This is a genomic window from Pseudomonas sp. P179, assembly GCF_000478485.2.
Lineage (GTDB): Bacteria > Pseudomonadota > Gammaproteobacteria > Pseudomonadales > Pseudomonadaceae > Pseudomonas > Pseudomonas aeruginosa.
The window spans coordinates 4,332,657-4,436,189 of sequence record NZ_KI517354.1; the positions used below are offsets into that span (position 1 = coordinate 4,332,657).

The 103,533-nt window shown below is 65.8% G+C and carries 89 protein-coding genes and 4 tRNA genes; 57 read left to right on the forward strand and 36 right to left on the reverse strand.

The features are described from left to right. From HMPREF1224_RS0112320 to HMPREF1224_RS32330, 3 genes are all read left to right on the forward strand, one after another. Window positions 1-1,030: MBG domain-containing protein (locus HMPREF1224_RS0112320; protein WP_010793776.1), on the forward strand; the 1,030-nt coding region annotated here is incomplete at its 5' end. Window positions 1,031-1,092: 62 nt separating this feature from the next. Continuing rightward, complete coding sequence (gene cdrB, locus HMPREF1224_RS32325; protein WP_003094915.1) at window positions 1,093-2,799, forward strand: two-partner secretion system transporter CdrB; 1,707 nt, start codon at window positions 1,093-1,095, stop codon at window positions 2,797-2,799. Between the two features lie 302 nt (window positions 2,800-3,101). Then, a complete protein-coding gene (locus HMPREF1224_RS32330) occupies window positions 3,102-3,491 on the forward strand; it encodes a hypothetical protein (RefSeq protein WP_003106768.1) in 390 nt (129 codons plus the stop codon). 159 nt (window positions 3,492-3,650) lie between these two features. Here HMPREF1224_RS32330 and HMPREF1224_RS32335 read toward each other — a convergent pair whose 3' ends face one another. After that, window positions 3,651-4,862 (reverse strand): MFS transporter, encoded by a 1,212-nt coding sequence (locus tag HMPREF1224_RS32335; protein ID WP_003094912.1) that lies wholly within the window; start codon window positions 4,860-4,862, stop codon window positions 3,651-3,653. Window positions 4,863-5,172: 310 nt separating this feature from the next. Here HMPREF1224_RS32335 and HMPREF1224_RS32340 point away from each other — a divergent pair, with 310 nt between their 5' ends. The 5 genes from HMPREF1224_RS32340 to HMPREF1224_RS32360 are packed head-to-tail and all read left to right on the forward strand — an operon-like array spanning window position 5,173 to window position 11,336. Further along, window positions 5,173-8,004 carry a xanthine dehydrogenase family protein molybdopterin-binding subunit gene (locus tag HMPREF1224_RS32340; protein WP_003106770.1) on the forward strand — a complete coding sequence of 944 codons (2,832 nt, stop codon included), beginning with the start codon at window positions 5,173-5,175 and terminating at the stop codon, window positions 8,002-8,004. Next, complete coding sequence (locus HMPREF1224_RS32345; RefSeq protein WP_003104869.1) at window positions 7,997-8,536, forward strand: (2Fe-2S)-binding protein; 540 nt, start codon at window positions 7,997-7,999, stop codon at window positions 8,534-8,536. Before HMPREF1224_RS32340 ends, HMPREF1224_RS32345 begins: the two co-directional genes overlap by 8 nt. A 2-nt stretch (window positions 8,537-8,538) precedes the next feature. Beyond that, on the forward strand, window positions 8,539-9,786 hold the full coding sequence (locus HMPREF1224_RS32350; RefSeq protein ID WP_003104871.1) for a cytochrome c: 1,248 nt from the start codon (window positions 8,539-8,541) through the stop codon (window positions 9,784-9,786). Between the two features lie 3 nt (window positions 9,787-9,789). Then, complete coding sequence (locus HMPREF1224_RS32355; RefSeq protein WP_003104873.1) at window positions 9,790-10,761, forward strand: XdhC family protein; 972 nt, start codon at window positions 9,790-9,792, stop codon at window positions 10,759-10,761. Beyond that, window positions 10,761-11,336, forward strand: coding sequence for a nucleotidyltransferase family protein (locus tag HMPREF1224_RS32360; RefSeq protein WP_003104875.1), 576 nt, complete (start codon window positions 10,761-10,763; stop codon window positions 11,334-11,336). The genes HMPREF1224_RS32355 and HMPREF1224_RS32360 overlap by 1 nt, the downstream gene beginning before the upstream one ends. Here HMPREF1224_RS32360 and HMPREF1224_RS32365 read toward each other — a convergent pair whose 3' ends face one another. Then, on the reverse strand, window positions 11,337-12,461 hold the full coding sequence (locus HMPREF1224_RS32365; protein ID WP_003112793.1) for a methyltransferase: 1,125 nt from the start codon (window positions 12,459-12,461) through the stop codon (window positions 11,337-11,339). It lies immediately after the preceding gene. A 327-nt stretch (window positions 12,462-12,788) separates the two neighbouring features. Here HMPREF1224_RS32365 and HMPREF1224_RS32370 point away from each other — a divergent pair, with 327 nt between their 5' ends. Beyond that, the gene (locus HMPREF1224_RS32370) at window positions 12,789-13,787 is read left to right on the forward strand and encodes a DctP family TRAP transporter solute-binding subunit (protein WP_003121339.1); all 999 of its coding nucleotides are present in this window, start codon (window positions 12,789-12,791) and stop codon (window positions 13,785-13,787) included. A gap of 106 nt (window positions 13,788-13,893) precedes the next feature. Further along, window positions 13,894-14,670 (forward strand): ferredoxin--NADP reductase, encoded by a 777-nt coding sequence (locus HMPREF1224_RS32375; protein ID WP_003110878.1) that lies wholly within the window; start codon window positions 13,894-13,896, stop codon window positions 14,668-14,670. 104 nt (window positions 14,671-14,774) lie between these two features. Here HMPREF1224_RS32375 and mscL read toward each other — a convergent pair whose 3' ends face one another. Continuing rightward, window positions 14,775-15,188 (reverse strand): large-conductance mechanosensitive channel protein MscL, encoded by a 414-nt coding sequence (gene mscL, locus HMPREF1224_RS32380; protein ID WP_003104883.1) that lies wholly within the window; start codon window positions 15,186-15,188, stop codon window positions 14,775-14,777. Window positions 15,189-15,230: 42 nt separating this feature from the next. On the opposite strand from mscL, the gene HMPREF1224_RS45665 reads away from it, so the two are divergent. From HMPREF1224_RS45665 to HMPREF1224_RS32395, 4 genes are all read left to right on the forward strand, one after another. Further along, window positions 15,231-15,719 (forward strand): hypothetical protein, encoded by a 489-nt coding sequence (locus HMPREF1224_RS45665; protein ID WP_170835787.1) that lies wholly within the window; start codon window positions 15,231-15,233, stop codon window positions 15,717-15,719. Next, entirely contained in the window at window positions 15,716-17,257 is a 1,542-nt protein-coding gene (gene katB / locus HMPREF1224_RS32385; RefSeq protein WP_003094881.1) for a catalase KatB, read from the forward strand. The genes HMPREF1224_RS45665 and katB overlap by 4 nt, the downstream gene beginning before the upstream one ends. A gap of 53 nt (window positions 17,258-17,310) precedes the next feature. Further along, window positions 17,311-17,862 carry an ankyrin repeat domain-containing protein gene (locus HMPREF1224_RS32390; RefSeq protein ID WP_003121338.1) on the forward strand — a complete coding sequence of 184 codons (552 nt, stop codon included), beginning with the start codon at window positions 17,311-17,313 and terminating at the stop codon, window positions 17,860-17,862. A 74-nt stretch (window positions 17,863-17,936) separates the two neighbouring features. After that, window positions 17,937-18,191, forward strand: a complete 255-nt coding sequence (locus tag HMPREF1224_RS32395; RefSeq protein ID WP_003104887.1) for an HP1242/YdcH family protein — start codon at window positions 17,937-17,939, stop codon at window positions 18,189-18,191. Window positions 18,192-18,252: 61 nt separating this feature from the next. On the opposite strand, the gene HMPREF1224_RS32400 is transcribed toward HMPREF1224_RS32395, so the two are convergent. Beyond that, window positions 18,253-18,687: a CopD family protein gene (locus HMPREF1224_RS32400; protein WP_003112796.1), complete on the reverse strand. Its 435-nt coding sequence runs from the start codon at window positions 18,685-18,687 to the stop codon at window positions 18,253-18,255. A 109-nt stretch (window positions 18,688-18,796) separates the two neighbouring features. Between HMPREF1224_RS32400 and radA the strand changes: the two genes are divergently transcribed. Continuing rightward, a complete protein-coding gene (gene radA / locus HMPREF1224_RS32405) occupies window positions 18,797-20,158 on the forward strand; it encodes a DNA repair protein RadA (RefSeq protein WP_010793777.1) in 1,362 nt (453 codons plus the stop codon). Between the two features lie 6 nt (window positions 20,159-20,164). Here radA and mapZ read toward each other — a convergent pair whose 3' ends face one another. Further along, window positions 20,165-20,542, reverse strand: coding sequence for a cyclic di-GMP-binding protein MapZ (gene mapZ / locus HMPREF1224_RS32410; RefSeq protein WP_003094864.1), 378 nt, complete (start codon window positions 20,540-20,542; stop codon window positions 20,165-20,167). A gap of 202 nt (window positions 20,543-20,744) precedes the next feature. Between mapZ and HMPREF1224_RS32415 the strand changes: the two genes are divergently transcribed. The 5 genes from HMPREF1224_RS32415 to HMPREF1224_RS32435 all read left to right on the forward strand — a co-directional run bounded on the left by HMPREF1224_RS32415 (window position 20,745) and on the right by HMPREF1224_RS32435 (window position 25,374). Further along, on the forward strand, window positions 20,745-21,251 hold the full coding sequence (locus HMPREF1224_RS32415) for a DUF3015 domain-containing protein (RefSeq protein ID WP_003094862.1): 507 nt from the start codon (window positions 20,745-20,747) through the stop codon (window positions 21,249-21,251). A gap of 337 nt (window positions 21,252-21,588) precedes the next feature. Continuing rightward, complete coding sequence (locus HMPREF1224_RS32420; protein WP_010793778.1) at window positions 21,589-23,655, forward strand: carbon starvation CstA family protein; 2,067 nt, start codon at window positions 21,589-21,591, stop codon at window positions 23,653-23,655. A gap of 48 nt (window positions 23,656-23,703) precedes the next feature. After that, a complete protein-coding gene (locus HMPREF1224_RS32425; RefSeq protein WP_003094856.1) occupies window positions 23,704-23,907 on the forward strand; it encodes a YbdD/YjiX family protein in 204 nt (67 codons plus the stop codon). Between the two features lie 59 nt (window positions 23,908-23,966). Then, entirely contained in the window at window positions 23,967-24,971 is a 1,005-nt protein-coding gene (gene yjiA, locus HMPREF1224_RS32430) for a GTPase (RefSeq protein ID WP_003094852.1), read from the forward strand. A 22-nt stretch (window positions 24,972-24,993) separates the two neighbouring features. Beyond that, on the forward strand, window positions 24,994-25,374 hold the full coding sequence (locus tag HMPREF1224_RS32435) for a hypothetical protein (protein ID WP_003121337.1): 381 nt from the start codon (window positions 24,994-24,996) through the stop codon (window positions 25,372-25,374). Between the two features lie 77 nt (window positions 25,375-25,451). Here HMPREF1224_RS32435 and glyA read toward each other — a convergent pair whose 3' ends face one another. The 3 genes from glyA to nfxB all read right to left on the reverse strand — a co-directional run bounded on the left by glyA (window position 25,452) and on the right by nfxB (window position 31,882). Beyond that, entirely contained in the window at window positions 25,452-26,705 is a 1,254-nt protein-coding gene (gene glyA, locus HMPREF1224_RS32440) for a serine hydroxymethyltransferase (protein WP_003094846.1), read from the reverse strand. Between the two features lie 122 nt (window positions 26,706-26,827). Then, window positions 26,828-31,075 carry a cyclic di-GMP receptor MorA gene (gene morA, locus HMPREF1224_RS32445; protein WP_003123407.1) on the reverse strand — a complete coding sequence of 1,416 codons (4,248 nt, stop codon included), beginning with the start codon at window positions 31,073-31,075 and terminating at the stop codon, window positions 26,828-26,830. A 243-nt stretch (window positions 31,076-31,318) separates the two neighbouring features. Further along, the gene (gene nfxB, locus HMPREF1224_RS32450) at window positions 31,319-31,882 is read right to left on the reverse strand and encodes an efflux pump transcriptional repressor NfxB (protein WP_003094842.1); all 564 of its coding nucleotides are present in this window, start codon (window positions 31,880-31,882) and stop codon (window positions 31,319-31,321) included. Between the two features lie 160 nt (window positions 31,883-32,042). On the opposite strand from nfxB, the gene mexC reads away from it, so the two are divergent. The 3 genes from mexC to oprJ are packed head-to-tail and all read left to right on the forward strand — an operon-like array spanning window position 32,043 to window position 37,810. Then, window positions 32,043-33,206, forward strand: coding sequence for a multidrug efflux RND transporter periplasmic adaptor subunit MexC (mexC, locus tag HMPREF1224_RS32455; protein WP_003123406.1), 1,164 nt, complete (start codon window positions 32,043-32,045; stop codon window positions 33,204-33,206). Window positions 33,207-33,233: 27 nt separating this feature from the next. After that, window positions 33,234-36,365, forward strand: coding sequence for a multidrug efflux RND transporter permease subunit MexD (mexD, locus tag HMPREF1224_RS32460; RefSeq protein ID WP_003116285.1), 3,132 nt, complete (start codon window positions 33,234-33,236; stop codon window positions 36,363-36,365). A gap of 5 nt (window positions 36,366-36,370) precedes the next feature. After that, window positions 36,371-37,810, forward strand: coding sequence for a multidrug efflux transporter outer membrane subunit OprJ (oprJ, locus tag HMPREF1224_RS32465; RefSeq protein WP_003116284.1), 1,440 nt, complete (start codon window positions 36,371-36,373; stop codon window positions 37,808-37,810). Between the two features lie 50 nt (window positions 37,811-37,860). Here oprJ and escR read toward each other — a convergent pair whose 3' ends face one another. After that, window positions 37,861-38,379: a TetR/AcrR family transcriptional regulator EscR gene (escR, locus tag HMPREF1224_RS32470; RefSeq protein ID WP_003094834.1), complete on the reverse strand. Its 519-nt coding sequence runs from the start codon at window positions 38,377-38,379 to the stop codon at window positions 37,861-37,863. A 196-nt stretch (window positions 38,380-38,575) separates the two neighbouring features. Continuing rightward, on the reverse strand, window positions 38,576-38,761 hold the full coding sequence (locus HMPREF1224_RS0112330) for a hypothetical protein (RefSeq protein WP_003161789.1): 186 nt from the start codon (window positions 38,759-38,761) through the stop codon (window positions 38,576-38,578). A 110-nt stretch (window positions 38,762-38,871) separates the two neighbouring features. Here HMPREF1224_RS0112330 and ettA point away from each other — a divergent pair, with 110 nt between their 5' ends. The 8 genes from ettA to gdhA all read left to right on the forward strand — a co-directional run bounded on the left by ettA (window position 38,872) and on the right by gdhA (window position 50,029). Then, window positions 38,872-40,536, forward strand: coding sequence for an energy-dependent translational throttle protein EttA (gene ettA, locus HMPREF1224_RS32475; RefSeq protein ID WP_003094829.1), 1,665 nt, complete (start codon window positions 38,872-38,874; stop codon window positions 40,534-40,536). A 506-nt stretch (window positions 40,537-41,042) separates the two neighbouring features. Then, entirely contained in the window at window positions 41,043-41,729 is a 687-nt protein-coding gene (locus HMPREF1224_RS32480; protein ID WP_003116280.1) for an ABC transporter ATP-binding protein, read from the forward strand. Continuing rightward, window positions 41,726-42,919, forward strand: coding sequence for an ABC transporter permease (locus HMPREF1224_RS32485; protein ID WP_010793780.1), 1,194 nt, complete (start codon window positions 41,726-41,728; stop codon window positions 42,917-42,919). Before HMPREF1224_RS32480 ends, HMPREF1224_RS32485 begins: the two co-directional genes overlap by 4 nt. Further along, window positions 42,912-44,393, forward strand: a complete 1,482-nt coding sequence (locus HMPREF1224_RS32490) for a TolC family protein (RefSeq protein ID WP_003123404.1) — start codon at window positions 42,912-42,914, stop codon at window positions 44,391-44,393. Before HMPREF1224_RS32485 ends, HMPREF1224_RS32490 begins: the two co-directional genes overlap by 8 nt. Further along, entirely contained in the window at window positions 44,383-45,660 is a 1,278-nt protein-coding gene (locus HMPREF1224_RS32495) for an efflux RND transporter periplasmic adaptor subunit (protein WP_003116277.1), read from the forward strand. Before HMPREF1224_RS32490 ends, HMPREF1224_RS32495 begins: the two co-directional genes overlap by 11 nt. Window positions 45,661-46,256: 596 nt before the next feature. Further along, complete coding sequence (gene praA, locus HMPREF1224_RS32500; RefSeq protein ID WP_003119407.1) at window positions 46,257-46,745, forward strand: alkane oxidation protein activator PraA; 489 nt, start codon at window positions 46,257-46,259, stop codon at window positions 46,743-46,745. A gap of 259 nt (window positions 46,746-47,004) precedes the next feature. Continuing rightward, window positions 47,005-48,396, forward strand: a complete 1,392-nt coding sequence (locus HMPREF1224_RS32505; protein ID WP_003123403.1) for an outer membrane protein transport protein — start codon at window positions 47,005-47,007, stop codon at window positions 48,394-48,396. A gap of 295 nt (window positions 48,397-48,691) precedes the next feature. After that, complete coding sequence (gene gdhA / locus HMPREF1224_RS32510; RefSeq protein WP_003094817.1) at window positions 48,692-50,029, forward strand: NADP-specific glutamate dehydrogenase; 1,338 nt, start codon at window positions 48,692-48,694, stop codon at window positions 50,027-50,029. A gap of 58 nt (window positions 50,030-50,087) precedes the next feature. Here the strand turns inward: gdhA and ccpA are convergent, their stop codons facing one another. From ccpA to HMPREF1224_RS32545, 7 genes are all read right to left on the reverse strand, one after another. Further along, on the reverse strand, window positions 50,088-51,128 hold the full coding sequence (gene ccpA, locus HMPREF1224_RS32515) for a cytochrome-c peroxidase CcpA (protein WP_003094815.1): 1,041 nt from the start codon (window positions 51,126-51,128) through the stop codon (window positions 50,088-50,090). Window positions 51,129-51,251: 123 nt separating this feature from the next. Beyond that, a complete protein-coding gene (locus HMPREF1224_RS32520) occupies window positions 51,252-51,629 on the reverse strand; it encodes a hypothetical protein (RefSeq protein ID WP_003094811.1) in 378 nt (125 codons plus the stop codon). Between the two features lie 100 nt (window positions 51,630-51,729). Further along, window positions 51,730-52,755: an RNA 3'-terminal phosphate cyclase gene (gene rtcA, locus HMPREF1224_RS32525; protein WP_010793781.1), complete on the reverse strand. Its 1,026-nt coding sequence runs from the start codon at window positions 52,753-52,755 to the stop codon at window positions 51,730-51,732. Further along, window positions 52,752-53,564 carry a nucleotidyltransferase domain-containing protein gene (locus tag HMPREF1224_RS32530; protein WP_010793782.1) on the reverse strand — a complete coding sequence of 271 codons (813 nt, stop codon included), beginning with the start codon at window positions 53,562-53,564 and terminating at the stop codon, window positions 52,752-52,754. The genes rtcA and HMPREF1224_RS32530 overlap by 4 nt, the downstream gene beginning before the upstream one ends. Window positions 53,565-53,600: 36 nt before the next feature. Beyond that, window positions 53,601-54,815 carry an RtcB family protein gene (locus HMPREF1224_RS32535; protein ID WP_003111139.1) on the reverse strand — a complete coding sequence of 405 codons (1,215 nt, stop codon included), beginning with the start codon at window positions 54,813-54,815 and terminating at the stop codon, window positions 53,601-53,603. A 55-nt stretch (window positions 54,816-54,870) separates the two neighbouring features. Further along, complete coding sequence (locus HMPREF1224_RS32540) at window positions 54,871-56,016, reverse strand: slipin family protein (protein WP_003116273.1); 1,146 nt, start codon at window positions 56,014-56,016, stop codon at window positions 54,871-54,873. A gap of 271 nt (window positions 56,017-56,287) precedes the next feature. Beyond that, a tRNA-Arg gene (locus HMPREF1224_RS32545) sits at window positions 56,288-56,361 on the reverse strand. A gap of 314 nt (window positions 56,362-56,675) precedes the next feature. Between HMPREF1224_RS32545 and rtcR the strand changes: the two genes are divergently transcribed. Next, the gene (rtcR, locus tag HMPREF1224_RS32550) at window positions 56,676-58,271 is read left to right on the forward strand and encodes an RNA repair transcriptional activator RtcR (RefSeq protein ID WP_003112813.1); all 1,596 of its coding nucleotides are present in this window, start codon (window positions 56,676-56,678) and stop codon (window positions 58,269-58,271) included. A 55-nt stretch (window positions 58,272-58,326) separates the two neighbouring features. Continuing rightward, window positions 58,327-58,881, forward strand: a complete 555-nt coding sequence (locus HMPREF1224_RS32555) for an NADAR family protein (protein ID WP_004352744.1) — start codon at window positions 58,327-58,329, stop codon at window positions 58,879-58,881. Here the strand turns inward: HMPREF1224_RS32555 and HMPREF1224_RS32560 are convergent. Continuing rightward, a complete protein-coding gene (locus tag HMPREF1224_RS32560) occupies window positions 58,875-60,731 on the reverse strand; it encodes an Lnb N-terminal periplasmic domain-containing protein (RefSeq protein WP_003094784.1) in 1,857 nt (618 codons plus the stop codon). The genes HMPREF1224_RS32555 and HMPREF1224_RS32560 overlap by 7 nt on opposite strands. Before the next feature lie 58 nt (window positions 60,732-60,789). Next, window positions 60,790-61,278, reverse strand: coding sequence for a DUF3015 domain-containing protein (locus tag HMPREF1224_RS32565; RefSeq protein ID WP_003094783.1), 489 nt, complete (start codon window positions 61,276-61,278; stop codon window positions 60,790-60,792). Between the two features lie 234 nt (window positions 61,279-61,512). Between HMPREF1224_RS32565 and HMPREF1224_RS32570 the strand changes: the two genes are divergently transcribed. From HMPREF1224_RS32570 to HMPREF1224_RS32595, 6 genes are all read left to right on the forward strand, one after another. After that, window positions 61,513-61,839: a TraR/DksA family transcriptional regulator gene (locus HMPREF1224_RS32570; protein ID WP_003112819.1), complete on the forward strand. Its 327-nt coding sequence runs from the start codon at window positions 61,513-61,515 to the stop codon at window positions 61,837-61,839. 98 nt (window positions 61,840-61,937) lie between these two features. Next, window positions 61,938-64,391 (forward strand): Lon protease family protein, encoded by a 2,454-nt coding sequence (locus tag HMPREF1224_RS32575; protein WP_010793783.1) that lies wholly within the window; start codon window positions 61,938-61,940, stop codon window positions 64,389-64,391. A 150-nt stretch (window positions 64,392-64,541) separates the two neighbouring features. Continuing rightward, the gene (locus HMPREF1224_RS32580; protein WP_003094775.1) at window positions 64,542-64,883 is read left to right on the forward strand and encodes a PA4575 family protein; all 342 of its coding nucleotides are present in this window, start codon (window positions 64,542-64,544) and stop codon (window positions 64,881-64,883) included. A gap of 173 nt (window positions 64,884-65,056) precedes the next feature. Then, on the forward strand, window positions 65,057-65,545 hold the full coding sequence (locus tag HMPREF1224_RS32585) for a TIGR00645 family protein (protein WP_003094773.1): 489 nt from the start codon (window positions 65,057-65,059) through the stop codon (window positions 65,543-65,545). 256 nt (window positions 65,546-65,801) lie between these two features. Further along, a complete protein-coding gene (locus HMPREF1224_RS32590) occupies window positions 65,802-66,107 on the forward strand; it encodes a DUF6482 family protein (RefSeq protein WP_003161426.1) in 306 nt (101 codons plus the stop codon). 84 nt (window positions 66,108-66,191) lie between these two features. Beyond that, window positions 66,192-66,809, forward strand: a complete 618-nt coding sequence (locus HMPREF1224_RS32595) for a BamJ family beta-barrel-assembly machinery protein (protein ID WP_003094769.1) — start codon at window positions 66,192-66,194, stop codon at window positions 66,807-66,809. 69 nt (window positions 66,810-66,878) lie between these two features. Here HMPREF1224_RS32595 and HMPREF1224_RS32600 read toward each other — a convergent pair whose 3' ends face one another. The 3 genes from HMPREF1224_RS32600 to HMPREF1224_RS32610 all read right to left on the reverse strand — a co-directional run bounded on the left by HMPREF1224_RS32600 (window position 66,879) and on the right by HMPREF1224_RS32610 (window position 70,579). Continuing rightward, window positions 66,879-68,906 carry a c-type cytochrome gene (locus HMPREF1224_RS32600; RefSeq protein WP_010793784.1) on the reverse strand — a complete coding sequence of 676 codons (2,028 nt, stop codon included), beginning with the start codon at window positions 68,904-68,906 and terminating at the stop codon, window positions 66,879-66,881. A 342-nt stretch (window positions 68,907-69,248) separates the two neighbouring features. After that, a complete protein-coding gene (locus tag HMPREF1224_RS32605) occupies window positions 69,249-69,473 on the reverse strand; it encodes a PA4570 family protein (protein ID WP_003094765.1) in 225 nt (74 codons plus the stop codon). 137 nt (window positions 69,474-69,610) lie between these two features. Then, window positions 69,611-70,579 carry a polyprenyl synthetase family protein gene (locus HMPREF1224_RS32610; protein ID WP_003094763.1) on the reverse strand — a complete coding sequence of 323 codons (969 nt, stop codon included), beginning with the start codon at window positions 70,577-70,579 and terminating at the stop codon, window positions 69,611-69,613. A 240-nt stretch (window positions 70,580-70,819) separates the two neighbouring features. Here HMPREF1224_RS32610 and rplU point away from each other — a divergent pair, with 240 nt between their 5' ends. The 5 genes from rplU to HMPREF1224_RS32635 all read left to right on the forward strand — a co-directional run bounded on the left by rplU (window position 70,820) and on the right by HMPREF1224_RS32635 (window position 74,439). After that, window positions 70,820-71,131, forward strand: a complete 312-nt coding sequence (gene rplU, locus HMPREF1224_RS32615; RefSeq protein ID WP_003094761.1) for a 50S ribosomal protein L21 — start codon at window positions 70,820-70,822, stop codon at window positions 71,129-71,131. 23 nt (window positions 71,132-71,154) lie between these two features. Next, window positions 71,155-71,412, forward strand: a complete 258-nt coding sequence (gene rpmA, locus HMPREF1224_RS32620; protein WP_003094760.1) for a 50S ribosomal protein L27 — start codon at window positions 71,155-71,157, stop codon at window positions 71,410-71,412. 141 nt (window positions 71,413-71,553) lie between these two features. Continuing rightward, window positions 71,554-72,774 (forward strand): Obg family GTPase CgtA, encoded by a 1,221-nt coding sequence (cgtA, locus tag HMPREF1224_RS32625; RefSeq protein WP_003094758.1) that lies wholly within the window; start codon window positions 71,554-71,556, stop codon window positions 72,772-72,774. 70 nt (window positions 72,775-72,844) lie between these two features. After that, window positions 72,845-73,963: a glutamate 5-kinase gene (proB, locus tag HMPREF1224_RS32630; RefSeq protein ID WP_003094756.1), complete on the forward strand. Its 1,119-nt coding sequence runs from the start codon at window positions 72,845-72,847 to the stop codon at window positions 73,961-73,963. An 11-nt stretch (window positions 73,964-73,974) separates the two neighbouring features. Further along, window positions 73,975-74,439, forward strand: coding sequence for a CreA family protein (locus tag HMPREF1224_RS32635; RefSeq protein WP_003094746.1), 465 nt, complete (start codon window positions 73,975-73,977; stop codon window positions 74,437-74,439). A 66-nt stretch (window positions 74,440-74,505) separates the two neighbouring features. Here HMPREF1224_RS32635 and rpsT read toward each other — a convergent pair whose 3' ends face one another. Then, complete coding sequence (rpsT, locus tag HMPREF1224_RS32640) at window positions 74,506-74,781, reverse strand: 30S ribosomal protein S20 (protein ID WP_003094744.1); 276 nt, start codon at window positions 74,779-74,781, stop codon at window positions 74,506-74,508. A gap of 282 nt (window positions 74,782-75,063) precedes the next feature. On the opposite strand from rpsT, the gene murJ reads away from it, so the two are divergent. The 6 genes from murJ (at window position 75,064) to ispH (ending at window position 82,457) form a co-directional block, all read left to right on the forward strand. Continuing rightward, window positions 75,064-76,602 carry a murein biosynthesis integral membrane protein MurJ gene (murJ, locus tag HMPREF1224_RS32645; RefSeq protein WP_003102622.1) on the forward strand — a complete coding sequence of 513 codons (1,539 nt, stop codon included), beginning with the start codon at window positions 75,064-75,066 and terminating at the stop codon, window positions 76,600-76,602. Between the two features lie 96 nt (window positions 76,603-76,698). Then, window positions 76,699-77,637, forward strand: coding sequence for a bifunctional riboflavin kinase/FAD synthetase (gene ribF, locus HMPREF1224_RS32650; protein WP_003102619.1), 939 nt, complete (start codon window positions 76,699-76,701; stop codon window positions 77,635-77,637). A gap of 23 nt (window positions 77,638-77,660) precedes the next feature. Next, window positions 77,661-80,492, forward strand: coding sequence for an isoleucine--tRNA ligase (gene ileS, locus HMPREF1224_RS32655; RefSeq protein WP_003102617.1), 2,832 nt, complete (start codon window positions 77,661-77,663; stop codon window positions 80,490-80,492). Next, a complete protein-coding gene (gene lspA / locus HMPREF1224_RS32660) occupies window positions 80,485-80,994 on the forward strand; it encodes a signal peptidase II (protein ID WP_003102615.1) in 510 nt (169 codons plus the stop codon). The genes ileS and lspA overlap by 8 nt, the downstream gene beginning before the upstream one ends. Beyond that, a complete protein-coding gene (gene fkpB, locus HMPREF1224_RS32665) occupies window positions 80,987-81,427 on the forward strand; it encodes an FKBP-type peptidyl-prolyl cis-trans isomerase (RefSeq protein ID WP_003161775.1) in 441 nt (146 codons plus the stop codon). Before lspA ends, fkpB begins: the two co-directional genes overlap by 8 nt. 85 nt (window positions 81,428-81,512) lie before the next feature. Beyond that, window positions 81,513-82,457, forward strand: coding sequence for a 4-hydroxy-3-methylbut-2-enyl diphosphate reductase (ispH, locus tag HMPREF1224_RS32670; protein WP_003094724.1), 945 nt, complete (start codon window positions 81,513-81,515; stop codon window positions 82,455-82,457). Between the two features lie 46 nt (window positions 82,458-82,503). Here ispH and pilE read toward each other — a convergent pair whose 3' ends face one another. The 8 genes from pilE to HMPREF1224_RS32710 all read right to left on the reverse strand — a co-directional run bounded on the left by pilE (window position 82,504) and on the right by HMPREF1224_RS32710 (window position 89,852). Then, window positions 82,504-82,929 (reverse strand): type 4a pilus minor pilin PilE, encoded by a 426-nt coding sequence (pilE, locus tag HMPREF1224_RS32675; protein ID WP_003094721.1) that lies wholly within the window; start codon window positions 82,927-82,929, stop codon window positions 82,504-82,506. Continuing rightward, window positions 82,926-83,273 carry a type 4a fimbrial biogenesis protein PilY2 gene (pilY2, locus tag HMPREF1224_RS32680; protein ID WP_003102609.1) on the reverse strand — a complete coding sequence of 116 codons (348 nt, stop codon included), beginning with the start codon at window positions 83,271-83,273 and terminating at the stop codon, window positions 82,926-82,928. Before pilY2 ends, pilE begins: the two co-directional genes overlap by 4 nt. 1 nt (window position 83,274) lies before the next feature. Beyond that, window positions 83,275-86,766 carry a type 4a pilus biogenesis protein PilY1 gene (gene pilY1, locus HMPREF1224_RS32685; RefSeq protein WP_010793785.1) on the reverse strand — a complete coding sequence of 1,164 codons (3,492 nt, stop codon included), beginning with the start codon at window positions 86,764-86,766 and terminating at the stop codon, window positions 83,275-83,277. 11 nt (window positions 86,767-86,777) lie between these two features. Continuing rightward, window positions 86,778-87,365 carry a type 4a pilus minor pilin PilX gene (pilX, locus tag HMPREF1224_RS32690; RefSeq protein ID WP_003112826.1) on the reverse strand — a complete coding sequence of 196 codons (588 nt, stop codon included), beginning with the start codon at window positions 87,363-87,365 and terminating at the stop codon, window positions 86,778-86,780. Then, window positions 87,362-88,186 carry a type 4a pilus minor pilin PilW gene (pilW, locus tag HMPREF1224_RS32695; protein WP_003119422.1) on the reverse strand — a complete coding sequence of 275 codons (825 nt, stop codon included), beginning with the start codon at window positions 88,184-88,186 and terminating at the stop codon, window positions 87,362-87,364. The genes pilX and pilW overlap by 4 nt, the downstream gene beginning before the upstream one ends. Then, window positions 88,183-88,740, reverse strand: a complete 558-nt coding sequence (pilV, locus tag HMPREF1224_RS32700) for a type 4a pilus minor pilin PilV (RefSeq protein ID WP_003119423.1) — start codon at window positions 88,738-88,740, stop codon at window positions 88,183-88,185. The genes pilW and pilV overlap by 4 nt, the downstream gene beginning before the upstream one ends. Continuing rightward, complete coding sequence (locus tag HMPREF1224_RS32705; RefSeq protein ID WP_003102598.1) at window positions 88,731-89,237, reverse strand: GspH/FimT family pseudopilin; 507 nt, start codon at window positions 89,235-89,237, stop codon at window positions 88,731-88,733. The genes pilV and HMPREF1224_RS32705 overlap by 10 nt, the downstream gene beginning before the upstream one ends. A gap of 105 nt (window positions 89,238-89,342) precedes the next feature. Next, window positions 89,343-89,852: a GspH/FimT family pseudopilin gene (locus tag HMPREF1224_RS32710; protein ID WP_003102595.1), complete on the reverse strand. Its 510-nt coding sequence runs from the start codon at window positions 89,850-89,852 to the stop codon at window positions 89,343-89,345. 134 nt (window positions 89,853-89,986) lie between these two features. Here HMPREF1224_RS32710 and thiO point away from each other — a divergent pair, with 134 nt between their 5' ends. Beyond that, window positions 89,987-91,081 (forward strand): glycine oxidase ThiO, encoded by a 1,095-nt coding sequence (thiO, locus tag HMPREF1224_RS32715; protein ID WP_003119424.1) that lies wholly within the window; start codon window positions 89,987-89,989, stop codon window positions 91,079-91,081. Between the two features lie 45 nt (window positions 91,082-91,126). Here thiO and pilR read toward each other — a convergent pair whose 3' ends face one another. The 4 genes from pilR to HMPREF1224_RS32735 form a co-directional block, all read right to left on the reverse strand. Continuing rightward, window positions 91,127-92,464, reverse strand: coding sequence for a two-component system response regulator PilR (gene pilR / locus HMPREF1224_RS32720; RefSeq protein ID WP_003094694.1), 1,338 nt, complete (start codon window positions 92,462-92,464; stop codon window positions 91,127-91,129). 14 nt (window positions 92,465-92,478) lie between these two features. Further along, window positions 92,479-94,071, reverse strand: a complete 1,593-nt coding sequence (pilS, locus tag HMPREF1224_RS32725; RefSeq protein WP_003123394.1) for a two-component system sensor histidine kinase PilS — start codon at window positions 94,069-94,071, stop codon at window positions 92,479-92,481. Continuing rightward, on the reverse strand, window positions 94,061-94,306 hold the full coding sequence (locus HMPREF1224_RS32730) for a PP0621 family protein (RefSeq protein WP_003102591.1): 246 nt from the start codon (window positions 94,304-94,306) through the stop codon (window positions 94,061-94,063). The genes pilS and HMPREF1224_RS32730 overlap by 11 nt, the downstream gene beginning before the upstream one ends. 156 nt (window positions 94,307-94,462) lie before the next feature. Continuing rightward, window positions 94,463-95,488 (reverse strand): outer membrane protein assembly factor BamD, encoded by a 1,026-nt coding sequence (locus HMPREF1224_RS32735; protein ID WP_003102590.1) that lies wholly within the window; start codon window positions 95,486-95,488, stop codon window positions 94,463-94,465. A 145-nt stretch (window positions 95,489-95,633) separates the two neighbouring features. Here HMPREF1224_RS32735 and rluD point away from each other — a divergent pair, with 145 nt between their 5' ends. The 6 genes from rluD to HMPREF1224_RS32765 all read left to right on the forward strand — a co-directional run bounded on the left by rluD (window position 95,634) and on the right by HMPREF1224_RS32765 (window position 100,523). After that, the gene (gene rluD, locus HMPREF1224_RS32740; protein WP_003094686.1) at window positions 95,634-96,596 is read left to right on the forward strand and encodes a 23S rRNA pseudouridine(1911/1915/1917) synthase RluD; all 963 of its coding nucleotides are present in this window, start codon (window positions 95,634-95,636) and stop codon (window positions 96,594-96,596) included. Beyond that, complete coding sequence (pgeF, locus tag HMPREF1224_RS32745; RefSeq protein ID WP_003102588.1) at window positions 96,593-97,321, forward strand: peptidoglycan editing factor PgeF; 729 nt, start codon at window positions 96,593-96,595, stop codon at window positions 97,319-97,321. Before rluD ends, pgeF begins: the two co-directional genes overlap by 4 nt. A 155-nt stretch (window positions 97,322-97,476) precedes the next feature. After that, the gene (gene clpB, locus HMPREF1224_RS32750) at window positions 97,477-100,041 is read left to right on the forward strand and encodes an ATP-dependent chaperone ClpB (protein ID WP_003145976.1); all 2,565 of its coding nucleotides are present in this window, start codon (window positions 97,477-97,479) and stop codon (window positions 100,039-100,041) included. Window positions 100,042-100,275: 234 nt separating this feature from the next. After that, window positions 100,276-100,351: transfer RNA gene (locus tag HMPREF1224_RS32755), tRNA-Asn, on the forward strand. Window positions 100,352-100,360: 9 nt separating this feature from the next. Continuing rightward, window positions 100,361-100,437 (forward strand) — tRNA-Pro (locus HMPREF1224_RS32760). Between the two features lie 10 nt (window positions 100,438-100,447). Continuing rightward, window positions 100,448-100,523, forward strand: a tRNA-Lys gene (locus tag HMPREF1224_RS32765). A 230-nt stretch (window positions 100,524-100,753) separates the two neighbouring features. On the opposite strand, the gene tpsA4 is transcribed toward HMPREF1224_RS32765, so the two are convergent. After that, the coding region (gene tpsA4, locus HMPREF1224_RS32770; protein ID WP_010793786.1) for a two-partner secretion system exoprotein TpsA4 at window positions 100,754-103,533 on the reverse strand (2,780 nt) is incomplete at its 5' end.

The window sequence follows — 103,533 nt, forward strand, 5'->3', positions numbered from 1 at the left end:
CGCAGGCGAGAACGTGGGTGTGTATGGCATCAACCAGGGCGGCCTGGTGCTGACCAGTGGCAACTATGACCTGGCCTACCAGGGTAATGACCTGACCATCACCAAGGCGCTGCTCAACGTATTCGCCGATGCCAAGAGCAAGCAGGTCGGCACCGCCGACCCGGCGCTGACCTATCAGGTTTCCGGCCTGAAGAATGGCGATAGCGCCGGTCAGGTGCTCGCCGGCGGGCTCGGTCGGGTGGGCGGCGAAGCCGTAGGCCAGTACGACATCCTCCAGGGCAACTACGATCTGAGCTACCAGGGCAACAACCTGGGCGATGCCGACCCGAGCCTGACCTACCAGGTCAGCGGCCTGAAGAATGGCGATAGCGCCGGTCAGGTGCTCGCCGGCGGGCTCGGTCGGGTGGGCGGCGAAGCCGTAGGCCAGTACGACATCCTCCAGGGCAACTACGATCTGAGCTACCAGGGCAACAACCTGGGCGATGCCGACCCGAGCCTGACCTACCAGGTCAGCGGCCTGAAGAATGGCGATAGCGCCGGTCAGGTGCTCGCCGGCGGGCTCGGTCGGGTGGGCGGCGAAGCCGTAGGCCAGTACGACATCCTCCAGGGTGGGCTTGCCCTCACCAGCGGCAACTACCAGCTCAACTACCAGGGCAACCTGCTGAGCATCCTGCCGCTGCCGGTCACGCCGGGCGACCTGGGGCAACTGGCAGCGCTCTCCGACTTGCGCGAACTGCAGAAGGGGCGCGATCCGGATACCCCCGGGGATGCGGTCTACCGCACCACCACGCTGGAAAACCCGTTCCTCGAAAACCCGTTCCTGCGCGCCTACGCTCTGGGCATGGACGTCAGCGATCCTAACCTGCTGCCGGCTACCGCCGCGGGTCCGGCGGAGGACGCCAGCGCCAAGCGGGTGGGGCAGTTCACCGATCGTCCGCTCAGAGCAGAGGCCGAGAGTGGGGCGGGTTGCTCGAACCAGAGCTACCTGGCCGACTACTGGAGCTGCTTCAACAAGCCTCTGAATTTCTAACCCTTTTCGCAATGCGCACTATCGTCTCCGGGCGGTAGTGCGTCATCTGCCCGAGGTGAATGATGAAACCTTCGCAATGGACGCTTCGCTGGGTGACGCTCTGTGGCTGCGGGATGCTGGCTGCTTCCGCCGCCGCCGTGGAGTTGCCAGGGACTGTACAGCCATCCCAGCTTGATGAACGCTTCAAGCCCCGCAGCGAGCCGCAAGCCAAGCCCGAGGCGCCGCTGGTGGTGCCCAAGCAGGTCGCGCCGCAAGGCAGCGAACAGATCCGCTTCGAACTGCGCGAGATACGCATCGAAGGCAACACCCGCTATGACAAGGCGGTGCTCGAGTCCTATTACCAGCATATGCTCGGCAAGCAGGTGTCCCTGGCCGAACTGGTCGACCTGGCCAACCGCCTCACCGCCAAGTACCGCCAGGACGGCTACCTGTTGACCCAGGTAGTGGTGCCGGAGCAGAGCATCGAGGGCGGCAAGGTACGCCTGCAGGTGATCGAGGGTTACCTCGAACACGTGCAGATCAAGGGAACCGTCGATGGGCCGCGGGTGCGAGTGGAGGAACTGCTCGCGCCGCTGACCGAAAAACGTCCGCTGGATGCCGATACCCTGGAGCGCGGCCTGCTGCTGGTCGGCGACCTGCCGGGGGTCAACGTGCAGAGCGTGCTCAGCCCGGGTCAGGCGCTGGGCTCGTCGAACCTCGACGTGGCCTTGCAACAGCAGCGATACGAAGGCTTCGTCAGCCTTGACAACCGCGGCTCGCACTACACCGACCCGACCACCCTGGCCTTCGGCGCCACCGAGTTCTCCCGCCTGGGCTTCTACGAGCAGATCGACGTGCTCGGCGCGATCTCGCCGTTCAGCGATGCCACCCGCTACATCCAGTTGCGCGGTACGTTGCCGCTGGGTGGCATGTTCGCCGGCGATACCCTGCAGATCATGGGTTCCTATTCGAAGGTCAACCCGGACATCCCGGACTCGGTATTCCCCTTCGACAGCGTCAGCAAGAGCACCGAAGGCAGCATTTCCTACAACCATCCCTTCATCCGCTCGCGCTCGCAGAACCTGAGCGGCGGCCTGGCGTTGCAGTGGAAGGATACCGAGACCCGCCTGCGCGACTTCGCCAGCGACGCCTCGAACCCCGGTCGTGACCATGTGCGGGTGTTCCAGCAACGCCTGACCTATGACTGGGTCGACCGCTGGATGGGCATCAACCTGGCGGAGGTGCGCAACAACATCGGCCTGGACATGTGGGGCGCGACCAAGAAGGACGATGAACGTCGTTCCCGCGAAGTGGCCGACGGACGTTTCGTCTATCTCAACGGCAACATCGGGCGTCTGCAAGGGCTCGGTGGACCCTGGTCGGTGTATGGCGAATTGCAATGGCAGTACAGCTTCGACCCGTTGCTGCCGAGCGAGCGCTTCGGCGTCGGCGGCAGCGGGATCGGTCGCGGCTTCGCCCCGGGCAACATCACCGGTGACCGTGGCTTCGCCCTGAAGCTCGAACCGCGCTATGGCCAGGCGGTGGGCTATAGCTGGCTGCGCAGCTACCAGGCCTACGCTTTCTACGACTGGGGCAAGACCTACAACCTCGACGTGGACGATGACGAGCAGCAGAAGCTCGGCTCGATCGGTGCCGGGGTGCGCTTCAACCTCACCGACCAGTTGTCGTTCAACCCGGAGATTGCCCGCCAGGTCATCGGCGAGCCAGCCGACCAGCGCGATGGGAAGCGCGAGACGCGGGTCCTGTTCAACGTGGTGGCGCGCTTCTGAACCCTGCCGGCCTCCGTTCCGGAGGCTGCTGACGGAGCCCCTCTCCGGTTCTGCGGAGAGGGAGGTCCGTGCTCAATTCCGAGTGTTTTTCTCAAACTTTCGATTTCTTCGATTTTTCATATCGATGCCGTCAATCCGTGCCAAGGCCGGTCGGAGAGGCGTATTCTTGCTGTAACTACTGTACTAGAGCGGTTCTTCGCACTATTTCAAACGTCGATGAATACTATTGGCGCGCTTCGTTTTCCAATCGAGTTTCCCGAACAGAGAATGGCCCCACGTAACGAATACCTGGAGCCACTGCCATGAAACGCCCGCTGATCCTCGCCATCGCCCTTGCTACCCTGACCGCCAATGCCGCCTTCGCTGCACCGCGGGTCGAATCCATCGCCCTGCGCGGTGCCCAACAACTGATCGCCTCCGACGGTTCCGACCGTACCCTCGAACGCCTGCGCAAGACCCAGGCGCCGCGCGTCCAGGAAGAACGCCGGGTCGCCGAAAGCGGCAGCGAGCAGACCATCGATCGCTTGCACCGCGACATGACCAGCCGCGAGGCGCGCCTGGCCGAGAACGGCAGCGAACAGACCGTCGACCGTCTGCACAAGGACATGGGGCGCGTCGATCTGCGCCTGGCCGACAACGGTAGCGAGCGCACCGTCGACCGCCTGCATCGGGAGATGCGGCGCCCCGCCTGACACCGGGGATAACGCCGCAAGGTGCGAGAAAAGCCCGGCTCGATGCCGGGCTTTCTTATTGCCGAGAAGGTGCGGTGTTCCATGGGGAGGACGGATAACGCCCCAGGCGTTATCGCCGATACGCCGCTGTCGGGGCAGCGGCGCGCGACGGCATTGGCCTCAGTGCAGGCGGTCGCGTTGCGCCAGGCTAGGGAACAGCTTCATCCATGCTCCGGTGACCACCAGGGTGCCGATCCCGCCGAGGACCACTGCCGGTACCGTGCCGAACCAGTGTGCGGTGAGCCCGGACTCGAACTCGCCGAGCTGGTTCGAGGCGCCGATGAACAGGCCGTTCACCGCGCTGACCCGGCCGCGCATCTCGTCGGGGGTCTCGAGCTGCACGAAGGCGCCGCGGATGACCATGCTGACCATGTCCGCGGCGCCGAGTACCACCAGCACGCCGAGGGACAGCCAGAACGATTTCGACAGGCCGAAGGCGATGGTTGCCAGGCCGAAGATGCCCACGGAGAGGAACATGATCCGCCCGACGTTGCGTTCGATGCTGAAGTGCGCCAGCCAGAACGACATTGCCAGGGCGCCCACCGCTGGAGCCGAGCGCAGCAGGCCGAGGCCCCAGGGCCCGGTGAGCAGGATGTCCTTGGCGAACACCGGGAGCAGGGCGGTGGCGCCGCCGAGGAGCACGGCGAACAGATCGAGGGAGATCGCCCCGAAGATGTCCGGTCGGCTGCGGATGAAACGGATGCCGGCGAGCAGCGAGTCGAGGGTGGCCTTGCCCTGGGTGAGCGGCTGGTTGCGTACCGGCAGGCTGAGCGTCAGGACGCACGCGAGGACGTAGAGAGTCGCGGTCGGCACGTAGACCCAGGAGGCACCGAACGCATAGAGCAGGCCGCCGAGGGCCGGGGCGGCAATGGTCGCCGCCTGCATCGCCGAAGCCGAAGCGGCCACCGCGCGCGGGAACAGCCCGGCCGGTACCAGGTTCGGTAGCAGCGCCTGGGTGGTCGGCATTTCGAAGGCGCGGGCGGTACCGAGGGCGAAGGCGAGGACGAAGATCATGTTGCGGGTGATCTCTCCCGAAGCCGCGCCGAGCACCAGTGCCACCGCCACCAGGGCCTGGCCGGCCTGGCAGAGGGCGGCGATCCTGCGTCGGTCGTAGCGGTCGGCAACATGCCCGGTGTGGAGCATGAACAGTACCCGCGGGAGGAATTCGACCAGGCCTACCAGGCCCAGGTCGAGGACATTGCCGGTCAGTTCGTAGATGTGCCAGCCGATGGCCACGGTGAGCATCTGGAAGCCGCTGGCGGTGCAGACGCGGGCCAGCCAGAAGGCGAGGAAGGGACGATGGCGGAGCAGGGAGCTGGGTTGGCTGGACATGCGGGGGTCGGGCGTTTCGAGAGGAGGGCGGAGAGTAACATGTGGTTACCTCTTGGCTGTTGCCATTGCCGAAATCGAAGATTCAGAGAAACGCACGAAAAGGTTGGAGCCGGCCTGGCAGGCGACCAAAGTCGAGTGTCCATGGGGCCTTCCAGCGGTAGACGGGACTTTTCCTCGGGTGCGACTTGTCGCTAAAATTAACTCCTGAGTCAGGTTTTTCCGCCTGCGTGCTCCACCTCGTCCGTCCGGACGAGCTGTTCAAGCCTGAATAACGACATGGGTGGGAACCGTACCACCCAGAGGAACTTGCATGTCCAACCGTGATATATCCCGGCGCGCCTTTCTCCAGGGCGGGTTGATCGCCGGCGTGGGTGTCACCCTGGCGCCGCTCGGCAGCCAGGCGTTCGCTGCCTTGTTCGAGAACCAGGTGACCGTTTCCGCCCAGCGCTGGATGGCGGGCAACGGTCAGGTCCGTTTCCGTAACGACGCCTTGTCCAAGGTCTGCGGCAACAAGGTGTTCGCCCGCGATATCCGCGCCAGGGACATGCCCGGCTGGCCGCAGCAGCAAGGCCACGCCATGTTGCTGAAGACCGTTCGCGCCGACCGCATCTACGAAGGCCACGACCTTTCCTGGCTGGGCGCCGAGTTGCAGCCGGACCGTATCGTCACCGCCGCCGACCTGGAGAAGGACGGTATCGTCTTCCCCGAGGCGCATTCGCCCGATCCGCTCCTGCCGCCGGGCAAGGTGCCGATGTTCATCGGCCATCCGGTGGCGATCCTGATCTGGAACGACTTCGAGCGCTTCCGCCGGGCCAAGCTCAAGCTCAAGTTCAACGACAAGGCGATCCGCTATGGCGCCCAGGCCCCGCTGTACCAGGGCGATCCCTACGGCAGCTATCGCTTCGTCCGGGTCGGCGGCAAGACGCCCTACGAGGACGACGAGTTCTCCAGCCTGAAGGACTCGATGCTGTTCCCCACCATCCTCAACCGCAAACCGGTATGGACCAGCGAGCCGAAGCTGCACGGCGACCTCACCGAGCAGGGGCTGTTCCATGCCAAGCGCATGGCCGAGCAACTGGAAAACCCGCCGCAGGACTGGCTGGTCTTCGACGAGCGCTACAAGACCCCATCGATCGAGCCGGCGGCACTGGAGCCGGACAACGGCAACGGCTGGTACGACGCGGCGAGCAAGACCTTGCACTTCGTGGTCGCCACCCAGTGCCCGTTCGAAGTCGCCTACGAAAGCGTGCACATGATCAAGCCGTCGCGCTTCGCCCTGGAGAAGTTCAACATCCATCCGGGCTATACCGTCGGCTACGGCTCCAAGGACAACAACATCTTCGTCTTCTATGCCGCGCTCGCCGCGCTGTATGGCGAGGGTGTGCCGGTGCGCCTGGCCAACGACCGCTACGAGCAGTTCCAGAGCGGCATCAAGCGCCACCCGTTCGACATCCGCTACCAACTGGCGGTAGACAGGAACGACCTCGGCTTCCGCATCTTCCGCGCCGACATGAGCGCCGACGGCGGCGGGCGCGCCAACTACAGCGCCTCGGTGGCGGCGGTGGGCGCCACCGCCGCGCAGTCGATCTACTACATGCCGCAGAACGACCTGGCGGTCACCGCCTATCATTCGCGCGGCGTGGAGGCCGGCTCGATGCGCGGCTACGGTACCCTGCAGACCATGGCCGCGACCGAGATGATGGTCGACGAGATCGCTGGCCGGCTGGGCGTCGACGCCATCGACCTGCGTCGTCGCAACGCCCTGCGCTCGGGCATGAAGAACACCCAGGGCGCGGTCCCGGCCGGTGCCCTGCGCCTGCACGAGATCCTCGACAAGGCCGCTGCCCACGAGGTCTGGAAGGACCGCGACGCACGCAAGAAGCGCTTCGACGCGGAAGACCCGGACAACTGGTATGGGGTCGGCTTCGCCATTTGCCAGAAGGACTTCGGCACCGGCGCCGAGGCGCCGATGGCGAGCATCGAGTTCAGCGCCGACGGGCGCATCAGCCTGCGCCACATCGGCACCGAGATCGGTACCGGGATGTCCACCTCGCAGGCCTTCGTGGTCGGCGACTTCCTCGGCCGTCCGGCGGACGAGGTGAAGACCGCCGAGACCGAATGGCCCGAGCTGCGGCTCACCACCAAGGGCAATCCCTACCTGATGAGCCAGGCCGAGCAGGACGCCGCGCTACGCGATCCGCGCTGGGTCGGCAAGCTGGCCTCGCCGTCGTCGGCGACCAACTCGGCGTTCTATTTCAGCCACGCCACCCGCGAAGCCGCGCGCGTGCTGTTCAACCACGGCCTGTGGCCGGCGGCCCTGGAGCTGTGGCGCAGCGGTCCGTTCGGCGGCCAGGCCAATCCCTATGTGGTGCGCCGCGAAAACGCGGTATGGGTCGACGGCCAGTTGACCGGCAACGGCCTGGCGCCGATTCCCTTCGCCGAGCTGGCGAAGAAGGCCCACGAGATGGGCCTGGTCACCGGCGTCAGCGTCCACGGCTTCAACCGCTGGAGCTGGGCCGAGGCGGACTTCGTCATCGATGGCGTGCGCGAGCGCCTGCCGCTCGACGCCATGGCGGTGAAGTACGGCGACGGCGCGCCGGGAGTGAAGAAGGCGATGATGAACAGCGCCGGCTTCCACCTGCTCGACCGGCAGAATCCGGCTTATCCGGCGACCCAGCTGAACAACGCGATGGTCACCTACTACAGTCCGGTGGCGACCCTGGTCGAGCTGAAGGTGAACAAGGGCAGCGGCGAGGTGCAGGTGCTCGACCACCATTCCTGGATCGAGTGCGGCCGGGTGCTGGTGCCGGAGCTGGTCAAGGGCCAGCTGGAGGGCGGCATCGCCATGGGTATCGGCCATGCGCTGCTGGAGGAAATGCCGCTCTACGAGGGCGGCCCTGCGGAAGGGGACTGGAACTTCAACCGCTACCGGTTGCCGCGGGCGAAGGACGTGGCGGTTTGGAACCAGACGGCGGAGATCCTCCCGCCGCTGTCGCCGACCGATCCGGCCAAAGGCATCGCCGAGGTGGTGATGATCCCGGTGGTCGGCGCCATCGCCAACGCCGTGGCGCACGCCACCGGCAAGCGCGTCCGCGACCTGCCCATCACTCCCGCCCGCATCAAGGAGGCCCTCCATGGCTAACCGCAAGCTCCAGATGACCCTCAACGGTCAAACCGTCGGTCCGGTGGAGGTCGCCGAAGACCTGCCGATGATCGACTACCTGCACGAATACCAGAACCTCACCGGCTCGCGCCTGGGCTGTGGCCAGGGCATCTGCCATGCCTGCGTGGTGATCGTCGACAATCCGGACGGCACCAGCGAGGAAGTGCGCACCTGCATCACCGGCGCGCACTACTTCGACGGCAAGAAGGTTCGCACCATCGAGGGCCATGCCCAGCGCGACGAGAATGGCGACATCCGCGAGCTGAACCCGATCCAGCAGAAGTTCGTCGACCAGTTCGCCTTCCAGTGCAGCTATTGCGCGCCGGGCTTCGTCAACGCCGCCACCGTGCTGGTGGAAAAAGCCCAGCGCCAGCCGATCAAGCGCAGCGAGCTGGAGCAGGCGATCGAGGACAGCCTCGGCCATCACATCTGCCGTTGCACCGGCTACGTGCGCTACTACAGCGCCACCCGCGACGTGCTCGACGAACTCGGCCTGGTCAAGGAGGCTTGAGGATGAAGCGCACCCTTTCCGGCCTCGCCCTGGCGCTGGCCGCGCTGTCGCCGTTCCTGGCCTCCGCCGCCGGCGCCGACGCGGCGCTGGTCAAGCGCGGCGAATACCTCGCCCGCGCCGCCGACTGCATGGCCTGCCATACCGCCGAGGGCGGCGCGCCGTTCGCCGGCGGGCTGCCGATCCAGTCGCCGTTCGGCACCATCTACGGCACCAACATCACCCCGGACAAGGAACACGGCATCGGCGCCTACAGCGCCGACGAGTTCTTCGCCGCTCTTACCGAGGGCAAGCGCAAGGACGGCGCCTACCTCTATCCGGCGATGCCCTACACCTCCTATCACCTGATCGAGCGCGAGGATGCCGACGCCATCTACGCCTACCTGATGGCCCAGGAGCCGATCGCCCGGCCGGCGCCGCAGACCAGCCTGAGCTTCCCGTTCAACGTGCGCATGGGCCTGGCCGGCTGGAACCTGCTCTACGGCAAGAGCGTGCGCTTGCAGCCGGAGGAAGGGCGCAGCGAGGCCTGGAAGCGCGGGCAGTACATGGTCGAGGTGCTCGGCCACTGCGGCGAGTGCCATACCCCGCGCAACCTGGCCGGCGCCCTGGCGCAGGACAAGCGCCTGAGCGGCGGCCTGCTCAACGGCTACCTGGCGCCCAGCCTGCTGCCCGGCGACCTTGCCGCGCGCGGTTGGACCCAGCCGGACCTGGCGAGCTTCCTCAAGCACGGCATGAGCGCCCAGGGCAGCATGTTCAACGAGATGTTCCCGGTGGTGCACCACAGCACCCAGCACCTCGACGACAGCGACCTGGCAGCCATGGCCACCTACCTGCTCGGCGACCAGCCGCCGCCGGCCAAGGTGGTCCAGGCGCTGCCCGAGGCGCAGCTGAACGACAGCGGCAAGCGCGGTCGCCAGCAGTACCTCAACGTCTGCGCCGGCTGCCACGGCGGCGAAGGCGAGGGCAAGCCGCATATCGCGGTGGCGATGAACGGCAACACTACCCTGCGCCTGCAAGACCCGCGTAATCTGTTGCGAGTGATCGAAGACGGCATCGTCGAACAGCAGTTCACCGGCTTCGAACGCATGCAACCGATGCCCGGTTTCGCCGGGAAACTCGACGACGAGCAACTCACGGACCTGCTCAACTACCTGCGTCAGACCTGGGGCGGATTGCCCGGTGACCTCGGTCCCCAACAGGTCGCGCAATTGAAGATGGAGAGCGCTTCGGCGCATACCGTCAAGGTGAAGTGAATCGTGCAACACCTCGATCTACAGGTGGTCCGCAAGGCGCTGAAGTGGTCCGTGGGCGGCGAACGGGTGTGGTTCTGTACCGTGCTCACGACCTACGGCTCGGCGCCCCGCGCGCCGGGATCGCTGCTGGCGGTGAACGCCAGCGGTGAATGGATCGGCTCGCTGTCCGGCGGCTGCGTCGAGGATGATTTCCTCGAGCGGGTCGCCGCCGGCGGTTTCCCCGATCCCGCGGTGATCGTGCGCTACGGCGAGGGCGACGACCCGAACTCGAACATCCGCCTGCCCTGCGGCGGCATCCTCGACGTACTGGTGGAAAACCTGGCGCCGGACTGCGATGTCCAGGCCCATCTGCGCGAGCTGGAGTCGGCGTTGCTTGGTCAGCGCCGCCTGCTCCGCGAGGTCGAGCTGGGCAGCGGCGCGCGCAGCCTGCGCGACGATTCCAGCCACGGCCCTCGGGCTGAACGCGACGGCGAGTGCGTGCGCTTGCGCGTCGGCGCTGCCCAGCGCCTGCTGCTGGCCGGCTATTCCAGCGTCGCCCATGCCTGCGCCGAGTTCGGCAAGGGCCTGGGCTTCGAGGTGATCCTCTGCGACCCGCGCGAAGAAGCCTTGCGCGGCGTGGTGCTGGAGGGCATCGAGATCCGTCGCGAGCTGCCCTCGCTGTTCATCGCCGACGGCGGTTGCCACGCCGATACGGCGGTGGTGGCGTTGACCCACGATCCGAAGATCGACGACCTGGCGATGCTCGAGGCGGTGCGTACCGAAGCCTTCTATATCGGCGTGATGGGATCGCGGGCGACCTCGGAGAAACGCTTCGAGCGCCTGCGGCGCATCGGCGGCCTGGGCGATGCCGAACTGGCGCGGATCCACGCGCCGATCGGCCTCAACCTCGGCAGCAAGACGCCGGCGGAAATCGCCCTGGCGGTGCTGGCGGACATTCTTCGCATCCGCAACGGCATTCCCCGCGAGCGGCTCTGATGGTCGCCGCCGACGAGGTGCTGTGCCTGGTCCTGGCGGCCGGGCAGGGGCGCCGCTTCGGCAGCGACAAGCGCCTGGCGCGCCTGGCTGATGGCACGACCCTGCTGGCGGCCAGCGTGGCGCGGGCGCGCGAGGCGTTCGCCGAGGTGCGGGTGGTGGTGCGTGCCGGAGACACCCCGGCGAGCCTGGGCCTGCCGGCGCAGCAGCGGCTTGTCCACAGCCTCGATGCATCGTTGGGCATGGGCCACAGCCTGGCCGCCGGCGTCGCGGCGGCGAGGAACAGCACGGCCCGGGCCATCGCCGTCCTGCTCGGCGACATGCCCTGGATCGCCGCCGATACCCTCGAGCGTCTGGCCGCGATGGCCACTCCCGAAGCCATCGTGTTTCCCCTGTACGACGGTCAGCGCGGCCATCCGGTGCTGTTCGGCCGCGCTTTCTGGGACGCGCTTGCGCAACTGGACGGCGACCAGGGCGCGCGCCGTGTGCTGCAGGCCCATCGTCCGGCCTGGTGCGAGGTGCCGTGCGACGATCCGGGCGTACTCCGCGACGTGGACACCCCGGCGGCGCTCGGCTGACTATTTTCCCGCTTTCAGGATCACGAACTTCGGATTCGCCGCGACCTGCTCGACCCCGCGGAACAGCCGCTTGAGCTTGGCGTGGTAGCCCAGGTGGCGGTTGCCGACGATCCACAGTTCGCCGCCCGCCGCCAGGGCATCGCGAGCCTGGAGAAACATGCGCCAGGCGAGGAAGTCGCCGACCACCTGCTGCTGGTGGAACGGCGGGTTGCACAGGACCAGGTCCAGCGAGCCCGCCGCCTGGCCGGCCAGGCCATCGTCGGCGCGGAACGTCGCCGGCCGCTCGCCCAGCGCCGCTCGCCAGTTTTCCCGCGCCGACTGCACGGCCATGTACGACTCATCCACCAGGGCCAGCTCGGCCTGCGGGTTGAGCAGCGCGTAGGCGATGCCGAGCACCCCGTTGCCGCAGCCCAGGTCGGCGGCGCGTAGCGCGCCGAGGCTGCGTGGCAGGTGCGGGAGGAAGGCGCGGGTGCCGATGTCGAGACCCTCCCGGCAGAATACGTTGGCGTGGTTGAGCAGCGTCAGCGGCGGCTGCTCCAGGCGATAGCGGGTCGGATAGGGCGAGCGCGGTTGCGGGCGCTCCGCTGCCTCGGCGATCAGCAGGCGGGCCTTCTTCACCGCCAGCGAAGCGTGCATCGGGCCGATGTAGCGTTCCAGCAGGTCGCCGGCGGCGCGCGGCAAGTGCTTGACCATCCCCGCGGCGACGACCTGCGCGCCCGGTGCCAGTTGGCCGTGCAGGCGGATCAGTTGCTCCTCCAGCAACGCGAGGGTCTTCGGCACCTTGACCAGCACGTGATCGAAGGGCCCCACGGCGGTTTCGCTGGCCGGGACGAAGCGCACCGAACCCAGGTCGAGGCCGTTGCGCGCGAGGTTCTTGCGCAGGGCGAGGAAGCCCAGGTGCGAATCGCCGCTGCTGGTGACCTGGACGTGCGGCGCCAGGCTCGCGGCGAGGGCGCCGAAGGCGTCGTTGAGGACCAGCACCCGGCATTGCGCCGTCACGCCCCGTTCGTGCAACTGGTTGAGCAGGTATTCGTCGGCGGCGTCGAACGCCTGGAGGGGCTCGCCGTCCTGCTCGGGCTGGCGGACCAGGTCGAGCTGGGCGAAGGGGGTGGCGAATAGAGGCATCGGGTTCCCGGCGGGGCGAATCCCGCTCGTCAATTAACAATCTGTCGAAACTGAGAGCTGGTTGGAGTTCTCCAGCTTGTGCGGCACACGGATATGCCGAAAAATTCTTTACCCGGCTCTGGTTAGTCGTTTCCTTACCGACGAGTCATCCAGCCGGGCACGCCAATAATAACCGGGCTAGGGCTTCGATAGCGCCTGTCATGACCCGGTAGCGCTTGGACGGGCGCCTTCGCCACTTCGAGCGGTGACCGTCACCCAACCCGTTTCCCGAACGAGACCCGTGCGAGCCGTCGCGGGGCTCGTCGTTGCCATCGCACAGGTACATCGATGTTCAAGCCGTTTGTCGGTGTGGCGCTCGCCGCACTGTTCGCCGTTTCCGCCGTCGCCCATGCCGAGGACGCCGGCCCGATCGTGATCAAGTTCTCCCATGTGGTCTCCGACGACACGCCCAAGGGCAAGGGGGCGCTGTTGTTCAAGAAGCTTGCCGAGGAGCGTCTGCCGGGCAAGGTCAAGGTCGAGGTCTACCCCAACTCGACGCTGTTCGGCGACGCCGACGAGATCGAGGCCCTGCGCGCCAACAAGGTGCAGATGCTGGCCACCTCGCTGTCCAAGTTCGAGCCCTATACCAAGCAACTCCAGGTGTTCGACCTGCCGTTCCTGTTCGATGACCTGGAGGCCCTGAAGCGTTTCCAGAAGCGCGACAAGAGCCGCGAACTGCTGCGCTCCATGGCCAAGCACGGTATCTATGGCCTGGCCTACTGGAACAACGGCATGAAGCAGCTTTCCGCCACTCGCGAGCTGCACCGGCCGGACGATGCCAAGGGCCTGGTCTTCCGTATCCAGCCGTCGTCGGTGCTGGAAGCGCAGTTCGCCATGCTCGGCGCCACCGCCAAGCAGTTGTCCTACGCCGAGACCCTCAAGGCCATGCAGGCCGGCAGCGTGCAGGGCACCGAGAACACCTGGTCGAACCTCGCCGGACAGAAGATCGACAGCGTGCAGCCGTACATCACCGAGACCAATCACGGCGCGCTCAGCTACATGCTGATCACCAGTTCGGCGTTCTGGACCGGCATTCCCTACCAGACCCGCACCGAACTGGAGAGCATCGTCGACGAGGTCACCCTGGTGGTGAACAAGGAAGCCGAAGCGCTCAACCAGAAGGAGCGCGAGCACCTGCTGGCAGCCGGCAAGAGCCGCCTGGTCAGCCTCAGCGCGGAAGAGCACGAGGCCTGGCGCAACGCCATGAAGCCGCTGTGGAAGAACTACGAGGCGCAGATCGGTAGTGACGTGTTGCGCGCGGCCCAGGTGGTCAACCGCAAGCGCTGATCGGCCGCTGGCTATTCCCGTCAGCGGGGATAGCCACAAGCCTTGCGGGTGTTTCTGCCGGGTGCTTTGCGGGACACTAGGGGAGTATCGGTATCCGGAGCGGACCATGACCGCCAGCGAAGAGAAATTCACCCGCCAGACGCTGCTCGACGTGCAGCCTCTGACTCCCAACCTGTTCACCCTGCGTACCAGCCGCGACGCGGGATTCCGGTTCCGCGCCGGGCAATTCGCCCGGCTCGGCGTGTACAAGCCCAGCGGCAGTATCGTCTGGCGCGCCTACTCGATGGTTTCGGCGCCTCATGACGAATTCCTCGACTTCTTTTCCATCGTCGTCCCGGACGGCGAGTTCACCAGCGAACTCAGCCGCCTGCGCGAGGGCGACCAGTTGCTGGTCGATCGCCAGGCCTTCGGCTTCCTCACCCTCGACCGCTTCGTGGATGGTCGTGACCTTTGGCTGCTGGCCACCGGTACCGGTGTGGCGCCGTTCGTCTCGATCCTGCAGGACTTCGAAGTCTGGGAGCGCTTCGAAAGCATCAAGCTGGTCTACAGCGTGCGTGAGAGCAAGGAGCTGGCCTACCGCGAGCTGATCGCCGGCCTCGCCGAGCGCGAATACCTGGCCGAGCATGCCCACAAGCTGCAGTTCATTCCGGTGGTGACCCGCGAGCAGGTACCCGGTTGCCTGAACGGACGTATCACCACGCTGATCGAGAACGGCGATCTGGAGCGTGCCGCCGACTTGGAACTGACCCCGGAGCATTCGCGGGTGATGCTCTGCGGCAACCCGCAGATGATCGAGGACACCCGCGCCGTGCTGAAGGCTCGCGGCATGAACCTCAGTCTGACGCGGCGCCCGGGGCAGGTGGCGGTGGAGAACTACTGGTAGGTGCGTGCCCGCGCAGTAGCGGCGGATAACGCTGCCGCCCGGCGTGTTGTCCGGCAATGAAAAAGGGCCCGTTCGGGCCCTTTTTCATTGTTCCGCCGACGCGATCACGACTTGTTCTGCTGGGCTTTCAGCAGATCGCGGATCTCGGTCAGCAGGGTTTCCTCGGCACTCGGCACTGGCGGTTCGGACGGCGCGACGGCTTCTTCGCGCTTGAGGCGGTTGATCGCCTTGACCCCCATGAAGATGGCGAAGGCCACGATGACGAAGTCGAGTACGGTCTGAATGAACTTGCCATAGGCCAGCACCACCGCCGGCACGTCGCCTTCGGCGGCCTTCAACGTTATCGCCAGGTCGGAGAAGTCGACTCCGCCGATCAGCAGTCCGATCGGCGGCATGATCACATCGCCCACGAAGGACGAGACGATCTTGCCGAAGGCCGCGCCGATGATGATACCGACAGCCATATCCACGACATTGCCCTTGACGGCAAAGGCTTTGAATTCACTCAGAAGACCCATGGGTTCACTCCCTGTATTTCGCTAATAGGTAAAGGCAGTCTAATGCAGCCTTCGGCAAGTTGCTCAGGCTGGAAGATTGGTGTTTTGGTTCCCCCCGGCAACGCGAAAATTCGCAAGGCATACGTTTGCGTCGGGTCTTGTGGGGAGAAACGAAGTTTAGAGGAAAAACATTACACTCATGTCGATTTTCAGGAATTCGCCAAGAAAGAAGACAAAGCAACTTCGGCAACTTGGAACTGCGCCATGCAGATGCCGGAAGTTGAAGTTGGAGTGGCGAGGTTCTCCGACCTAACTTCGCAGGCAAATAACGAAGGTGAACTCGTTTACCGGCGAGCGGACTGGGAGTGTCTGGTGCACCAGCGCGGGCTTTCTTCGGCTGGCGGTCTTTTTTATTTCTTTTTGCGATTCATGGGCGCATTGATATTCCTAATCGGCGCGGTGAGGTTTTTCAATTTAGCGTCGCCGGCGGCGCTCCTTACCTTGGTCGGGCGCAACAAGACGCCTGACAAGCCATTAGGAGCTCTTCCATGAACCCTTCCCTGAACGCCTTCCGTCCCGGCCGCCTGCTGGTGGCGGCAAGCCTGACCGCCAGCCTCCTGTCGCTGTCCGTGCAGGCCGCGACCCTGACCCGTGACAACGGTGCGCCAGTGGGCGACAACCAGAACTCGCAGACCGCCGGGCCCAACGGTTCGGTGCTGCTGCAGGACGTGCAACTGCTGCAGAAGCTGCAACGTTTCGACCGCGAGCGTATTCCCGAACGCGTGGTGCATGCCCGCGGCACCGGCGCCCATGGCGAGTTCGTCGCCAGTGCCGATATCAGCGACCTGAGCATGGCCAAGGTCTTCCGCAAGGGCGAGAAGACCCCGGTATTCGTGCGCTTCTCCGCGGTGGTGCACGGCAACCACTCCCCGGAAACCCTGCGCGATCCGCGCGGTTTCGCCACCAAGTTCTATACCGCAGACGGCAATTGGGACCTGGTGGGCAACAACTTCCCGACCTTCTTCATCCGCGATGCGATCAAGTTCCCGGACATGGTCCATGCCTTCAAGCCGGACCCGCGCAGCAACCTCGACGACGACTCGCGACGCTTCGATTTCTTCTCCCACGTGCCGGAGGCGACCCGCACCCTGACCCTGCTGTATTCCAACGAGGGCACCCCGGCCAGCTACCGGGAAATGGACGGCAACAGCGTGCATGCCTACAAGCTGGTCAACGCCAGGGGCGAAGTGCACTACGTGAAGTTCCACTGGAAGAGCCTGCAGGGCCAGAAGAACCTCGATCCGAAACAGGTGGCGGAAGTCCAGGGGCGCGACTACAGCCACATGACCAATGACCTGGTGAGCGCGATCCGGAAGGGCGACTTCCCGAAATGGGACCTGTACATCCAGGTGCTCAAGCCCGAGGACCTGGCGAAATTCGACTTCGACCCGCTGGACGCGACCAAGATCTGGCCGGGCATTCCCGAGCGCAAGATCGGCCAGATGGTGTTGAACCGCAACGTCGACAACTTCTTCCAGGAAACCGAACAGGTCGCCATGGCGCCGTCGAACCTGGTGCCGGGCATCGAGCCCTCCGAGGATCGCCTGCTCCAGGGACGGCTGTTCGCCTACGCCGATACCCAGATGTACCGGGTCGGCGCCAACGGCCTGGGCCTGCCGGTCAACCGCCCGCGCAGCGAGGTCAATACCGTCAACCAGGACGGCGCGCTGAACGCCGGACACAGTACCAGCGGGGTGAACTACCAGCCGAGCCGGCTCGATCCGCGCGAGGAGCAGGCCAGCGCCCGCTACGTGCGGACCCCGCTGAGCGGCACCACCCAGCAGGCGAAGATCCAGCGCGAGCAGAACTTCAAGCAGACCGGCGAGCTGTTCCGCTCCTACGGCAAGAAGGACCAGGCCGACCTGATCGCCAGTCTCGGCGGGGCGTTGGCGATCACCGACGACGAGAGCAAGTACATCATGCTTTCCTACTTCTACAAGGCTGACAGCGACTACGGCACGGGCCTGGCCAAGGTGGCCGGGGCCGATCTGCAGCGCGTCCGGCAACTGGCGGCGAAGCTCCAGGATTGATCGCAACCGGGGCGGCCATCCAGGCCGCCCTTCCTCTATCGGTTTGGTGGGAGATGACGACGATGCGAGGTTGGATTCTGGCAGGCTTGCTGCTCGCGGCGCTGGCCGCGCAAGCTGGCGAGGTGCATGGGGTCGAGGTCGAAGCGCGGTTGCGCGACTACTTCTTCGATGCCGCCCGACGCGGTGACCAGGCCATGCTGAAGGAGTTCGTCGAGGCCGGCTTCGACCTCGATGTGCAGGATGCCAAGGGCTATACCGGGCTGATCCTGGCCGCCTACCACGGCCATGGCGGAGCGGTGGAACAATTGCTGGAGGCCGGTGCCGACCCCTGCGTCCAGGATGCGCGCGGCAACACCGCCCTGATGGGCGCCATCTTCAAGGGCGAGGTCCGCATCGCCCGGCGCCTGATCGGCGCGCAATGCAGCCCCGACCAGCGCAACGGCGCAGGGCAGACCGCGGCCATGTACGCGGCGCTGTTCGAGCGCGAGGAGCTGCTCCAGGCGCTGTCGGCGCGCGGTGCCGACCTTGGCGCCCGCGATGCGCTGGGCAACAGCGTGGAAAGCCTGCGACGCGGCGAACTGAACGGCACTGCGGCGGCGAGGTGATCGGGGGCAATGTTCGGAGGAGGCCTGCTGGGCTAGTCTGGAGGTGTCGTATACAACGTCAGAGGAGGTCCGTCATGCCGCTCGAGCAACATCCGCTTTCCCGGGAGTTTCCGGATTTTCATGCCGAACTGAAGCAACTTCATGGCAACGACGCCCACTTCACTCGCCTGGCGGCGGACTATGAGAGCCTCGACAAGCGCATCTATGAGGTCGAGGGCGGTCGCGAACCCCTCGACGACCTGGCGCTGCAGGGGTTGAAGCAGCAACGGGTGCAACTCAAGGACGAAATCGCCGAGAGGCTGAGGAAGGCCAACGGAAAAGGCCATTGATTCATTCACGACAACGGCATGAAAAAGGGCGCCTCCGGCGCCCTTTTTCATGTGGGCATGCTCAGAAGGCGCCGCCGAAACGGAAACTCTGTCCGACCGCGACGAAACCCAGGCCCACCAGGGTGATCGCGGCGATGTGCCAGCCCAGCTTCGGCAGGCTCTCGGCGTCCAGGTTCGGGATCAGGCGCAGGCGCGCATGCACGCCCAGGGCGGCGGTCGCCGCCAGGAGCAGCAGCTTGAGCTGCAGGGCACGGGCCACCGGCGTGGCGCCGAACCAGTGGTCGAACGGCAGCCACAGGCTGGCCAGCCACAGGCCGCTGACCACCTGCAGCAGCAGGGCGGGGATGCCGATCCGCTCGTAGACCTGCTCGAAGGCGCGGATCGCCTGGGGATCGCGGCGGCGCAGGGCGCCGGGGAGGATGCCGAGGGCCAGGACCAGGTGCCCGCCGACCCAGATCGCGGCACCCAGCAGGTGCAGGAACAGCAGTGTGCGCATGGAAGTCTCCTTGTCCGGCCATCAGTGTCGCGCGAAGCGCGGTCGATCGAGGCTGATCGGAATCAAGCCAGCGGCTATCATCTGCGCTTTGCCCGCGAGAGGAGTTCCCATGGCCAAGGCCAAGCGCATGTACGGCTGCACCGAGTGTGGCGCGACCTTCCCGAAATGGGCCGGCCAGTGCGCGGACTGCGGGGCCTGGAACACCCTGGTGGAGACCGTCGTCGAGGCCGCGCCGAGCGGCTCCGGCCGCGGCGGCTGGGCCGGCCAGCCGGCCAACCTGAAGACCCTGGCGGAGGTCAGCGTCGAGGAAATGCCGCGCTTCACGACCGGCTCCACCGAACTGGACCGGGTTCTCGGCGGCGGCCTGGTGGACGGTTCGGTGGTGCTGATCGGCGGCGATCCCGGCATCGGCAAGTCGACCATTCTCCTGCAGACCCTTTGCAACCTGGCCAGCCGCGTCCCGGCGCTGTACGTCACCGGCGAGGAATCCCAGCAGCAGGTGGCGATGCGCGCGCGGCGCCTGTCGTTGCCGGAAGACAAGCTCAAGGTGATGACCGAGACCAGCATCGAAACCATCATCGCCACCGCGCGCCAGGAGCAGCCGCGGGTGATGGTGATCGACTCGATCCAGACCATCTTCACCGAGCAGTTGCAATCGGCGCCGGGCGGCGTCGCCCAGGTCCGCGAGAGCGCCGCGATGCTGGTGCGCTATGCCAAGCAGAGCGGCACGGCGATCTTTCTGGTCGGCCACGTGACCAAGGAAGGCGCCCTGGCCGGCCCGCGGGTGCTCGAACACATGGTCGACACCGTACTGTATTTCGAGGGCGAATCAGACGGCCGCCTGCGCCTGCTGCGGGCGGTGAAGAACCGCTTCGGCGCGGTCAACGAACTGGGAGTGTTCGGCATGACCGACAAAGGCCTGAAGGAAGTGAGCAACCCTTCGGCGATCTTCCTCACGCGGGCCCAGGAAGCGGTGCCCGGCAGCGTGGTGATGGCCACCTGGGAAGGCTCGCGGCCGATGCTGGTGGAGGTCCAGGCGCTGGTCGACACCAGTCACCTGGCGAATCCGCGGCGGGTGACCCTGGGCCTCGACCAGAACCGCCTGGCGATGCTGCTGGCGGTGCTGCACCGGCACGGCGGTATCCCGACCTACGACCAGGACGTGTTCCTCAACGTGGTGGGTGGGGTCAAGGTGCTGGAAACCGCCTCCGACCTGGCGTTGATGGCGGCGGTGATGTCCAGCCTGCGCAACCGCCCGCTGCCGCACGACCTGCTGGTGTTCGGCGAGGTCGGGCTGTCCGGCGAGGTGCGTCCGGTGCCGAGCGGCCAGGAGCGCCTGAAGGAAGCCGGCAAGCATGGTTTCAAGCGTGCCATCGTACCCCTCGGCAACGCGCCGAAGGAGGCGCCGGCGGGATTGCAGGTGATCGCCGTGACGCGCCTCGAGCAGGCCCTGGACGCCCTCTTCGAGTGACCCGCCTCAGTCGTCGTGGGCGCTGACCAGCAGGGCCAGCTCGCGCTCGAGGAGTTCCTCGTCGCCCAGGTTCAGTTCCACCAGGCGGCGCAGGTGGCTGATGGAGTCGAGGTCGATGTGCTGGCATTCGAAGCCGAGCAGGCCGTCGCGAGCCCAGGCCAGGCTGATCTCCATGCGGATCAGTACATCCAGGCCCAGGTACAGGCGGGCCTCGAAGGGCCGTTGCGGGTCGCCGTTCCAGTCCTGCGGCTGGCCGACCAGGATGCCGTGCAGGGAGACGTCGTGGAGCAAGACCTCCCAGCGCCGTTCGCCCTGGAGGATCTCGCTGTCGGCGTCGAAGGCGATCCGGTGGAAACGTCGACGTTCGTCGTGCTGGTCACTCATGTCGCGATCCCTCGGTGCGCGCTGCTGGATACCACTATAGCCAAGCCATGCCGGCGGGGAAGTGGCGGAATTCGATCGGCGGTGCCGTCCGTCCCCGCCTGTGCGGCTGGATCGGCGGCATGTGTCCGAGTTTGACAGTTCGTCAAGTCTCGCCAAAGCTGCTAAAGCGTTTTTCTCCAAAATACAACTGCGGAGCGCAGACATGGACAAGCGACTTTTGAGCAAGGGGTTGGTTCTGGGGCTGCTGAGCCTGGGCAGCATGACGGCACACGCCGACGCGGCAGGCGGTAATGGCTGTGGTTGGGGCAACATGGTGTTCGAGGGCCAGCGCGGCCTGTTCCCGCACCTGCTGGCCACCACCACCAACGGTACCTCGGGCAACGCCACCTTCGGCATGACCTCCGGGACCAACGGTTGCAACACCAATGCACGCCTGGGCTATGGCGGCCGCTCGATCTTCGCCATGAACGGGATGCTCGACAACATCGCCGAGGACATGGCCAAGGGCCAGGGCGAAGCGCTCGACGCCTATGCCGTGCTGCTCGGCGTGGAAGCCAAGGACCGGGCGCACTTCGCCCAGGTCACCCAGCAGCATTTCGGCGAGATCTTCGCGAGCAAGGATGCGACGGGCGAACAGGTCCTGAGCAACACCCTGGCGGTGATGAGTCGCGACGGCACCCTGGCGCGCTACGCCAAGCAACCGGCCTGAGACCTCAGGCCCAGGAAAGAGCCCGCTACGGCGGGCTTTTTCGTGTGCGCGGCCTGCCCGCCGGAGGTTGCCGCCTTCGTTGCCACGGCAGACGAACGGCTTGGGCATGCGGCGTTTTCCCAGGGCGCTTCCTACGGAGAGGGCAAGGTCGCGCCGAAGCGTTTTCGCCTGGCCGGCCCTTGTCGGCCATGGACTTTTCCGGCGGATTCCTGCGACATTGCGCCTACCGCCATCGCGCGGTAACCGCTCTAGACTAAGGTCGTATGACCCCTGGTCGGTTCGCGGCTAGAATTTTCGCTGCAGAACTGCGCCCTCCATCTGTCGGAAGCCAAACACTATGAACAATAACAATAGCCTGCTACGTCACCTCGCCTGGCTGGTGGTGGCGATCGTGGGCGCCGCGGCCCTGGGCGTCGTCGCCCTGCGTCGTGGCGAAGCGATCAACGCCTTGTGGATCGTGGTGGCGGCGGTGGCCATCTACCTGGTCGCCTACCGTTACTACAGCCTGTTCATCGCCAGCAAGGTGATGCAACTGGACCCCAACCGCGCCACTCCCGCGGTACTCAACAACGATGGCCTGGACTACGTCCCGACCAACAAGCACATCCTCTTCGGCCACCACTTCGCCGCCATCGCCGGCGCCGGTCCGCTGGTCGGTCCGGTCCTTGCCGCGCAGATGGGCTACCTGCCCGGCACCCTCTGGCTGATCGCCGGCGTAGTCCTCGCCGGCGCGGTGCAGGACTTCATGGTCCTGTTCATCTCCAGCCGTCGCAACGGCCGCTCGCTGGGCGAGCTGGTGCGCGAGGAAATGGGCCAGGTGGCCGGGACCATCGCGCTGTTCGGCGCCTTCCTGATCATGATCATCATCCTCGCGGTGCTCGCGCTGATCGTGGTGAAGGCTCTGGCCGACAGCCCCTGGGGCATGTTCACCGTCCTCGCGACCATTCCCATCGCGCTGTTCATGGGCGTCTACATGCGCTTCATCCGCCCCGGCCGGATCGGCGAGATCTCGATCATCGGGGTGTTCCTCCTGCTCGGTTCGATCTGGCTCGGCGGGCAGGTCGCGGCCAGTCCGGAATGGGCGCCGCATTTCACCTTCAGTGGAATCCAGATCACCTGGATGCTGATCGGCTACGGCGCCGTCGCCTCGGTACTGCCGGTGTGGCTGCTGCTGGCGCCGCGCGACTACCTGTCGACCTTCCTCAAGATCGGCACCATCATCGGCCTGGCGATCGGCATCCTGATCGTCATGCCGGAACTGAAGATGCCGGCCCTGACCCAGTTCACCGACGGCACCGGCCCGGTCTGGAAAGGCAGCCTATTCCCGTTCCTGTTCATCACCATCGCCTGCGGCGCGGTGTCCGGCTTCCACGCGCTGATCTCCTCGGGGACCACGCCGAAGCTGCTCAACCGCGAGCCCGACGCCCGCTACATCGGCTACGGCGGCATGCTGATGGAGTCCTTCGTGGCGATCATGGCGATGGTCGCCGCCTCGGTGATCGAGCCGGGCATCTACTTCGCCATGAACAGCCCGCCGGCGGTGGTCGGCGCCGACGTCAACGCGGTGGCCGCGACCGTCAGCAGCTGGGGCTTCGCCATCACGCCGGAGCAACTCACCCAGACCGCCCAGGACATCGGCGAGACCACCATCCTGGCCCGTGCCGGCGGCGCGCCGACCCTGGCGGTGGGGATCGCGCACATCCTCCACCAGGTGCTGCCGGGCGAGAACACCATGGCCTTCTGGTACCACTTCGCGATCCTCTTCGAGGCCTTGTTCATCCTCACCGCGGTGGACGCCGGCACCCGTGCCGGGCGCTTCATGCTGCAGGACCTGCTGGGCAACTTCGTGCCGGCGCTGAAGAAGACCGAGTCGTGGACCGCCAACATCATCGGCACCGGCGGCTGCGTGGCGCTGTGGGGCTGGTTGCTGTACCAGGGCGTGGTCGACCCGCTCGGCGGGATCAATACCCTGTGGCCGCTGTTCGGCATTTCCAACCAGATGCTCGCCGGCATCGCGCTGATGCTCGCCACCGTGGTCCTGATCAAGATGAAGCGCCAGCAGTATGTCTGGGTCACCATCCTGCCGGCAGCCTGGCTGCTGATCTGCACCACCACCGCGGGCCTGATCAAGATCTTCGACAGCAACCCGGCGGTCGGCTTCGTCGCCCTTGGCGAGAAGTACGCCACCGCGCTGGATGCCGGCCAGGTGCTGGCGCCGGCCAAGGATATCGGCCAGATGCGGCACGTGGTGCTGAACGCCTACATCAACGCCGGTCTGACCGTGCTGTTCCTGCTGGTGGTGTTCAGCGTACTGTTCTACGCCATCAAGGTCGGCATCGCGGCCTGGGGCAAGAGCGAGCGGACCGACAAGGAAACCCCGTTCGAGCCCATCCCCGACGCCTGACCGGCCGCGCTCCCCGGTTCGCCGGGGAGCCTTAACGAGGAACTCGCCATGTTCAACGACCTCAGCCGCATGGGCAAATACCTGGGCCAGGCCGCCCGGATGCTGGTCGGCATGCCCGACTACGACACCTATGTCGAACACATGCGCAACAAGCACCCGGACAAGCCGGTGATGACCTACGAGGAGTTCTTCCGCGAGCGCCAGGAGGCGCGCTACGGTGGCGGCAAGGGTCGGCCGATCCGCTGCTGCTGAATCCCCATCCTTCCGCGGGCCACGTCTGACGTGGCCCGCGTCTTTTCTGGAAGTTGCGCATGTCCGAAGTAGCCAACGACAACCACGCCCCGATCCCCGTCACCGTGCTCACCGGCTTCCTCGGCGCCGGCAAGACCACCCTGCTCAAGTACCTGCTGCAGGCCGAGCACGGCATGAAGATCGCGGTGATCGAGAACGAGTACAGTGAGACGCCGATCGACGGCCAGTTGCTCGGCGTCGAGCCGGTGCAGGTGATGACGCTGTCCAACGGCTGCGTCTGCTGCTCGATCAACACCGACCTGGAAAAGGCCCTGTTCCTCCTGCTGGAGCGCCGCGACAACGGCGAGATCGACTTCGACCGCCTGGTGATCGAGTGCACCGGCCTGGCCGATCCGGCGCCGGTGGCGCAGACCTTCTTCGCCGACGAGGAACTCTGCCAGCGCTACGTGCTGGACGGCATCATCACCCTGGTGGACGCTGCCAACGCCGAGCGTCACCTGCAGGAAACCATCGCCCAGGCCCAGGTCGGCTTCGCCGACCGCATCCTGGTGAGCAAGACCGACCTGGTCGACGCCGCCACCTTCGAGGCCCTGGGCCAGCGCCTGCAACGGATCAACCGGAGGGCGCTGGTGCATGTGGTCGAGCACGGCCGCATCGACCTGGCGCACCTGCTCGACGTACGTGGCTTCAACCTCAACGCCGACCTCGGTCCTGGCATCGGCCTGCGCCCGCTGCGAGCGGTGGCAGCCAAGGACAGCCGCGATCGCATCGGCACCCTGGTACTGCGCAGCGACACGCCGCTCGATCTCGAAAGGCTGAGCGAGTTCATGGACGACCTGTTGCAGTGGCATGGCAATTCCCTGCTGCGCTACAAGGGCGTGCTGAACATCGCCGACGAGCCGCGTCGCCTGGTGTTCCAGGGCGTGCTGCGACTCTACGGCTTCGACTGGGATAGCGAGTGGCGGGACGACGAGGCGCGCGAGAGCGTGATCGTGTTCATCGGCGACAACCTGCCGGAGGACAGTATCCGCGAGGGCTTCGAACGCATCGTCGAAGGCCGCTGAGGCGCATCGACGCCAAAGGAGCGTGGAAATGGACAGGAACGCATTGATCGGCGCCTGGCGGGACTGCATCCGTGGCGCGGACAAATCCTGGGTGCTGTTCGCCCAGGGCACTTGCGTGATCCTCACGCAGCCGGAGCCGGACCTCGCGGCCCAGGCGCGGGCATTGCTGGCCGAGTGGGGAGCGGTACAGGTCGGCACGCCGGCGGGCGACTTCGGTGTGATCACCCTGGACAACGGCCGCGGCTGGGTGGTGACCGGGCATCACCCGGACATCCTTACCTTCGTCCCTCGCGAGGAACTGGAGGAGGACGCCGGCGAGCTGCTCGTCGGCATGCACGGCCGCTCCCGGCGGGGCGAGGATGCCGAGGCCTTGGCGGTGATCCATGTCGAGGACCGGCGATAACGCTACCCGGCGCCTCCTCCCTCGGAGGAAATGAAAAAGCCCGGCATTTGCCGGGCTCTTTCGTCTTGCCTTGTCGCCTAGTTGCCGTAGACCGGGAACTTGGCGCAGATCGCCTTGACCTTCTCGCGTACGCCGTCGACCACGGACTCGTCGCCCATGTTCTCGAGGATGTCGCAGATCCAGCCGGCCAGCTCGCGGCACTCGGCTTCCTTGAAGCCGCGGGTGGTCACGGCCGGGGTACCGATGCGCAGGCCGGAGGTGACGAACGGCGAGCGCGGGTCGTTCGGGACCGAGTTCTTGTTCACGGTGATGAACGCGCGGCCGAGGGCGGCGTCGGCGTCTTTGCCGGTGATGTCCTGCTTGATCAGGGAGAGCAGGAACAGGTGGTTCTGGGTGCCGCCGGAAACCACGTCGAAACCGCGGTCGAGGAAGACCTGGGCCATGCTCTGGGCGTTCTTCAGGACCTGCTGCTGGTAGGTCTTGAACTCCGGCTGCAGGGCTTCCTTGAAGCACACCGCCTTGGCCGCGATCACGTGCTCCAGCGGACCGCCCTGGGCGCCGGGGAATACCGCGGAGTTGAGCTTCTTCTCGATCTCCTCGTTGGCGCGCGCCAGGATCAGGCCACCGCGCGGACCGCGCAGGGTCTTGTGGGTGGTGGTGGTGACCACGTCGGCGAACGGCACCGGGTTCGGGTAGACGCCAGCGGCGACCAGGCCGGCGACGTGGGCCATGTCGACGAACAGGTAGGCGCCGACCTTGTCGGCGATGGCGCGGAAGCGGGCGAAATCGAGGACCTGGGAATAGGCGGAGAAGCCGGCGACGATCATCTTCGGCTTGTGCTCCACGGCCAGGCGCTCGACTTCGTCGTAGTCGATCAGGCCATTGGCGTCGATGCCGTACTGCACGGCGTTGTACAGCTTGCCGGAGGAGGAGACGCTGGCGCCGTGGGTCAGGTGGCCGCCATGGGCCAGGCTCATGCCGAGGATGGTGTCGCCGGCCGACAGCAGGGCCAGGTAGACCGCGGCGTTGGCCTGGGAGCCGGCGTGCGGCTGGACGTTGGCGTAATCGGCGCCGAACAGTTGCTTGGCGCGGTCGATGGCCAGTTGCTCGACGATATCGACGTACTCGCAGCCGCCGTAGTAGCGCTTGTGCGGATAACCTTCGGCGTACTTGTTGGTCAGCACCGAACCCTGGGCTTCCATCACCGCCGGGCTGGTGTAGTTCTCGGAGGCGATCAGCTCGATGTGCTCTTCCTGGCGCTGGGCTTCCTGCTCCATCGCGGCAAAGAGTTCGGCATCGTAGCGGGCGAGGGTCAAATCACGGCTGAACATGGCGGTCCTCATAAGGATCGGTGCTGGGAAAAGGCGCGCATTCTAACCCATGCGGCGGGTGCTGGCACATGAAAGGCCATCATGTCGCGGATAAGCGGCGCTCAAGCGCGCCGCACGGCGGCTCAGCCCTCGTTGAACATGAACAGCACGTCGCTGGCGTAGAGCATGCCGAACTGCTCGGCGGGCATCGGCCGGCCGAACAGGTAGCCTTGCACCTCGTCGCAGCCGTGCTCGCGAAGGAAGTCCAGCTGGGCCTGGCTCTCCACGCCCTCGGCGATCACCATCAGGTTCAGGCTGTGGGCCATGGCAATGATCGCCCGGGCGATCTGTGCGTCCTGTTCGCCGTGGGGCAGGCCGTCGACGAAGCTGCGGTCGATCTTCAACACGTCGATGGGGAACTGCTTGAGGTAGTTCAGCGAGGAGTAGCCGGTGCCGAAGTCGTCCACCGCGATGGCCAGGCCGAGGCGCTTGAGCCCGGAGAGGATCTGCATGGCCTCGGCGACGTCACTCATCAGGATGCTTTCGGTCAGCTCCAGCTCCAGGCAGGCCGGCGGGATGCCTGTCTCGTAGAGGATCGCGGCGATCCGCTCGCCCAACTGGCCATCGGCGAACTGCCGTGCCGAGAGGTTCACCGAGACCTTCGGCACCCGCACCTTGGCCTTGTGCCAGCTGCGCAACTGCTTGCAGGCTTCCGCCAGCAGCCAGTCGCCGACCTGGGCCACCAGGCCGATCTCCTCCAGCACCGGAATGAACTCGCTCGGCGGAACCAGTCCGCGGCGCGGATGCTGCCAGCGCAGCAGGGCCTCGGCGCCAGTCAGGCGGCGGCCGTCGCCGGTGAACTGCGGCTGGTAGTGGAGGACGAACTCGCCCAGTTCCAGGGCGCGGCGCAGGTCGCTTTCCAGTTCCAGGCGCTCCAGGGCGCGAGCGTTCATCTCGGCCTGGTAGAACTGGAAGTTGTTCTTGCCCATCTCCTTGGCGTGGTACATCGCCGTGTCGGCGTTCTTCATCAGCAGGCTCAGTTCGGCGCCGTCCTGGGGCGACAAGGCCACGCCGATGCTGGCGGTGACGAAGAATTCACGGCCTTCCAGGGTGAACGGCCGGGCCAGACGGCCGAGGATCAGCTCGGCGACCTGGATCGCCCGTTTCAGGGCGATCTCGCGGTCGCCCTGGGAAGGCAGCAGCAGGGTGAATTCGTCGCCGCCCATGCGCGCCACGGTATCGTCCTGGCTGACGCAGGCGCTCAGGCGGGTCGCCACTTCCTGCAGCATGCGGTCGCCGGCGGCGTGGCCGAGGGAGTCGTTGATCGGCTTGAAGCGGTCGAGGTCGAGGAACATCAGCACCACCCACTGGCCGTTGCGCTCGGCCTGCTGCAGGGCGGTATGCAGACGGTCCTGGAACAGCGTGCGGTTGGGCAGGTGGGTGAGGGCGTCGTAGTAGGCCAGGCGGTGGATGCGCCGCTCGCTGGCCTTGCGCTCGCTGATGTCGCTGAAGAAGCAGACGAAGCTGACCAGGTCGCCTTCCTCGTCACGCACCGCGGTGATGCCGACCCAGGACGGATAGAGTTCGCCGGTCTTGCGCTTCTGCAGGATCTCGCCTTCCCAGCTGCCGCTGTGCTGCAGGCTGGCGAGCACGTGCTTGAGCTGGTTGGCTTCCTGGCGGTCGGCGGTGAGCAGGCGCGGCTGCTGGTCGAGCACGTCGGCCGGGCTGTAGCCGGTCAGGCGCGAGAAGGAATCGTTGACCTGGACGATGTAGCCGGCCGGGTCGGTGACCATGATCGCCGCCGTGGAGTGTTCGAATACCGTCGCCGCCATCCGCAGCTCGCGTTCGGCGCGGCGCTGCTGGCTGATGTCGCGGGCGATGCCGAGCAGGCCTTCGAAGCGGTCGTGCTCGTCCCACATCAGGACGATCCGCAGTTCGATGGGAATCTTGCGTCCGTCGGCGCGCAGGCAGTCGAGGGCGAACAGATGCTGGCCAGGGTTTTCCCGCAGCTCGGCGAGCTTCTGGCGGTCGCCGATGGCGTGCCGCACGCGGCGCAGCAGGCCGTTCAGGCGGCCGAGCTGGCGCGGGTTGGTGGCGGTCTGGTGGAGGCCGTTGAGCAGCGCCCATTCCGGGCTGTAGCCGAACACGTGCTGTACCGAGGGGCTGACGTAGCTGGCGTTGAGCTCGGCGTCGGTGGAGAAGATCACGTCGCTGATGTTTTCCGCCAGCATGCGGTAGCGTCGGCCGTTCTCGCGCAGCGCGTTGTTCGCCTCGACGGTGAAGGTGATGTCCTTGGCCACGCCGATCAGGCGCGCCACGCGACCGCTGCGGTCGCGGCTGAAGGCCTGCTCGCGGATGTCGAACCAGTGCCAGCGGCCGTCGCGGTGGCGCCAGCGCAACTGGCTGTCGAGCAGCAGGCCGTCGCCGACCACGTGCTGCAGGTTGCGGATGCGCCAGTAGTATTCCTGGTCGTCGGGGTGCAGCAGGGTTTCCCAGAAGTTCTCGCCCATCCGCGCCAGTTCTTCCTGGTTGTAGCCCAGTTGCTGGCCCAGGTGATGGTTGCTGAAGATCACCCGGCGCGCGTGCAGGTCGTGGATGTAGAGGGTATCGGGCACCGCCTGGACCGCGTCCGACCAGAACTTCTCGCGCTCGATCAGCGACAGTTCGACTTCCTTGCGACTGGTGACGTCGGACAGGCTGAGGGTCACCGCATGCCATTCGCCGGGGTTTTCCGGCAGGCGCAGTTGCAACCACAGGTGCCGCGGCGTGCTCTTGCCGCAGCGCAGCGTGGCTTCAAGTTCGAGTACCGGCCGGCGCTCGATGAGCGCCTCGATCACCTGCAGGCGCAGGCTGTCCGGTTGTAGCGGGCCGTGGTCGAGCAAGCGCTGCCAGGCCTGTTCGGTGGAATCGATCTGTAGCAGGCGGCGACTGACATCGTTGATCTCGGTGATGCGGATCCGCTCCAGCAGCGCCTGCTGCCGCCCGGGTTCGCCGGCGAGCCAGGCGCGCAGTGCGGCGCAGCTGTCCAAGCCTTGCTCCACCAGAGCCTGGCGCAGGGCGGAGAGGTCGAGCACGCAGAGGGCCACGCCGACCCCTTCGAAGATGTCCTGGTAGCGCCGCCGGGTTTCCTCCAGGACGCCGAGGGCGTGCTGTTCCTCGGTGACGTCGCGCAACACCCAGACCTGCCCGCCCTGGAGGATCTGCTCGCGGAGGGTCCAGGCCTGGTCGGCGAGCGCCGGATAGCTGGCCAGCGGATGGCGGCTGAGGGTGAACGTCCGCGGCTCGCCGCGCACCCGCAGCGGCAGCAGCTCGCTACGGGTCTCGCCGTCGCCACCGGCGTCCGTCAGCCAGCCTGGCTCGAGGTCTGGCAGCAGGCCCAGCAGGTGATGCTGGCGGGCCTGGGCCGAACTGATGCCGAAGAGGCGTTCGGCCTGGGGATTGAGGTAGCTGAGGCGGCCGTCGGCGCGGGTCACCAGCACCCGCTCGTCGATCGCCGCCAGTGCCGTGGCCGCCTGGCGCAGGCTGCGCTGCGAGGCCAGGGTCATGGCGCGCAGGCCTTGCTGCTCGCGGTGCAGGCGCAGCAGCATGTACACGGTGACGCCGACCAGCAGGAGGAAGATCGCCAGCTCGCCGCCGATTCCCGGCAGCAGGCCGAGCCGCACTCGCGTGCTGTCGTAGAGCCCGCGAAGCTGCCAGTCGCTGTTGCGCAGCGGTTCCACGCCGAGGGTCTGCATGTCGTCGAGCAGCGCCGTGCTCCCTGGGGTATGCCAGAGCACCCGCCCGGCGTATTGGTCTTCCAGGCGCCAGAGCAGGTTGCCGGTGGGCAGGTCGGGACTCCACTGGGCGAGGCTGTCGCTGGCCAGGTGCAACAGCCAGAAGCCACTGTCGCGGCGGCTGCCGGGTTCGCGCAGGGTCAGGTAGAGGGATTCGCCGTCGCGCGGGTCGAGGCAATAGTGGTAGAGGCCGGAGCCGGCGTGCTGGCGCAACTGCTCGGGCAGCGTCGTTTCCGGCGACGGGCTGCCTGTCTGCGGGGCGCTGTCCACCCATTGCAACTGGCGGACCTGTGGCAGCGCATCGCTGATGCGTGGCAACAGCCTGTTCTGGATCTCGCCACGCTCGCTGGGGGGCACGCCCGGGAGCAGGGCGAGGGCGGTGCGCGCCTTGAGTTCGAGGGTCAGGGACAGGCGGTCGTTGAGACGATCGAGCTGGGCCGCGGCTCGCTCGTGTTCGAAGCGTTCCTGCTGGCGCAGCTCCTGGCTCATCTGCCAGAGCAGCAGGCCGAGCATCAACAGGACCAGCAACAGCAGGCCAGCCTTGGCTGCCGGTCGGTCGGGTACGGTCAGTGGGTCGCCGGCGGGAGGCGGCGACGGGGTTAGCGAGGGGGTCGACACTGACCGGAATTCCTGGGGGAGGTGTGATTCGGTAGACAGTTAGGATGCCCGGAAGCAAGGCCAAGTGCCAGTATCGCCGACGAGCGTCACGGTCCTTTCCGGCTGTCGAGGCACTTTGTCGCAGGGCCCGTGACGACTGATCTTCCCGAGTGTCGAGCAGGCCTCCGGGCGGCCGAAGTCGACGGCACGCGGATCGGTCCGTGCCATGCGGCGACGAGAGGGGCGCCGCCGCGGGCGCAAGGGTCAGGAGCGCGCCGGATTGGAAGCGCCGTGGAGGAACATCTGCTCCAGGGTATGCGCGGAATTGGAGCTGGCCGCCCGTCCGCGGCGTTCCGCATCGACCATGCCGTAGACCAGGGTGATGAACAGTTCGGTGAACACGGCCGCCGTGATGTCGATGCGAAACACGCCTTTCTGCTGTCCGCGCAGGAAGAAGGCGTCCAGCGCTTCCAGGTAGGACTGCCAGCGTGCGCCTTCGCCGTGCGGGTCGAGGAAGTCCGGGCGGTACTGGAATACCAGGAATACCAGCAGCTCGCGGTGGGTGAGGTGTTCCTTGATCAGGCGCTGCAACGCCTCCAGAGGCTCGGCATGCTCCAGGTCGCAGGCCTGGATGATCTGGTTCAGTACGGTCTCTCCGTGGTCCTCGAGCATCTGCACCAGGTTGTCCCGCGTGCCGCAGAAGCGGTGCAGGGTGGCCTTGCTTACGCCGGCCGCCTCGGCCAGTTCCTTCAGCGTCGCTCGCGGGCGGTCGACGATAGCGACTGCCAGCGCCTTGATGAGTCGCTCGTCATGGGAAATCAGGGTCATCGATGGGTCCCGGTTGTTTTTTCTGATTGTGCGCATTGTGCAGAAAACTGGCCTCGCGTCCAAAGGAATTAGCTGCCAAAAGATCATTTGAGACAATATTGACTCAATTAGCTCGAAAAAGTACCATTCGATCCGTTTTCAATCAACGGTCGGGTGTGTCATGGCTGATTTGCGTGCAATAGGAAGGATCGGGGCGTTGGCTATGGCCATCGCGTTGGCGGGTTGTGGGCCGGCGGAAGAGCGACAGGAGGCCGCCGAAATGGTGTTGCCGGTGGAGGTCCTGACGGTGCAGGCCGAGCCCCTGGCGCTGAGTTCGGAACTGCCTGGGCGGATCGAACCGGTGCGTGTCGCCGAGGTGCGCGCGCGGGTGGCCGGCATCGTCGTGCAGAAGCGCTTCGAGGAGGGCGCCGACGTCAAGGCTGGCGACCTGCTGTTCCAGATCGATCCGGCACCGCTGAAGGCTGCGGTGTCGCGCGCCGAGGGTGAGCTGGCGCGGAACCGCGCGGTGCTGTTCGAGGCGCAGGCGCGGGTGCGTCGCTACGAGCCGCTGGTGAAGATCCAGGCGGTCAGCCAGCAGGACTTCGATACCGCCACCGCCGACCTGCGCAGCGCCGAGGCGGCGACCCGCTCGGCCCAGGCCGACCTGGAGACCGCGCGCCTGAACCTCGGCTACGCCTCGGTCACTGCGCCGATCTCCGGGCGCATCGGCCGCGCGCTGGTGACCGAGGGCGCGCTGGTCGGGCAGGGCGAGGCGACGCTGATGGCGCGCATCCAGCAGCTCGATCCGATCTATGCGGATTTCACCCAGACCGCAGCCGAGGCCCTGCGCCTGCGCGACGCCCTGAAGAAAGGCACCTTGGCCGCCGGCGACAGCCAGGCGCTGACCCTGCGCGTCGAAGGGACGCCCTACGAGCGCCAGGGCGCGTTGCAGTTCGCCGACGTGGCGGTGGATCGCGGCACCGGCCAGATCGCCCTGCGCGGCAAGTTCGCCAACCCCGACGGGGTCCTGCTGCCGGGCATGTACGTGCGCGTACGTACGCCCCAGGGCATCGACAACCAGGCGATCCTGGTGCCGCAACGGGCCGTGCGCCGCTCCAGCGACGGCAGCGCCCAGGTGATGGTGGTGGGCGCCGACGAGCGCGCCGAGGCGCGCAGCGTCGGTACCGGCGTCATGCAGGGTTCGCGCTGGCAGATCACCGAGGGCCTGGAGCCGGGTGACCGGGTCATAGTCGGCGGCCTGGCTGCGGTGCAGCCGGGGGTGAAGATCGTGCCGAAGCCGGATGGTGCCCAGGCGCAAGCCCAGTCATCTGCGCCGCAACAGTAAGGGCGGGTTCGCCCCGAGGATTTTCCGATGTCCGAATTCTTCATCAAGCGGCCGAACTTCGCCTGGGTGGTGGCCCTGTTCATCTCCCTGGCCGGCCTGCTGGTCATTTCCAAATTGCCGGTAGCGCAGTACCCCAATGTCGCGCCGCCACAGATCACCATCACCGCCACCTATCCCGGCGCCTCGGCGAAGGTGCTGGTGGACTCCGTCACCAGTGTGCTTGAGGAGTCGCTGAACGGCGCCAAGGGCCTGCTCTACTTCGAGTCGACCAACAACTCCAACGGCACCGCCGAGATCGTCGTCACCTTCGAGCCGGGCACCGATCCGGACCTGGCCCAGGTGGACGTGCAGAACCGCCTGAAGAAAGCCGAGGCGCGCATGCCGCAGGCGGTGCTGACCCAGGGCCTGCAGGTCGAGCAGACCAGCGCCGGTTTCCTGCTGATCTATGCGCTCAGCTACAAGGAAGGCGCTCAGCGCAGCGACACCACCGCCCTCGGCGACTACGCCGCGCGCAATATCAACAACGAGCTGCGGCGCCTGCCGGGCGTCGGCAAGCTGCAATTCTTCTCTTCCGAGGCGGCCATGCGGGTCTGGATCGATCCGCAGAAGCTGGTGGGCTTCGGCCTCTCCATCGACGACGTGAGCAATGCCATCCGCGGGCAGAACGTGCAGGTGCCGGCCGGCGCCTTCGGCAGCGCACCGGGCAGTTCCGCGCAGGAGCTGACGGCGACCCTGGCGGTGAAGGGCACCCTGGACGATCCGCAGGAGTTCGGCCAGGTAGTGCTGCGCGCCAACGAGGACGGCTCGCTGGTCCGGCTCGCCGATGTCGCGCGCCTGGAACTCGGCAAGGAGAGCTACAACATTTCCTCGCGACTGAACGGCACGCCCACCGTGGGCGGGGCGATCCAGCTGTCGCCCGGGGCCAACGCGATCCAGACCGCTACCCTGGTGAAACAGCGTCTCGCCGAACTGTCGGCGTTCTTCCCCGAGGACATGCAGTACAGCGTGCCCTACGACACCTCGCGCTTCGTCGACGTGGCCATCGAGAAGGTGATCCACACCCTGATCGAAGCGATGGTCCTGGTGTTCCTGGTGATGTTCCTGTTCCTGCAGAACGTCCGCTACACCCTGATCCCGTCCATCGTGGTGCCGGTGTGCCTGCTGGGTACGCTGATGGTGATGTACCTGCTGGGGTTCTCGGTGAACATGATGACCATGTTCGGCATGGTCCTGGCGATCGGCATCCTGGTGGACGACGCCATCGTGGTGGTGGAGAACGTCGAGCGGATCATGGCGGAGGAGGGGATTTCCCCGGCCGAGGCCACGGTCAAGGCGATGAAGCAGGTATCCGGCGCCATCGTCGGCATCACCCTGGTGCTCTCGGCGGTGTTCCTGCCGCTGGCTTTCATGGCCGGTTCGGTGGGGGTGATCTACCAGCAGTTCTCGGTGTCGCTGGCGGTCTCGATCCTGTTCTCCGGCTTCCTCGCCCTGACCTTCACCCCGGCGCTGTGCGCCACGCTGCTCAAGCCCATTCCCGAAGGGCACCACGAGAAGCGCGGCTTCTTCGGCGCCTTCAACCGTGGCTTCGCCCGCGTCACCGAGCGCTATTCGCTGCTCAACTCGAAGCTGGTGGCGCGCGCCGGACGCTTCATGCTGGTGTACGCCGGCCTGGTGGCCATGCTCGGCTACTTCTACCTGCGCCTGCCGGAAGCCTTCGTGCCGGCGGAAGACCTCGGCTACATGGTGGTCGACGTGCAACTGCCGCCTGGTGCTTCGCGCGTGCGCACCGATGCCACCGGCGAGGAGCTCGAGCGCTTCCTCAAGTCCCGCGAGGCGGTGGCTTCGGTGTTCCTGATCTCGGGCTTCAGCTTCTCCGGCCAGGGCGACAATGCCGCGCTGGCCTTCCCGACCTTCAAGGACTGGTCCGAGCGAGGCGCCGAGCAGTCGGCCGCCGCCGAGATCGCCGCGCTGAACGAGCATTTCGCGCTGCCCGACGATGGCACGGTCATGGCCGTGTCGCCGCCACCGATCAACGGTCTGGGTAACTCCGGCGGCTTCGCATTGCGCCTGATGGACCGTAGCGGGGTCGGCCGCGAAGCGCTGCTGCAGGCTCGCGATACTCTTCTTGGCGAGATCCAGACCAACCCGAAATTCCTTTACGCGATGATGGAAGGACTGGCCGAAGCGCCGCAACTGCGCCTGTTGATCGACCGGGAGAAGGCCCGTGCCCTGGGGGTGAGCTTCGAGACCATCAGCGGCACGCTGTCCGCTGCCTTCGGCTCGGAGGTGATCAACGACTTCACCAATGCGGGGCGCCAACAGCGGGTGGTGATCCAGGCCGAACAGGGCAACCGGATGACCCCGGAAAGCGTGCTCGAGCTATACGTGCCTAACGCTGCTGGCAACCTGGTACCGCTCAGCGCCTTCGTCAGCGTGAAATGGGAAGAGGGACCGGTGCAATTGGTGCGCTATAACGGCTACCCGTCGATCCGCATCGTCGGTGACGCCGCGCCCGGCTTCAGTACCGGCGAAGCCATGGCGGAAATGGAGCGCCTGGCCGCGCAGCTGCCGGCCGGCATCGGCTACGAGTGGACCGGCCTGTCCTATCAGGAGAAGGTCTCCGCCGGGCAGGCCACCAGCCTGTTCGCCCTCGCCATCCTGGTGGTGTTCCTGTTGCTGGTGGCGCTCTACGAGAGCTGGTCGATCCCGCTGTCGGTGATGCTGATCGTGCCGATCGGCGCCATCGGCGCGGTGCTCGCGGTGATGGTCAGCGGTATGTCCAACGACGTGTATTTCAAGGTCGGCCTGATCACCATCATCGGTCTTTCGGCGAAGAACGCGATTCTCATCGTCGAGTTCGCCAAGGAACTCTGGGAGCAGGGGCATAGCCTGCGCGACGCCGCCATCGAGGCCGCGCGCCTGCGCTTCCGGCCGATCATCATGACTTCCATGGCGTTCATCCTCGGCGTGATACCCCTGGCCCTGGCCAGCGGTGCCGGCGCGGCGAGCCAGCGTGCCATCGGCACCGGAGTGATCGGCGGGATGCTCAGCGCCACCTTCCTCGGCGTGCTGTTCGTACCTATCTGTTTCGTCTGGCTGCTGTCGCTGCTGCGCAGCAAGCCGGCACCCATCGAACAGGCCGCTTCGGCCGGGGAGTGAACGAGATGCGCAAACCTGCTTTCGGCGTATCGGCGCTGCTGATCGCCCTGACCCTCGGTGCCTGCTCCATGGCGCCGACCTACGAACGTCCCGCCGCGCCGGTGGCCGACAGCTGGAGCGGCGCCGCCGCCCAGCGCCAGGGCGCGGCGATCGACACGCTGGATTGGAAGAGTTTCATCGTCGATGCCGAACTACGCCGCCTGGTGGGCGTGGCCCTGGATAACAACCGCTCGCTGCGTCAGACCCTCCTGGATATCGAGGCGGCCCGCGCGCAGTACCGAATCCAGCGCGCCGACCGGGTTCCGGGCCTGAATGCCGCTGCCACCGGCAACCGCCAGCGGCAGCCGGCCGACCTGTCCGCCGGCAATCGCTCGGAAGTGGCCAGCAGCTACCAGGTCGGGCTGGCCCTGCCGGAGTACGAACTGGACCTCTTCGGTCGGGTCAAGAGCCTGACCGACGCAGCCCTGCAACAGTACCTGGCCAGCGAGGAGGCAGCGCGCGCGGCACGGATCGCCCTGGTCGCCGAGGTCAGCCAGGCCTACCTGAGCTACGACGGCGCCCTGCGGCGCCTGGCGCTGACCCGTCAGACCCTGGTCAGCCGCGAGTATTCCTTCGCCCTGATCGACCAGCGCCGCGCGGCCGGCGCCGCCACCGCGCTGGACTACCAGGAAGCCCTTGGCCTGGTGGAGCAGGCGCGCGCCGAGCAGGAGCGCAACCTGCGGCAGAAACAGCAGGCATTCAACGCGCTGGTGTTGCTGCTGGGTAGCGACGATGCCGCGCAGGCGATTCCGCGGAGTCCGGGGCAGCGGCCGAAGCTGCTGCAGGACATCGCTCCCGGCACGCCGTCCGAGCTGATCGAGCGACGCCCGGACATCCTTGCCGCCGAACATCGTTTGCGGGCGCGCAACGCGGATATCGGCGCGGCGCGCGCGGCGTTCTTCCCGCGCATCAGCCTGACCGGCAGCTTCGGCACCTCCAGCGCGGAAATGTCCGGCCTGTTCGATGGCGGCTCGCGCTCCTGGAGCTTCCTGCCGACGCTGACGCTGCCGATCTTCGATGGCGGGCGCAACCGTGCCAACCTGAGCCTGGCCGAGGCGCGCAAGGATTCGGCGGTGGCCGCCTACGAGGGGACCATCCAGACCGCTTTCCGCGAGGTCGCCGACGCCCTGGCGGCCAGCGATACCCTGCGTCGCGAAGAGAAGGCCCTGCGCGCCCTGGCGAACAGCAGCAACGAAGCCCTGAAGCTGGCCAAGGCACGCTACGAGAGTGGCGTCGACAACCACCTGCGCTACCTCGATGCGCAGCGCAGCAGCTTCCTCAACGAGATCGCCTTCATCGACGGCAGCACCCAGCGGCAGATCGCCCTGGTCGACCTGTTCCGCGCGCTCGGCGGAGGCTGGGACGAGGGACGGAGCCTGGTGGTACATCGAGGCGGCAGGAGTTGAGCGGGTAAACGTGTGGGAAACGGTGCTAGCGGGTGGCAACTGCCGCCCGCTCAAGGGCTGGCAGGTTGTGCGGGGTTCGACGCGCCACGCAGGAACAGCTCCTCCAGCGTGGCGGACAACCCGGCGCTGGCCGCGCGACCGCGGCGCTCGGCATCGACCATGCCGTAGATCAGGACGATGAAGAGTTCGCTGAAGGTCGCCGCGCTGATATCGATACGGAACACACGCTTCTGCTGGCCGCGCAGGAAGAAGGCGTCCAGGGCTTCGACATAGGACTGCCAACTGGCGTCCCCATGCCCGGCCTGGCGTCCCGGGTTCTGCTCGAACATCAGCAGCGCCAGCAGGTCGCGCTGGGCGAGGTGTTCCCGGATCAGCTCGCGTAGCGCTTCCCGCGGCTCCAGCCGCTGCAGGGCGGCGCTGTGGGTGAGGCGTTCGAGGGTACTCCTGGCATGGCTTTCCAGGCGCCGCTTGAGACCTTCGCGGGTACCGCAATGACGGTTCAGGGTTGCCCTGCTCACTCCTGCCAGTTCCGCCAGTTCTCCCATGGTGGCGCGCGGATGATTGACCATCGCGGTGGCCAGGGCCTTGAGCAGGCGCTGGTCCTGAGACGACGGGGTTGGCGCTGGGTCGAGACTGTCCCTGTGCGGGGAGTCGGGTAGCTGGGCGGATCTGGGAGCGAGTGTCATTTTTGAGGTTTTTTTTGTTCTTTTGAGACTGATTTGGATCAATTGTAGCAGGCTGGATCTCCCCACGCCTTGCTTCGCGTCAGGTCTTGAGCGGCAGCACCATGGCCGCGAGCAGTGCCAGGCCCACCCAGACCTCGCACGGGGCGATGGTCGCCGCCTCGCTCAGGCAGAACGCCTTTGACAGGACGAGGGTAGCGGAGACGGTAAGGGCGGCCAGTACGCTGCTCAGCGTCACCGTAGCGGCCTGGAATCGGACGGCGAACATCCGCCGGCGAAGCGCCCCGCCCCACGAAAACCGGGGTGGCTGGCCAGCTTTCTCTCGGTCTGTCATATACTTGGCCGAGTTTTTTTCCTTTTCTTCATGAGGTGCTCGTTTTGGCTCAGTACGTCTACACCATGCATCGGGTCGGCAAGATCGTTCCGCCCAAGCGTGAAATCCTCAAGGACATCTCCCTGTCGTTCTTCCCCGGCGCCAAGATCGGCGTGCTCGGCCTGAACGGCGCGGGCAAGTCCACCCTGCTGCGGATCATGGCCGGCGTCGACACCGAGATCGAAGGCGAGGCCCGGCCGATGCCGGGGATCAACGTCGGCTACCTGCCGCAGGAGCCCAAACTGGACCCGCAGGCCACCGTGCGCGACATCGTCGAAGAGGCCGTCGGCCAGATCAAGCAGGCCCAGGCGCGGCTGGACGAGGTCTATGCCGCCTATGCCGAGCCGGATGCCGACTTCGACGCCCTGGCCGCCGAGCAGGCCAAGCTGGAGGCGATCCTGCAGGCATCCGACGGACACAACCTGGAACGCCAGCTGGAAGTCGCCGCCGACGCCCTGCGCCTGCCGCCGTGGGATGCCAAGGTCGAGCACCTGTCCGGCGGCGAAAAGCGCCGCGTAGCGCTGTGCCGTCTGCTGCTGTCGGCTCCCGACATGCTGCTGCTGGACGAACCGACCAACCACCTGGACGCCGACTCGGTGGCCTGGCTGGAGCATTTCCTGCACGACTTCCCCGGCACCGTGGTGGCGATCACCCACGACCGCTACTTCCTCGACAACGTCGCCGGCTGGATCCTCGAACTCGACCGTGGCCATGGCATCCCGTTCGAAGGCAACTACTCCGGCTGGCTGGAATCCAAGGCCGCCCGCCTGGCCCAGGAAGCCAAGCAGGAAGCCTCCCACGCCAAGGCCATGAAGGCCGAGCTGGAGTGGGTACGCCAGGGCGCCAAGGGCCGCCAGGCCAAGTCCAAGGCGCGCCTGCAGCGCTTCGAGGAACTGCAGTCGCAGGAATTCCAGAAGCGCAGCGAGACCAACGAGATCTACATCCCGGCCGGTCCGCGCCTGGGCGACAAGGTCATCGAATTGCACAATGTGACCAAGGGCTACGGCGACCGCGTGCTGATCGACAACCTGTCCCTGAGCATTCCCAAGGGCGCCATCGTCGGTGTGATCGGCGGCAACGGCGCGGGCAAGTCGACCCTGTTCCGCATGCTTACCGGCAAGGAGCAGCCGGACTCCGGCACCATCGAGATCGGCGAGACCGTGCAGATCGCCAGCGTCGACCAGAGCCGTGACAGCCTGGAAGGCAACAAGACCGTGTGGGAGCAGGTTTCCGACGGTTTCGAGCAGATCAAGATCGGCAACTACGAAGTCCCGTCGCGCAGCTATGTCGGTCGCTTCAACTTCAAGGGCGCCGACCAGCAGAAGTTCGTCAAGGACCTCTCCGGCGGTGAGCGTGGCCGTCTGCACCTGGCCCTGACCCTGAAGCAGGGCGGCAACGTGCTGCTGCTCGACGAACCGTCCAACGACCTCGACGTGGAAACCCTGCGTGCGCTGGAAGAGGCGCTGCTGGACTTCCCCGGCTCCGCCATCGTGATCTCCCACGACCGCTGGTTCCTCGACCGGATCGCCACCCACATCCTCTCCTACGAGGACGATGGCAAGGTGACCTTCTTCGAAGGCAACTACACCGAGTTCGAGGCGGACCGCAAGAAGCGCCTGGGCGACGCCGCGGCCCAGCCGCACCGCGTGCGCTACAAGAAACTGGCGTAAGCGCACCCTCGAGAAACCGCCCGCCGGCGTTGCCGGCCGGCGGTTTTTTCATGCCTGGAATTCAACGAGCCATGCGCTGGGGAACATGGGAACTGCGCAGGGACACCTCCATCGGCGGTACCCGGGGGAGGCTCCCACGCAGCATGCCTGAGCCTTCACCTAACTAAAGATGGGGGTGCATCGACGGCTGCGATGGTGTCAGCTCTGCTAGTGGTCTGCGCAGCCGATCCGTGCGCTCAATACCGCCTGCCCGGAGAGGCCGCGCCATATGGCGAAGCCCGGCGGAATCGAGTACCGGCATTGGCCGGGCGGACCAGCCGCTACCTTCGCTCGGCGCTGGCGCCTCGGGGTAGCGTTGCCGGTGGTGGCGGCTTGTGCGCTGTCTCCATCATCAGCAGTATGGCCGTTCGGCCTGTATCGCCGGCCTTGCGGCGGTACGACCGGGCGGGCCTTGAAGGGATGCGAGCGGTCGGGTGCGAATGCCAACAACAAACAAGCACGAATCATTGATCTCCCTGCGGGGGATCGGCAAGGGCTACCTCCTGGGGGGGCAGCCGCTGCAGATACTGAAAGACGTCTGCCTGGACATCTTTCCCGGAGAAAGCTGCGCGATCGTCGGCGCGTCGGGCTCGGGCAAGAGCACCCTGCTGAATATCCTCGGCCTGCTCGACCGCCCGGACAGCGGTGCCTACCGCTTCGCCGAGCACGACATCTTCAGCGTCGACGGGGACCGACTGGCGGCGATCCGCAACCGCCTGATCGGCTTCGTCTTCCAGAGCTTCAACCTGTTGCCGCGGCTGAACGCGCTGGACAACGTCGCGCTGCCCCTGAGCTATCGAGGGATGCCGCGCCGCGAGGCACTGGAGCGGGCCGAGGCGATGCTCGCCCGGGTCGGCCTGGCCGAGCGCGCCGGCCATCGTCCGGCGGACCTCTCCGGCGGCCAGCGGCAGCGCGTCGCCATCGCTCGCGCGCTGGTCGGTGAGCCGGCGCTGATCCTCGCCGACGAACCAACCGGCAACCTCGACGCGAGCACCGCGAAAGAAGTGCTGGAGCTGCTCCTCACCCTCAACCGCGAGCGCCAGGTGACCCTGGTGGTGGTCACCCATGATCCCGGCCTGGCGGCCCGTCTCGGGCGCCAACTGACAGTGCGGCATGGCGAGGTGCACGAGGACCTGGCGGAGGCCTGCCGGTGAGCGCCAGCCCGTCGCCCCGGCAATTGCTTCACGAGGCCCTCGCCAGTCTTCGCGGGCTGGGGCGCCGCTCGCTGCTGGCGTTGCTGGGTATCGTCATGGGCTGTTCATCGGTGATCGCGATGCTGAACATCGGCAGCAACGCGACCGACGAAGCGATGAGCATCTTCAAGGACATGGGCACCGACACCCTGGTGGTGCAGTTCCCGTTCGCCCCGCAGGCGCCGATGCCGATGCCGGCGTCGCTCGACACCGAACCGCTGCTCCGCGACGTGGCCGGTCTGGAGCACCTGGCGGCGCTGGGCCTGTACTCGGCGCCGGTGACCTTTCACGGACGCACCAGCAACGCCAGTATCGTCGGCGCCAGCGCCGGGCTCGCGGCTGCCGCCAGGCTGCGGCTGCGCGAAGGACGTTTCCTCTCGCGCTTCGACGATCACGACACCTACGTGGTGGTGGGCGCGACAATCGCCGAGGCCCTGGGGGCGCCCGGCGATCCGCTGCGCCTCGGCGAGCAACTGACGGTCAACGACTATCTGTTTCGCGTGGTCGGCATTCTCCAGCCGCAGGCCAGCGCCGCTCTCTTGCCGTTCGCCGCCAACGACTCGCTGTTCGTGCCGGCGCCGGGCATGCCGCGCCTGCAGCCGGCCGCCGAGGTCAGCCATGTGGTGGCGCGGGTCTCGCCGGGAGCGGACGTCTATAGCGTCGGCGCGGCCCTGGGCGCGGCCCTGACGGCGCGGTTGCCCGGCCACGAGGCGCAGGTCCAGGTCTCGCAGCAGGTGCTCGATGGACTCAAGCGGCAGACCCGGACCTTCACCTACCTGCTGGCCGGACTGGGGATCATCTCCCTGCTCGGCGGCGGCGTCGGAGTGATGAACGTGATGCTGATGAGTGTCGCCGAACGCCGCCGGGAAATCGGCGTGCGCATGGCGCTGGGCGCGCGCCAGCGGGATATCCGCAACCTGTTCCTGATCGAGGCGGTGACCCTGACCGCCGCGGGCGCGCTGTCGGGCGCGGTGCTCGGCGTGGCGGCTGCGTATCTCTACGCCAGGTTCTCCGGCTGGACCTTCTCCCTGGCCTACGCGGCCCTGCCGCTGGGGATGGGCAGTACCCTGCTGGTGGGGCTGTTCTTCGGGCTCTATCCGGCGGTCTCGGCGGCTCGCCTGCAACCGGTCGAGGCGCTGCGCGATGAATAGGTGGGGCCTGGGCGTGCTGTGGCTGGTCGCCGCTCTTCCGGTGGCGGCCAGCTTCAACCCGGCGCTGAGTCCGGACGTACCGAGCATGGCCCGCGAGCAGGGCAGGTCGGTGCTGCTCAGCGAGCAGGTGATCGACCTCAGCCTGAGCGACGCGGTCTATCTTGGCCTGCGCAACAACCGTGGAATCCGTAGCGCCTACCTGCAACGGATCGCGCAGAAGTTCGACCTGCGCGTCGCCGCCGACGCCTTCAACCCGAAGCTGGTGGTGCGCGGCGACTATCGCGCCAACCGCGCCACCGAAGACCGCACGAGGACCAGCAATGTCTCGCCCACCGCGACCCTGCTTGGCGAATATGGCACTCGCTTCAGCCTGGCCTGGGTCAAGCAGTTCCGCACCGCCGACGAGGCCGGGCGCTACCGCAGCGATGGCCTCGACCTGACCGTCGTCCAGCCGTTGCTGCGCGATGCGGGCTGGGACGTCACCACCGCGCCGCTGCGCCTGGCACGTCTCTCCGAAGACGCCAATCGCCTGCAACTCAAGGCCAGCGTGTCGCAGACCATCAGCCAGGTCATCGGCGCCTACCGGGAGCTGCTGCGCGCCCAGGAGCAGGCGCGCATCGCTCGCGAAGCCCTGGCGCGGACCCAGGAGCTGCTCGAGGTCAACCGGGCGATGATCCGCGCCGGGCGAATGGCCGAATTCGAGATCGTGCAGACCGAGGCCGACGTCGCCAGCCAGGAGCTCAATGTCGAGGAGTCCACCAACCAGGTCGACAGCGCACGCCTGGCCCTGCTGCAACTGCTGGCGCTGGACCTGTCGACGCAAATCCGCGCCAGCGATGCGCTGGCCGCCACGCCGATCGAGGTCGACCGCCAGCAGGCGATCAGGACCGCCCTGCAGCAGCAACCGGAATACCTGCAACGCCTGATCGGCAGTCGCCAGGCCGACCTCAACCTGGTGCTGGCGAAGAACCAGCGCCTGTGGGATGTCTCGCTGGTGGGCGGCGCCAGCCAGATCCGCGACCGCTACAGCGAGGGCGGTGGCGACAATTCACGCAGTTGGGACAGCTACGCCGGGGTACAGGTGGAAATTCCCATCGGCGACCTCAGCCGCCGGCAGGCCGAGGTGCGCGCCCAGGTCGACGTGGAGAACCAGAAGATCCTGATCGAGGATGCCCGGCAGACCCTGGAGCAGAACGTCATCGATGCGGTGCGCGACCTCGGCACGCGCTGGCGCCAGTACCAGATCGCCCAGCGCGCCACCGCGTTGTCGCGGCGCAAGCTGGAGATCGAACGGGAAAAGCTGCGCGTCGGGCGTTCGAGCAACTTCCAGGTGCTGAGCTTCGAGACCGACCTGCGCAACGTCGAGAACACCCAATTGAATGCTCTGATCTCGTTTCTCAATGCGCAGACGCAGCTCGACCTGATCGTCGGCATGACCCTGGATAGCTGGGAGATTTCGCTCAATGACCACTGACCGGTTTTCCTTCCTGCGCCGGCCGGCATTGTCGCTCGCCGCCGGCCTGGCGGTTGTCGCGGCGCTGGCCTGGCTGGTCCTCGCCGGCGGCACCGCGAAACGCACGGAAGGGGAGCGCTGGGTCGCCGTACGGGCGGCCCCGCTGGTGCATCAGATCGGCCTGGTCGGACGCCTGGAACCGGGGCGCGTGGTGACCCTGGCGGCGCCCTTCGCCGGCAATGTCGAGGCGCTGCTGGTGGAGCCGGGACAGCGGGTCGCGGAAGGACAGGAGCTGCTGCGCATGGACACCCGCGAGATCGCCGTGCAGGTGCGCGAGGCACAGTCGGCGTTGCTCAAGGCCCGTCGCACCCTGCAGGACCTGCGCGACTGGGAGCGTGGCGAGGACATGGCGCGGGTCCGCCGTGCCCTGCGCAGCGCGCAACTGGCGCAGAGCAGCACCGAGCGCAAGTTGCGCGAGACCCGCGAGCTGTTCCAGCGCGGGATCGTCCCGCGCAACGAACTCGACGATCTCGAACAACAGGCCAGCCAGCAGCGCATGGACCTGGAGGCGGCCCGGCGGGAAGTGGAGTCGACCCGCGCCAAGGGGCAGGGCGAGAATCGCCAGATCGCCGAAATGGACCTGGCCAACGCCAGCGTGAAATACGAGACGCTGCAGGCCCAGCTGGATGGCCGTACGGTGCGCGCGCCCTTTGCCGGTATCGTCGTCGCGGCGCCCGGCCTGGCTGGCGAGCAGGGCAGCCGCGAACCGGTGCAGGCCGGTAGCAAGCTGGGGCAGGGCCAGGCGTTGTTCGGCCTGGCCAGCGTCGAGCGGCTGAAGGTATCTGCGAAGGTTTCCGAACTGGATATCAACCAGTTGCGCGAAGGGCAGGCGGTGGAAATCAGTGGCGACGGCTTCGAGGGCACCACGCTGGCGGGCGTCATCGCCGCCCTCGGTGGTCAGGCTCTGCCCGGCATGGCCCAGGGAGGCAGCCCGCAGTTCGAGGTGACGGTGTCGGTAGCGCCGCTTGATCCCCGCCAGTTGCAGAAGATTCGTCTGGGAATGAGCGCCAAGCTGACGGTCACCACCTATCGCAACGAACAGGCCATCGTCGTGCCGCCGGAGGCGATACGCCACGAGGGTGACCGGCTGTTCGTGGACTTTCGCCAGGCTCCCGGCGCCAGCGTGATGGCGCAACAGGTCAAGATCGGACGCTCCACGCCGGAGGGCGTGGAGGTGTTCGAGTTGCAGCCGGGTCTCGTTCGCGTGCCGTCCTCGTCCGACCGATAGTTGGCAACCTAACTTTGGGTTGGCTGGGTGGCTTCGCGAGCTGCCAATTCTGGTAGGTACGCCCCGTCATGGTGCGTTTCTTCCCGACGCGGATGTTGACAGAGGTATCAGGATTCCTTCGCGACGACGCTTCGTCCGCCCTCCACGGCATTCACCGACCTTCCTTCGGAGGGGCAACCCCCTTCTTTCGCTAGGCTTTTCCAGAGCCGCGCTGACCGTACTCTGGCTCCCGTCGTTGACTGGTCCACTGCCCCTTCGCGGTGATTGCCAGCCCTGTCAGGCCTGCGTTCGCGGAGGTCGGCCAGGTGGGCATCTCGAGGCGCGGCGGGTTGGCAAACCCTATCGGATCTTTCCGATATCCGGTCTGTCCCGGCTCGTCGTGGGGACCGTCAGCGTCGGCACCGGATAGGACTCATGAGGTAAAGCCTCTCCCGATCCCGGTACGCACGGCCAAGGCGGGTGGTGTGGTTCGCCTGGCAGGTGGATCGGACGGGAAGGCACAAGGTGGTCGTGGGGGCGGGTCGGCGACGATCCTGCCGCATGATCAAGGCTCGGCAACCGCGAGCGTTGCCAACTCACTGGAAGGATACAAAACAATGAAATCCATCAAGTCCCTGCCGTCCTTTGCTGCTCTTGCTCTCTGCCTGAGCGTTTCGTCCATGGCCAGCGCGGCCACCATCACCCCGGTCAACTCGGCCTTCACCGCACCTGGCACCATCAGCGTGAGCTCGCCGGCGTCGCTCAATCTGCCAGTGACCTGCAACATCACCTTCAAGGGCAAGACCGCCGCCGATGGTTCCTATGCCTCGATCGACAGCGTCACCGTCAGCGGCAGCAACACCCTGTGCAGCGTGCCGCAGATGACCGGCCTGCCGTGGAAGCTGACCGTTTCCAGCACCACCGCCGGCAAGGTCGATGGCGTCGGCTTCAAGATTCTCTCCTCTACCTGTGGCCCGAGCACCGTCAACGGTTCCTGGAGCAACGCCACCAATACCCTCAGCGCCAGCAATCAGTCGCTGGCAGGCAACTGCAAGATCAACAGCCTGAGCGTGAAGCCGACCCCGGCCTTCGTAGTCAACCCGTAATCCGGGCTGCCGCTGGCGCCCTCGGCGCCAGCGGTTTCGCGCTCCCGCTGCCAGGCGTCCTTCGCGGGCCGGCAGGTCCGAGGGAGTTTCCGCCGGAAGCGGCGCAGAATCTCGTTCGCACATGGAAAACGGTCTGGGGGAGGGTGTCCGCCAGGACGCTCAAGCAGGCCGACCATCGTGCCCCGTGCACTAGCAGTCCACCAGGGGTGAAACCTTGAACAACAAAAACGATATTTCCTGCCTGTTTGCCAGAAAACCATTGCCATTGCTCTGCGCCCTGATCGTCGGCGGACTGTTCGGCACGTCCCAGGCGCAAGCCGGCGGCTTCATGGTGCCGACCACCAACACGGCGGGCTGGGGCCGTGCGATGGCAGGCGGCTCGCTGTTTCCCAACGATCCGAGCGCCGCGTTCAACAACCCGGCGGCCATGGCGTTCATCGACAAGCGGATCGCCCAGTTGACGGTCAACTACGCCGATATCGACATCAAGTACAACGGCGATGCCTACGACTACCAGGGTAATCCCATGACCGGCGGCTACCAGGACGGGCCGGGCACCCCCGAGCTGGGTACCAACGATGGCGGCCAGGCCGGATTCGGCGCGTGGCTGCCGACCGGCTTCCTGGTCGTACCGATCAACGACCGCTTCGCCTTCGGTCTGAGCCAGGTCGTTCCGATGGGAATGCGCAGCACCTGGGACCCGAACTGGAAAGGCCGCGATTTCGCGGTGGACACCAAGATCGAGACGATCGGCCTGACCGGCTCCCTGTCGTTCAAGGTCAACGACAACTTCTCCCTGGGCGCCGGGGTGATCATCCAGCGCACCTCCGGCTTCGTCAGCCAGAACCTCGATCTCTATGCCTCGGCCGCCAACTCCCCGGGCATGGGCGGGATTCCGTTCCCGGCCTCGAACTCGTCCGCGCTGATGCGGGTCAAGGTGGACAACACCTCGCCCGGCTTCTTCGCCGGCGCGGTGTGGAAGCCGACCGACCGCGACACCCTGGGCTTCGCCTACCACGCGAAGATCCGCAACAAGCTGAAGGGGCACTACAACCTCTACGACCACGACGGTGGACTGACCGAGGGCGCCATCGAGGGCGGCACCCCGGGCCTAGCCTATCCGGGCCTGGACCTGCGCATGGGCGCTTCCGCCTCGGCGCGCCTGGATATCCCCGCCTACGCCTCGCTGGATTGGGTACACCAGTTCAACGACCGTCTGAGCCTGGGCGCCAGCGCCACCTGGACCGAGTGGTCGTCGTTCCAGGACCTGACCCTCAAGTCCCACGGCAACACGATCGTCTCCATCCCCTACACCTACCGGAACACCTGGACCCTGGCGGTGGGCGGCGACTACAAGGTGACCGACCAGTGGACCATGCGCGCCGGGGTCGCCTACGACCAGACGCCGACCCACAATGCCACCCGCGATCCGCGGATTCCCGACGGCGATCGCTACTTCGCCTCCCTGGGCGCCGGCTATCGCTTCCAGTCGATGCCGGAGTTGTCGATCGACGCGGCCTACTCGCGGCAATTCGTCAAGGAGGTGCCGTTGAAGACGGTCAACCAGGATCGCCTGGGCGGCGGGCGGCTGGATGGCAGGGCAACCAGCAAGGGACAGGTGTTCAGCCTGTCCGCGACCTACGACTTCTAGACCCGGCCGTAGGTAGAGGAAGGGCCTCCCCCTGGCGGGGGAGGCCCTTTCGCATCTGGCGCCGGGATGCACGCGAACGGTGCTTTCGTCGCCCTTCAACAGTGCGTGGCCAGCCCGGGAGGCAGCCTGGTTCCGGGCGCGTGCTCTGGCCCGAGCCGTTCTGGCGGACCCGGAAAGTTTCAGTTTTGCACCATAAAGATTCATCAATGCGTCATTTCGCACTTTCTAGGTGCCGCCTGGCTTGTTAGAGTCACGCGCAAAAAATTGTTCACAAAACTAGAAACCGGTGAGAAAAATGACGCAATCCGTCGACGCTTTCCTCGAGCGCCTGAAGCGGCGCGATCCCGATCAGCCCGAATTCCACCAGGCGGTGGAAGAGGTGCTGCGTTCCCTCTGGCCGTTCCTCGAGGCCAACCCGCACTACCTGGAAGCCGGCATCATCGAACGCATCGTCGAACCCGAGCGGGCGATCCTGTTCCGCGTACCCTGGGTCGACGACCAGGGCCGGGTACGGGTCAACCGTGGCTACCGGGTGCAGATGAGCAGCGCCATCGGCCCCTACAAGGGCGGCCTGCGCTTCCATCCCTCGGTCAACCTCGGGGTGCTGAAGTTCCTCGCCTTCGAGCAGGTCTTCAAGAACTCCCTGACCACTCTGCCCATGGGCGGCGGCAAGGGCGGCTCCGACTTCGATCCGAAGGGCAAGAGCGACGCCGAGGTGATGCGTTTCTGCCAGTCGTTCATGAGCGAGCTGTACCGCCACGTCGGCGCCGACCTGGACGTGCCGGCCGGCGACATCGGCGTCGGCGCGCGTGAGATCGGCTACCTGTTCGGCCAGTACAAGCGCCTGTCCAACCAGTTCACCTCGGTGCTGACCGGCAAGGGCCTGAGCTATGGCGGCAGCCTGATCCGCCCGGAGGCGACCGGCTTCGGCTGCGTCTACTTCGCCCAGGAAATGCTCAAGGATCGTGGCCGCGGCTTCGACGGCCAGCGGGTGGCGATCTCCGGCTCGGGCAACGTCGCCCAGTACGCGGCGCGCAAGGTCATGGAAATGGGCGGCAAGGTGATCTCGCTGTCCGATTCCGAAGGCACCCTGTATGCCGAGGCGGGGCTCTCCGACGAGCAGTGGGAATACCTGATGGAGCTGAAGAACGTGCGCCGCGGGCGCATCCGCGAGATGGCGGAGCAGTTTTCCCTGCAGTTTCTCGAAGGGCGCCGGCCCTGGGGCCTGGCCTGCGATATCGCGCTGCCCTGCGCGACCCAGAACGAACTGGATGCCGAGGATGCGCGGCGCCTGCTGGCCAACGGCTGCGTCTGTGTCGCCGAAGGCGCCAACATGCCCTCGACCCTGGAAGCCGTCGACCTGTTCCTCGAGGCCGGCATCCTCTACGCGCCGGGCAAGGCGTCGAACGCCGGCGGGGTGGCGGTGAGCGGCCTGGAGATGTCGCAGAACGCCATGCGCCTGCGTTGGAGCGAGGGCGAGGTGGATACCAAGCTGCACGGCATCATGCAGTCGATCCACCATGCCTGCCTGCTGTACGGCGAGGAGCAGGGGCGGGTCAACTACGTGAAGGGGGCGAACATCGCCGGCTTCGTCAAGGTCGCCGATGCGATGCTGGCGCAGGGCGTGGTCTGAGGTCGTCCCATAGAGGAAAAACGGGGCTCCAGGGGAGCCCCGTTTTTCCTTGTGGCGGTTATTCCGCGGGACGCGGCGTGGTCTCCGTGCTGGCCGGCAGCAGCGGATATTCGACGCGCGGCTGCTTGCCGCTCAGGCTGTGCAGGAAGGCGACGATGTTCTCCACGTCGTCCGGCGCCAACTGCTTGCCGAGCTGGGCGTTGCCCATGATCGCCACCGCGTCCTTGAGTTCCCAGACCTGGCCGCTGTGGAAGTACGGCGCGGTGAGGGCGACGTTGCGCAGGGGCGCGGCGCGGAATACGTACTCGTCGCTCTGGGTCTTGGTCACGGCGAAGCGGCCCTTGTCGCCGCTGGGCAGCACGCTGGCGTCGGGCTTCTTCACCAGGCCGAACGGGAAGTAGGCCTGGCCGCCCAGGTTGATGCCGTTGTGGCAGGCGCTGCAGCCACTGTCCATGAATGCCTTGAGGCCTTTCTTCTGCTGTGCGTCGAGGGCCTTGTCGTCGCCCTTGAGATACAGGTCGAAGGGCGAGTCCGGAGTCACCAGGGTCGCCTCGTAGGCCTCGATGGCCAGCGCCATGTTGTCGAAGCTGACCGGCTTGCCGGCCTTGGGGAAGGCCTTGCGGAAGGCGTCCACGTATTCCGGGATGCTGCCCAGGGTCTGTTCGACCAACTGCGGGGTACTGTGCATCTCGACGCTGTTCTGGATCGGACCCTTGGCCTGCTCCCCCAGGTCCTTGGCGCGGCCATCCCAGAACTGCGCGGCATTGAATACCGCGTTGAAGACCGTCGGCGAATTGCGTGGCCCCTTCTGCCAGCCGTGACCGACCGACGTCGGTACGTTGTCGGCGCCGCCGGTGCCGACGTTGTGGCAGGTGTTGCAGCTGAGCACATGGCTGCGCGACAGGCGCGGGTCGAAGAACAGTTTCTTGCCGAGTTCGCGCTGTTGCTCGCTGATGGGCTGGCCGCGCAGCTCGGTGACCTGCTCGGGGATGGGTTTGAACAGCGCGCTGGCCTGGTCGTGCAGGGCATCGGCCTGGGCGAGGGGCGTGGCGAAGGACAGCAACAGGCTGCCAAGCGGGAGCAGTTGCGAGGACTGCATCTTTTTTTCTCCTTATCAGGCGTTACAACCGGTCCTGTGAGGAGAGGCCAGCGGCGCGCTGCCCGGCTTGACGTGGATCAAGCGCACCGGGATCGGTGCTGCGGATGGTTGTCGCAGCGTGCTTCAGCGCTCGCGCAAGGCCCGGGCCAGCGCGCGGTCGCGGTCGCGCTGCCAATCGTCGTCGCGGTCGTCCCACTGGCGTTCCTCGAAACGCCGCCGCTCCTCGCTCCGCGCCATCGACCGGCATTGCTCGAAGCCGTCGCCCCAGCCGCTGGCGTAGATCGCCTCGCGCAGGTAGCGGGGGACGTCCTTGCGGAATTCGCCGCTGATCGAGCCGGCCGCCTGGCGGCCGCTGCCGCAGCCGTCGTCGAAACCGTCGGCATAGGCGGGTGGGTAGCCCTGGGCGAGCAGGTGCTGGTGGGTGTTTTCGCAGCCGCCGAGCAGGGTGGCGGTGAGCAGGAGCAGGGCGAGGACAAGCACGCCGAGACGCGAAGAAGACATGGCTGGGACTCCTCGACCGCCGGGACGGGCTCCCGGAGGTTCGCGCCGGGCCCGCTGGCAGGTCCGGCGCGAGTCTAGGTCGGCATTGGTGAGGAATTCGTCAAGCCGATGTGATGACGATGCGATGACCGCCGCCGTCCAGCGCCTGGTCGCCGATCCTCACCGGCAGGAAGCGTTCGATAACCCGGCGGTTGCTTTGCAGATGGGCGCTCAGCCGCGGCGTGGTGAAGCTGCCGGCGCCGGCCAGGGCCATGGGCAGCAGCAATTGGTCGGCGAGGTACTCGTCCGCCGCGCAGCCGCTTTCCATCCAGCCGATGGCTTGCGTCGCGACCTGTTCCGCCACCCGTTCGGCGCTGACGCCGGCCTGGCCGAAGGCGCAGAAGGTCGCGCAGATGTGCTCGCAGTCGATCCGCAGCAGCAGGGCGTTGCCCGGCCCCTGGTCCTCCGCGAGGAACTCCAGCTGGCGTTCTTCGTCGCTCCAACCGAGGCGCTGGCGGACCCTCTCCAGCTCGCGCTCGCCGACGTGCCCGGGAATCCCTGCGAGCAGCGCCCGCGCCTGGCGCCGCAGCGCCGCGCCGGGATGCTCCAGTTGCAGCGGCCGCCAGCGCGCCGGGCGTACCCGCGCCAGCAGCTCGCCACCGCCGGCGGGTACGAAGCCGTGGCGCAGCAGTTCCAGGTCGACTTCCGCGCCCATCCGCTGCAACAGCGGCAGCCAGCTGTCGCGGAGAAAGTCCGCCGGCGGCGCCAGTGGATTGTGGGTGCCGCCGCTGATCCTCACCCGGCTTTCGCCGTTGGCCGCGAGCAGCGCCGGCAGCAAGGTTTGCAGTACCAGCGAGCAACTGCCGGCGGAGCCGATGGCGAAGGCGTAGTCGCCGGCGCGGATCGCACCGGGCCGGAACGCCAGCTCGCGTGAGCCGAGCTCGGCACCCTCGACCTCGGCCGCGCAGATTTCCGCCGCCGCGCGCACCGCGGTGAGGTGCTGCCGCAGTAGCCCCGGACGGCTGCGCCGGCCACGGATGTTGCGGATGCGCAGCGGCTGGCCGCTGGTCATCGACAGGCTCAGGGCGCTACGCAGGATCTGCCCGCCACCTTCGCTGCCGTCGAGTTCGATGAGGTCCTTTCTCATGAGGTTTCCCTTGTGTATTGCCATATCTTGTCGTGGAGGTAGCGATCCAGCAGTCGGCTGTCCTGGCGCGCGCCGGTTGGTTGGGCGGCCCCTCGTTCGGCCTGGAGCAACTCCGCTTCGATGAAGCGTTGCAGCGCCAGGCGCGGAGGGCCGTAGGCCGATTCGTCGCGCTGACGCTTGAGGCTCAGCAGGGCATCCAGTTCTTCGCGCAGCGACGGATCGTCCAGCGTGGCTTCCATTAGCCTCTCGAACGCCACCGGCGGCAAGCCCAGGCCTGCATCCAGCCAACGCACCGCGAACAACGGGCGCAGGACGTAGAGGTATTTCTTCAGCCGGACGCTGTCGCCCTTCAGGTAGCCGCGGTAGTTCTTGCGTGCCATCGACAGGTAGTGATGGCGACTGCCTGGTACGGAGTGAAAGGCGCTGCCCAGCCAAAGCAGTTCCTCGCGCACGCCAGGCTCTTCCCGATACACCAGCGGCGAGCCGAGCCACTCCAGCAGGGCCGGGTTGGATTTGCGCATCAGGCGCAACGCCTTGCGCAGTTCCCAGCCGCTGATGTCCAGCTCGTCGCTCAGCGGGCGTTCTATCACGTCGCGAGGTTCCTCGACGCGCTGATACCACTCGGGCTGATGCACATAGACGAAGCGTACGTCGTAGTCGCTGTCCGGCGAAGCGAAGCCCCAGGCCCGGCTACCCGACTCGCAGGCGTAGAGCACGACTACGTCGTGCTCGCGTTCGATCCGTTCCAGCTCATCCAGTACCCGCTCGCGCATGGCGGCGGGGAGCGGATGGCGTTCTTCCCTGTTCATTTCGATTCTTCCCCAGCGGGCGCCACAGGGCGCCCGTCATCCTTTCACGCACACCACCTGACGCAGGGTGTGCAGCACTTCCACCAGCTCGCGCTGGGCTTCCATGACCCGGTCGATGTCCTTGTAGGCCATCGGGATCTCGTCGATCACGTCGGCGTCCTTGCGGCATTCGACGTGGGCGGTGGCGCGGGCCTGGTCGGCGACGCTGAAGACCTTCTTCGCCTTGGTCCGGCTCATGGTCCGCCCGGCGCCGTGGCTGCACGAGCAGAACGCTTCCTGGTTGCCGAGGCCGCGGACAATGAAGCTCTTCGCCCCCATCGAGCCGGGAATGATGCCGAGCTGGCCCTTCTGCGCGGACACCGCGCCTTTGCGGGTGACCAGTACCTCCTGGCCGAAGTGGCGCTCCTTCTGCACGTAGTTATGGTGGCAATCGACCGCCTCCAGGTTGGCTTCGAACGGCTTGCGGATCACCTGGCGCGCCGCCTCGATCACCGCGTGCATCATCAGCGCGCGGTTCTGCCGGGCGAAATCCTGGGCCCAGCCGACCGCTTCCACGTAGTCGTCGAAGTGCCGGCTGCCTTCCTCGAAGTAGGCCAGGTCCTTGTCCGGCAGGTTGGCGATGTGCTGGCGCATGTCCGCCTTGGCCAGTTCGATGAACAGGTTGCCGATGGCGTTGCCGACCCCGCGCGAACCGCTGTGCAGCATGAACCAGACGCGGTCGGCCTCGTCCAGGCAGACCTCGATGAAGTGGTTGCCGGTGCCGAGGGTTCCCAGGTGCTGGCGGTTGTTGGTCTTCTCCAGCCTCGGGTGCTTGTCGGTGATCGCCTTGAAGCGACCGGCGAGCGCCTTCCAGGCCTGGTCGGCGGCCTCCGGTACCTCGTGCCAGGCGCCGCGGTCGCGGCGGCCGAAGGTCTTGCCGTGGGGTACCGCCTGCTCGATGGCGCTGCGCAGGGCGTGCAGGTTGTCCGGCAGGTCGGCGGCGACCAGCGAGGTGCGCGCGGCGATCATTCCGCAGCCGATATCCACGCCCACCGCGGCCGGGATGATCGCGCCGAGGGTAGGGATCACGCTACCGATGGTCGAGCCCTTGCCCAGGTGCACGTCAGGCATCACCGCCAGGTGCTTGAAGATGAAGGGCATCTTCGCCGTGTTCAGCAACTGCTGGCGCGCTTCCTCCTCCACCGGTACGCCCTGGGTCCAGAGCTTGATCGGCTTGCCGCCGGCCACTTCGAGGATATTCATGTCTTTCATCGTGCTTTCCTTGTGCTCCGCGTCGTCCCGTCGACGGCGCGGCTATCGTTCGTGATCAGGCCTGCTTCAGCGTGACCAGTCCGTTCAATACCTGGTCCAGGCCACCGAATACCGAAATCCGGTCGATGCGCTCGGCCACCCGCTCCAGGGTTTCCAGTTCTTTCAGACGCAGCGCGGTCGGGTTTTCCTCCATGACCTTCGCGGTATTCAGCAGCGAGCGGGTCGCCGAGGTTTCCTCGCGGCGGCGGATCACATTGGCCTGGGCCGCCTTCTCCGCCTCCACCACCTGCGCCAGCAGGGTCTTCATTTCGCCCGGGAGGATGATGTCGCGCACGCCCAGGCCGCTCACTTCCAGGCCGCTGTCTTCCAGCTTGGCGGCCAGGTGGGCGCTGACCGCTTCGTCGATCGACTGCTTGTTCTCCAGCAGTTCGTCGAGGGTACGGGTGCCCACTGCCGCCCGCAGGCCGAACTGCAGCTCGCGGTACAGGTACTCCAGCGGCTTGCTCAGCCGCGAGAAGGCGGTGAGTACGTCGTTGTAGCGCCAGTTGGCGGCGAGGTTCAGGCGCAGGCTGACCTTGTCGCGGGTAAGGATCTCCTGGCCGCTGACCTCCAGCGCCTGGATACGGGTGTCGACCAGTTCCACGCTGACTTGCCGGTTGTAGCGCCAGAAACCGTATTGTCCGGCTTGCAGCAGGCCGGCAAGGGCGCCGTCGACCTTGAGCACGCCGACCTGGAACGCCGGCACCTGGACCAGCAACACTGCGTCCAGGCCCGCCAGGGCCCGGCCGCGCAGGTTCGGCTGGTGCAACTGGGCGACCAGCGCGGCAGACAATCGATAGTCCTGGGTCAGGTCGATGCGCTCCAGGCGCTGCTCGGTCTGGCCTTTCCAGTACAGTCGGCGGCTGCCCGGTGCGAGCAGCTCCACCAGCACGCCGTCCTCGTAGCGCAGGCCGGCCTCGTTGTCGCCCAGGTCCATCCGGGTGAAATAGCGCTCCACCAGTTGCGGTTCGCTCTGCCGCAGGTAGCCGGCCAGGCGGTGTTCGAACTGCGGGGTGTTCAGGCTGAAGCTTTCCAGGCTCAGGCGGTCGTACGGATCGAAGCGGCGGTAGGTGCCCGGTTCGAGCACGGCGAGGAAGTCGCCTTCGGAGTACAGCAGGCCGCGTTCGTTCTTCTTCACGATAAAGCGCTTCAGCATTTTCATCTCTTCATTCCTTTCATTCTTCCGTGGTGCCGGTGTTGCCGGCCCGTCGAGCGTCGCGGGTGGAGCGCGGAGGAGGTTGGCCTGGCGGACGTCCTGTCCATGCGATCGATTCCCTCGATCCCCGGCCTGCCTTGCCCCGTGCCCGAACCGCGGGCCGGACGGGCCGGCGGCGGCTTCGGCTCCCTTGCGTTGTCCGGCCTTCCTGGCCGCTTGCGCAGTTCGCCTCGGCCACACCGGCGGGTGTTGCCATTGAGTGATTGCCGTTAAGGCAACGTTCGAGCGGGAGTCGAACCCGCGACAGACCATTTCGTGGATGGTTGCTCTACCAGGCTGAGCTATCGAACCGCGAAGCGGCATTGCCGTCATTCGCGAATGACCGTCGTTGTTGCGGGCGGCATGCACGACGCCGACACCAGGGGTGGGCTCGGGCACCGGCGGGACTGGAGTCCCGACCCGTCGGCCTGCATGGGCGATGCGGTCGAAATGGATATAGCGAGCGGCGTGCCAGGTTTTTATCGATGAGACTGTTTCTTGCTTAACTGTTTGATTTTAAAGGTGAATAAATTTTTTATTGCGCTTCGTCGGCGAATTCGATGGAGAGATGCCTGGCTATTTCTATATATTTTCATATCGATCTTTATCTTGAAGGATAAGCAGTGATGAAACGCACGGTCGCCATCGGCTTCATCGGCGCCACCCTCGACCGTCTCGGCAAGGGCGCGGCGCGCTGGCAAAAGTGGCGGCCGAGCATCGGCCTGTGCCAGCAGCCGGACCTGCTGATCGACCGCCTCGAACTGATCCACGGCAACGACGCCCGCGACCTCGGCCTGGCCGAGCGGATTCGCGCCGACATCGCCGCGGTGTCGCCGCATACCGAGGTCCGCCTGCAGCAGATGGAACTGCGCAACCCCTGGGACTTCGAGGAGGTCTATGGCGCCCTGCACGATTTCGTCAGCGCCTACCCCTTCGACACCGAGCGCGAGGACTACCTGGTGCATATCACCACCGGGACCCATGTCGCGCAGATCTGCTGGTTCCTCCTTACCGAGGCGCGCTACCTGCCGGCCCGGCTGGTGCAGACCTCGCCGTCGCGGCGCAAGGACGAGGCGCGCCATCCCGAGGGCTCGGCGACGCTGATCGACCTCGACCTGTCCCGCTACGACCGCATCGCCTCGCGGTTCCGCCGCGAACAGGAGGAAAGCCTGGCTTTGCTCAAGTCGGGAATCGCCACGCGCAATGCCGCTTTCAACCGCTCCATCGAGCAGATCGAGCGGGTCGCCGTGCGTTCGCGGGCACCCATGCTGCTGGTGGGGCCGACCGGTGCCGGCAAATCGTTCCTCGCCCGGCGCATCTATGAACTCAAGCGCAGCCGGCACCAGCTCGACGGGCGTTTCGTCGAGGTCAACTGCGCCACCTTGCGCGGCGACGGCGCGATGTCGGCACTGTTCGGTCACGTCAAGGGCGCCTTCACCGGCGCGCAGAATGCGCGCGAAGGCCTGCTGCGCGCAGCCGACGGTGGCATGCTGTTCCTCGACGAGATCGGCGAGCTGGGCGCCGACGAACAGGCGATGCTGCTCAAGGCTATCGAAGAGAAGCGCTTCTTCCCGCTGGGTTCGGACCGTGAGGTGGAGAGCGACTTCCAGCTTATCGCCGGGACCCACCGCGACTTGCGCGGACGAGTGGCCGAAGGCCTGTTCCGCGAGGACCTGTTCGCCCGCATCAACCTGTGGACCTTCGAGCTGCCGGGCCTGGCTGGACGCCGCGAGGACATCGAGCCGAACATCGACTTCGAACTGGAGCGGCACGCCCGCGAGCAAGGGCGGCAGGTGCGTTTCAACCTGGAGGCCAAGCGTCGCTACCTGGCCTTCGCCGGTTCCAGCGAAGCGCGCTGGGCCGGCAACTTCCGCGAGCTGTCGGCTTCCATCACACGCATGGCGACCCTGGCCGACAGCGGGCGGATCGACGAGGCGCTGGTCGAGGAGGAGATCCTCCGCCTGCGCCAGGCCTGGGGGCTCGATGCGGGCCGGGAGCCACTGGCCGATCTGCTGGGGCAGCGGGTGGAGGCCCTGGATCTGTTCGACCGCCTGCAACTGCAGGCGGTGCTGGAGGTGTGCCGCGGGGCTAAGACCCTTTCCGAGGCGGGACGCCGGCTGTTCGCCGTTTCGCGCCAGGACAAGCGCAACCCCAACGACGCCGACCGGCTGCGCAAGTACCTGGCGCGTTTCGGCCTGGACTGGGCGCAGATACGCGCCTGAACACCACTTCGGGATATCCTTGGCGTCTTTTCACGGGCTCCAGGGACGAATGCCGATGAGCGAGATAATGGACGTCGAGCGGCTGCGCCAGCGCTGCGCGGCCGGCGAAAGCTTCAAATACCTGTATTTCTGGGGACATCGCCCGGCGACGGATGACAAGGTCGGCAAGAGCTGTTTCAGCCAGTGGTACGAGGCTTCGTTCAAGCTCGACGGGGTGCGCTACGCCAGCGCCGAGCATTACATGATGGCGGCCAAGGCACGCTTGTTCGACGACCCTAGGTTGCTCGAGCGCATCCTGGCGGCGCGCAGCCCAGGCGAGGCGAAGGCCCTCGGCCGCGAAGTCGCCGGCTTCGACGAGGCACGCTGGAACGCCGAGCGGGTGGGAATCGTGATCGAAGGCAACCTCGGCAAGTTCGGCCAGAACGCTTCGCTGAAGAAATACCTTCTGGGCACCGCCGACCGGGTGCTGGTCGAGGCCAGCCCGGTGGACGCGATCTGGGGCATCGGCCTGGCCGCGAGCGATCCCCTGGCAGCCGAGCCGGCGACCTGGCAAGGCCTCAACCTGCTCGGCTTCGCCCTGATGGAGGTGCGCCGGAGGCTGGCTCAGTAGTAGTACCAGCGCAGCTCCAGCTTCACCTCGTTGATCGGCTTGCCGACATGGCTGAACTCGCGTTCGGCGCTCAGGCGCAGGCCGAGGTCGCGGCCCAGCTCCACCTGCTGGACGAAGCCCAAACTGCGGCGCACTTCACCGTTGTGGAAGTAGTCGCCCTTGGCCTCCAGGGTCAGGTTGCCCAGCGGGTTGCGCCACAGCAAGCCGCTGTCGAAGCCCACCGCCGGGGCGATGGCGGCGGCGAAGTCCCTGTTGTTCTCGATCCGCGCGGTGCCCATGGCGTAGAGCAGCAAGTCGTCGCCGAACATCCAGCTGCCGCCGGCGCCGCCGTTGAGGTGGCTGACCAGGTTTTCGTCGCCGTCCTCGCCCGGCACCCGCTCCAGGCCGCCGGCGACCTGCCAGGACAGCGGCTTGAGCAACTGGTTGCGCGGGGTCAGCGAGCGGATGGTGACCAGGTCGAGATTCTGCAACTGCCAGCGGTTGCCTTCGTACTGGCGCAGCTTGAGCTGGCCGATCTCGATCTGCGCGCCGAGGGGGAAGCCATAGGCGTTATCGGCGAGGTCATGGTAGGCCATGCGCAGGCCGTACTCGGCGAAGGCGCGGTCATCGCGGCTGCCGACGCCGAACTGCCAGGTCCGTGACTCGTGGCCGTCTTCCGGCTGGCCGGGGCGCTCGACCTGGAGGTCCGGCGGCGGGTTGCGGTTGATCGCTCGCAACAGGTTGTAGCTGCGCGAGGCGATGCCGCTGTCACGCGCCTGGCCGGTGGCGCGGTAGCGCACCAGGCGGAAGGCGGCGTCCTGGATCAGCGCCTGGCGCGGCATCGGCAGGGCCTTGAAGTCGGGAGCGTCGAGCAGGCTGTCGTCGTCCGCCAGGCGCTTGGCCCAGTCGCGCTCGGCATGGTCGAGCGGTTCGGCGCGGGCGAGCAGTTCCTTCTCGCGCGACGGCCGGTAGTCGATGCGCTCGATCAGCCCGGCGTTCTTCACCGCGCGGACGGTGTCGGTGGGGATCGCGGTAAGCGGGAACTGCTCGGTCAGCTCGATGCCCGGGCGGGCGATCTCCATCAGTTCGAGCAGGCGGAACGAACAGTTCTCGTCGAAGAAGTAGTAGTCGAAGCGGACCTGCTTGAGTTCCCAGACGTGTTCGACCATGCGCCCGGTCTCCTCGGGCGTGAGGTTCAGCTTGTATTCCCAGAGGTCGCGGTTCTCCAGGCGGCTGTATTCGGCCAGCTTCTCCCGGTACGGGACCAGCGCGAACAGGCCGGGATAGCCGCCCATTAGGCCTTTCCAGGCATAGAGGATGCTGTTGTCCATGCCTTCGATGTAGGCGCCGAAGTTCAGCGCGTAGCTGAGCAGGGCAGTGTTGTTGCTGGTGACGTCGGCCTGGTCGATGCGCAGCAGGGTGTGGCCGAACATCGACGACGGGCTGTTCAGGTAGGCCGCGGGGAACACCAGCACCGCACTGTGCGGGTTGATGTCGCGGTACCAGTTGTCGTATTCGCCGCACTGCGGCTGCGGCAGGTCGTCGAGTTGCAGTTGCTGGCGCAGCCAGCGGGTGCGCGCCGGGTAGACGCACTGAGCGTGCTTGTCGCCAAGGCTGGGCGAGGCATAGAGCGCCTTTAGCGTGGCCGCCAGTTCGGCGTCCGGGTGGCTCTCGCCGTTGTCGGCGAGGAAGAACCGCTCGTCGTCGACGTAGCTGCGCCAACCGCCGAGCTTGCCGCGTTCGTAGTGGCCGAGGGCGATCCAGTAGGGATCGGCGGCCAGTTGCTGGAGGCGGGCCTCGGGAACCGTGGGCGCAGCCAGAAGGGGGGAGCAGGCGCACAGCGCCATCCAGGGCAACAGGCGTTTCGGCATCGGCAAGGCTTAATGCTTGGGGAAAGGGGCCTGCCCGCGAACGGGCAGGCGGCGAGGCTCAGGCCTGCTCGGCGTACTTGGCCAGGCGGGCGTCCTGTTTCAGGATCGCCTGGGTGTTGGCATAGACGTCGGCGGCGGTGGCGTCGGACTTGTTGAAGATCTCGGAGAAATGCTCATGGGTGACGGCGGCGAAGTGCTCGCGGTCCTGCGGTTGCACGCCCAGCACCACGGCATAGGTGGTCAGCGCTTCGCCATTGCCCTTGGCCATGTCTTCGGACAGCTCGTCCATCATGCTGCCGAGCACCAGCAGGGGCTTGCCGCCATAGGACAGCGCGCCGTTGGTATGGCAGCCGTTGGTGCCGGTGGTCATGCCGAAGGTGTTGTTGCCGGAAGTGCCGTTGGTGGTCGCCGCGACCACGTGGGTGGCCACGCCGCGCTGGCCTTTGAAGAGCATGTTGCCCCAGCCGCAGCCGGCGCCGCCGGGAGCGTCGGCGAAAGCGTTGAAGGAGGCGGCGGCGAACAGGGTACCGAGCAGAATCCGTTTCATCGTTTGTTCTCTCTTGAGGTGGATCGGAGCCATCTGGAGCGGGCCAGCGACGCCGTGAGCTTTTCGGAATGCCACCGGGGTGTCAAGGCACCGAATGGGTGGCAGCGCGCAATGCCGGGCGAAAATTGACCGGCGTCAGCGGCAATCCGCTTGGAACCGTCCAGACTTGGGAAAGTTCTGGTCGGTCTGAGCGAAACCGGCCTTGGTCAGCCGTTCCTCATGCAGGAGGTGGATATGAGCGCTTTCGACCCCGCTACCGCCCTGGAAACCCTGGCGACCGAGTACGCGGCACGCGCCGCGGCGATCCGCCGGGACCTGGCGCGCAGCCATTCGCCGGACTTTGCCGAGCAGGCGGTGCAGCGCCAGAACGACGAAGTGCTCGAAGGCCTGCTCGCCGAGGCGGAGGCGGGGATGCGCCAGGTCGGCCTGGCCCGCCTGCGCCTGGCGGAAGGTCGCTACGGCCAGTGCGAGCGCTGTGGCGAGGCTATCGAACCGGCGCGCCTGGCCGCCCTGCCTGCGGCGGAATACTGCCTGCGCTGCGCCGACCTGGTACATCGGTGAGATAGCGCCATCCGCGCCTTGTCAGTGGCGCGAGGCTGGGGGGAGAATGCGGGCGACGACACCCCGCGGCGATCTGCCGCCCGATGCAAGGATTCCCGATGCCCGATTCCGTCGCTGCCGGCCTGCGCCTGGCGCCAGAAGAACTGACCCGCCCGTTCGCTCCCGAGCAATTCGCCTTCGACACCACCGATGACCTGGAGCCCTTCCGCGGCGTGCTGGGCCAGGAGCGTGCGGTCGAGGCGCTGCAGTTCGGTGTGGCGATGCCGCGTCCGGGTTACAACGTATTCGTCATGGGCGAGCCGGGGACCGGACGCTTCTCCTTCGTCAAACGCTATCTGCAAGCCGAGGGCAAGCGCGTCGCCACGCCCTCCGACTGGGTCTACCTGAACAATTTCGACGAGCCGCGCGAACCTCGGGTGATCGAGCTGCCGCCGGGCAGCGCGACCGAATTCAGCGCCGACATCGACCGTCTGATCGACAACCTGATGTCGACCTTCCCGGCGGTCTTCGAGCATCCGGCCTACCAGCAGAAGAAGAACGCCGTCGACCGCGCTTTCAACCAGCGCTACGACCGCGCCCTGGACTCGGTGGAGCGGCGCGCCCTGGAGAAGGACGTGGCGCTGTACCGCGACAGCGCCAACGTCGCCTTCACCCCGATGAAGGACGGCAAGGCCCTCGATGAGGCCGAATTCGCCCAGTTGCCCGAAGCCGAGCGCGAGCGTTTCCACAAGGATATCGCCGCCCTCGAGGAGTACCTCAACGAGGAACTGGCGAGCCTGCCGCAGTGGAAGCGCGAGTCGAGCAACCAGTTGCGCGAGCTCAACGAGGAAACCATCACCCTGGCCCTGCAGCCCCTGCTGGCGCCTCTGGTGGAGAAGTACAACAACAACCCGGGCGTCTGCGCCTACCTGCAGGCGATGCAACTGAACCTGCTGAAGACCGTGGTCGACCAACTGGTCGACGACAGCCGCACCGACGCCCAGCGCAAGCAAGGGCTGATCGAGCAGTACGCGCCGAACCAGGCCATCGTCCACCACGCGACCAGCGGCGCGCCGGTGGTGTTCGAGTCGCACCCGACCTACGACAACCTGTTCGGCCGCATCGAGTACAGCTCGGACCAGGGGGCGCTCTACACCAGCTACCGGCAGTTGCGTCCGGGGGCGCTGCACCGGGCCAACGGCGGCTTCCTGATCCTGGAAGCGGAAAAGATGCTTGGCGAGCCGTTCGTCTGGGACGCGCTCAAGCGTGCCCTGCAGTCGCGCCAGTTGAAGATGGAGTCGCCGCTGGCCGAACTCGGCCGCCTGGCTGCGGTCTCCCTGACCCCCCAGGTGATCCCGCTGCAACTGAAGGTGATCATCATCGGCTCGCGGCAGATCTACTACACCCTGCAGGACCTCGACCCGGACTTCCAGGAGATGTTCCGGGTGCTGGTGGACTTCGACGAGGACATCCCGCTGGGCGAGGACAGCCTCGAACAGTTCGCCCAGTTGCTCAAGACGCGCACCTCGGAAGAGGGCATGGCGCCCCTCAGCGGCGCGGCGGTGGCGCGACTGGCGACCTACAGCGCGCGCCTGGCCGAGCACCAGGGGCGGCTTTCGGCACGGATCGGCGACCTGTTCCAGTTGGTCAGCGAAGCCGATTTCATCCGTCAGCTGGCGAACGAGGAGGTGATCCAGCTCGGCCACATCGAGCGTGCCCTCAAGGCCAAGCAGACCCGCACCGGACGAGTGTCGGCGCGGATCCTCGACGACATGCTGGCGGGGATCATCCTGATCGACACCGCTGGCGCCGCGGTCGGCAAGTGCAACGGACTGACCGTGCTGGAGGTGGGCGACTCGGTGTTCGGCGTGCCGGCGCGGATTTCCGCGACCGTCTATCCGGGCAGCAGCGGCATCGTCGATATCGAGCGCGAAGTCAACCTCGGCCAGCCGATCCACTCCAAGGGCGTGATGATCCTTACCGGCTACCTGGGTAGCCGCTACGCCCAGGAGTTCCCCCTGGAAATCTCCGCCAGCATCGCCCTGGAACAATCCTACGGCTACGTGGACGGCGACAGCGCCTCGCTGGGCGAGGTCTGCACGCTGATCTCGGCGCTGTCGCGGACGCCCTTGAAGCAGTGCTTCGCCATTACCGGCTCGATCAACCAGTTCGGCGAGGTGCAGGCGGTCGGCGGCGTCAACGAGAAGATCGAGGGCTTCTTCCGCCTCTGCGAAGCGCGCGGCCTGACCGGCGAACAGGGTGTGATCATCCCGCGCGCCAACGTCACTACCCTGATGCTCGACGAGCGCGTGTTGCAGGCGGTGCGCGCCGGGCAGTTCCACGTCTACGCGGTGCGCGAGGTGGACGAGGCGCTGGCGCTGCTGGTGGGCAAGCCGTTCGGTGCCCAGGACGAGAAGGGACGCTTCCCGAAAGGCAGCGTGAACGATCTGGTCGTGGCGCGCTTGCAGGAGATATCCGAACTCGGCATGGAAGAGGACGACAAGGAAAAGGACAAGCCGGCGGAGAAAGAGACCGTCGTGGCGAAGGACAAGGCCGCGGCGAAGAAGGACTGAGCCTGGCGCGCTGTCGGAACCTGTCGAGGGCGGGGCTGGAAAGCCCCGCCCTCGTGCGTTTCAGCCCTGTGGACAAGTTCCCGCCGGCGCTATGCGGAACCTGGCGGCAGGTGTAGGCTCAAAACTGGGAACCCCCGTGAGGATGCCGCCATGCCGCGTAACCTCTGCCTCATCCGCCCTTGTCTGGGGCTGACCACGCGAATCGAATGCGTGGTCAGGCCGCTGGCCGGAGAGAACGGACTCTGGACCCTGCTTTGCGCCGCCGGCATGTCCGGCTCCCAGCCTTCGGCGATCAAGGCCCAGGGCCCCTTCCACGGACCGCTGGTGGCCGAAGGGGTGTTGCAGGCGATTGCCGACTGCCTGGCCCAGCAAGGCTATATCGAAGCCGTCGACCCGCCGATCTGGCGCCTGCACCTGCAGGGCGAACTGCGCCGACTCAATGGCGAACGACGGCCGCATGTCGGCGACTACCTGTTTCGCCCGGAATCCTGAGCGGCGCCTGGGCAAAGCCTGAGCAATCCGGCCGAGGCCCCGTGCCATCATCGCTGGCGGGATCCATCCCGGCTCGGTGCACATATTTATCCACAGATTTTCTGGATAAAAACCGCCGGCCGCTGCGTTATACTCGCCGCCCCATTTTCCCCTGCACATACACACAAGAGACCATGGAACGCTTTTTCGAAAACGCCATGTACGCCTCGCGCTGGCTGCTGGCTCCCATCTACATGGGCCTGTCGCTGGCGCTGCTGGCGTTGACCATCAAGTTCTTCCAAGAAATATTCCACGTCATCCCGAACATCTTCGCGATGGCCGAGGCCGACCTGATCCTGGTCCTGCTCTCACTGATCGACATGGCTCTGGTTGGCGGCCTGTTGGTCATGGTGATGATCTCCGGCTACGAGAACTTCGTTTCGCAACTGGACATCGACGAAGGCAAGGAAAAGCTCAGCTGGCTGGGCAAGATGGATTCCGGCTCGCTGAAGAACAAGGTGGCCGCCTCCATCGTGGCGATCTCTTCGATCCACCTGTTGCGCATCTTCATGGACGCGAAGAATGTGCCGGACAACAAGCTGATGTGGTATGTGATCATCCACATGACCTTCGTGCTCTCGGCGTTCGCCATGGGCTACCTGGATAAGCAGACCCGTCACTGACGACCCTCTCCAGTGTTTCGCTCGCGCCGCCCGGCCGTTGTAAAACGGACGGGCGGCGGCGTTTCCGGCTTGCGTTGCCTGCCGCCTGGGCAAGACTTTCCTGTGATATCGGGCGGACGCCGGGAGCGGGCGTCCTTCGCATCGTCGGGGCCTGCCGGCCGGACGATGCCGGGAATCGGGCCGGCGCTGTCGGGACCGAGGCGGTTGGCGGAAACCTGGAGGCTTCCGCTGCCTGCGCAACCTCGAGAGGTTCGCGATGAACATGCAGGATCTCGCCGGCCGGGTCCAGGCCGGACATATCGACGCCTTGCACCTGGTGTCGCTGGAGGGCGGCATCTATGTCCTGGAGGCGCAGATGGGCGACCGCGCCTATCCGGTGGAGGACGATCTCGGCCAGCCGGTCAGCCTGCGCTCCGTGGAGCATGCGCGCCAGGTACTGCGCGGGCTGAACAGGGTTCCGGTGGAGTTGGTGTGCGCCGATGTCGATGACGAGATGTGTGGACTCCTGGCCGAGTCGGGTTCGTTTATCGGCGGGCTGCCGCTGTCGATCCGCCAGGGTTGAGCACAAGCGGCTGCGCCGGTAGGGGGGAAGGGCCTTCTGTGCTAGGCTGGCCGCCCTTTTTCGACCCCACAGCGGAGCAGCGCCATGAGCGAACTCAACCTGACCACTGACGAAGCCCGTGTCAGCTACGGCATCGGCCGTCAACTGGGCGACCAACTGCGCGAGAATCCGGTTCCGGGCATGACCCTGGACGCAGTCCTGGCCGGCCTGTCCGATGCGTTCGCAGGTATCGACAGCCGGGTTTCCGGCGAGGCGCTGTCGGCCAGCTTCCAGGTGATCCGCGAGCGCATGCAGGCCGAAGCCCAGGCCAAGGCCGAAGCCGCCGCTGGCGAAGGCCGCGCCTACCTGGCCGAGAACGCCAAGCGCGAAGGCGTGACCGTGCTGCCCTCGGGCCTGCAGTTCGAAGTGCTGAGCACTGGCGAGGGCGCCAAGCCTTCCCGCGAGGATACCGTGCGCACCCACTACCACGGCACCCTGATCGACGGCACCGTATTCGACAGCTCCTACCAGCGTGGCCAGCCGGCCGAGTTCCCGGTGGGCGGCGTGATCGCCGGCTGGGTCGAAGCGCTGCAACTGATGAACGCCGGCTCCAAGTGGCGCCTGCACGTACCGAGCGAACTGGCCTATGGCGGCCAGGCCGTCGGCAGCATTCCCCCGCACAGCGTGCTGGTGTTCGACGTCGAACTGCTGGAAATCCTCTGAGGCGCATCGGCCCCAGGAAGGAGCGAAACGCCCCGTCGACGCATCGACGGGGCGTTTTTCATGGCGGCATCAGTAGCGGGCATCCAGCGGACGCTTGTCCTTCGGCCAGTCCTTGATCTTGTCCGGGAAGTCCGGGCGCGGCTGGTGCGAAAAGTACTCCGCGACGTCCACTGCGTCCTGGTCGCTGAGGCCGCCCTGGCCGAGCGGGAAGCGTTCCTGGAAGCCGATCGGCATGTTGTGCTTGACGAAGGCGGCAGCGGTGAAGGTCCGCGCCATGCCGGCGCCGATATTGAACGACTCGTCGCCCCACAGCGGTGGGAAGAGCATCTCGCCGGCACTGTTCCTCAGCCCCTCGCCATTCTCGCCATGACACACCGCGCATTGTCGGGCGTAGACCTTGCGGCCGTTCTCCGGGTCGGGCTTCAGCGCCGGGTCGACCTTGCCGACGCCGCGGCCGGCGACCTTGTCCTGCGGCCGGGTGTTGTTCTTCATCCAGTCGAAGTAGGCCACCATCGCCTGCATGTCGGCAGAGTCCGGCGGCAGAGGCTTACCGTTCATCGAGCGCCGGAAGCAGCCGTTGATGCGTTCCTCCAGGCCGATGACCTTGCCCGCCCGGGGCGCGTAGCTGGGGAAGAACGCCGAGACGCCGACGAAGGGCGAGCCGTCGGCTACGGTTCCGGCGTTCAGGTGGCAACTGGTGCAGTTCAACTGGTTGCCGACGTTCGCCGGCAGCAGCTTGCGGGTCTCCAGGTGCAGGCGCATGCCGCGTACCACCTGTTCGGCGTTCGGCGCCGCGAGCATGTCCGCCAGGCGTGGAGAGACGAAGGTCGTGGCCGGGCCGTTGCCGGCCTCGATCCGCTGGCGCAGTTTCTTCACCTGGCCGGCATCGATCGACGAACCCTGGTTGCCCCAACTGCTGCGGACGAAGCTGAGGATCTCGGCGATTTCGCGGTCTTCCAGCTGGGCGAAGCCGGGCATGGTGTAGACCCGCGAGTGGGTTGCGGTCTGCGCGGTTTTCCAACCGGTAAGGGTGATATGCAGTAGCGTGCTCGGGTTGGCCGAAGCGACCGTGGGGTTGCCGGCCAGCGGCGGGAACATGCCCGGGACGCCGCTGCCGTCCTTGCGGTGGCAGTCGGAGCAGAACTGCGCGTAGCCGAGACCGCCCCGCGAGCTGTACAGGTCGACCGGTGCTGCCAGTGGGCGTTCGCTGTCGGGCATGGGCAGGTCGTCCTTGCCGGCCGGCAGGGACTTCAGGTAGCTGGCGATGGCCAGCAGATCGTCGTCGCTGAAGTGCTGGGTGCTGTGGTGGATGACATCGGTCATGCTGCCGGACACCGTGGCGAAGCGGTTCTGCCCGGTCTTCAGCAACTGCACGGTGTCCTCCACCGTCCACAGGTTGCGCAGGCTCAGGGCTTGCCATTGTTCGACGGTTTCTCCGGCGAGGTAGAACTGCCCGGAACGACCGGCTTCGCTCATGGCTTTTTCCTGGAAGGCGATGCCGCGCGGAGTATGGCAGGCGCCGCAGTGGCCGAGCCCCTGTACCAGGTAGGCGCCGCGGTTGATCACCGGGTCCGCGTCGCTGGAGGGGGTGAACGGCGCGTCGTCGAGGAACGCCCAGTTCCACAGCGACAGGCCCCAGCGCTGGTTGAACGGCCAGCTCATCGCGCTCGGCGTATTCGCCTGGGTGACGGGTTGCACGCCGTGCATCAGGTAGGCGTACAGCGCACGCATGTCTTCTTCGCTGATCTTGGCGTAGGACGGGTAGGGCATCGCCGGATAGAGATTCACTCCCTCGGCGGTCACCCCCTTGCGCATGGCGCGGTCGAACTCTTCGAAGCTGTAGCGGCCGATGCCGGTCTCCCGGTCGGGAGTGATGTTGGTCGAGTAGATGGTACCCATTGGCGTCTTCAGCTCCAGGCCGCCGGCCATCGGCGCGCCCTGCGGGCCGGTATGGCAGGCGATGCAGTCGCCGAGCTGGGCCACGTAGCGGCCTTTTTCGATGAGCGCAGCGTCCGTGGTCGGTTCGCTGGCATGGAGCAGGGGAACGATGGAGCACAGTGCGCCGAGCAAGCCGAGGCGCGGGAAAGAAGCAGGCATTTCCTCATCCTTAGGCGTAGGCCTGGGGCGGTCCCCTCGGCCACGGTCCATTCTTTTTTTCGTTATGCGGCCGTCGGCAGGACGACGGTCACGCCGCTGTTGTAACGGCTTTCAGGCGAGGTCGGCTTGATGTGGATCAGGCAGGAATCCCTATCGCGGCGAGGGGCTGCCGGCGTGCTCGGGCGAGGCGTTGCGGAAAGACCGGGACATGAGGAAAGTGACTCCGGGAAGGTCGTCCGTGACCTTCCCGGAACCGGCCGGAGGCGCCTTTGCCTCCGTTCGTGCGATCCGCCTCCCGGGCAGCGGCGCACGGATGACGCGTCCTGGCGTCATCGCAAAGGCTCAGCGCAGGGCGCGGGCGTAGCAGAAGAGGAACAGGTTGCGTACCAGCTCCTTGAGGATCAGCGGTTCGCTCGAGTTCAACTCGTGCAGGTCAAGGCCGCCCTGGTCACGCAGTTCGTCCAGCGCGTCTTCTTCCAGGACTGCGCAGATTTCCCCGGTTTCCCGGTGCAGGATCCGCAGGTAGGGGTGTGGCCGATCAAGCCAGGCATCGATCAAATAAGTCATGGCGCTCATCTCCGTGACAAGACTGTGAGATGAGAATAATTCTTATTATCGTAATAGCAAGTCTTGATCGTGCCTTTCGTCGCAAAACGAAAACGCCGCCGTGAAAACGGCGGCGTTCGTCACAAGTCGAGCCCGGTTCAGTGGGTTCGGGCGACAGCGAATTCGCTGAGTTCGACCAGGGCGGAGCGGTATTCGTTGTCCGGCAGCGTATCCAGGCAGGCGATGGCGCGGGCGGCGTAGTCGCGGGCGAGGTTGGCGGTATAGTCCAGGGCGCCGGCTGCCTCGACGGCGGCACAGACGCTCTCCAGGTCCTGGCTGCCACCTTGCTGGATGGCTTTGCGTACCAGCGCGGCCTGTTCCTCGGTGCCGTCGCGCATGGTGACGATCAGCGGCAGGGTGGGCTTGCCTTCGGCGAGGTCGTCGCCGACGTTCTTGCCGAGGGTCGCGGCGTCGCCGCGGTAGTCGAGCAGGTCGTCCACCAACTGGAAGGCGATTCCCAGGTAGTCGCCGAAGCGGCGCAGTGCCTCGGACTGTTCCTCGCCGGCCTGGCACAGCGCGGCGGCGCTGTGGGTCGAGGCCTCGAAAAGCATCGCGGTCTTGCCGCGGATCACTTCCATGTAGGTCTCTTCGGTAGTGCTGGCGTCGCGTACCTTGGACAATTGCAGCACTTCGCCCTCGGCGATCACCCGGGTGGCCTGGGATATGATGCGCATGACCGGCATGGAACCCAGCTCGACCATCATTTCGAAGGAGCGGGCATAAAGGAAGTCGCCTACCAGCACGCTCGGCGCGTTGCCCCACAGGGCATTGGCGGTGGAGCGGCCGCGGCGCAGGCCGGAGGCGTCGACCACGTCGTCGTGCAGCAGAGTGGAGGTGTGCAGGAATTCGATGGTGGCGGCCAGCAGGCAGAGGTCGTCGCCCTTGTAGCCCAGGGTCTTGCCGGCGAGCAGGACCAGCAGCGGGCGCAGGCGCTTGCCGCCGGCGGAGATGATGTAGTCGCCGATCTTTTCCACCAGGGGAACGCGGGAGGTGAGTTGGCGACGGATGATCCCGTCGACGGCGGTGAAATCTTCCGCCACCACGCGGTAGAAGGCCTGGGGTTGCATCAGTGACAATAGCTCCACAAAGATTGCGCGGCATGCTAGGTGGCAGGGGGGGGACTGTCAAGGAAAGGCCCGTGGCACTTGCCTCGGCCTGGACCTTTCCGTACAATCGCGGGCCCTGAACTTCCTTGGCATACCCTGCCTTACGCAATTGCACGGGCGTCCGATCCGACCCCATGCAGCCATGCCGGCCGATTCCTACTTCTATAAAGCGTCGGGTGAGCAGGTTTAACGGAGATACACATGTACGCAGTGATTGTTACCGGTGGCAAGCAGCACAAAGTCACCGAAGGCGAATTCCTCAAGGTCGAGAAACTCGACGTCGCTACCGGCGAAGCGATCGATTTCGACCGCGTCCTGCTGGTTGCCAATGGCGAAGACGTGAAAATCGGCCTGCCGGTCGTCGAAGGTGCGAAGGTTACCGCTGAAGTGGTTTCCCACGGCCGTCACGACAAGGTCCGCATCATCAAGTTCCGCCGTCGTAAGCACCACATGAAGCGTCAGGGCCACCGCCAGTGGTTCACTGAAATCAAGATCACCGGCATTCAGGCCTAATTCCTTTCTGGAGGATATGACTCATGGCACACAAAAAAGCTGGCGGTTCTACCCGCAACGGCCGCGACTCAGAAAGTAAACGCCTTGGCGTGAAACTGTTCGGCGGCCAGGCTGTAAAGGCTGGCAACATCCTGGTTCGTCAGCGCGGCACCAAATTCCACGCCGGTTACGGCGTTGGCCTGGGCAAGGACCACACCCTGTTCGCGAAAGTGGACGGCGTGGTCAAGTTTGAGACCAAAGGCGCCTTTGGTCGCAAATACGTGAGCATCGTTGCTGCCTAAGCAATAGCTCGCTGAAAAAGCCCTGTCTAGCGACGGGGCTTTTTTGTTTCTGCGCCGGCTTCCGGCCATGCCCTGCTTTCGGGGCATCCTGTATCCTATGTTTTTTTCTGTTAACCCGCCCTCGTGGTGGGAGGCATATCCATGAAATTCGTCGATGAAGTATCAATCCACGTGAAAGCCGGTGACGGCGGCAATGGCCTCATGAGCTTTCGTCGCGAGAAGTTCATCGAAAAGGGCGGTCCCAACGGCGGCGACGGTGGCGACGGCGGTTCCATCTACCTGGAAGCCGACGTCAACCTGAACACCCTGGTCGACTATCGCTACACCCGCCGTTTCGATGCCCAGCGCGGCGAGAACGGCGGCAGCAAGGACTGCACCGGGGCCAAGGGCGACGACCTGATCCTGCCGGTGCCGGTCGGTACCACCGTGATCGACGCCAATACCCAGGAAATCATCGGCGACCTGACCGAGCCCGGTCAGCGGCTGATGGTCGCTCAGGGCGGCTGGCACGGCCTCGGTAACACTCGTTTCAAATCCAGTACCAATCGGGCGCCGCGCCAGACCACCCCGGGCAAGCCGGGTGAGGCGCGCGACCTCAAGCTGGAGCTGAAGGTGCTGGCCGACGTCGGCCTGCTGGGACTGCCGAATGCCGGCAAGAGCACTTTCATCCGCGCAGTGTCCGCGGCCAAGCCGAAGGTGGCCGACTATCCGTTCACCACCCTGGTGCCGAACCTCGGCGTGGTCAGTGTCGGTCGCTACAAGAGCTTCGTGGTCGCCGACATTCCCGGCCTGATCGAAGGTGCCGCCGAAGGCGCCGGGCTGGGCATTCGCTTCCTCAAGCATCTGGCGCGGACCCGCATCCTTCTGCATCTGGTGGACATGGCGCCGCTGGACGAAAGCGATCCGGCCGATGCCGCCGAGGTCATCGTTCGCGAGCTGGGTCGCTTCAGTCCGGCGCTGACCGAGCGCGAGCGCTGGCTGGTGCTGAACAAGATGGACCAGATCCTCGATCCGGCCGAGCGCGAGGCGCGCAAGCAGGCGGTGATCGAGCGGTTGGGCTGGGAAGGCCCGGTCTATGTGATCTCCGCCCTGGAGCGCGATGGCACCGAGGCGCTCAGCCAGGACATCATGCGCTATCTCGACGAGCGTACCCTGCGCCTGGAAGAAGATCCGCAGTATGCCGAGGAACTGGCCGAACTCGACCGACGTATCGAGGACGAGGCGCGGGCCCGTCTGCAGGCCCTGGACGATGCGCGCGCGCTGCGGCGTTCGGGTCTGAAGAACGCCGGTGCGGTGGATGACGATGATTTCGATGATGAGGAAGACGACGGCGACGGTCCGGAGATCTTCTACGTTCCCTGATGGCGTGATACCCCGCCGGGCGGGCCGGCGGGGCTGAAGAGTCGAAGCCTGGGCTTCTAAGGTTGAGGGTATGCGGGACAAGGTGACTGGCGCGCGGCGCTGGGTGGTGAAGATCGGTAGCGCCCTGCTGACGGCCGATGGCCGTGGGCTGGATCGCAATGCCATGGCCGTTTGGGTCGAGCAGATGGTGGCGCTGCATTGCGCCGGCATCGAGCTGGTGCTGGTGTCGTCCGGCGCCGTCGCCGCCGGTATGAGCCGCCTGGGCTGGGTGTCCCGACCTAGCGCGATGCACGAACTCCAGGCCGCCGCCTCGGTGGGGCAAATGGGGTTGGTGCAGGCCTGGGAGTCCAGCTTCGCCCTGCATGGCCTGCAGACCGCCCAGGTGTTGCTGACCCATGACGACCTCTCCGACCGCAAGCGCTACCTGAACGCCCGCAGCACCCTGCGGACCCTGGTCGAGCTGGGCGTGGTCCCGGTGATCAACGAGAACGACACGGTGGTCACCGACGAGATCCGCTTCGGCGACAACGACACCCTGGCGGCACTGGTGGCCAACCTGGTCGAGGCCGACCTGCTGGTGATCCTTACCGATCGCGACGGGATGTTCGACGCCGATCCGCGCAACAATCCCGATGCCCAACTGATCTACGAGGCGCGTGCCGATGATCCGCAGCTCGATGCGGTGGCCGGCGGCAGTGCCGGCGCCCTGGGGCGCGGCGGAATGCAGACCAAGCTGCGGGCGGCGCGCCTGGCGGCGCGTTCCGGCGGGCATACGGTGATCGTCGGCGGGCGTATCGAGCGTGTCCTCGACCGCCTGCGCGCCGGCGAACGCCTCGGCACCCTGTTGACCCCTGATCGCAGTCGCAAGGCGGCGCGCAAGCAATGGCTGGCCGGCCACTTGCAGATGCGCGGCACCCTGGTGCTGGACGATGGGGCGGTGAAGGCGGTGAGCCAGGATCACAAGAGCCTGTTGCCGGTTGGGGTCAAGGCGGTCCAGGGCAGCTTCCGTCGCGGCGAGATGGTGGTCTGTGTGGACCAGGGCGGGCGCGAAGTGGCGCGCGGCCTGGTCAACTACAGTGCGCTGGAGGCGCAGAAGATCCTCGGTCAGCCGACGGATGCCATCGAGGCCTTGCTCGGCTACGTGGATGGGCCGGAGCTGGTGCATCGCGACAATCTGGTTCTGGTCTGAGGAGAGGGCGAATGCGCAAGCTCGCGGGGTTGCTGGGTGGTCTGCTGCTGTTGCCGGCGCTTGCCGGGGCGGAGGAGATCGGCGAGGTTTCCACGGTGTTCAAGTGGGTCGGGCCGAACGACAAGATTGTCGTCGAGGCTTTCGACGATCCCAAGGTGCAGGGCGTGACCTGCTATCTGTCGCGCGCCAAGACCGGTGGGGTCAAGGGCGGCCTGGGGCTGGCGGAGGATCGCGCCGAGGCGTCGATCGCCTGTCGCCAGGTGGGGCCGATCCAGTTCAGTGGCGAACTCAAGGATGGCGAAGAGGTGTTCAAGCAGCGCACTTCGCTGGTGTTCAAAAGCATGCAGGTGGTGCGCTTCTTCGATCGCAAGCGCAATGCCTTGGTCTATCTGGTCTACAGCGACCGGGTGATCGAAGGTAGTCCGCAGAACGCGGTGACGGCGATTCCTCTCATGCCATGGCCGACCGCTCGCTGAAGCGAGCGAGTCGCTGGCAATAAAAAACCGGCCATTGGCCGGTTTTTTATTCGAGCAAGGCGTGCCTTAGGCGGCAGCGGTGCTGAGGGCCTTGATGTGGCCGCTCAGACGGCTCTTATGACGAGCAGCCTTGTTCTTGTGGATGATGCCTTTGTCAGCCATGCGGTCGATCACCGGTACAGCGGCGGTGAAGGCGGCCTGGGCTTTTTCCAGGTCCTTGGCGTCGATGGCTTTCACGACGTTCTTGATGTAGGTGCGCACCATGGAGCGCAGGCTGGCGTTGTGGCTGCGACGCTTCTCAGCCTGTTTGGCGCGTTTTTTGGCGGAAGGTGTGTTGGCCACCGTCGAGCTCCTCGAAAAAACTGGGTAAATAGCGAACAAATTAAGGCCGCGAATAATGCCGTCGCCTCCAGGGGTTGTCAAGGGGCTGCGCATGCGGCCGGAAAGATCGGCGACGGATGTCGCCTGCTTTCTTGCGGGTGATTTATTCCGGCGCGCATTCTACACTCGGCGCGCCCTCGCGGACCGCCGTTCGGCGGCGAGGGCGCACTCGCGCGATGAACCGGCCCGGCCGGTCGCGGTCTTGGACAGGATCAATTTCGACATGCCGGCAGCCCGACATCCATGAATCTTCTCAAATCATTGGCGGCGGTGAGTTCCATCACCATGCTGTCGCGGGTCCTCGGCTTCGTCCGCGATACCATCCTGGCGCGGATCTTCGGTGCCGGCCTCGCCACCGACGCCTTTTTCGTCGCCTTCAAGCTGCCCAACCTGTTGCGGCGGATCTTCGCCGAGGGGGCGTTTTCCCAGGCTTTCGTGCCGATCCTGGCAGAGTACAAGAACCAGCAGGGCGAGGAGGCGACGCGGACCTTCATCGCCTACGTTTCCGGCTTGCTCACGCTGGTGCTGGCGCTGGTCACGGCGCTCGGCATCCTCGCCGCGCCCTGGGTTATCTGGGTCACCGCGCCGGGCTTCGCCGATACCCCGGAAAAGTTCGCCCTGACCACCGACCTGCTGCGGGTGACCTTTCCTTATATATTGCTGATCTCGCTGTCGTCCCTGGCCGGCGCGATCCTCAACACCTGGAACCGCTTCTCGGTGCCGGCCTTCGTGCCGACCCTGCTGAACGTCGCAATGATCGGCTTCGCGCTGTTCCTCACGCCTTATTTCGATCCGCCGGTCATGGTGCTGGGCTGGGCGGTGCTGGCCGGCGGCCTGTTGCAGCTCCTCTATCAACTGCCGCACCTGAGGAAGATCGGCATGCTCGTGCTGCCGCGCCTGAACCTCAGGGACAGCGGCGTCTGGCGGGTGATGAAGCTGATGCTGCCGGCGATCCTGGGGGTCTCGGTGAGCCAGATCTCGCTGATCATCAACACCATCTTCGCCTCGTTCCTGGCAGCCGGTTCGGTGTCCTGGATGTACTACGCCGACCGCCTCATGGAGCTGCCTTCCGGCGTATTGGGCGTGGCGCTGGGGACGATCCTCCTGCCGATGCTGGCGAAGACCTATTCGAACAAGGATCGCCATGAGTACTCGCGCCTGCTCGACTGGGGCCTGCGCCTGTGCTTCCTGCTGGTGCTGCCGTGTTCGCTGGCCCTGGCGATCCTCGCCGAACCTCTGACCGTCTCGCTGTTCCAGTACGGCAAGTTCACCACGGTGGACGCGGCGATGACCCAGCGCGCGCTGGTCGCCTACTCCGTCGGCCTGCTCGGCATCATCCTGGTCAAGGTTCTGGCGCCGGGCTTCTATGCCCAGCAGAACATCCGTACGCCAGTGAAGATCGCGCTCTTCACCCTGGTTTCCACCCAACTGATGAACCTGGCCTTCATCGGCCCGCTTCAGCATGCCGGCCTGGCCCTGTCCATCGGCCTGGCCGCCTGCCTGAATGCCGGCCTGCTCTACTGGCAACTGCGCAAGCAGCGTCTGTACCTGCCGCAACCGGGCTGGGCGAAGTTCCTGGTCAAGCTGGTGGTCGCGGTGCTGGCGATGTCGGCGGTGCTGCTGGCCACGATGCACTGGCTGCCGGCCTGGGAGCAGGGCGCCATGCTGGAGCGATTCCTGCGCCTCGGCCTGCTGGTGGTTGCCGGTCTCCTGGCCTATTTCGGTATGCTCGCGCTGCTGGGTTTCCGCCTGCGCGACTTTTCCCGCCGGGCGGTGCTGTGAAGCGCGTCCGGGCTGGCGGCGGGATCATGCCGTTTTGCCTGTTGTCCGGCGCCCGGTACGCGTATAATCGACCACTTTCTGAGCAATAAGCGTGCTATGCAGCTGCTTCGCGGACTACACAACCTGCAGCCCCTGGCCGGGGGCTGCGTCGCCACCATCGGTAACTTCGACGGCGTCCACCTCGGGCACCAGGCTATCCTGGCGCGTCTGCGCGAGCGCTCGCTGGAGCTGGGCGTACCCAGCTGCGTGGTGATTTTCGAGCCGCAGCCGCGCGAGTTCTTCTCCCCCGATTCGGCGCCGGTGCGCCTGACCCGCCTGCGCGAGAAACTCGAGTTGCTGCGTGGGCAGGGCGTCGACGTGGTGCTCTGCCTGGCCTTCAACCGCCGCTTGCGCGAGCTGTCGGCAGCCGAGTTCGTCCGCCAGGTCCTGGTCGATGGACTGGCGGTGCGGCATCTTGAAGTGGGCGACGATTTCCGTTTCGGCTGCGACCGCTCCGGTGACTTCGCCTTCCTGGTGAACGCCAGTCGCGAGCAGGGGTTCACCGTCGAGGCGGCCACCACCGTCGAACTGGACGGTGTGCGGGTGAGCAGCACGCGGGTCCGCCAGGCCCTGGCCGAGGGCGACCTGCATCTCGCCGAGCGCCTTCTGGGGCGTCCCTTCAGCCTGAGCGGACGGGTCCTGCATGGACAGAAACTCGGCCGGCAACTGGGCTCGCCCACGGCCAACATTCAACTGAAACGGCGCAAGGCGCCGTTGAACGGGGTCTACCTGGTCAGTACGCTGGTCGATGGCCAGCGTTGCCAGGGGGTGGCGAACATCGGCACCCGCCCTTCGGTGAACGGCGACGGCCGTCCCCATCTGGAAGTGCACCTGCTCGATTTCGCCGGCGATCTATACGGCCGGCATCTGCAGGTGACCTTCCACCAGAAGCTGCGCGACGAGCAGCGTTTTGCCTCCCTGGAGGCACTCAAGGCGGCGATTCTCGCGGATATCGCCGCCGCCCGGGCCTACTGGCTGGGCCAACCGCTTGATTGAAGAGATCCTGAACAGGCCCTGAGATGACCGACTACAAAGCGACGCTAAACCTTCCGGAAACCGCCTTCCCAATGAAAGCCGGCCTGCCCCAGCGCGAGCCGGAAACCCTGAAGTTCTGGAACGACATCGGTCTGTACCAGAAGCTGCGGGCCATTGGCGGCGACCGTCCGAAGTTCGTCCTGCACGATGGCCCTCCGTACGCCAACGGCAGCATTCACATCGGTCACGCGGTCAACAAGATTCTCAAGGACATCATTGTCCGCTCCAAGACCCTGGCGGGCTACGACGCGCCCTATGTGCCGGGCTGGGATTGCCACGGCCTGCCCATCGAGCACAAGGTCGAGACCACCCACGGCAAGAATCTTCCGGCGGACAAGACCCGCGAACTGTGCCGCGAATACGCGGCCGAGCAGATCGAAGGGCAGAAGGCCGACTTCATCCGCCTGGGCGTGCTCGGCGAGTGGGACAACCCCTACAAGACCATGAATTTCGCCAACGAGGCGAACGAAATCCGCGCCCTCGCGGAAATGGTCAAGCAGGACTTCGTGTTCAAGGGCCTGAAGCCGGTCAACTGGTGCTTCGACTGTGGTTCGGCGCTGGCCGAGGCCGAGGTCGAGTACGCCGACAAGAAGTCGCCGACCATCGACGTCGGCTTCCCGGTGGCGGATGCCGACAAGCTGGCCGCGGCCTTCGGCCTGGCGGCCCTGGACAAGCCGGCGCAGATCGTCATCTGGACCACCACGCCCTGGACCATCCCCGCCAACCAGGCGCTGAACGTGCATCCGGAGATCGACTACGCGCTGGTCGATGCCGGCGATCGCTACCTGGTGCTGGCCGAGGCCCTGGTCGAGTCCTGCCTGGCGCGCTACCAGCGCGAGGGCAAGGTGGTCGCCACCGCCAAGGGCGAGGCGCTGGAACTGATCAACTTCCGCCATCCGTTCTACGAGCGCCTGTCGCCGGTCTACCTGGCCGACTACGTGGCCCTCGATGCCGGCACCGGTATCGTCCACTCGTCGCCGGCCTACGGCGAAGACGACTTCTATACCTGCAAGCGCTACGGGATGAGCAACGACGACATCCTCAGCCCGGTGCAGAGCAACGGCGTCTACGTCGACTCGTTGCCGTTCTTCGGCGGCCAGTTCATCTGGAAGGCCAACCCCAACGTGGTGGCCAAGCTGGAAGAGGTCGGCAGCCTGCTGGCCCACGAAACCATCAATCACAGCTACATGCACTGCTGGCGGCACAAGACGCCGCTGATCTATCGCGCCACCGCGCAGTGGTTCGTCGGCATGGACAAGCAGCCCAGGCAGGGTGCTTCCCTGCGCGAGCGAGCGCTGGAAGCCATCACCCAGACCGAATTCGTCCCGGGCTGGGGCCAGGCGCGCCTGCACGGAATGATCGCCGGGCGTCCCGACTGGTGCATCTCGCGCCAGCGCAACTGGGGCGTACCGATCCCGTTCTTCCTGCACAAGGCCAGTGGCGAACTGCATCCACGCACCGTGGAGCTGATGGAAGAGGTCGCGCAGCGAGTCGAGAAGGAAGGCATCGAAGCCTGGTTCAAGCTCGACGCCGCCGAGCTGCTCGGCGAGGAGGCCGCGCAGTACGAGAAGATCAACGACACCCTGGACGTCTGGTTCGACTCCGGCACCACCCATTGGCACGTGCTGCGTGGTTCCCACCGGATCGGCCATGCCAGCGGCCCGGTCGCCGATCTCTACCTGGAAGGTTCCGACCAGCACCGCGGCTGGTTCCACTCCTCGCTGCTGACCGGCTGCGCGATCGACAACCATGCGCCGTACCGCCAGTTGCTGACCCACGGTTTCACCGTCGACGAGTCCGGCCGCAAGATGTCCAAGTCGCTGGGCAACACCGTGGTGCCGCAGACCGTCATCGATACCCTGGGCGCCGACATCCTGCGCCTGTGGGTGGCTTCGACCGATTACTCGGGCGAGATCGCGGTATCCCAGCAGATTCTCCAGCGTAGCGCCGATGCCTACCGGCGGATCCGCAATACCACGCGCTTCCTGCTGTCCAACCTGAACGGTTTCGATCCGGCCACGGATCTGCTGCCGCCCCAGGAAATGCTGGCCCTGGATCGCTGGGCGGTCGATCGCGCCCTGCTCTTGCAGCGCGAGATCGAAGAGGCGTACCGCGAGTACCGCTTCTGGAACGTCTATTCCAAGGTGCACAACTTCTGCGTACAGGAGCTGGGCGGGTTCTACCTGGACATCATCAAGGACCGCCAGTACACCACCGGCGCCAACAGCGTCGCCCGGCGCTCCTGCCAGACCGCACTGTTCCACATCGCCGAGGCCCTCGTGCGCTGGATCGCCCCGATCCTGGCGTTCACCGCCGAGGAAGTCTGGAAATTCCTGCCCGGCGAGCGTGCCGAGTCGGTAATGCTCGCCACCTGGTACGACGGCCTCAGCGAACTGCCGGCCGACGTGACGCTGAATCGCCAGTACTGGGAGCAGGTCATGGCGGTGAAGGCCGCGGTCAACAAGGAGCTGGAGAACCAGCGCGCGGCCAAGGCCGTGGGCGGCAACCTGCAGGCCGAGGTCACCCTGTATGCGGAAGACGCGCTGCAGGCCCAATTGGCCAAGCTGGGCAACGAGCTACGCTTCGTCCTGATCACCTCGACCGCGACCCTGGCGCCGCTGTCGGCGGCTCCGGCCGACGCGGTGGACAGCGAAGTCGCCGGCCTCAAGCTGAAAGTGGTCAAGTCGACCCACGCCAAGTGCGGTCGTTGCTGGCACCATCGCGAGGACGTCGGTCAGCACGCTGCGCATCCTGACCTGTGCGGTCGCTGCATCGAGAACATCGAAGGCAGCGGCGAGGTTCGCCACTATGCCTGACGTCGATCGTTTCGGGCGCTTGCCCTGGTTGTGGATCACCGTGCTGGTGTTCGTCCTCGACCAGGTCAGCAAGGCGTTCTTCCAGGCCGAACTGAGCATGTACCAGCAGATCGTGGTGATCCCCGATCTGTTCAGCTGGACCCTGGCCTACAACACCGGAGCCGCCTTCAGCTTCCTGGCCGACAGCTCGGGCTGGCAGCGCTGGCTATTCGCCCTGATCGCCATCGTCGTCAGCGCGATCCTGGTGGTCTGGCTGAAACGCCTGAAGAAAGGCGAGACCTGGTTGGCCATCGCCCTGGCGCTGGTGCTCGGCGGCGCCCTGGGCAACCTCTACGACCGCATGGTCCTTGGCCACGTGGTGGACTTCATCCTGGTGCACTGGCAGAACCGCTGGTACTTCCCGGCGTTCAACCTGGCCGATAGCGCCATCACCGTCGGCGCCGTCATGCTGGCGCTCGACATGTTCAGATCGAAGAAATCCGGAGAAGCCGCCCATGGCTGAGTCGACCCGCATTGGCGAGGAGAGCCGCGTCACCCTGCATTTCGCCCTCAAGCTGGAGGACGGCAACGTCGTCGACAGCACCTTCGACAAGCAGCCGGCCTCGTTCAAGGTCGGCGACGGCAACCTGCTGCCGGGCTTCGAACAGGCGCTGTTCGGCTTGAAGGCTGGCGACAAGCGCACCCTGAGCATTCTTCCCGAACAGGGCTTCGGCCAGCCGAATCCGCAGAACGTGCAGATCATGCCGCGCGACCAGTTCCAGGACATGGAGCTGGCCGAGGGCCTGCTGGTGATCTTCAACGACGCGGCCAAGACCGAACTGCCGGGCGTGGTCAAGGCGTTCGATGAGCAGCAGGTGACCGTCGACTTCAATCATCCGCTGGCCGGCAAGACCCTGGCCTTCGAAGTCGAGATCATCGACGTCCAGCCGGCCTGAACCGTCGGTCGCTGCGCCCTTCCCAAGCGGGGAGGGCGGTAGCAAGGTTCATTCGTCCAATCACCGCGTCGCCCACGAGACCGCCATGCAAATCAAACTCGCCAATCCCCGCGGCTTCTGCGCCGGCGTGGATCGCGCCATCGAGATCGTCAACCGTGCCCTCGATGTCTTCGGCCCGCCGATCTACGTGCGTCACGAGGTGGTGCACAACAAGTTCGTCGTGGACAACCTGCGCCAGCGCGGCGCCATCTTCGTCGAGGAACTCGATCAGGTGCCGGACAACGTCATCGTCATCTTCAGCGCCCACGGCGTTTCCCAGGCGGTCCGCAAGGAAGCCGAGGGGCGCGGCCTGAAGGTTTTCGACGCGACCTGCCCGCTGGTGACCAAGGTGCACATGGAAGTGGTGCGCTACAGCCGCGACGGCCACGAATGCGTGCTGATCGGGCATGAAGGGCACCCCGAGGTGGAAGGCACCATGGGCCAGTACGATGCCAGCAACGGCGGTGCCATCTACCTGGTGGAGGACGAGGCCGACGTCGCCGCGCTGGAGGTGCGCAAGCCCGAAGCCCTGCACTACGTGACCCAGACCACCCTGTCGATGGACGACACCTCGAAGGTCATCGATGCCCTGCGCGCCAAGTTCCCGCAGATCCAGGGACCGCGCAAGAACGACATCTGCTATGCCACCCAGAACCGCCAGGATGCCGTGAAGGAACTGGCCGACCAGTGCGACATGGTCCTGGTGGTGGGCAGCCCCAACAGTTCCAACTCCAACCGCCTGCGCGAACTCGCCGAGCGGATGGGCACGCCGGCCTACCTGATCGACGGCGCTGAGGACATGCAACGCGGCTGGTTCGACGGTGTGCGTCGCATCGGAATCACCGCAGGCGCTTCCGCGCCGGAAGTGCTGGTGCGCGGCGTGATCGCCCAGCTACGCGAGTGGGGGGCGTCGGAGGAGCAGGAACTGGAGGGGCGGGAGGAGAACATTACCTTCTCGATGCCCAAGGAACTGCGGGTCAAGGCTTTGTGAACCGTGCGCAATGAAAGAGCCCCTCTCGTAGAGGGGCTCTTTCGTTTCAGCGCCAGCAGTCGTTGACGGTGCTGTTGTTGCCGGTCTTGCCGGCTGCGCCGCGTTCGCCGAGCTGATTGAGGGTCAGCTTGCCGCAGGTCTTGTCGCGGGTCTGCGAGTTGATCGGCGTGGCGGTCAGGGTATAGGTGGTGCTGGTGGGCGTCGCTATGGTGAGGTTGTACAGGTTGTTCGGCGAGTTGGCCGAACTCATGCCCAGCTTGGCCACGTCCTTGGTGTAGCCGACCCCGGGGTTCTGCGAGTAGTAGCGTTCCTGGCGCGCGGCCGCGTCCGAGAGCAGCGCCTGCCCCTCGGTGCGGTTGGAGCGGATCACGTAGTTCTGGTAACTGGGAATGGCGATGCCGAGGAGGATGCCGATCACCGCCACTACCACCACCATTTCCAGCAACGTGAAGCCCTTCTGTCTTGTCCTCATCGGGGCTGCTCCTCCCCGTCCTGGCGGGGCTGTTCTTTCTCGATCATCTCGGCCAGCTCCTGTTCGCTCATCTGTTTGTGAATGTAGATATCGGTGATGGTGGACCACGGCTGGCTGACGGTGCCAGAGTAGGACACCACGGAGCCCGGCTTGACCTGGAACAGGCTGGGCATGCCGTTCCTGACGGTGCTGTTGGGCAGGCGGTAGAGCCGGTGGTCGATGTCCACCAGGTTCTTCTCGACCTGGACTTCGAAGACCACGCCAGCGCCTTCGAAGGTCTGGGGATCTTCGGCCCAGCAGAGGCCGGGAACGGCCAGGGCCAGCAGCATAGGCAGCACTTTCATATCAGTTCTTTCCTTCGATGGGGCGCCAGTTCTGGCGGCCACGGGTGTTCGGACCGGGGTTCACGGTCAGGCATTCGCCCGAGGAGCAGACTTCCGGATTGCCCTGTTCGTTGGTGCTCAGCGTCAAGCCTCCCAGGCCTTTCTGCTCGGTACCGGATACCGCGACGTTCTGCTTGTTGTAGCTGTAGTCGGATTTCGAGTCCACGACGCCCTGGCGTGCCAGGTCGAACACGGTGAAGCTGGTGCGACCGCCGGTATAGGGATCGAGGCCATAGGTCCAGTTGCTGGCGCCGTCGGCACAGGGGTCATCGTTCGGGGTGATGGTTTGCAGCAGCACCACCTGGCCGATGGCGATCATGTCCTCGATCAGCATCTCGCCCTTCAGGGTGCCGTTGACCATGAAGTCCAGATACCAGCCGGACTGCTTGGTGCTGCCGTCATTGTTCAGCCAGTTGACCGGGTTCTGACTGGCGATGCGAATGGTGCGAGCGGTCGAGGCGAAGGTCGAGTCGGCCTGGAGGTCCAGTGTCTGCTGCTGCAGGTTGCCGCGCGTCAGTCGGGGTGTGCTGCCCGCGGCTTCGCCCTTGGTTTGCTGGTCCCAGATGCCGTAGAGCGTCTGGGCGCGGCTGGTATCGGCCCGGGCGTCGGCGTTCTCGAAATACTTGCCGGTACCGAAGATCACGATGTAGCCCTTGCGTGTCGGATGGCGAACCAGCGAGGGCGCGGCGGTGATCGCTTGCGCCGCGCCGGCGGAGTCGACTGCCGAATAGAGCGGCTGGCCACCGAAAGACACCCTGAAGCTCGAGGCCACCGCCGGGCCGTCGTTGGCTCGGCTGAACGGATCGTCCTGGTTGACCTTGCCGGCGATCAGGTCGAAGCGCCAGAGGTTGCCTTGCAGGTCGCCGGCGTAGGCGTAGTCGGCTACGCCGTCGCTGTTGTTGTCTGCCAGGCGAGGGCTGGATAGGCCGTTGGGTACGCCGGTCCTGCCGGTGACTTCCAGTTTGCGGGTGATGGCCCCGGTCTCCAGGTCGATGATCAGCAGCGCGGCCTTGTCGTTCAGGCTGGAATAACCGTTTCCGGTGACCACGGCCCACTTGCCGTTGTGCAGCCGGGCGACCGTGGGTTTGGGGAAGCTGTAGCCAAGGTCGGGCTCCTGGTCCACGCCGATTTCCCAGAGCAGCTTGATGTTGGCGGGATCGGTCACGTCGAGGGCGAACAGGCCCTTGCCGCCGGCGCGCAGGCTGCCGATCAGCACGGTATGCCAGGCGCCGCCGAAGAAGGCGTCGGCGACCACCGGCGAGCCGTCGACGTAGAACTGGTGGGCGCCGCCCTGGTAGCCGCGGGCGGTCAACTTGTGGAGCTTCTCGAAGACCGCGCTTGGGATGAAGGCGAAGGTCTCGTTACCGTCGGTATCGAAACCGTGCAGCATGCCGTCGTTGGCGCCGACGTATACCCGCGGGGCACGGGTTTTCTGTGCTTCTGCGAACGTGGAGTAGTTGCCGCTGGGCTCGATCGGCTGGGCCAGGTAGGTCAGGTACTGGGCCTTGCCGACCGTCGCCGGCGAGGAGTTGATGATATCGCCGAGGATCGAGTTGCGGGTGCGGAAGTTGTCGCTGTTCTCCTTGCTGCGATCGCCGCGCAGGAAGGCCACGCGGTCCTGGCCCTTGGTGTCGGCGACATCGTTGCGGTCCGGATCGCGGTTCAACTGCCGCTGCTGGTCGGCGCTGAGGCTGCCCCAGGTGAACTCCTTGAGGCCCGAGGTACCGGATCCGGCCATCATGATCTTGCGGCCAGCTCCACCGTTGGGCATCGCGTCGAGGATGCTCTGCGCGCTCCACAGCTTGGTCTGCACGGTGGCCTTGTCCTGGGTGGTCAGGCTGTAGCGGGTCAGGTCGCCAGCCCAGTTCTTGTCGCTGGCGAAGCTGGTCTGGTAGGCGAAGCGGGTCAGCTTGTCGCCAGTGTCGTCTTCCTGCAGGGACGAGCTGATGGCGGGGCGGGATGCCGGCAGGTCCTTGCCCGAAATTCGGTTGAGGATGTCCTGGAAGGCCGCGACCAGTTGGTCCGGCGAGTCGGCGCTGAAGAACTCGCCCCGGGAGTTCACTGCGGCGTGCCACAGGTCATAGACGTTGTTGCTATGGTTATTCGAAGCGTTCGGCCAGCTGAGGCGCCCGGCGGCGATTTCGTCATAGCCGCCGGAGTAGGTGGAACCCTCCCACTTCGGGCTGGTGAGGCTGGTGGTCAGGCCCAGGCCCAGGGTATAGGTCACCATGTGCTGCCAGGTCGCCGGATCGTTGCGCGGATTCCAGTACTCCGCCGAGGGATTGGCCTGGTCCGGGTAGGGAATGTACGGCTTGATATTGTCGTCGATATCCGGCCGGGCATCGGTGGCCCAGTAATGGAAGGCCTGGTCGGCCAGGGTATTGGACGCAGCATCCCTGTAAGGCGTCTGGCTGCTGTAGCTCTTGCCATCGGGGAGGCTACGACTCGTGCTGTCGGCATTGCCTACGCTGGCCGAGTCGTTGTTCCAAAGACCATCGGTCATCAGAATGTGATAGCTGCCACGGCAGCTGTATTCCGGCGAGGTCTGGGTACCAGGTCGATAGGCATAGGGGCCGTTGACGCCGGTCTTCTTGAGAAACTCCCCTGCTCGAGTCATGGCCTGACGCAGCGGAGTACCACCTCCGACCGACAGGTTCTCCAGCCAGTTGAAGAAGTTCACCCGATGTTGCCCGGTGAAGTCTCTCAGGTAGTTGTTGTAACAGTTACTGGAGCCACTGCCGATCAGGCACGAGGAACTGTTCAGTAGTTGCCAACTGATCCGGGCGTTTTCAGGCAGGCTGTAGAACGCCAGGTTAGCGGCGGTCTGGGTGGCCAGGGCGCGGGTACGATAGAAGGAGTACCAGTTGGCGAAGTTCTGCTGCTGGGCCGCGCCGCTGATTTCCACACGGGTGTAGCAACTCGAAGTGGTGAGGCTGCAACCGCGGCCCCCGCTGTATTGGTAGTAGAAGGCAGGAGCCCCGTACCAGTCGATGCTGGACTCGGTGCCTGCTCCCGATCCGCCCTGGTACTGCACCGTTGGCCTGTAGTCACGGGAAAGGTTTACCCGGCCTTCCTGAGTGAAACCGTTGCGCCATGCCGCGGTGAAGCTGGGCTTGGAATAGTCCTGCACCTGGATCTGGCCATTGGAAAGGGTCACCTTTTTCGGCAGCTTGTACTGGGTATTCGGGTCGAAGTACATCGGGTTGTAGCTGTTCGACGCGAAATAGACGTTGTTGCGGCTGTTGACCAGGCTATCCGGTGCATAGGCATAAGCCATACTGCCCGAGTCGTCGAGAGTCACCAGCATGTTCGGGGCGACGCCCTGGATCAGCATCAGCGGCTGCTGGCTGACCGACAGGGCGGCGGCGTGGGTGGTCTGGGCGGAGAGCAGGACGGCGCCGCTGAGCGCGGCTGCCAGCGAGGTCTTGCCGATCTGGTGGAGTGCCGATTTCATGCGAGGCTCGATCAGTTGGTATAGAGACGGGCGAGAACGGTCTGCAGGACGGTTTCGCTGTTGGTCTGGTTGCGCGCGACGCTATTGGTCTCGTAGTAGAAGGTGCCGATGCCGCGCATCAGGTTGCCGTATTCGGGGCTTTCCGCTTCGTTGACCTGGCCGCCCGAGGGAATGGGCAGGTTGTTCCACTGCACGCTGTAGAGCGTGCCCGCGGTGGTCGCGCTGCTGATGTCGCTGCCGCGGTAACTCATCCAGGTATTGGCGATGCCCTTCAGCACGCCGACCGGATTCTGGTGGGTGTCCGCCAGCTTCAGGTTCAGCGCGGCGAGGTCCAGTAGGCAGGGGCGGGCCACGTTGTCGGCCGTACAACCGGTGCCGGGCTCCGGCGGACGCAGGGTGTTGACGAAGCGCCGCTCGCCTTCGCGGAGTCCGGACTCGGCGGCGTTCTGCAAGCGAGTCTGTTCGATGACGTTGCCGGTGATGCGGCTTTCCAGTACCACTTCGCGCATGCTCGAGACCGCCAGCAGGGTGACGATCACCAGGATCGCCAGGGCGATGACCAGCGTGGCGCCGCGCTGTTGTGCAGGGAAGTTGTTCATGGCACGAGATTCCTGAGTGTCTGGCTGCCCTTGGCGATCTGGTAGAGGCGGTCCTTGTCGTTGCCTTGCAGGCTGGTCTTGGACGAGGGGTAGAGCGTGATCCAATCGTCCAGGGTCTTGCTGTCGCCCTGGCGCAGGTTCTTGTCGCTGGCCATCAGCGCGGAGTAGCGCAGGGCACGCACCGGACGGTCGGCGATGTTGGCCTGTTCGACGAAGCTTTCCACCTCGCGTTTGCCGGCCATGGTCGGGCCGACGCCGTACTCGAGCTTGAAGTCGACCAGGCCGCTTACGATCTCCTGGCCTTTTTCCTTGATTGTCTGCGCGGAGCAGGCGAGGCTGCCGGGGACATCGGCGGTCGCGGGAACGAACAGAACGCGTGCGGTGATGGCCTGGGCGGTAGCGAAGGGATCGCTAGGGGTGGTGATCGAGTTGCCTTCGCAGTCGTAGGCTTCGCCTGGCGCCGGTTGATAGCGGTAGCAGAATCCGCTCTGGCCGGCCTTGACCACGGCGGGCACCAGGGTCGAGCCGGCTTTGAATGCCTCGCAATAGGCGGTTTTCTGCTGCGCCGGGAAGGCAAACTCGTTGGGGTCGTCCGCACGCCTACGGAAACCCACCTTGGCCAGTTGCTGGTCCAGGAACATCATGGCGAAGCGTCCGTTTTCCTGGTTGCCTGCCTGGCCTTGCTGGAACAGGTAGTTGCGCTTGTTGTCCAGGTAGATCTGGGTAATCCCGAGAATCAGGAAGCTGCTGATGGCGAGGGCCACCAGTAGTTCGATCATGGACAGGCCCGATTGCCGTCGGGAGCGGTTGTTCATGCTCATGGCTCGACCCTGAGGGTGTAGTAGCAGAGGGAGGTGTCGGCGCTGCTGTCGGCGGCGTTGACGCAGGCGCCTTGCTTGCCGCGCCAGGCAAGGCGGATTTCCAGCATGGAGCCCTTGCCGTCGCAGTCGCCCGGCTTCGAGCTGCGGCAGATGTAGTAGTCGCTCTTCAGCAGGTCGCCAGCGCCTGGCAGTTCGTTCTTCACCTGTTCCGCCCAGCATCCCAGGCGGTCCTTGATCGCGTCGGGCAATGGCGTGCAGGAGGACGGCGCGGTGGGGAACGCCGACCCCTTGGCCTTGAAGAAGTCGGATTGCGTGGCCATCTGGTCCTTGACGTCGTACAGCGCCTTCGGGCTCGCCCGCATGCTTTCCAGCAGGTTGCTGCCGAGCATGGCTGCCTTGTTGCGCTCGACCGAGTCGGCGGTGTACTGGATGGTCTTGCCCTGCATGGCGATCATGCCCAGCACGCCGATGCTGATCAGCAGCAGGGCGACCAGCACTTCGATCATGCTGAAGCCGGATTGGTGCAGCGACCTGTGTCGCGATTTCAATAGCATGACTGGGGCGCCTTGGAGGAAGGTTCGAGTTGGATCCGGCCGGCCTGGCTGATGCTCAGCACGCGGCCCCCGTCGGTCTTGCCGTTCTGGCAGATTGCGAAGGTTCGTTCCGTTGGCGGTACGAGGGTACCGTTGGCCGTGAAGGTCAGATGTTCCACGGCGCTCTTTTCCTTCGCTGTCAGCGTGGCGGCACGGAAGCCGTCGTGTTTGCGCAGGGGCGCGGCGATCGAGCCGGAGGCCAGGACACCTATGCTCAGGCCCTTGCCCCAGTCCTTGTCCTTCAGCGCCTGGATGCTGATCGCGCGCCTCTGGGACACGGCTTCGCTGCGAGCGTACTGCAGCATCGCATTGAGTTCCTCGGCGGCGCTCTGCAGTTCGTTGCGTTCTGTCAGCTGCTTGAAGTTCGGAATGGCGAAGCTCGCCATGATGGCCAGCAGGACGACGATGATCAGCAACTCGATCAGGGTGAAGCCGGTCGAGTTGGAACGATATGACATGCGGTTGCTCCAGGGGGTCTACGCCTGGAAAGCATGCCAAACGGGCCTGGGAGCGTCTTGCGGTCGTTGACGGTCGGCCCGTGGGGCAGGACAACTGGTCCATGATCATCCGGAAGTGCTGCATAGCTCACGTTTCTCCCGGTTCTCCCTGGCGCTCGCGGTACGGAGCCGGCCCTGCCGGTTGAGGATCAGTTGCCAGGCAACGGTATGCCTTCCGCAGAGCAGAAACCGCCCGTTGTGAATGTTGAGCTGGCCGCTGGGGAGGAACCTGAGGCGGTTCGAACGGTTCCAGCGGAGCCTTTCCTTCTTTGCAAGCGCGCGTCCCACGAGAAGCCGTTCCCCACCGTCTTCCGCAAGCAGCCAGCCCTCTCCCCAGTCGCTGCCGCAGTGACGGCCATCGGTCGACGGACAGAGCGTCACCGGGCGCTGGTAGGCGACGGCATGGGTTCTGCCCAGCTGGATGCTCGCGCTCAGCTCGTGCAACACACTTCGCTCGCGATTGCCGTCCAGCCAGGCTGCCATCCCGGGCAGCGCCAGGCTTCCCAGTATTCCCAGCAGAACCAGCGCAAACAGCAGCTCGGTGAGCGTCAACGCTCTCTGCGACCTTTCGACCATGGCAGGCGGTCCTTTTGCTCGTATCATTCCGCGACGGTCGTATCTCGCCGGATTTTCCCCGTTGCCTCAATCAGCTGCGGGATGAGGCGTATGACCGACTTTTCTGCAACCCCTGTGTGATCGTGGAGGCCCTGGTGTCGGAAAGAGTTGTGGTAGTGGGCGCTGGCGTCATCGGCCTGTTGACCGCCCGGGAGCTGGCGCTCGCCGGACTGCGGGTGACCCTGGTGGAGCGGGGCGAGAGTGGGCGTGAGGCATCCTGGGCGGGAGGCGGGATCGTCTCGCCGCTCTATCCGTGGCGCTACAGCCCGGCGGTGACCGCCCTGGCGCACTGGTCGCAGGACTTCTACCCGGCCCTGGGGCAGCGTTTGCTCGACGAGACCGGGCTCGATCCCGAGGTCCATACCGTTGGCCTGTACTGGCTGGACCTGGACGACCAGACCGAGGCACTGCAGTGGGCACGCAAGCACACCCGGCCGTTGAAGGAAGTGCCGATCGAGGAGGCCTACGCGGCGGTGCCCGGGCTGGGCGCCGGCTTCCAGCGGGCGGTCTACATGTCGGGCGTGGCCAATGTGCGCAATCCTCGCCTGGCGCGCTCATTGCGGGCATCCCTGCAACAATTCGCCAATCTCGAACTGCATGAGCAGACGGAGGTGCGCGGCTGGTTGCGCGACGGCGATCGAGTGCTCGGCGTGGCGACCTCGCGTGGCGAGATCCGTGGCGACAAGGTGCTGCTGGCGGCGGGCGCCTGGAGCGGCGAGTTGTTGAAGCCGCTTGGCCTGGAACTGCCCGTGGTACCGGTGAAAGGGCAGATGATCCTCTACAAGTGCGCGGCGGATTTCCTGCCGCGCATGGTGCTGGCCAAGGGGCGCTACGCGATTCCGCGGCGCGACGGCCACATCCTGATCGGCAGCACCTTGGAACATTCGGGCTTCGACAAGACGCCGACCGACGAGGCGCTGGAAAGCCTCAGGGCGTCTGCGGCAGAACTGTTGCCGGAACTGGCGGACATGCAGCCGGTGGCCCACTGGGCAGGGTTGCGCCCGGGCTCTCCCGAAGGCATCCCCTATATCGGTCCGGTGCCTGGCTTCGACGGGCTCTGGCTGAATACCGGGCACTACCGCAACGGGCTGGTCCTGGCACCGGCGTCGTGCCGTCTGCTGGCGGATCTCATGAGCGGGCGGGAACCGATCATCGACCCGGTCCCCTACGCCCCGGCTGGTCGCCTCTGAGGAGCGAAAACCAAAAGGCCTGTCTTCGGACAGGCCTTTTCACTTTCAGTCGATGCCCAGCTTTTTCAGGCGGTAGCGCATCGAGCGGAACGTCAGGCCCAGGCGCTGGGCCGCGGCGGTGCGGTTCCAGCGGGTCTCCTCGAGCGCCTGCATGATCAGCTTGCGCTCGATGTCTTCCAGGTAGTCCTCGAGGTTGTCTATTTCGCTCAGGCTCGCGGCGCCTTCCTGGCTGGCACCCGGCGCATCGGCCAGGCGCAGGTCGTGAGGCTGGATCTGGTCGTCTTCGCACAGGGTGTAGGCGCGCTCCAGCATGTTTTCCAGCTCGCGGACGTTGCCCGGGAAGCGGTAGTTCTTCAGCTTCTCCTGTGCGTCGCCGGTCAGCCTGGCGGCCGGCAGGCCGGTGTCGCCGGCCAGGCGCTTGAGGATGCGTTCGGCGAGCAGCGGGATGTCCTCGCGGCGTTCGCGCAGCGGCGGTACGCGCAGCTCGATGACGTTGAGGCGGTAGTAGAGGTCCTGGCGGAAGCGCCCGGCGCCGACTTCGGCGGCGAGGTCCTTGTGGGTGGCGCAGAGGATGCGCACGTCGACGGCGACCTCCTGCTGGCCGCCGACCGCGCGCACGGCCTTTTCCTGGATCGCCCGGAGCAGTTTGACCTGCATGGCCATCGGCAGGTCGGCGACTTCGTCGAGGAACAGGGTGCCGCCGCTGGCGGCCTGGAACAGGCCCTGCTTGTCTTCGATAGCGCCAGTGAAGCTGCCTTTCTTGTGGCCGAAGAACTCGCTTTCCATCAGTTCGGAGGGAATCGCGCCGCAGTTCACCGGCACGAACGGCCGCTCGATACGTGGCCCCTGCTCGTGGATCAGGCGCGCCACCAGCTCCTTGCCGCTACCGGACTCGCCACTGATGTAGACCGGCGCCTGGCTGCGCGCCAGCTTGCCGATCTGGTTGCGCAGGGCGCGCATCGGCGGCGACTCGCCGAGCAGGCGGTTGTCCACCGGCGCTTCCTCGGCTTCCGGGTTGCGCAAGCGCAGGGCGGTTGCCACCAGCTCCCGCAAGCGACCGAGGTCGACCGGTTTGGTGAGGAAGTCGAAGGCACCGGCCTTGAGCGCCTGGATCGCGGTGTCCAGGCTGCCGTACGCGGTGATCATGGCCACCGGGGTCTGTGGATGGCGCTGCTGGATGTACTGGACCAGATCGAGGCCGCTGCCGTCCGGCAGGCGCATGTCGGTGAGGCACAGGTCGAACGGCTCGCGGGCCAGCAACTCGCGGGCTTCCTTGACGTTGCGGGCGCTGCGGGTGTCCAGCTTCATGCGGCCGAGAGTGATTTCCAGCAGTTCGCGGATATCCGGTTCATCGTCGACGATCAGGGCTTTTTGTCGGCTCATGCGTGCGGCTTCCGTCAGCTGAGTTTGCGCGGGTGGGCGAAGGTGATGCGGAAGCAGCCGCCGCCTTCCTCGCGATTGCGGTAGTCGATCCGTGCCTGGTTGCTCTCGCAGAGCTCGCGGGAGAGATAGAGGCCCAGGCCGGTGCCTTTGCTTTCTGTAGTAAAGAAGGGTTCGAACAGGTTGTTCAGTTTGTCCGCCGGTACGCCGGGACCGTCGTCGATGATTTCCAGCACCGGCAGGTCGCTCTCCGGGTCGCGCGCGAGGCTCAGCCAGACCTGGCCGCGCCCGTGCGCCTGGGCGCTGTAGCGAAGACCGTTCTGCACCAGGTTGCTCAGCACCTGGTTCAACTGATGTGGGTCCATGCGGGTCTGGATGTCGCCGGCACCGAGCTGCAGGTGCAGTTGGCTGTCGTTGCGCAGCCTGCCGGGGTATTCGTCGACGAACCGCTGAAGCCACTCCTTCAGGTCGAGCTGCTGCGGTTCGGCCTGGCGGCGACGGGAGAGCTGCAGGACGTTCTCGATGACCAGGTTCATCCGCTTCGACTGGTCCTGGATGATCTGCGTCAGGCGTCGGTCCGGGGCATCCAGTTCCTCTGACTCCTGCAGCAGTTGGGCGGCGTGGCTGATCGCGCCCAGCGGGTTGCGGATCTCATGGGCGATGCCGGCGGTCAGGCGGCCGAGACCGGCCAGCTTCATCTGCTGCGCCTGCTGGGCGATCTGCGAAATGTCTTCGAGGAAGATCAGCACGTGCTGGTCGTCTTCGCGGTTGAGGCTGATAAAGCTGGGTTGCACCGTCGGGCCATCCGGCACCACCTTGAGCGTCGGCGGACGGAGGCTGGGATTCAGGCGCCATTGCTTCATGCAGTGCATCAGCATCGGGCTGTGGCGGCCCAGGCTGGCGCCCTGCACGTCGTCCTGCCTGAGCAGGCCGAGGGCGGCCTGGTTGGCGAGGAGGATGGCCTGACGGCTATCGACCACGAGGATGCCGGTGCGCATGCGCTGCAGGATCAATGCGTTGAGTTCCTCCAGGTTGGCGACCGTCTCGGCGCGTTCTTCGGCCAGCGTTTCGGTCTGCTCCTGGCGCCGCACCAGAGCCTGGATCACCAGCGCGGCGGCGAAGCACAGGGTGCCGAGGCCGCCGGCCTGGACGTAGTGGTTGGTGGCGTCCGGACTGCTCAGGCTGAGGAAGAAGGTCAGGTAGAGCAGGCCGAGGCTGGCCGCCGCCGCGATGACCAGGCCGATGCGCCCGCGCAGCAGGATGTTGGCAATGGCCACCGCCACCACCAGCAGGCTGCCGATGCCGCTGGGCACGCCGCCACCTGCGTAGAACAGGCCGCAAAGCATCAGCACGTCGGTGAGCGCGAGGATGAAGATCGGCAGCAATTGCCGCGACGGTGGCAGGAACAGCGCGACCAGGATGTTGAAGACCAGGTAGCACCAACTGCCGACATGGAACAGTTCAGGGTGGACGAGCTTGAGGACCTGATCTTCCAGTTCGCTGGAGATCAGCAGGACCAGTACCAGGCCGATGGTCAGGCGGTACAGGTGGTACAGACGGAGGATGCGTTGCCCCTGCTCCTCGCTCAGCCGTAGCCGTTCAGCGCGCACGGTCGCCCTGGTCCTGGCGCAGGTGCGCCTGGCTGCAATACCAGCGTTGTTCGTGGGCGAGGGCGTTGGCCTGCGGCACGTGGACGCCGCAATGGGCGCAGCGGACCATCGGCGATGCGCTCGGCTCGTCCTGCGGACGTTGCTGCTGGCGCGGAGTGGGACGGGTAAAGCGACGCCAGAGCCAGAACGCGATGGCGATCAGGGCGATCCAGAACAGGAGGCGGAAAAGGCCCATGGTGATCTCGGAGGCTGGAGAAAGCTGCAGTTTAGCCAAGCCGCCGGCTCGATCCCAGCCGGGAAGGTCCAGGCTGTGCGGCGTTTGGCGCTGGGAGAGGCATGGCGGCGGGCAAAAAGAAGGGAGGCCTGAGCCTCCCTTCGGTGTTTCGTGCGATCAGTCGAAGAGACCGAAGGTCATGTAGCTCCACCAGGAGCGGCCGGAGTCTTCGTCGTCATCGCTCTCCGGCTTCTCGTCGTCGGCGCTGTGATCCTGGTTTTCCGGCTTCAGTTCGGCGGGGATCTCCCGCTCGGCATCCTCGTACTGCTTGATCACGTCCTTGGCGGCCTGGGTTTCCATGTGCGGCGGCGGCTCGCCGCCTTCGATCAGGCCCAGGGTGGCCTTGGCCAGCCAGGAGCGGGTGTCGGCCTCGCTTTCGCGGGCGACGAACTCGCCATCCTTGAGGCTGGCGTTATCCGGATAGTTGAGCTTGAGGGTTTCCAGGCTGGTGCTGGCCAGGTCGTCGAGACCCAGGCGACGGTAGGCTTCGACCATGATCGCCAGGCCATCGCCGACGGCCGGGGTTTCCTGGAAGTTCTCCACCACGTAGCGACCGCGGTTGGCGGCGGCGACATAGGCCTGGCGCTTCAGGTAGTAGTGGCCGACGTGCACTTCGTAGGCCGCCAGCAGGTTGCGCAGGTACACCATGCGCGCCTTGGCGTCCGGGGCGTAGCGGCTGTTGGGGAAGCGGCTGGTGAGCTGGGCGAACTCGTTGAAGGAGTCGCGGGCGGCGCCCGGGTCGCGCTTGGTCATGTCCAGCGGCAGGAAGCGCGCCAGCAGGCCGCGGTCCTGGTCGAAGGAGGACAGGCCCTTGAGGTAGTAGGCGTAGTCGACGTTGGGGTGCTGCGGATGCAGGCGGATGAAGCGTTCGGCGGCGGCGCGGGCGGCTTCGGGCTCCATGTTCTTGTAGTTGGCGTAGATCAGCTCGAGCTGGGCCTGCTCGGCGTAGCGGCCGAAGGGATAGCGCGACTCGAGGGCTTTCAGCTTGGTGACGGCGCTGTTGTAGCTCTTGTTGTTGAGGTCGTCCTGCGCCTGCTGGTACAGCTGGCTCTCGCTCAGGTTCTCGTCGACAGTCTCCTTGTTCGAGGAGCAGGCTGCGGTGAGGGCGAGGATGGCGATCAGCAGCAGGTGTTTCACTTGCATGGCGGCTTGCGTCCCTGGGACGGTCGGCTTGGCCTCAACCGTCTGTTATGATTGGCGCCCCAGGCACCCCCTGGGACAAAGACCCCGTATTTAACCACAGCGCGTAGCCGATTCCAAAAGCCGCGCTGAGCATCGTCTCCTACTCATGTCCGATATGATTCAACGCGCGGCCGAGGTGCCGTTCGAGCTGGGTGGCCAGCGTCTCGACCAGATCGCCGCCCAGCTTTTTCCCGAACACTCCCGCTCCCGTCTGGCCGGCTGGATCAAGGACGGTCGCCTGACCGTCGACGGCGCCGTGCTGCGCCCGCGCGACATCGTCCACAGCGGCGCGCAACTGGTCCTGGAGGCCGAGCAGGAAGCCCAGGGCGAGTGGCTCGCACAGGACATCGAGCTGGAAATCGTCTACGAGGACGAGCACATCCTGGTGATCGACAAGCCCGCCGGCCTGGTGGTCCATCCGGCTGCCGGCCATCAGGACGGCACCCTGCTGAATGCCTTGCTCTACCATGTCCCGGACATCGCCAATGTGCCGCGCGCCGGGATCGTCCACCGCCTGGACAAGGACACGACCGGCCTGATGGTAGTGGCCAAGACGCTGGAGGCCCACACCAAGCTGGTGGCGCAACTGCAGGCACGGTCGGTCAGCCGCATCTACGAGGCGATCGTGATCGGCGTGATCACCTCCGGCGGCACCATCGATGCGCCGATCGGACGGCATGGCGTGCAGCGGCAGAAGATGGCGGTGGTCGACGCCGGCAAGGTGGCGGTCAGCCATTACCGCGTGCTGGAACGCTTCCGTGCGCACACCCATACCCGGGTCAAGCTGGAGACCGGGCGTACCCACCAGATCCGCGTGCACATGAGCCATATCGGCTATCCCCTGGTCGGCGATCCGGTCTACGGTGGGCGCTTCAGGATTCCCCCGGTGGCCAGCCAGACCCTGGTCCAGACTCTTCGCGAGTTCCCCCGGCAGGCGCTGCACGCGCGCTTCCTCGAACTGGATCACCCGGCCACCGGCGTGCGCATGAAGTGGGAGTCGCCGCTGCCGGAAGACTTCCTCTGGCTGCTCAGCCTGTTGCGCCAGGATCGCGAGGCGTTCGTCGGATGAACGCCTGGCTGACCCCCGACTGGCCGGCGCCGGCCCGTGTGCGGGCCTGCGTGACCACGCGCAGTGGCGGGGTCAGCCAGGCACCCTTCGACAGTCTGAACCTTGGCGCCCACGTCGACGACGATCCGCGCGCCGTGGAAGAAAACCGCCGACGCCTGACCGAGCGTCTGGAATGCCGGCCGAGCTGGTTGGACCAGGTGCACGGAGTGACGGTGGTGGAGGCCGACCCGAGCCGGGTGCTCAGGGCCGACGCCAGCTGGAGCGCGATGCCGGGCGTCGCCTGTACGATCATGACCGCCGACTGCCTGCCGGCGTTGTTCTGCGACCGCTCGGGCACCCGCGTGGCCGCGGCCCATGCCGGCTGGCGCGGGCTGGCGGCGGGCGTGCTGGAGGCGACGGTGGACAGCCTGGGCGTGCCCGGCGACGAACTGCTGGTCTGGCTGGGGCCGGCGATCGGCCCGCAGGCCTTCGAGGTCGGCGGCGAGGTCCGCGATGCATTCGTCGCTGCGCACGCCGAGGCGCGCTCGGCTTTCGTACCTAGCGCCAATCCGGGCCGCTTCATGGCCGACATCTACCGACTCGCGCGGATCCGCCTGGGCGCCCATGGCGTCACCGCCGTGCATGGCGGCGGCTTCTGCACCTTCAGCGATACCGCGCGCTTCTATTCCTACCGCCGCTCGTCGCGTACCGGCCGTTTTGCCAGCCTGGTCTGGCTCCAGGACTAGGCCCGCGCAGGTTATCCGGCGGCAACTGACCGATGTCACGGTCTGGTCGCTTGAACCGCGGAAAATCGCCCTTATCTACTGAGTCATCTCGGCGGGCTTTTCTTCATCAGGGACACCCATCGTTCCGGCCCGCTCTATAGAAGGAAGGACGACCCATGCGAATAGACCGTTTGACCAGCAAGCTGCAACTGGCGCTCTCCGACGCCCAGTCCCTGGCCGTTGGCCATGACCATCCGGCCATCGAGCCGGTGCACCTGCTTTCCGCCCTGCTCGAGCAGCAAGGCGGTTCGATCAAGCCCCTGCTGATGCAGGTCGGCTTCGATATCGCCGCCCTGCGCAGCGGCCTCAACAAAGAACTCGACGCGCTGCCGAAGATCCAGAGCCCGACCGGCGACGTGAACCTGTCCCAGGATCTCGCACGCCTGCTCAACCAGGCTGACCGCCTGGCCCAGCAGAAGGGCGACCAGTTCATCTCCAGCGAGCTGGTATTGCTGGCCGCGATGGACGAGAACACCAGGCTCGGCAAGCTGCTGCTCGGCCAGGGCGTGTCGCGCAAGGCGCTGGAGAATGCCGTGGCCAACCTGCGTGGCGGCGAAGCGGTGAACGACCCGAACGTCGAGGAGTCGCGCCAGGCGCTGGACAAGTACACCGTCGACATGACCAAGCGCGCCGAGGAAGGCAAGCTCGACCCGGTGATCGGTCGCGACGACGAGATCCGCCGGACCATCCAGGTCCTGCAGCGGCGGACCAAGAACAACCCGGTGCTGATCGGCGAACCCGGCGTCGGCAAGACCGCCATCGTCGAGGGCCTGGCCCAGCGCATCATCAACGGCGAAGTGCCGGACGGCCTCAAGGACAAGCGCCTGCTGGCCCTGGACATGGGGGCGCTGATCGCCGGCGCCAAGTTCCGCGGCGAGTTCGAGGAACGCCTGAAGGCAGTCCTCAACGAACTGGGCAAGCAGGAAGGTCGGGTCATCCTGTTCATCGACGAACTGCACACCATGGTCGGCGCCGGCAAGGCGGAAGGTGCCATGGACGCCGGCAACATGCTCAAGCCGGCTCTGGCGCGCGGCGAGCTGCACTGCGTCGGTGCTACTACCCTCGACGAGTATCGCCAGTACATCGAGAAGGATGCCGCGCTGGAGCGCCGCTTCCAGAAGGTGCTGGTGGACGAACCGAGCGAGGAAGACACCATCGCCATCCTCCGTGGTCTCAAGGAACGCTATGAAGTGCACCACGGGGTGAGCATCACCGACGGCGCGATCATCGCCGCGGCCAAGCTGTCGCACCGCTACATCACCGATCGGCAACTGCCGGACAAGGCCATCGACCTGATCGACGAGGCCGCCAGCCGCATCCGCATGGAGATCGACTCCAAGCCGGAGGAACTGGATCGTCTCGACCGTCGCCTGATCCAGCTGAAGATCGAGCGCGAGGCGCTGAAGAAGGAAGACGACGAAGCCACCAGGAAGCGCCTGGCCAAGCTGGAGGAGGATATCGTCAAGCTCGAGCGCGAATACGCCGACCTCGAGGAGATCTGGAAGTCCGAGAAGGCCGAGGTGCAGGGCTCGGCGCAGATCCAGCAGAAGATCGAGCAGGCCAAGCAGGAGATGGAGGCGGCGCGGCGCAAGGGCGACCTCGAGAGCATGGCGCGCATCCAGTACCAGACCATCCCGGACCTGGAACGCAGCCTGCAGATGGTCGACCAGCACGGCAAGACCGAGAACCAGTTGCTGCGCAACAAGGTGACCGACGAGGAAATCGCCGAAGTGGTTTCCAAGTGGACCGGTATCCCGGTGTCGAAGATGCTCGAGGGCGAGCGCGAGAAGCTGCTGCGCATGGAGCAGGAGCTGCATCGGCGAGTGATCGGCCAGGACGAGGCGGTAGTCGCCGTGTCCAACGCCGTGCGCCGTTCGCGCGCCGGCCTCGCCGATCCGAACCGGCCGAGCGGCTCGTTCCTCTTCCTCGGCCCGACCGGGGTGGGCAAGACCGAGTTGTGCAAGGCGCTGGCCGAGTTCCTCTTCGATACCGAGGAGGCGCTGGTGCGGATCGATATGTCCGAGTTCATGGAGAAACACTCGGTGGCCCGCCTGATCGGCGCGCCTCCGGGCTACGTCGGCTTTGAGGAAGGCGGCTACCTGACCGAGGCGATCCGCCGCAAGCCCTACTCGGTGGTGCTGCTGGACGAGGTGGAGAAGGCCCATCCGGATGTATTCAACATTCTCCTCCAGGTGCTCGAGGACGGACGCCTGACCGACAGTCACGGGCGTACGGTGGACTTCCGCAACACCGTGGTGGTGATGACCTCCAACCTCGGTTCGGCACAGATCCAGGAGCTGGCCGGCGACCGCGAGGCGCAACGTGCCGCAGTGATGGACGCGGTCAATGCACACTTCCGTCCGGAATTCATCAACCGGATCGACGAAGTGGTGGTATTCGAGCCGCTGGCTCGCGAGCAGATCGCCGGCATCGCCGAGATCCAGCTCGGTCGCCTGCGCAAGCGCCTGGCCGAGCGCGAGCTGAGCCTGGAACTGAGCCAGGAGGCGCTGGACAAGCTGATCGCCGTCGGCTTCGACCCGGTCTATGGCGCACGCCCGCTGAAGCGGGCCATCCAGCGCTGGATCGAGAACCCGCTGGCGCAACTGATCCTGGCCGGCAAATTCGCGCCGGGTGCCAGTATCTCGGCGAAGTTGGAAGGAGACGAGATCGTCTTCGCCTGACCTCTTCGTGGACGGACAGGGAAAGCCCCGCTTCGGCGGGGCTTTTTCATGGGCGTCCGGTGGGAGTGAGAGCGCTGCCGCATGCAGTGGAAGGGCCGTTTTGCCGCTCGTGGAAAAAGAAGAAAAACTTTTTGGATCAGAGGGTTGACATGCCCGCGTGCATCCGTAAAATGGCGCGCCTCTGAGACGCGAATCCAGCAACACCGGAAGCGTCCAGGGTTGGAAGAAAGACGTTCCGCGATAGCTCAGTCGGTAGAGCAAATGACTGTTAATCATTGGGTCCCTGGTTCGAGTCCAGGTCGCGGAGCCAACTTCCAATCGGGGTATAGCGCAGTCCGGTAGCGCGCCTGCTTTGGGAGCAGGATGTCGGGAGTTCGAATCTCTCTACCCCGACCACCTCATACTTGGGTCGTTAGCTCAGTCGGTAGAGCAGTTGGCTTTTAACCAATTGGTCGTAGGTTCGAATCCTACACGACCCACCATATTCAAGACGAAAAAGCCCACCTGCGAAGGTGGGCTTTTTCGTTTCTGTACCCTTATTTTTCCGAATGCTGGCCTGTGGGAAGGAGGAGGGGCCGCTCTTCCAGCCCTGTTTCTCCGACGCCTGGCCTTCCCGCATGGCATTCATCGAGCGTCTGGAGGCGGCGGGCCCTGAGGCCCGGCCGCTCCATCGAACAGGAAGCCTCCCGGTACGGGTACCGGGAGAATCGATTCACAGGTTGTAGTGGCGACCTATCATTGGAACGGTCGCCGCAGCCCCGTATACCGAGTTCCAGGACTGCCAGCCAAAATTGATGCCGATCAGTCCGCCATGGATCTGGTTGGGGATTTGTGGCTCCAGCCTGCCGCTGGCCGAAGAACCCATGACATTCCCCTGGTTCCAGGCGACCAGGCCGCCCAGCAGACCCGAGCCTCCGACCTTGCCGGAAGCGGAAGCGCCGCTGATGGTGGCGGTGCTGAAGCCCACCAGCCCGCCAATATAGCTGTCGTAGCCCGCCGTCACATCGCCGCCGGCCGAGGCCCCCAGGATGAGAGCCTGCCAGCCCTCCAGGGAGCCGACCAGTCCGCCGGCCCTGATCCCGGCGCCTCCGCTCACCGCACCGCTGGCCTTGGCGGAGCGGATCGAGGTGTTTTCACCGCGGCCGACCAACCCTCCCAGGTTGTGGCCGGTCTTGTCGTTCACGATTCCATGACTGCTGGCGAGCATCAGCGAACCTCGCAGGTCACTGCCGATCAACCCGCCGATGGCCCTGGAACCACTGGCGCTGACGTTGCCCGAAGCCGAGACGTTCGTCAGCGAGGCGGCATCGTTATAGCCGACGAGTCCGCCGACGCGACTGCCCTTGCCCCCGGTGACATTGCCGGATGCCGCCAGGGTGCTGTGGTTGCCGCCCCGGTTGTGGCCGATCAGCCCTCCCACGTCACTGTTCGCCCCTGCGTTTACCCACCCGGAGGCCTTCAGGTTGGAATGATTGCCGCCGAGGTTGGACCCTATCAGGCCACCCAGGGTTTTGCCGCTGCCGTCGGTGACTTCGCCACTGGCGGAACCGTTGATGACGGAGCCGTACAGGTTTTCTCCGAGCAGACCGCCAACCGCTTCTGCTCCGCGGGTAGCGACATTGCCCTTGGCGGAGGCATTGACCAGCGAGGCATTGGCGTTGAGACCGATCAGGCCGCCGGCCTGGAGCAGCGACCCACCACTCAGGTTGCCGCTGGCACTGACGTTGGCCAGGTTGCCTGCCTGGTTGTGGCCGATCAGGCCTCCCAGGTAGCGACCGGCTTGCAGGCTGACATCGCCATGGGCGCTGGCGTTGTTGATGGCCGCGTTCAGGTTCCGGCCGATCAGCCCGCCCAGTGCTTCCGCGTCTGTGCCCCGGACCTTGCCGCTGGCCGTGGCGTGGGCGATACCACTGTTTACGTTGAGGCCGATGAGCCCACCGTACAGGCCGCGCTGTCCGTTGCCTGAGACGTCGACGGAGGCGGAAACGTCCGCCAGTCCGCCGGCGGAGCTGTATCCGACCAGTCCTCCCAGGTTCATCCCGTGACCGCTCAGCGACAGCGTTCCCTGACTGCCGCTGCTGCGGATGAGGCCGCCGCGGTTCCTGCCTACCAGGCCCCCCGCGCCGTAGTGGCTGGCATGGTCCTTCAACTGGCCGGAGATGGCAAAATCGGCCCGGCTGTTGGAGATGCTGGCCACGCCCCTGGCTGTGCTGATGTTTTCGGCTGCGAGTCCGCCCAGAGCATAGGTTTGGCGGTTGCCGACCAGCGTGCCGCTGGCGCTGGCGTTGTCGATGCTGCCCAGGTTCAGCGCGACCAGCCCGCCGAGGCTGTTCAGCTGCGAGGCCGCGGCGATACGGATGTCGCTGGCGTTCACATTGTCGATGCGACCGAGGTTGACGGCGGCCAGGCTACCGACCTGGACGTTGTAGTGGGTGGCCTGTGCTCCATCGGCGGAAATGCGTTCCAGGTTCAGGTTGCGGAGGGTGCCCCGGTTGACGCTGAACAGGCCGGAGTAGGCGCCGGTGCCGTAGACGGCGAGATTATCGATGGTGTTGCCCAGGCCGTCGAAGGTACCGCCGAAGGCGCTGGCGTTGCCTATCGACAGGAAGCTGGAATGGCCGCCTGCGATTCGATTGCCGAGGACATAGCTGCCGCCCAGGTCCCTATCGATGCCGCGCAACTGCTGCAGGTCCTGGATCACGCTGTAGTCCCGCCCATTGGCGCGGAATCCTGCGTTCTTTCCGGACAGGGTGATCCGGGCGCCTTCGGCCAGGGCATAACCCTTGTCCGAATTGAATTCGACCCGGGCTCCCTGGCCGGTGAGAGAGAGGCTGTCGTCGATACGGAGAGGGCGCTGCCCGGCATTGAGAGTAAGGCTGGCGTTTTCCCCCTGGGCCGTCAGCGCGCCATTGATCCTGAGGTCCCCGCGCTCGGCGGTTAGCGTCAGGCCGTTGCCGCTGTCCCAGGACAGCGGCGCGCCGACATGCGCGTTGCCCCGGGTGGCGACCACTTCGACGTTGCTTGTGGAAAGGTTGCGGGCCAGGGTATCGGCATGCAACGTCGGGCCTTTTCCCGCGCTGCTTGGATTCGCCAGGCCGGAACCGACATTCTCGCTACTCCGGGCCTGAACGGTACGTGACCTGACGTTGGTGGCGGAGTTGCCGAAGACCTTGTTACCGCCGGTCTGGACCTGCACGACATGCACATTGCCGGCGTCGGCGGCGATATCGGGTAGCGTCTGGACCTGGACGATGCTGGAGCCATTGGCGCCTGGGCTCAGGTTGGTGAGAGTCTGGGTCTGGACGACATCGATTCCGCTGACGTCGGGGCCGATGTTGGCACCGCTCTGGCTCTGCACGATTGTGACGCCATTGACGCCCGAGCCGATGCTGGGGCCGCTCTGGCTCTGCACGACGCTGATGCCACTCGCGCCTGAACCGATATTTGCGCCATTCTGGCTTTGCACAACGGTGATGCCACTTGCGCCAGAAC

What these genes read in the sequence shown, in the direction of transcription:
- HMPREF1224_RS32540 (WP_003116273.1), bottom strand. Translation starts at nt 56,016, where the DNA reads ATGAAAATGCTGAAGCGCTTTATCGTGAAGAAGAACGAACGCGGCCTG.
- HMPREF1224_RS32610 (WP_003094763.1), bottom strand. Translation starts at nt 70,579, where the DNA reads ATGCAACCCCAGGCCTTCTACCGCGTGGTGGCGGAAGATTTCACCGCC.
- lspA (WP_003102615.1), top strand. Translation starts at nt 80,485, where the DNA reads ATGCCTGACGTCGATCGTTTCGGGCGCTTGCCCTGGTTGTGGATCACC.
- fkpB (WP_003161775.1), top strand. Translation starts at nt 80,987, where the DNA reads ATGGCTGAGTCGACCCGCATTGGCGAGGAGAGCCGCGTCACCCTGCAT.
- HMPREF1224_RS32375 (WP_003110878.1), top strand. Translation starts at nt 13,894, where the DNA reads ATGACCGCCAGCGAAGAGAAATTCACCCGCCAGACGCTGCTCGACGTG.
- mscL (WP_003104883.1), bottom strand. Translation starts at nt 15,188, where the DNA reads ATGGGTCTTCTGAGTGAATTCAAAGCCTTTGCCGTCAAGGGCAATGTC.
- pilV (WP_003119423.1), bottom strand. Translation starts at nt 88,740, where the DNA reads ATGCTATTGAAATCGCGACACAGGTCGCTGCACCAATCCGGCTTCAGC.
- HMPREF1224_RS32495 (WP_003116277.1), top strand. Translation starts at nt 44,383, where the DNA reads ATGACCACTGACCGGTTTTCCTTCCTGCGCCGGCCGGCATTGTCGCTC.
- ribF (WP_003102619.1), top strand. Translation starts at nt 76,699, where the DNA reads ATGCAGCTGCTTCGCGGACTACACAACCTGCAGCCCCTGGCCGGGGGC.
- HMPREF1224_RS32345 (WP_003104869.1), top strand. Translation starts at nt 7,997, where the DNA reads ATGGCTAACCGCAAGCTCCAGATGACCCTCAACGGTCAAACCGTCGGT.
- HMPREF1224_RS32635 (WP_003094746.1), top strand. Translation starts at nt 73,975, where the DNA reads ATGCGCAAGCTCGCGGGGTTGCTGGGTGGTCTGCTGCTGTTGCCGGCG.
- radA (WP_010793777.1), top strand. Translation starts at nt 18,797, where the DNA reads ATGGCCAAGGCCAAGCGCATGTACGGCTGCACCGAGTGTGGCGCGACC.
- HMPREF1224_RS32340 (WP_003106770.1), top strand. Translation starts at nt 5,173, where the DNA reads ATGTCCAACCGTGATATATCCCGGCGCGCCTTTCTCCAGGGCGGGTTG.
- pilY2 (WP_003102609.1), bottom strand. Translation starts at nt 83,273, where the DNA reads ATGAAAGTGCTGCCTATGCTGCTGGCCCTGGCCGTTCCCGGCCTCTGC.
- HMPREF1224_RS32390 (WP_003121338.1), top strand. Translation starts at nt 17,311, where the DNA reads ATGACGACGATGCGAGGTTGGATTCTGGCAGGCTTGCTGCTCGCGGCG.
- rplU (WP_003094761.1), top strand. Translation starts at nt 70,820, where the DNA reads ATGTACGCAGTGATTGTTACCGGTGGCAAGCAGCACAAAGTCACCGAA.
- HMPREF1224_RS32425 (WP_003094856.1), top strand. Translation starts at nt 23,704, where the DNA reads ATGTTCAACGACCTCAGCCGCATGGGCAAATACCTGGGCCAGGCCGCC.
- HMPREF1224_RS32710 (WP_003102595.1), bottom strand. Translation starts at nt 89,852, where the DNA reads ATGGTCGAAAGGTCGCAGAGAGCGTTGACGCTCACCGAGCTGCTGTTT.
- HMPREF1224_RS32585 (WP_003094773.1), top strand. Translation starts at nt 65,057, where the DNA reads ATGGAACGCTTTTTCGAAAACGCCATGTACGCCTCGCGCTGGCTGCTG.
- HMPREF1224_RS45665 (WP_170835787.1), top strand. Translation starts at nt 15,231, where the DNA reads ATGCAGCCTTCGGCAAGTTGCTCAGGCTGGAAGATTGGTGTTTTGGTT.
- mexC (WP_003123406.1), top strand. Translation starts at nt 32,043, where the DNA reads ATGGCTGATTTGCGTGCAATAGGAAGGATCGGGGCGTTGGCTATGGCC.
- HMPREF1224_RS32705 (WP_003102598.1), bottom strand. Translation starts at nt 89,237, where the DNA reads ATGTCATATCGTTCCAACTCGACCGGCTTCACCCTGATCGAGTTGCTG.
- HMPREF1224_RS32595 (WP_003094769.1), top strand. Translation starts at nt 66,192, where the DNA reads ATGAGCGAACTCAACCTGACCACTGACGAAGCCCGTGTCAGCTACGGC.
- rtcR (WP_003112813.1), top strand. Translation starts at nt 56,676, where the DNA reads ATGAAACGCACGGTCGCCATCGGCTTCATCGGCGCCACCCTCGACCGT.
- HMPREF1224_RS32360 (WP_003104875.1), top strand. Translation starts at nt 10,761, where the DNA reads ATGGTCGCCGCCGACGAGGTGCTGTGCCTGGTCCTGGCGGCCGGGCAG.
- HMPREF1224_RS0112330 (WP_003161789.1), bottom strand. Translation starts at nt 38,761, where the DNA reads ATGTTCGCCGTCCGATTCCAGGCCGCTACGGTGACGCTGAGCAGCGTA.
- pilR (WP_003094694.1), bottom strand. Translation starts at nt 92,464, where the DNA reads ATGAGCCGACAAAAAGCCCTGATCGTCGACGATGAACCGGATATCCGC.
- yjiA (WP_003094852.1), top strand. Translation starts at nt 23,967, where the DNA reads ATGTCCGAAGTAGCCAACGACAACCACGCCCCGATCCCCGTCACCGTG.
- katB (WP_003094881.1), top strand. Translation starts at nt 15,716, where the DNA reads ATGAACCCTTCCCTGAACGCCTTCCGTCCCGGCCGCCTGCTGGTGGCG.
- HMPREF1224_RS32330 (WP_003106768.1), top strand. Translation starts at nt 3,102, where the DNA reads ATGAAACGCCCGCTGATCCTCGCCATCGCCCTTGCTACCCTGACCGCC.
- pilX (WP_003112826.1), bottom strand. Translation starts at nt 87,365, where the DNA reads ATGAACAACTTCCCTGCACAACAGCGCGGCGCCACGCTGGTCATCGCC.
- HMPREF1224_RS32590 (WP_003161426.1), top strand. Translation starts at nt 65,802, where the DNA reads ATGAACATGCAGGATCTCGCCGGCCGGGTCCAGGCCGGACATATCGAC.
- HMPREF1224_RS32520 (WP_003094811.1), bottom strand. Translation starts at nt 51,629, where the DNA reads ATGTCTTCTTCGCGTCTCGGCGTGCTTGTCCTCGCCCTGCTCCTGCTC.
- HMPREF1224_RS32580 (WP_003094775.1), top strand. Translation starts at nt 64,542, where the DNA reads ATGCCGCGTAACCTCTGCCTCATCCGCCCTTGTCTGGGGCTGACCACG.
- HMPREF1224_RS32490 (WP_003123404.1), top strand. Translation starts at nt 42,912, where the DNA reads ATGAATAGGTGGGGCCTGGGCGTGCTGTGGCTGGTCGCCGCTCTTCCG.
- HMPREF1224_RS32575 (WP_010793783.1), top strand. Translation starts at nt 61,938, where the DNA reads ATGCCCGATTCCGTCGCTGCCGGCCTGCGCCTGGCGCCAGAAGAACTG.
- ccpA (WP_003094815.1), bottom strand. Translation starts at nt 51,128, where the DNA reads ATGCAGTCCTCGCAACTGCTCCCGCTTGGCAGCCTGTTGCTGTCCTTC.
- mapZ (WP_003094864.1), bottom strand. Translation starts at nt 20,542, where the DNA reads ATGAGTGACCAGCACGACGAACGTCGACGTTTCCACCGGATCGCCTTC.
- mexD (WP_003116285.1), top strand. Translation starts at nt 33,234, where the DNA reads ATGTCCGAATTCTTCATCAAGCGGCCGAACTTCGCCTGGGTGGTGGCC.
- cdrB (WP_003094915.1), top strand. Translation starts at nt 1,093, where the DNA reads ATGAAACCTTCGCAATGGACGCTTCGCTGGGTGACGCTCTGTGGCTGC.
- cgtA (WP_003094758.1), top strand. Translation starts at nt 71,554, where the DNA reads ATGAAATTCGTCGATGAAGTATCAATCCACGTGAAAGCCGGTGACGGC.
- HMPREF1224_RS32370 (WP_003121339.1), top strand. Translation starts at nt 12,789, where the DNA reads ATGTTCAAGCCGTTTGTCGGTGTGGCGCTCGCCGCACTGTTCGCCGTT.
- HMPREF1224_RS32420 (WP_010793778.1), top strand. Translation starts at nt 21,589, where the DNA reads ATGAACAATAACAATAGCCTGCTACGTCACCTCGCCTGGCTGGTGGTG.
- HMPREF1224_RS32335 (WP_003094912.1), bottom strand. Translation starts at nt 4,862, where the DNA reads ATGTCCAGCCAACCCAGCTCCCTGCTCCGCCATCGTCCCTTCCTCGCC.
- nfxB (WP_003094842.1), bottom strand. Translation starts at nt 31,882, where the DNA reads ATGACCCTGATTTCCCATGACGAGCGACTCATCAAGGCGCTGGCAGTC.
- HMPREF1224_RS32730 (WP_003102591.1), bottom strand. Translation starts at nt 94,306, where the DNA reads ATGGGCCTTTTCCGCCTCCTGTTCTGGATCGCCCTGATCGCCATCGCG.
- HMPREF1224_RS32415 (WP_003094862.1), top strand. Translation starts at nt 20,745, where the DNA reads ATGGACAAGCGACTTTTGAGCAAGGGGTTGGTTCTGGGGCTGCTGAGC.
- praA (WP_003119407.1), top strand. Translation starts at nt 46,257, where the DNA reads ATGAAATCCATCAAGTCCCTGCCGTCCTTTGCTGCTCTTGCTCTCTGC.
- clpB (WP_003145976.1), top strand. Translation starts at nt 97,477, where the DNA reads ATGCGAATAGACCGTTTGACCAGCAAGCTGCAACTGGCGCTCTCCGAC.
- HMPREF1224_RS32395 (WP_003104887.1), top strand. Translation starts at nt 17,937, where the DNA reads ATGCCGCTCGAGCAACATCCGCTTTCCCGGGAGTTTCCGGATTTTCAT.
- HMPREF1224_RS32555 (WP_004352744.1), top strand. Translation starts at nt 58,327, where the DNA reads ATGAGCGAGATAATGGACGTCGAGCGGCTGCGCCAGCGCTGCGCGGCC.
- HMPREF1224_RS32535 (WP_003111139.1), bottom strand. Translation starts at nt 54,815, where the DNA reads ATGAAAGACATGAATATCCTCGAAGTGGCCGGCGGCAAGCCGATCAAG.
- HMPREF1224_RS32530 (WP_010793782.1), bottom strand. Translation starts at nt 53,564, where the DNA reads ATGAACAGGGAAGAACGCCATCCGCTCCCCGCCGCCATGCGCGAGCGG.
- proB (WP_003094756.1), top strand. Translation starts at nt 72,845, where the DNA reads ATGCGGGACAAGGTGACTGGCGCGCGGCGCTGGGTGGTGAAGATCGGT.
- HMPREF1224_RS32400 (WP_003112796.1), bottom strand. Translation starts at nt 18,687, where the DNA reads ATGCGCACACTGCTGTTCCTGCACCTGCTGGGTGCCGCGATCTGGGTC.
- pilY1 (WP_010793785.1), bottom strand. Translation starts at nt 86,766, where the DNA reads ATGAAATCGGCACTCCACCAGATCGGCAAGACCTCGCTGGCAGCCGCG.
- ispH (WP_003094724.1), top strand. Translation starts at nt 81,513, where the DNA reads ATGCAAATCAAACTCGCCAATCCCCGCGGCTTCTGCGCCGGCGTGGAT.
- pgeF (WP_003102588.1), top strand. Translation starts at nt 96,593, where the DNA reads ATGAACGCCTGGCTGACCCCCGACTGGCCGGCGCCGGCCCGTGTGCGG.
- pilE (WP_003094721.1), bottom strand. Translation starts at nt 82,929, where the DNA reads ATGAGGACAAGACAGAAGGGCTTCACGTTGCTGGAAATGGTGGTGGTA.
- HMPREF1224_RS32735 (WP_003102590.1), bottom strand. Translation starts at nt 95,488, where the DNA reads ATGCAAGTGAAACACCTGCTGCTGATCGCCATCCTCGCCCTCACCGCA.
- HMPREF1224_RS32570 (WP_003112819.1), top strand. Translation starts at nt 61,513, where the DNA reads ATGAGCGCTTTCGACCCCGCTACCGCCCTGGAAACCCTGGCGACCGAG.
- murJ (WP_003102622.1), top strand. Translation starts at nt 75,064, where the DNA reads ATGAATCTTCTCAAATCATTGGCGGCGGTGAGTTCCATCACCATGCTG.
- rpmA (WP_003094760.1), top strand. Translation starts at nt 71,155, where the DNA reads ATGGCACACAAAAAAGCTGGCGGTTCTACCCGCAACGGCCGCGACTCA.
- escR (WP_003094834.1), bottom strand. Translation starts at nt 38,379, where the DNA reads ATGGTCAATCATCCGCGCGCCACCATGGGAGAACTGGCGGAACTGGCA.
- HMPREF1224_RS32565 (WP_003094783.1), bottom strand. Translation starts at nt 61,278, where the DNA reads ATGAAACGGATTCTGCTCGGTACCCTGTTCGCCGCCGCCTCCTTCAAC.
- HMPREF1224_RS32605 (WP_003094765.1), bottom strand. Translation starts at nt 69,473, where the DNA reads ATGACTTATTTGATCGATGCCTGGCTTGATCGGCCACACCCCTACCTG.
- rluD (WP_003094686.1), top strand. Translation starts at nt 95,634, where the DNA reads ATGTCCGATATGATTCAACGCGCGGCCGAGGTGCCGTTCGAGCTGGGT.
- glyA (WP_003094846.1), bottom strand. Translation starts at nt 26,705, where the DNA reads ATGTTCAGCCGTGATTTGACCCTCGCCCGCTACGATGCCGAACTCTTT.
- HMPREF1224_RS32365 (WP_003112793.1), bottom strand. Translation starts at nt 12,461, where the DNA reads ATGCCTCTATTCGCCACCCCCTTCGCCCAGCTCGACCTGGTCCGCCAG.
- rtcA (WP_010793781.1), bottom strand. Translation starts at nt 52,755, where the DNA reads ATGAGAAAGGACCTCATCGAACTCGACGGCAGCGAAGGTGGCGGGCAG.
- gdhA (WP_003094817.1), top strand. Translation starts at nt 48,692, where the DNA reads ATGACGCAATCCGTCGACGCTTTCCTCGAGCGCCTGAAGCGGCGCGAT.
- HMPREF1224_RS32560 (WP_003094784.1), bottom strand. Translation starts at nt 60,731, where the DNA reads ATGCCGAAACGCCTGTTGCCCTGGATGGCGCTGTGCGCCTGCTCCCCC.
- HMPREF1224_RS32350 (WP_003104871.1), top strand. Translation starts at nt 8,539, where the DNA reads ATGAAGCGCACCCTTTCCGGCCTCGCCCTGGCGCTGGCCGCGCTGTCG.
- HMPREF1224_RS32600 (WP_010793784.1), bottom strand. Translation starts at nt 68,906, where the DNA reads ATGCCTGCTTCTTTCCCGCGCCTCGGCTTGCTCGGCGCACTGTGCTCC.
- oprJ (WP_003116284.1), top strand. Translation starts at nt 36,371, where the DNA reads ATGCGCAAACCTGCTTTCGGCGTATCGGCGCTGCTGATCGCCCTGACC.
- pilW (WP_003119422.1), bottom strand. Translation starts at nt 88,186, where the DNA reads ATGAGCATGAACAACCGCTCCCGACGGCAATCGGGCCTGTCCATGATC.
- ileS (WP_003102617.1), top strand. Translation starts at nt 77,661, where the DNA reads ATGACCGACTACAAAGCGACGCTAAACCTTCCGGAAACCGCCTTCCCA.